Raw genomic sequence first — 115343 nt, forward strand, 5'->3', positions numbered from 1 at the left:
GTTAATCGATTGAAAGGCCACGTTGACCCATGACCCAATGCGTTAACGTTTGGTTTCCACAAATTAGCTCGTGGTGAGAGATGAGCGCTAAACAGACCCAGCTTCGGCTGGGTTTTTTATTGCCTGTGATTTAGCTAAGAGTGTAGTTTGAGAAAGTGCCGTAATGCTGAAAGGAGCAAAAGCGAGATTCCCTATAACGCTCGTCCTTCGCTGTAGGGAATGACGACTATAGAGAGGTACCTGAATCGAAGTCGTTGGTCGTCATCTCAGAATCGATCTGAGCGAGATATCAGAGGTCTGTGTCTACCTGAAGTTATACCGCGTTATCTAACATGCAAGGTCAGCGCCTAGGGTGCGTTTAACTGGGTTTAATAACAAAGTAGTGCGGTTAGTTGGCAATTAAGGATTGGTATTGCTGTGGCTTATTGAGGGGCTGTCTACAAGGAGGTGAAGAGCGGCAGTCAGAACCGTTGTTTAAGGAACTCGATCAATATAACAGGCACAAAAAACGCCACCCTTGGGTAGCGTTTTTATTAAAGCAGATAAGTAATCAGAATTACTTAGTTACTTTAAGAACTGGAGTTTCACCAACAGTTACAGAACCAGAAAGCTTGTTCAGCTCTTTGATTTCGTCCATGTTAGAGATAACAACTGGAGTAAGCGTAGATTTCGCTTTCTCTTCTAGAAGCGCTAGGTCGAAAGTGATGATAGTGTCACCAGCTTTAACAGATTGACCTTCTTCAGCTACACGAGTGAAGCCTTCGCCTTTAAGTTCAACAGTATCGATACCGAAGTGAACGAAAAGCTCAACACCGTCGTCAGACTCGATAGAGAATGCGTGGTTAGTTTCGAAGATCTTACCGATAGTACCGTTAACTGGAGCTACCATTTTATCGCCAGCTGGTTTGATAGCGATGCCGTCACCAACGATTTTTTCAGCGAAAACTACATCTGGCACATCTTCGATGTTTACGATTTCACCAGAAAGAGGTGCGATGATTTCGATTGCACCAGCATCAGCGCTGTCATCAGATACAAGCTTTTTCAGTTTGTCAAACAGACCCATTGTGTCATGCTCCTAACGTTTAGTTTTATTCTGTAGAATATACTATACCAATCTAACAAATTAGACGACTATTTTTAGCCGTCTAATCTTATTAAGCTCTTGGCGATTACTGAGTTTTCTCAGCAATGAACTTTTCTACACAAGCTTCAATTTCTGCTGCTGTAGGTAGAGATAGTGCTTCATCTGCCATCGCTTTAACTTCAGCGAAGTTAGAGTTACGGATTACTTTCTTAACTTTAGGAATAGAGATACCGCTCATAGAGAACTCGTCTAGACCCATACCAAGAAGAAGTAATGTTGCACGTTCGTCACCAGCAAGCTCACCACACATACCAGTCCACTTACCTTCAGCGTGTGATGCGTCGATCACTTGCTTGATTACTGTAAGAACAGCAGGAGATAATGGGTTGTATAGATGAGAAATCATTTCGTTACCACGGTCTACCGCAAGAGTGTATTGCGTTAGGTCGTTAGTACCGATAGAGAAGAAAGACACTTCTTTCGCTAAGTGGTGTGCGATTGCAGCAGCTGCTGGAGTCTCAACCATTACGCCGATTTCGATTTCTTCATCAAAAGCTAGGCCTTCAGCGCGAAGTTCAACTTTGTACTCTTCGATTGCTTTTTTCAGTTCACGGATCTCTTCAACAGAAATGATCATTGGGAACATGATACGTAGTTTACCGTGTGCAGATGCACGTAGGATGCCACGCAGTTGGTCACGTAGGATTTCACGACGATCCAAGCTAATACGTACTGCACGCCAGCCTAGGAAAGGGTTCATCTCTTGTGGAAGGTCCATGTATGGTAGGTCTTTATCGCCACCGATATCCATAGTACGGATAATCACTGACTCGCCTTCCATTGCTTCAGCTACTTCTTTGTAAGCAACGTATTGCTCTTCTTCAGTAGGAAGCGCGTCACGGTCCATAAATAGGAACTCAGTACGGTACAGACCAACGCCTTCACCGCCATTACGCAGGATACCGTCACAGTCTTTTACTGTACCGATGTTGCCACAAACTTCTACACGGTGACCGTCTAGAGTTTCAGCATGCAAATCTTTTAGTTTTGCTAGTTCAACCGCTTCAGCTTCGAAATCTTCTTTGATTTTCTTAGCTTCTGCTAGCTCAGCTTCAGAAGGGTTGATGATGATTTTGTTGTTCATCGCGTCTAGCACAAGCATGTCGCCGTTCTTAACTTGCTTAGTGATATCGTTAGTACCAACGATAGCTGGAAGCTCAAGTGAACGTGCCATGATTGAAGTATGAGATGTACGACCGCCGATGTCACAAGCAAAACCAAGAACGTAATCTAGGTTGATTTGTGCAGTTTCAGATGGTGTTAGGTCGTAAGCAACTAGGATAACTTCTTCATTGATATCTGCTAGAGAAACAATGTTGATGCCTAGTGCATTTTTAACGAAACGAGTACCGATATCACGGATATCAGTCGCACGTTCTTTTAGGTACTCATCATCAAGTGACTCAAGTGCAACAGCTTGCTCTTCGATCACTGTGTAGATCGCGTTGTCTGCGTGCATTTTGTCTTTCTTGATGAGTGCTAAAATCTCTTCTTCTAGCTCTTCATCTTCAAGCAGCATGATATGGCCTTCAAAGATTGCTTCTTTTTCTTCGCCAAAAGTTTCAAGTGCTTTTTGCTTTACAACTTCAAGTTGTTGAGAAGATTTGTTACGAGCGTCAAAAAAACGCTGAACTTCTGCTTCAACTTGATCGTCTGAGATAGATTGAGTGTTTAGGACAATTTCATCTTCTTGAAGTAGTAGTGCTTTACCGAAAGCAATACCAGGAGATGCTAGGATGCCTGAAATCATAGCCTTACCTTAGTTGTTCAACTGTAAACGGGAGAATGTGTGACTTTAAGTCGTCGACTAATGTCGCGTTTATTGCTATCTATTTCGAACAAAGCCACTTTGCTATGCAAAATGGCTTTGAAAGAAGAAGACCGTATTAGTGTAGTTGATCCATAAGAGCAACTAGGTGGTCTACTGCTTGCTGAGCTTGAGGGCCTTCAGCAGAAATAGTAACGTTAGTACCTTTTACTAGGCCTAAAGTTTGTAGTTTGAACAGGCTTTTAGCGCTAGCGCTTTTGCCGTTAGAAGTCACTGTGATGTCAGCGTCGAAAGATTTTGCTTCTTTAACGAACTGTGCAGCTGGACGAGTGTGAAGGCCGTTTTCTGCTGTGATTTCTACTTGCTTCTCGTACATTTTATATACCCCAATTAATTTATTTTTTGTAAGTTTGTAACCAGATTAGCTTAACTGCTTTAGCCCAAATGCGCTAGAGGCTAGTACGCCATGTTCGTGTTAGAACTTAGACTGGTTATAAATTTTTATCCAGCCATGGTCATCTTTTATTGAGTACTCATGACTTTCAGAATTTGTTTATTGCTTCTTTTATTTTGAAGCGAAAAATAAAACAGACCCGATATTACCAAAGGTGGGGCAGGGATCAACAAAAAAGCCCCTAAACGGGGCTTTTTTGGACGAAAAATTGATTTGACCACATATTATTGTTGGTTCTCTTTTTCCGTAAAGATGCCAGCAAATAAGGCTGTACTTAGGTAACGTTCGCCTGAGCTTGGTAACACGGTAACAATGGTTTTTCCTTCAAATTCAGGTAGTTCCGCGATTCTGTTTGCCGCTACTACTGCTGCGCCAGATGAGATGCCCGCTAGAATACCTTCCTCTTTCATTAGGCGTTGAGCCATCTCAATCGCTTCTTCAGAAGTTACTGGCTCTACTCGGTCAATCAGGTCTAAATCTAGGTTACCAGGGATAAAACCGGCACCAATACCTTGGATTTTGTGTGGAGCGGGTTTGATTTCTTCGCCAGCAAGCGCTTGTGCAATCACTGGAGACTCTGCTGGTTCAACCGCGACTGAAGTGATTGCTTTACCTTTCTCGCCTTTGATATAGCGACTTGTACCTGTAAGCGTACCACCCGTACCCACGCCAGCGACAAAGACATCGATCTCACCGTCTGTTGCTTCCCAAATTTCAGGGCCTGTTGTCTTCTCGTGAATTTGTGGGTTAGCTGGGTTGTTGAATTGCTGAAGCAGCAGATACTTTTCTGGGTCTGAAGCGACAATTTCTTCTGCTTTAGCGATTGCGCCATTCATGCCTTTTGGCGCTTCAGTCAGTACTAAGTTTGCGCCTAACGCCTTAAGTAACTTACGACGTTCAAGGCTCATTGATTCAGGCATCGTTAGCGTTAGCTTGTAACCGCGAGCAGCTGCTACGAATGCAAGAGCAACACCTGTGTTACCACTTGTAGGTTCAACAAGTTCAATACCTGGTTTTAGAGTACCTGCTTTTTCTGCTTCCCAGATCATGTTTGAACCGATACGACACTTCACGCTGAAGCTTGGGTTACGAGCTTCAATTTTAGCTAGGACATTGCCTTTGCTTACTTTATTAAGGCGAACTAGAGGCGTGTTACCAATCGTTAGTGTGTTGTCTTCGTAGATCTTGCTCATGCGATATTCCTTCATTTAATGACAGAACTAAACGTAGTATATCAATCACTTTACCGTCTAGTGTCTTTCGATGTTTGTTTAGCTTGAATTTAGATTAAACAACTTGAAAAAAAGGTAAAAGGATTAAAAAGTTATATCATATAGATATGTCGCAGAATTCACGCCTATCTTTATGGAAATAAGAACTTCAAAAAAGATAGGCGCAGTTATTAAAAATTGAGGGAGTTTATAGGCGAGAACGTAGCGCTTGGTTTTTAAACTCAGCAACCCACATCGCAGTAGCGCCGCAGACGGCAACCGGCATAACGATGAGGTTTAGAATTGGAATCGTTGTGAACACAGAAACAAGCGCTCCGAAGCTGTAGGTCTTGCCTTGTTTTTGTTTCAAATTGTTTCTCATGTCATCAAATTTGATTTTATGGTTATCAAATGGGTAATCAGCGTATTGAATCGCTAACATCCATGCTGTAAAGATAAACCATAAAAACGGTGCAACGGTTTGTCCTAGCGCTGGAATTAACAAAAGTAGGAATAAACCGATCGCTTTTGGCAGAACGTAGACAAGTTTGCGCCATTCTCTCGCTAATATACGTGGAGTGTCTTTGAGAACATCGAGTAAACCATCATCATTGACTTTTTTGCCACTGAGCAACTCTTCTACCTTTTCTGCAAGCAAACCATTGAAGGGCGCGGCAATGAAGTTAGCAAGTGTGCTAAAGAAATACGAAAATGTTGCCAATACGGTTAATACTAAGAGTGGCCATAAAATATATGACAACCAAGACAAAAAGCTTGGCAGTGCTCCAATCCAGCCTTCTATCCAAGTGTTCAGATTGGAGAAAATATAAAATAGAGCACCACCAACGAGTAACACGTTAGCGATGAGAGGAAGTAGTACAAACTTACGAATACTCGGCGACAAAGCGATCTTTATTCCGAAAATAAAGTAGCCAAAGCCAGAGCGGGGAACAGATTCAATAGTCATATTTAAATTAGGTCACATGTGAATTTGGTTAAATAGCAAACATCCCTAGTGTACTCGACCGAAATTAAGAAAAAAAGCGTGGCGAAAATCACACCATGTAAGGAACTAATTGTATTAAGTTGTTCTAAAACAGTGGCTACTTTTGATAGAGTAGTGAAATTGGCCAAATTAACCCAACTTAGTGACAGCGTCTTTATAGCTAGTTGACTAAGAAAGCTGAGAGCGAAAAATGCAGGAATTGCGATTTGTACTCATTATTGTTGGCGCATTAGCTATCGCCGCATTATTGTTTCACGGTCTGTGGACGAGTAAAAAAGAAGGAAAAGCAAAGTTTGGTGATAAGCCGCTTGGTAAGCTTGATAACGATAGCTTAGATGACGCAGAAACTATCCCAAACCGTTCATTCGCCCCAGAAGATGATTTTGAGATAATCCGAAAAGAGCGTAAAGAGCCGGATTTTGCGGTTTCGCCATCTGCGACGGATCCTCTGATTGACTCAGATCCGTTAACCGCGCCACAAACAAAAGAAGTGCACGAAGATGGTATAGAATTGAGTGATCTTCCTTCTTTCAGTGTTGAAGACCCAATCAAGGTAGAAGAACCTAAAGAGCTTGAAGAAGTGGTTGAACATGAAGTTCCAAGCTTTGATTTGACTGATGAGCAGAGAGAAAATCACGCTGGCTTCCGAGAACAATATGGTTCTTTTGATGACAAGTCAGACGAGGTGATTGATGGACCTTTAACTCAAAGCGAGCGCTTGACGCCGAATGAGCCGTTCATTACAACAGAAGCCGTTGTGACACAAAGTGCTGCGCCTGTTGAAGAAGTTAAGCAAGATGAAGAGTTAGGTCTGGAAGTGATTGTTCTTAATGTTCATTGCGCTGGAGAGATTCCATTTGTTGGTACTGAACTTTTCCGTAGTATGGAGAGTAACGGCTTAGCCTATGGTGAGATGTCTATCTATCACTGTTTTGCGCAATCTAGTGCCAAGCCCAAAGTTATTTTCAGTGTTGCGAACATGATGCAACCAGGAACTCTAGAACACGACGATCCTGCTGACTTTACCACAAAAGGTATTTCGTTCTTTATGACGCTGCCTTGTTATGGCCAAGCTGATCAAAATTTCAACGTTATGCTCAGTGCAGCTCAGAAAATTGCCGACGACATGGGCGGTAACGTATTAGATGAGTCACGTAACTTAATGACACCAAACCGCTTGTCTGACTACCGTAAACAAATCAGAGACTTTATGACGGCTTCCAATGCCTAGCCTCATTGTTTAGCCTTGTAAATAATCTATATTTATAGAAAAGGGCTCCTAAGGGAGCCCTTTTTGATATTTCAATCACGACAGAGAATGATATGAAAGAATCGATTCAAGTTACCTTAGAGCAGTTAAGAGAAACTCTGCACTATCATGCCGTTCGTTATTACGTAGAAGATAGCCCTGAGATCCCTGATGTCGAATACGATCGCTTAATGCAGCAGTTGCTCAAGATTGAGGAAGAGAACCCGGAGCTAGTGACGGTAGATTCTCCGAGCCAGCGTGTTGGTGGCCAGCCTTTAGAGGGCTTCACGCAAGTGACTCATGAGATACCAATGCTTTCTTTGGACAATGCTTTCTCTGATGAAGATTTGGATGCGTTTAATAAGCGTATGTCTGATAGAGCGCCAACGGCAAACCTCAAGACTTTCTGTTGTGAGCCTAAACTTGATGGTTTAGCGGTGAGCTTACTCTATGTAAATGGCTCTTTAGTTCAAGCTGCAACTCGTGGTGATGGCGCAACAGGTGAAAACATTACCGAAAACGTGCGTACGATCAGTTCTATTCCGCTTAAGTTGCAAGGTGAAGGTTGGCCTGAGCGCATTGAAGTTCGCGGTGAAGTGTTTATGCCAAAAGCAGGCTTCAACAAACTGAATGAACTGGCGTTGAAAAAAGGCGAGAAAGTCTTTGTTAACCCTCGTAATGCCGCCGCAGGTAGTCTACGTCAGCTTGATTCTCGTATTACGGCAAAGCGACCATTAGCTTTTTACGCGTACAGTGTCGGTGTTGTGCAAGGTGCTGAGCTCTCTACTAGTCACTACCAACGTTTTATACAGCTTAAAGGCTGGGGTTTACCAATGTGCCCAGAGACCAAGCAGCTAACTTCACTCGATGATGTGAAAGCGTATTACCAAGATATTATGTCTCGTCGTGATACTCTGGCCTATGAGATTGATGGGGTGGTGATTAAGGTCGATGACATTGCCGCACAAGAAACTTTAGGCTTTGTTGCACGAGCACCTCGTTGGGCTATTGCTTACAAGTTCCCAGCTCAAGAAGAGATTACTTTACTTAACGATGTTGAGTTTCAGGTTGGTCGTACTGGCGCGATTACGCCAGTGGCTAAACTAGAACCTATCTTTGTTGGTGGTGTGACGGTAAGTAATGCCACGCTTCACAATGCTGATGAGATTGCTCGTTTAGGCGTGAAGGTGGGCGACAGCGTTATCATTCGCCGTGCTGGTGACGTTATTCCACAAATAGTGGCTGTTGTACAAGACCGTCGTCCTGATACTGCTACAGACATTGTTTTCCCTGATACTTGTCCTGTATGTAACTCTACTGTTGAGCGCGTAGAAGGTGAGGCGGTAGCGCGTTGTACTGGCGGTTTGGTGTGTCAGGCACAGCGTAAGGAAGCGCTTAAGCACTTTGTCTCTAGAAAAGCACTTGATGTTGATGGTCTTGGTGTAAAAGTAATTGAGCAGCTTGTGGATCGTGAAATGGTAGAAACTCCAGCTGACTTATTTAAGCTCAGTGCGGGTGTGATTACGGTACTTGATAGAATGGGGCCTAAGTCAGCTCAGAACGTGGTGAGTGCTCTTAACAAAGCTAAAGACACAACACTGGCACGTTTCCTTTACTCACTAGGTATTCGTGAAGTGGGTGAAGCGACAGCAATGAACTTAGCGCAACACTTCAAGACTCTCGATTTAGTTCAAACAGCAACACATGAACAATTGGTTGAAGTGTCAGATATTGGCGACATTGTTGCTAGTCATATCACAAGCTTCTTCTCACAAGAGAAAAATAGGGCCGTAATCGAGCAGTTGCTAGAGCTCGGTGTTAACTGGCCTGCAATTGAAGCTGTTGCGGATGACCAAGATCTACCATTAGAAGGTAAAGTCGTTGTGTTAACAGGTTCATTGTCCCAATTAGGTCGAAGTGAAGCTAAAGCTGCGCTACAAGCATTAGGTGCGAAAGTGACGGGTAGCGTATCGAAGAAAACCGACATATTATTTGCTGGCGAAGCGGCAGGTTCTAAATTAACCAAAGCACAAGATTTAGGTATCGAAATAAGAACAGAAGATGATCTAATAGCCCTCATTTCGTAAGTAAATACAGATAAAAAAAGCTCAAAGGCACTCCTTTCTCTGGAGTGCTTTTTTTGTGTCCGCTATAAAAATTAAGGCTTTTTAATTGCTGAGAATTTTGTGTCTATACGAACTATAAAATCAGGACAGTGATGACGCTCAATATTAATGAAATGCTATTCTAGTTGTAGAATATTTGCGAGTCATATCAATTTTATGAAATCTAATTTTATTTTAAGTTATTGTTTTTATTTTAGTTTTGTGTGTTGTTTTGTGGTTTTTTAAAATTAGCGAGCGAGATCACTAAGTACCCAGTAAATTTGCACTAACTCATATTTTTTTAGATGAAAATTAAGTTCTCATTGATCTTTTTGAGGGCGAAGTTAGTCTTAATGCCATGGATGCACACGATGTGTATAACCAGAAAGGAAATAGAGAATTCAGAGTTTAGGGTTCTCAAACAAGAAAAGGTATTTCTCTCTACGGCGGCCAACTTTAGGCGGGGAATATTCAAACAGCTATATCCATTTTTAGGAGTTTTATTCCATGGAAAACAAATTTTTCAAACGTACTCTACTAGGTGCAACGGTTGCACTTTTATCGACAGGCGTAATGGCGAAAGAAGTTGGTATCAACTCTGACTTCAACGTTGACGTATACGGTGTTGCAGCTATCTCTCTAGTGAACTACAACACAACAGACAACAATGACTCTAGCTCAGGTTACGCTGTAGAGAATGAATCTCGTATCGGCTTTCGTGCACACAAAGAGATGTTTGATGACGTATTAATCACAATGCAGATTGAATCTGGTTACGTAGATAGCACAGACTGGTCTCATGGTGGTGTTTCAGGCGGTGTGCTTGGTTTCCGTGATACGTTCGTTGGTGCTTCTGGCTCTTGGGGTAACCTACGTGTGGGGCGTGTTCTTACGCCACTATACGAAATCGTCGATTGGCCATTCTCTAACCCTGGTCTAGGCTCAGTATTCGATTGGGGCGGCATCAACGGTCACTACGATCGTCAATCTAACCAAGTACGTTACGACTCAGCTAAATTTGGTGGTTTCTCTTTTGCAGCTTCTGTTGGTCGTGATGATAACGACAATGGTGGCGGTGCAGCGACTCGTGATGCGAACTTCGTTGGCGCAAGTGCTAAGTACAGCTTTGAAAAAATCACATTCATGGGTGCGGTTGAATCTGGTACACGTGTAGTTGCTGCTACTGGTGGAGATTGGTCTTTCGACGAAAATGGTCAGCCAGAGCAAGCTCCTGAAGTAGCTGGCTACGATGATGATACATTCGCATACATCGTTGGTTTTGAAGCTAGCCTACCTGCAGGTTTCGGCTTTGCAGCAGCATTCAAAGGCGAAGAGCTAGATAACGGTATCCGTAAGCAAACTCAAGATTCTTACTCTATTATTGGTCAATACTGGAATGGTCCAATCGGTTTCAAACTTGGTTATGCAGCGAACTTAGAATCTGAGCTTAACGGTAGCAAAGAAGCTAACACAGATAGCAACACTATCTCTGGTCAGCTAATGGCTGTTCACAATGGTTTCGTACCTTACCTACGTGTAGCGGGTCGTACTGTTGGTGACGCTGATACAGATATCGTAACTCGCGTTGGTCTTGAATACGGTTTCTAAGCTAAAGTTATCAGCTTAAAAATAGTTAGATAAAAATCAAAACGCTGGTAAATTATTTTGCCAGCGTTTTTCCATAGTGAACATAAGGAATTAGTCATAATGAATAAAGTTAGCGTAGTTGTATTATCATTATTTTTGGGAGCTTGTAGTTCACTTGATTCAAAAAGTAATTTTTCAGATTCAGTAGCAGATGTACAGCCTAAAGGTGGTTACATTCAAGTGACTGGACAATCTTACGTGGCGGAAAGTAAAGCGAACGTCGGTGCTGATATCCTGAAATCGTCACTCTACTTTACATACAACAAAGAAATAACACAGAGCTCGGCTCCAGAATCTTCAATTATCATGGATGTGAGTTACTTCCAGAGCTATAAAGAATACGAAACGGTGAGATTTTTTGGTAAAACGCTTGAGCTAGAAGATAGACAACTTCCAAGAGAAAGTTGCAGCGAACACTGCACAAAGACTCAATATATTAAATTTCCATTGAGCGAAGCTGACATCCAGCAAGCAAGAGAAAAGAATTTAGAATTTACACTTGATGGACAAAACTCAGTAATGAGTACAACTTTCATTGTGCCGAAAGCGTATATCGACACAATTTATAATGGTGCAAATAATCATACTGCGATCGCGGTTGCCCCAGTCGCGGTACCTGTAGCAGCGGTTGTTGCTGAAGAACCAAAAGCTTCACAAGCTCAAGAGATGGTTAACTACTGGTATGGGCAAGCGACAAAAGAAGAGCAGTCTGCAGTGACAGATTGGGCATTCAAAAATCGTAAGAACGCTTCTCCAGCATCAATTGAAGGCTCAAAAGAAATCGAGATGGTTTCATACTGGTTCAACAAGCTAGACAGCGAAGAAAAGTCTCAAACTATGATTTGGTTGTTAGAGCAAGAGTAAGCTTCCAACGTAAGTCTCTAACTATGTTTTTCAACCGCAGTATTGTATAACAGCAGTACTGCGGTTTTTCATTTTAGATATTACAGGTAATACAGTGAATATTGGTGAAGTAGCGAAACGTGTTGGCACAACAGCGAAGTCCATTCGTTTTTACGAAAGTAAAGGCATGATGAGCCCACCGCACCGTTCAGAAAATGGGTACAGGCAATACGGCGAGATTCACATCGAACAGTTAGAGTTTGTACTGAGAGCTAAAATGGTTGGGTTTACTCTCGGTGAGTGTAAGTCACTTGTCGAGTTGGCAATGAATCCCAACAGACAAAGCTACGAAGTAAAGAAAAAGGCCACTCAGAAGTTAGATGAAATAGAGTTGAAGCTTGTGGAGTTAAATAAGATGAAAGCTCAGTTGCAATCTTGGGTACATGATTGCCCAGGAGATGCTTCAACGGAATGCCCAATCCTAAACAATCTATCAGGTCGCAGTTAGCCGGTTTCAGTTATAAATAATCGTCAGGCTGCAATTACATCACTAGCCTGACTTAGTCTTCTATCACTGCACTTTTCCGCCGTAATGTTTACAGATCAGCAGTGGCACATGAGTGACCGCGTTTCCATCTGAACACTTAACAATAGGCCCCATATTGCCATTGCTTGGAGACTGACTGCTTGCTAAAGCGTTTCCAAATGATAGGCTGAAAATAGCTGTTAAAATTATTAAAAAATGTCTCATATGAACTCCATTATGTTTATCTCTAATCGAGATAAATGAAGTATGGACAAGGAAAAGAAAATTTCAAAAATTAGACAGACTTAACATTTTTATTAATTATAATTAAGCGAGTTTACGGCTTCCAATTCATATACATGTTGGTAAATAAACTAGGCTTTCTTATATCTTTTTAATCTTATTACGTAAATTAGCCTTACGAAATAAGAACTTATTTTTTATTTAGTTTGAACTATCACAATGATAATTCGAATATTATTGAGCCCTGAAAATCCCCTAAGCCTACACTTGTTCAAAATGCAGGCCTTATATTTCATTTGGCTATAAAGGTTCTATTATTAGAACAATTCCGTCTAAAGCGATGATCTTAATTTCGGTACCAGAAGGGATATCTTGACTCGCTCTTGCTGACCAAGAAGAGTCGCCTACCTTAATACGGCAATTCCCGCGCTGAATATCTTCTGTTAAACGAACCGTTTGACCTACCAGTTGTTTCTCTCTTTGGTTTAACTCTCGCCCTGCGTCTGATTCCTTGTCATTAGACAACTGCCTTCTCCACCACAGCCAAGTGGTAATAAGAGAGAAGCTCGCGAAGGACAACCATTGCATCTGCCAACCGATCGGTAGTGCGCCTAATAGGGCACCGACGAGCATGGCAGATATCCCTATCCATAAAAAGTAACCAGCGGTTCCAATCAGCTCAAGTGCTAGCAGTGCTAGACCAAACGCTAACCAATGCCAATGGTTTACTTGTTCTAGTAATTCGACCATAAGTTAGTCCTTACTACCCTTGTCATTCTTATGTGCAAACATCTCTGCGATACCTGCAACAGAACCCATTAGGCCAGTTGCTTCGAGTGGTAACATGATGATCTTACCGTTTTCAGCTTGGCCAATAGACTTCAATGCGTCGGTGTAACCTTGTGCTATAAAGTAATTAACTGCCTGCATGTCACCTTGAGCGATAGCTGTTGATACCATTTCTGTTGCTTTCGCTTCTGCTTCTGCAGCACGCTCACGCGCTTCTGCTTGCAGGATTGCTGCTTGCTTTTGACCTTCCGCTTTGAGGATCTCTGATTGTTTGTGGCCTTCTGCTTTTAAGATCTCAGCTTGTCGCACACCCTCTGCCTCTAAGATATCAGCACGTTTGTTACGTTCGGCTTTCATCTGAGCATTCATCGCGGCAGTAAGATCGGCTGGTGGTTGTACATCTTTAATCTCTATACGTGTAACCTTTACGCCCCAAGGATTTGTTGCTTCATCAACGATATTTAACAATTTGGTATTGATCATATCACGTTGGCTAAGCATCTCATCTAGCTCCATGGAACCAAGCACAGTACGGATATTAGTTAGGGTTAAGTTACGGATCGCATGCTCAAGATCATTGACTTCATAAGCTGCCTTTGGGGCATCTATGACTTGTACAAAGCACACCGCATCGATAACCACATTTGCGTTATCTTTGGAGATGACTTCTTGAGCCGGGATATCGAGAACTCGCTCCATCATACTGATGCGTTGTCCAACTTTATCGATAAATGGAATGATCAGATTTAATCCTGGCTTGAGTGTTTGTGTATAACGACCGAAGCGTTCTACAGTCCAGTTGTTGCCTTGCGGAACCGTTTTTACTCCAGCGAAAATGAACAGTATTGCGACGACAGTAAAGACGCCGATGGTAATTAATGTATCAATAGCCATACAAAATCCTTTGTAAGTTTAAGTTTTTGATAGTTCATTACTCATACTGGCTCATATTTAAAAATCGAGCAAATCTATAAATGAGAAATGGGCCATAAAACCTTGATTTTATGGCCCATTTAACGTTGTTCGATTCGTACGGTCTGCTGAGGGTTTGTTATCTATCGAGATAGGTATCAGCTAAACACTACGCTGTGATATGTGTGCTTTACTAATACAGTAGCGAGTACAGTTGACGACGGTATTTACTCGCAACTGCGTTACCTTGTCCTAATGCACTTAAGATATCCATGAACTCTTTCTTCATGTCACCATCGAGCGTATTGAGATCTTTAGCTAGGAATGACCAAAGTAGATCCATAGCTTCTTCGCTACGATTTACTTGGTGATATTGCAATGCCAATTCAGAAGCGGTCTTCGCATCGCCTGGATTTTGCTGTAAAGCCGCTTCTAATGCTTGGATTTCTGGGCTGTCAGCAGCTTGCTTGTGAAGTTCAAGCTTAGCGACTAAGCCTTTATAGTAGTTGTCTTGGTACTCGAGAGGGATAGTGGCAAGCTGAGTTTCAGCGAGTTCAAACTGTTGTGTCTCTAAAAGGCATTCAGCGATAGCCAGTTTTACTTCACCTTTGTTTGTTAACTCTGTTGGCAGTTGTTGCATTGCCGAGAGTGCTTGTGCGTGCTCACCGGCTTGCATTTGCTCTAGAGCTTGGCGCAAAGCGAGCTCATCTTGACTAGGTAAGTGCTTACTTAGCATTTCCACAATCGCTTCCACGCTTTGAGGACCACCTAATCCATCGACAGGTTGACCGTTAACAAACAGTGCGATGGTTGGCAGTGCTTGTACACCAAATTGGCTAGCAATGGCTTGCTCTTGCTCGCAATTCAATAGGGCTAAGGTGAAAGCGCCGTTGTATTGCTGAGTTAATGTTTGTAGTTCAGGAATGACTTGGGCGCTCTCTTGGCTCATTGGTGCCCAAAAATGGATGAGTACAGGAGTCTGCATCGAACCTTCTAATACTTGGCGAAAGTTCTGTTCATTAAGTTCAACAATATGCGGAGATTGCATTTACGTTCCTTGAGGGTTGTTTTATGGATACGTTGCAAATATGGGGGGATAAGTTGGTAACTTCAAGATCTAACTCTGTTATCTCAGATAAAAAGAGACAAATATAGAAAAACGCTATGCTTCTATGTTGGTAAAGTAGTTGTCTCTACATGGAAGGCATAGCGTTATCATAAAGGTAGTCAGTGAGGTGTTGCGTGAGATACTCAAAACAGAATAAACAACGTAATAGCCAAACCCACACCTACCCAATTAAGGCGGTTTAAAGTCATGAAGTTTCCAGAGTCTATTCATCAATCGGGAATAATTGATGAGATAGGGTAATCATGGCATCTTATTGTTACGGAAAAATTACATCGTTACATTAAAGTTTGCGACTATTGATACAAAGTTAGTAATTTATGCAGCTTTTCTCAAAATAGGGTCTAGCAAGCGACTTGGTAGAATTCTTTTCAATATCGCGAACACTTTAGTCGGGGTCGTAACTCGGTATCTTAGCTTGGGTTTATCGGCTGTGAGTGCATGAAATACTGGCCCAACGCAGCTTTCAGGCGGCAGAACAAACGCGTTGTTCGATGATTCTTTTTCGAGTCGGTCTTTTTGCTGTTGGTAAGCTTTTTGATGTGCACTACCTGAAATCGATATCCATTTGTTAAATGCTTTCAGGGCGTTGGTTCTAAATTGAGTCTCAATCGGACCAGGTTGCAGTAGAGAAATGTGGATACCACTGCCATGTAGCTCCAAGCGCAAGGTATCAGTCCATCCTTCAAGAGCGAACTTCGATGCATTATAAGCACCACGATATTTCATTGCTGCAAAGCCTAGCACAGAACTGTTTTGTACAATGCGCCCTTCACCACGCTCGCGCATGTGAGGAAGAATTTGACAAACTAAGTGATGCCAGCCAAAGAAGTTAGTTTCAAATTGCTCTCTAAGTCCTTGGATTGGTAAGTCCTCTAGTGCGCCAGCTTGGCCATAAGCCCCATTATTGAAGAGGCCGTATAATCCGTTCGGAGACAGTTCTAATGCTCGTTTTGCGCCTTGCTCGATGCTTTCCTGGTTGGAAAGATCCAGTTGGATACATGTGAGCCCTTCGTCTTGAAGACGTTTTACATCTTGTGGATCACGACAAGATGCGATGACATTAAAGCCGCGCTTTTGAAGTGCATGAGCACATGTGTAGCCAATACCCGTTGAGCAACCGGTAATAAGAATTGACTTGTTCACACTTAATCCTTAATTAGAGTTTCTATTGTTCTAGGGTAAAGAATTAGTCTTGATGTTGTAACAAGTTTTTCAGAGCAGGTTCGATTCTTGAATAACTAAAAATGAACCCCATCTCAGTGAGCTTCTTTGGCTTAGAGCGAATGCTGTCGAATAATAGACAAGAAGACTCACCCATGAGTAGCGACATTGCCCATTTAGGAGTGAAAAGGATATGCGGGCGTCGTAATTGCTTGGCTAATGTCCTACTAAAGTGTTTGTTGGTGACGGGATGAGGGGCACACAGATTGAATTCTCCTTGAGCGTGAGGGATCGACAATAAGTGGTTTATGGCCCGAACCATATCAAGCATGTGAATCCATGGCATGTACTGTTTCCCCGAGCCGAGAGGCCCACCAACTCCCAGTTTGTAGGGCGTCAGCATTTTCTTTAATGCACCGCCATTTTCGCCAAGAACAATGCCCGTGCGCAGCAAAACAACGCGCGTTTTGTCAGATTGAGCTCGTTTGGCGATTTCTTCCCAATGAGCACAAACTTCATGAGGAAAGCTTTCATCTTCCACTTCTAATGTTTCATCAAACGGCTTTTGTTGTTGATCACCATAGTAGCCGACGGCTGAGCCGCTGATAAAAGCTTCAGGCGGGTTGCTACTGGCATGAACTAATTCGACCAGTTTTTCCGTAATGTGCCAGCGACTGTTACAAATCCTGTCTTTTTGCTCTGAACTCCAGCGCTTGTCAGCGATAGGCTCACCTGCAAGATTAACCACCACATCGAAGTCATTGAGATCGCTTAGTTCATCCAGAGATTGAATGTAATGAAGATTATTCTGATTAAGGTGGTTTAGGCTTTGCTTTGCTTTTTCTGGGCTCCGCGTCAGTAATGTCACGTCATCAGTGTTCCAAGTCTTGATCAATTCTGAGCCAATAAATCCAGTACCACCAGTTAACAATATCTTCATACCAATCTCCCTATTAAACATAATTATAGACATGGCTTGTTTTTAATAGCCAACCAATACGAAAAAATAACTATAACGATCAGTTGGTTTCAATCGTGTGATAGTGAAATTACGACCGCAATAAACAGGTACCTGAATTTAAATTTTGATGATGGACTATGTACCTTTATCACACTTATGAACTTTACTCAGATAGGTTACCAACTGCGTAATATTTGTCACACAAGCAATGATAAGGATTTGCCATGATTATTAGTAATTGATAACCGAACATAATCGCAAACAAAAGGAGTCACGATGACAGCAGTGCTTGCTTTGTTTCGAGCGATGTTAGGCAGTCTGAGAGATTTGTTACCGATTGTCGCGGTGATTGCTTTTTTTCAACTCGCGGTCCTCCAAGAGCCGCTTCCACATCTCTTTTCTATCCTTATTGGTTTGCTGCTGGTGGTTTTGGGTCTCACTTTCTTCATATTTGGACTCGAAATGGGACTTTTCCCGATTGGTGAATCGATGGCTCAAGCATTTGCTCGTAAGGGGAGCGTGTTCTGGTTATTGACCTTTTCTTTTTGTTTGGGGGTTGGCACGACTATCGCTGAACCTGCATTAACTGCGGTAGCAGCCGAGGCGGCCGAAGTCGCGGCTGAGGGAGGGGTAATCCCTAACTCTTTAGATGAAATGGAACACTACGCGAATGGCTTACGATTCACTGTGGCGTTGTCAGTTGGTATCGCTATTTTACTCGGCGTATTGCGAATCCTAAAAGGCTGGCCAATTCAATACATGATTATTGGTGGTTATATTGGTGTCGTGGTGCTAACTGCATTTGCTCCTGAGAACATCATAGGCATTGCGTATGACTCTGGAGGGGTGACAACATCAACCATCACGGTTCCATTGGTTACAGCATTAGGGGTTGGTTTAGCTTCGGCAATCAAGGGACGTAATCCGATGATTGATGGGTTTGGTTTGATTGCTTTTGCTTCCTTGCTACCGATGATGTTTGTGATGGTTTATGGAATGGTGGTGACATGATGAGCTTTCAGCAATTTTTGGATACCTTTCTTGGTACCGTGACTGATGTCATTCCAATTGGGGTCATTATTTTTGGCTTTCAGTTAGTGGTGCTGCGTAAACCTGTGACTAATTTAGCCAAAGTATTGCTAGGTTTTTTCTACGTCATTTTAGGGTTATCTTTGTTTTTGATGGGACTAGAGTTGGCCCTGTTTCCTCTAGGGGAAACGATGGCGATGCAGTTGACCGAGCCAAACTTTTTATCGGAATTTAAGATCAGCTCAGGACATGGGTTGGTGTGGTTTGACTATTATTGGGTTTATCTGTTTGCATTTTTTATTGGCTTTAGTACCACTATTGCCGAACCTTCTTTGATTGCCGTCGCGATTAAAGCGAATCAAGTTTCTGGTGGCAGCATTAGTATCAACGGGTTAAGAATTGCGGTTGCACTCGGTGTTGCTATTGGTATATCTCTTGGGAGCTATCGTATCGTTGCAGGCGACCCTATACATTACTACATTATTTTCGGCTATGTCATCGTCGTGATTCAGACCCTTTATGCCCCCAAATTAATCATCCCTCTCGCATACGATTCTGGCGGTGTAACCACATCAACGGTGACGGTACCCTTGGTGACCGCGCTAGGATTAGGACTTGCTTCAACCGTACCTGGACGTAATCCAGTGATCGATGGTTTCGGCTTGATTGCATTTGCCAGCTTATTTCCAATTATTTCGGTTATGGGTTATGCCCAAATAACTCATTGGTTAAACCGTATATACACCTCTAAGGAGAGTAAAGATGCGCTTTAAACTGATCTTAGCGTTTGTAGAAGAGAGCAAGACAGACATCGTACTTGACGCCGCGCGTGATGCTGGAGCAACCGGGGCGACGGTGATTAACAATGCCAGAGGGCAAGGTTTAAACCAGAAACGTACCTTTTTTGGTTTGACGTTAGAGGTTCAAAAAGACGTGCTGCTGTTTGTCGTCGAGGAGCATCTAGCAAGGCATATTCTCGAAAGAATTAGTGAAGTGGGGGAGTTTGACCAAGAATCGGGACAGGGTATTGCGGTACAGATAGATGTCGAAGATGCCGTAGGGGTTGCGCATCAAGTAGAGAAGCTAACCAAGGTTGTGGAGGATGAACTATGAGTAGCAGCGAAAAAATCCGAGTAAGTGATGTGATGGCCAATACTTATGTGATTATCGATGGGTTAACCACCGTGTTAGAAGCGATTGAGATGGCAAGAGACCACAAGGTAAAAGCGATTATCGTTGACAAGCGTCATGAGGATGATGAATACGGCATTGTACTAATGAACGATATTGCTAAGAAAGTGCTTGCTAAGAACCGCTCTCCAAAGCGTACAAATGTTTATGAGATCATGACAAAACCAGCCTTAAGCGTATCGGCAGATATGAACGTTAAGTATTGTGCTCGTTTGTTTGAGCGCTTTGGTATCAGCCGTGCTCCGGTGGTCTGTGATAATAAGATAGTCGGTATGGTTAGTTACAATAATATCGTGATCAATGGTATGGCGAGAGATGACGTTTAACCTTTCAATACGTACAATAGACACATAATTTTTATGGAGAAGTATGTGTGAAATTATTTTTTACTTCCGATCTACACGGATCGCTACCAGCTACTGAAAAGGCATTAGAACTTTATCAAGCGTCTGGTGCGCAATATTTAGTTCTATTGGGTGATATTCTGAATCATGGTCCAAGAAACCCGATTCCTGAGGGATATAATCCGCCTGCGGTCGCAGAAAAGTTAAATGCGTTTTCAGAAGAGATTATCGCCGTTCGCGGTAATTGCGATAGCGAAGTGGATCAGATGTTGCTGTCTTTCCCGATGATGATGGATTATTCATGGGTACTGTTAGAGTCTGGCGCGCGTATCTTCTTAACTCATGGTCACCTTTATAACACCAACAAGCGACCTGTATTAAAAGCGGGTGATGTAATTGCGCACGGGCATACTCACATCCCTGTTGCAGAATACCAAGATGGTGTATTTATCTTCAATCCAAGCTCAGTCACGTTTCCAAGAGATGGTCATGCCGCTAGCTATGGCATCTATGAAAACAACACATTTCAAGTGATTAGCCTCGAAGGCGACTTGCTTGTGAGTGGCAATCTATAAACTGGTCGTCGTGAGTAAACCGATCAGAGACTTATGAATACTACAGTCGCCGATTGAGGAGAGTCGTTGATTTGAGTGCCTCAGTTAATTAAAAACAACAGTTAATTGAGGCTAAATAGCTAAACCCTTCTGGAACGCTTATTTTGAGTCTACGTGGCCAAGATCTTTATCTGGAGCAATGATGTTTCGAACTCTTTGCTTCAGTACTTTAGCTTCAGGAAAGCCTCCATCTGCTTTTCTTTCCCAAATTTGCACGCCATTACAAAAGATTTCGAACCTGCCTCCTGTGCCTGGGTTCAAACTCACTTGCTCTATTTCTTCACTGAAAGTATGCAGTAATTCTTGGCACAACCAACTAGAGCGAAGCATCCAATTACATTGACGACAATAGTGTATGGATATAGATGCTTTAGTGATTGATGATGCTTTGTCTGAGCTTGTATTCATTGGACGTCCTTTAAGTATGAGTAAATCCTGATACCAACATCATGACTTCAATGAGAATACAGATGCTACAGGTAATAAAAAAAGGAGCATCATGCCCCTTTTTCTATTGGTATACCGTTTAAGGTTGCACAGCAATGGGTATGAGGTAGGAGCTATTCGACCTTAGTTTGAAAACAATACTGTAGAACCGTGATTCAAACTAGTGAGTAACAGCGTTTTCGTGTTCACAATATCAATTCGACGGCTCTGTTCTGCATCCATCTTGATAACCTGAGTGATTAGGTTTAGCTGCTCTTCAGAGAAATCTTGGCGCTGGGCCGAAGTCACATCCTTAAACTCAGTAGGAGAGACAAGTAAGTAGTTGTCATTGATATCCCATTGACCCGTCTCTGAAATGTTGATCACATTCGCCGGTGCAGTTTGTGTGCTATATAGCCTAACTATCGACATTCTTAAGTAAGTGCCATTAGGTAAGTATTTTGCGTTGGAAGATAGTTCAACCTTACGAAGTGGGCCAATCGAGTCAGCTTGTTTGTTGTCAGTGATCAGAGTCACCATTTTTGACTGCCACTCGTGCTGAGTAAGTAGTCGCTCGACTTTTGCATCACTTCCCCAATACAACCAACCACTTAGGAATGCAGAAAGGACCAGTAAAATAATGGATACTTTTAATTTCATATTACTGATTACCTTTACAAATGTCGTTTAAATCCGCCTGGTTAGCGTAAATTCTAAGGGTTACATTTTCACTCGAATATTCTTGAGGGTGAATATAGTTAAGAGCAAGATTATTGGTTTGACCGCCTGTCGCAATCACTTCAGCTGGCTTTAGCATTCCTGTGTGATTGGTATTGTAATGCAACACACATTTTTCTATGGCTGGTAGCCAACTGGATAGATCAGGGTGATTGATTGGTGATTGTACTTTCACGCCGTCAACCTCAGCTAACGTGCGAAACTCTGATTCTGCAGGATTAGTAAACGTCAAAACCAGAATAGGCATGATGAAAGCTGCAAGCAGTAACGAAAACGTTAGCCATTTATTGTTGTTGGTCGAAGCTAAAACGGGCGTTATGGTTGGCTCGACCTCAACTTTTGTCTCTTGAATTTTCGTGATTGGTGTTAGTTCTATGGTTTCAGATGCGATATCTTCGGTCGTCGTAGTATGTGCAAATGTCAAGATTGGTTCGACGTCATTTTCTGCAATTTCAGTCATCATTGACTGGTCACTTGATGAAAGTGGTGCAGAACGCTCAACAGTGGCAATAAATTGGTAACCCCGTTTTGGAACGGTCTTAACGAACTCTGGAGATTTGGTCGAGTCTTTCAGCATCTTTCTCAGTGTCGATACTGCTTGCGTTAAGCTTGAGTCATCGACCTCAAAGCCTTGGTCTCGCCAAACATATTCGTGCAATTCATTGCGAGTGATAACTTCATTGGGCCTTTCTGACAGCATTAGGAGAATGCGGCTTTCATTGCTACCAAGACGTACTACTTCGCCGTCGCTCATTTGGTCAACAAGTGAATTGCTATTTGGATCGAATACGAACCGCTGTGCGAGAATAAACTTTGTGCCGATATTGCTCATTGAATTCTTCTATTTTTGGATGATTTTGGGTGCGAAATAGACAAATTAGAGGTGAAGTTCGTCTGATTCTTCACCAAATTATGGCTTCTTTTATGTTCTTTTATATTTATCAGGCTCAAGGATAATAAAAACAGATCAAAAAAACAGTGTTTTTATGATTTTTGACCTTGAATTTACAATTGTCATCCTCATGTTAATGAACATATGAGAGGTATTCAATATAACGCCCCTGTATTTGTTCAACATAAAGTATAGATGTTTTGGAGTAAAAATGAGCGAAACGGCAACGCAAAATAAAGAGACTCGTGGCTTTCAATCTGAAGTAAAACAGCTACTTCATCTGATGATTCACTCACTGTATTCAAACAAAGAAATTTTCCTACGAGAGTTGATTTCTAACGCATCTGACGCGGCTGACAAGCTTCGTTTTCAAGCGCTATCGAATGGTGACCTCTACCAAGGTGACGCGGATCTAGGTGTTAAACTGTCGTTTAATGCGGAAGCAAATACTTTAACGATTTCTGACAACGGTATCGGCATGAGCCGCGACAACGTTATTGAGCATTTAGGTACGATCGCGAAGTCAGGCACTGCAGACTTTTTCTCAAAGTTGTCTGAAGATCAGAGCAAAGACTCTCAGCTGATCGGTCAATTTGGTGTTGGTTTTTATTCTGCATTTATCGTGGCAGACGCAGTAACTGTTCGCACTCGTGCAGCGGGCCTAGCGAGCAATGAAGCCGTTCAATGGCACTCTGCAGGTGAAGGTGATTACACCATTGAAGACATCACTAAAGAGTCTCGCGGTACCGACATCATTCTTCATATGCGTGAAGACGGCAAAGAGTTCTTAAATGAATGGCGTTTGCGTGAAGTGATCGGTAAATACTCTGACCACATCGGTATCCCGGTTTCTATCTTAACAGCCGTTAAAGATGACGAAGGTAAAGATACCGAGGAGGAGCATTGGGAACAGATCAATAAAGCGCAAGCACTTTGGACCCGCAACAAATCTGATATCGAGAAAGAAGAATACCAAGAGTTCTACAAACATGTATCTCACGACTTTGCTGATCCATTAACATGGAGCCACAACAAAGTTGAAGGTAAGAACGACTACACAAGCTTGCTTTACATCCCAGCGAAAGCTCCTTGGGATATGATGAACCGTGACCATAAGAGTGGCTTGAAACTCTACGTGCAGCGTGTATTCATTATGGATGATGCTGAACAATTCATGCCATCTTACATGCGTTTCGTTCGTGGTTTAATTGACTCAAATGATCTGCCTCTCAACGTGTCTCGTGAAATTCTCCAAGACAACAAGGTAACTCAATCTCTACGTGGTGCATGTACTAAACGTGTTCTAACGATGCTTGAGCGTATGGCAAAGAATGATAACGATAAGTACCTAGAGTTTTGGAAAGAGTTTGGCCTAGTGATGAAAGAAGGCCCAGCGGAAGACATGGCTAACAAAGAGAAGATCGCTGGTCTACTTCGTTTCTCATCTACGGAAGTAGACTCTGCAGAGCAAACCATCAGCCTTGCTTCTTATGTTGAGCGCATGAAAGAAGGCCAAGACAAGATTTACTATCTAACTGCTGATAGCTACGCAGCCGCTAAGAACAGCCCTCACTTAGAGCAGTTTAAAGCCAAAGGCATTGAAGTGGTTCTAATGTACGATCGCATTGACGAGTACGTGATGAACTACCTAACGGACTTCGACGGTAAGCAGTTCCAGTCAATCACTAAAGCTGGCTTAGATCTAAGCAAGTTTGAAGGTGAAGAAGAGAAAGAGAAGCAAAAAGAGACAGAAGAAGAGTTCAAATCTGTTGTCGAACGCACTCAAGCTTACCTTGGCAATCGTGTTAAAGAAGTTCGTACTACTTTCAAGCTAGCAACAACGCCAGCAGTCGTTGTCACTGACGACTTCGAAATGGGTACGCAAATGGCTAAACTTCTTGAAGCTGCTGGCCAAGCGGCACCTGAAGTTAAGTACATTTTTGAGATTAACCCTGAGCATGCTCTGGTTAAACAAATGGCAGATGAAGCGGACGAGCAAGCGTTCGGTCGTTGGGTTGAGTTACTCCTTGGCCAGGCTATGCTAGCTGAAAAAGGCTCAATGGAAGATCCGTCACAATTCTTGGGTGCAATCAACGAGCTACTAACAAAGCGCTAGTCTTTCGACTTTGGGCTAATCCAATAATTGTAATAAAAAGCTCGCAAATGCGAGCTTTTTTTATGAACGTCGTTGAAAATTCGGTAAATGTGGCCAACGCCACCGTTATCGTTACCACAAATGTTGTCGATGCATTCTTTAGTCGTAAATTCAGCCAAATTGAATATTAATGTGATAGAATGCTCGACCTAATCAGCTGGGACTAGGAACCTATCGTTCCCAGTTGTATGATTTTTAAACGTTATACCGAAACTTACCGTTTGGCTTCTATTTGCAGTTTTACTTAACCTCAATGGTTATCTAACGCTTTCTGTTTATCCTAAAAATGAACTACGAAAGTGGAATAGTGAGCTTCGGTATAAATCATAATTTTATAAGAGGATTAAACATGCGCATCATTCTTCTAGGTGCTCCTGGCGCGGGTAAAGGCACTCAAGCTAACTTCATCATGAACAAATTTGGTATCCCTCAAATTTCAACTGGTGACATGCTACGTGCTGCTATCAAAGCGGGTACTGAGCTTGGTAAGCAAGCAAAATCAGTAATCGACGCTGGTCAGCTAGTTTCTGATGAAATTATCCTTGGTCTTATCAAAGAGCGTATTGCTCAAGATGACTGCGAGAAAGGTTTCCTACTAGACGGTTTCCCACGCACAATCCCACAAGCTGATGGCCTTAAAGAAATGGGCATCGCTGTAGATTACGTTGTTGAATTTGACGTAGCTGATGATGTGATTGTTGAACGTATGGCTGGTCGTCGTGCTCACCTTCCTTCTGGTCGTACATACCACAATGTGTACAACCCACCTAAAGAAGAAGGCAAAGATGACATCACTGGCGAAGAACTAGTTGTACGTGATGACGACAAAGAAGAAACAGTTCGTGCTCGTCTAGGTGTGTACCACGATCAAACAGCTCCGCTTATTTCTTACTACGGTAAAGAAGCGGAAGCAGGCAACACTAAGTACCTTAAATTTGACGGTACTAAGCAAGTCGCTGAAGTTAGTGCAGAACTTGAGAAAGCACTAGCATAATTGGCTAACAGCCAGTTTTAGAATTTGATATATTAGAAGCGACCTTACGGGTCGCTTTTTTTGTTCCAAATTTTAGTACGATACCAATCTCGATAAGTTTGATTGCACATGATTCAAGATTATTAGTCCTGATGATAGATAGCAGTGTGGAGCTTGAGGTACCTCATGTTCAGAATGATTATTCAAACATTTGGTATACACAATGATCTTGAACTTATTCCGATTAGTATATTACTTTCCAGAAAATCACATATTAGTCTCAGGTATCTATGGAAAATAATAAAAAGCAGGGCGTTTTACTGGTGAACTTAGGGACTCCAGATTCGGCAACCCCGGCTGGCGTTCGTCGATTTTTGAGTGAATTCTTACATGACAAGCGAGTGGTAAACCTAACTCGTTGGCTCTGGTGTCCAATCCTGCATGGTGTAATCTTACCGATTCGAGCTCCGAAAGTGGCTAAATTGTATCAGTCTGTGTGGATGGACGATGGATCACCGCTGCTTGTGTACTCACAAAGACAAGCTGAGAAACTGCAGAAGAAATTGCAAATGCCTGTTGCGTTGGGTATGACTTATGGCAACCCAAGTCTTAAGACGGGTGTCGAACAGCTGATGGAGAAGGGCGTCGAAGACATCATCGTACTACCTCTGTACCCTCAGTACTCTGGAACAACGACAGCGGCTGTTTCTGATGGTTTAACTAAAGCCTTTAAACAGATGTCTGTGATTCCAAGCTACCGCTTTATTCGTGACTACTACGCGCATCCAAGTTACGCAAAAGCACTGGCTGAAAGCGTTCGTAGCCATTGGGATAAAAATGGCAGAGCCGATCATTTAGTGTGTTCTTTCCATGGTATCCCTAAGCGATTGGCAGATGAGGGTGATATTTACCCGCAGCATTGCGAAGCGACGACAAAATTACTGGCTGCAGAGTTAGAGTTGTCAGAGGACGATATTACCATGACGTACCAGTCTCGATTTGGCCGAGAAGAGTGGTTGAAGCCTTACACTGACGAGACGCTGGAATCACTGCCGAGCAAGGGCATCAAAAAGATCGATATCATGGCACCTGCATTCTCAGTTGACTGTCTGGAAACGTTGGAAGAGATTTCGGACCAGTGCAAAGAGACCTTCATTGAAGCTGGTGGTTCAGACTTTAGCTATATTATGTGTCTCAACGACAGGGACTCTCATATTGATATGATGGCAGAGCTAGTGGCGATTCATCGCTAACGACTGTTTACTGGCAACAGCACTTCACATAATAGAAATAAAAAAGGACTGCTCATTGAGCAGTCCTTTTTTATTTTGATGTTTCGTCTAGTAATAGACGCTTAGCTATTAAACAGCTGAAGCTTCTGTTGTTTTTGGTTCAGCTTCTAGCAAGGTGTTAGTTTCTACGCCATGCATCCATGACACGAGTTTACCAGCACACAGCAACAGTAATATGCCACTCACCGTTGCAGTAATCGCAATACCACTGAAAATAGACATAGCACCAAGCTCACCTACGTGTGAACCTACCAGGCCTGCTACGTAGTTTGCAATGGCGTTAAAGCCAAACCATGCCCCCATCATTAACGATGCTAGGCGAAGTGGAGCTAACTTAGTGACCAACGACAGGCCAATAGGAGATAGACAAAGCTCACCAAGAGTATGGAAGAAGAAAGCACCGACTAGCCAAAGCATGGATGTTTTGACTGTTAGGTCGCCACCTTGTTCCATTACTGCACCCATCATGCACACGAAGCCTAGAGCTAAGAAAAACAGAGCCATCGCAAATTTGACAGGAGAGTTTGGTTCGCGCTTACCAAGTTTGACCCAGAATGCGGCTATTAATGGCGCAAGTGTGATGATGAAGAACGGGTTCAGAGACTGGAACCAAGCAGCTGGTACTTCAAAATCGCCGATCATACGGTCAGTATATTGCTGAGTATAAATATTCATTAGGCCACCGGCTTGTTCAAAGCCTGCCCAGAAAACGATCACGAACAGACCCATAACCAGAATAACTTTTAATCTGTCGAACTCTTCTTTTGTGAGTGGCGTTTTCTCTTTCGACTTGTTCAGTGCTTTTGCTCGTGCAGCTGCTGGCACCGAACCGATGTTACCTAACCAAGATTGAGCCATCGTCATTTGCATAATCAGGCTAATGACCATACCAATACCAGCGGCAAGGAAACCTGCCTTCCAGCCGAAAGAGTCGACTGCAGCGCCTGAAATTAAGCCACCAAGTAGTGCGCCTAAGTTAATGCCCATGTAGAAAATGGTGAAAGCACCGTCACGTCGGTTATCGCCTTCTTGGTACAGATCGCCAACCATGGTCGAGATGTTTGGTTTAAACATGCCGTTACCACTGATAAGCAGCGCTAAACCAAGGTAAAGAGCGTTTACTTGGTCTAAGCCAATAAAACCATTGGGCAGAGCAAGTGTAAATTGACCAAGTGCCATTAATAGGCCACCAATCAAGATCGATTTACGTTGACCTAGGTAATTATCGGCAATCCAGCCACCAATTAATGGTGTGATATAGACTAAACCGGTGTAAATACCATAGAGATCGAGTGCGTCTTTTGTTGACCAACCAAGTCCACCGTTGAGGGTAGTGTCAGTTAAGAATAAAACCAGAATTGCACGCATCGCATAGTAGGAAAAACGTTCCCATAGCTCTGTGCTAAAAAGTAGAAATAGGCCTCTAGGGTGGCCAAAAATGTTGTGATTGCTTGGCATAAGTTTTACTAATTTTAGGTATTAAAAGATTTTATAGTTACTTATGTATACAGAGTAGAATAACCATCTGCAATAGGTGTGTTTTATGGTTACGACAACTTATTTTTTATAAGTGAATGATAATGTGAGGTTTTCTTTGTAATGTCACCCAGTTAACGCGTGCTGCAAACTAATTTTTCAAATTTGGTTTGGTGGCGTAATAAACAATTTAAGCGCGCCCCTGAATGGTTTAATTGTTATGTATCAGTTTGGTGTATTGCTTCGGGTTTTAAAGAGTATGCTATGCACAATAGGAGTGGCGTACACACGCTTACAATAATGCACCTTTTTATCTGAAAACGATCCCTGTACAATGCTTAACCACTTTTGCTACCTATAACTTTTTGTTGATAAATTGGTCTGCTACGCATTATTTCTTGCTTGCTCGATTCATTTTATTAATGGCGATTCAACCGTTTTAGGCATGTGGTAAAATATCTAAAAATATAAAATGGCTAGTAAAATGAAACGTTGGTATTTACTTTACTGTAAGCGTGGTGATCAAAAACGCGCGCAGTTGCACTTAGAAAATCAAGGGGTGGAGTGTTTTTATCCCCAAGTAGAAGTTGAAAAGGTTGTTCGAGGGAAAGAAAAGCAGGTCAAAGAACCGTTATTTCCATCTTACATCTTTGTTCGCTTTGATTATGAGCAAGGCCCAAGTTTTACGACGGTTCGCTCTACTCGTGGTGTTGTCGACTTTATTAAATTCGGATCTAGGCCACATGAAGTACAAGGTGATTTAGTGTTTGAGCTTAAAGAGTTCGAGAAATGTTTTAGTGACGATACTGAAGACTGTTGTATTGAGTTTGAATCAGGGCAAGTCGTGAAAATTAAGAGTGGTCAGTTTGCTGGTATTGAGGCTATCTATCATCAAAAAGATGGTGAGGCGCGTTCTATCATGTTAGTTAAGATGATCAGTCAAGTGGTACCTGTCAGTATTGAGAACGAGGCACTTCAAGCCCAAGCATAAGCGCAAGAATAAAAACAAGGCTTAATAAAAAAGGCGCATTATGCGCCTTTTTAGTGTTTAGCATTTATTCAAACGAAATCTCTTAGTAAGAGTCGTTGTGAACGGCTTGTACCGCACGACCAGATGGGTCTACACAGTTTTTGAATGACTCATCCCATTCAATGGCTTTCGCAGATGAACAGGCAACCGAAGGACCGCCAGGGACACATTCTGCTGCTGATTCTAGAGGGAATAACTCTTCGAAGATCTCACGGTAAGCGTAACCTTCTTTGGTTGTTGGCGTGTTGTAAGGGAAGCGGAATTTAGCGGCTTCCATTTGTTGATCCGTTACTTTTGCTTCAGCCGTTGCTTTCAACGTATCGATCCAATCGTAGCCAACGCCGTCAGAGAACTGTTCTTTTTGACGCCAAGCGATTGAGTCTGGTAGGTAGTCTTCAAAACACTCACGTAGGATGTGTTTCTCCATCTTACCGTTACCACACATTTTATCTTCAGGGTTCAGACGCATTGCTACATCAATGAACTCTTTATCTAAGAATGGTACACGACCTTCAACGCCCCATGCCGCCAGTGATTTGTTTGCACGAGCACAGTCGAACATGCTTAGAGCAAGTAGCTTACGTACTGTCTCTTCATGGAACTCTTTTGCGTTTGGTGCTTTATGGAAGTATAGGTAACCACCAAAGATCTCATCAGCACCTTCGCCAGACAGTACCATTTTGATGCCCATTGCTTTGATCTTACGAGCAAGTAAGTACATCGGCGTTGATGCACGAATCGTCGTTACATCGTAAGTCTCGATGTGGTAAATAACATCACGGATGGCATCTAAGCCTTCCTGAATGGTGTAAGTCATCTCGTGGTGCACTGTACCGATCTTGTCTGCAACTTCACGAGCAGCGATAAGATCTGGTGCGCCTTCAAGGCCAACAGCGAATGAGTGCAGTTGTGGCCACCAAGCTTCAGATTGCTCATCATCTTCGATACGCATTGCTGCAAAGCGTTTAGCGACTGCTGAAGTAATTGATGAATCAAGGCCTCCAGATAGAAGTACACCGTAAGGAACATCAGTCATTAGTTGACGTTTAACCGCTGCTTCTAGCGCTTCAGTTAGTTCTTCTTTGCTTGTGCTGTTGCCTTGTACCGCAGCGTACTCGTTCCAATCGCGGATGTAATAGCGTTGAGGTTCTGCATCTTTTGAAGAGTAGAAGCTACCCGGAGGGAATTCACTGATTGTTTTACATACTTCAACCAATGCTTTCATCTCTGAAGCAACGTAGTAGTTGCCGTGCTCATCGTAACCTTGATAAAGCGGGATAATACCAATATGGTCGCGGCCCACTAGGTACTCGTCTTTCTCTTCGTCGTATAAAACGAATGCGAAAATACCGTTAAGCTCTTCTAAAAGGTCTGCGCCCATTTCTTGGTATAACGCTAGGATTACTTCACAGTCAGAATCTGTCTGAAACTGGTACTTATCTTCATAGCGTGCACGAAGTTCTTTGTGGTTATAAATTTCGCCGTTCACTGCAAGAATGTGTTTTTTATCTTGGCTGTATAGTGGCTGTGCGCCACTGTTCAGGCCAACGATAGCCAAACGTTCGTGAGCGAGGATTGCTTTTTCACCAGCGTAGATACCAGACCAGTCTGGACCACGGTGACGAAGCTTCTTTGACATTTCTAAAGCAATAGGGCGAAGTGCTGCGGCATCACTTTTAATGTCGAGAATGCCAAATACTGAACACATAGAACTTCCTTTTAAATAATTTCTAAATTAACTGCATTCAATTTGCCATTCTGGCTAAAAAAAGCAACCAGATGTGAGCAAAAAAATAATATAAAGGGTGTTCTGTTAGAAAATATCTAATTATTTAGTGTTTTTGGTGTTTGCTATCTAATTGTGGTCGGTTTTTTGTACAGAAACCTCCCAAAAGTGCAAAAAAACAGCAAATTTGAGAGGTTTGGCAGAGGGCATTTAAGGTTAGGTTTTATCGATATTTGGGTTTAGTTGTTCGCAGACGTGTCGAGCAAAACCACTACCCGCTTCGCTGTAAATATTAAATGCCGCATCGACGCCATTCTCTTTCAGTGTTTCGAGCTGATCGGGATACTCAGCAATCGCCGCAATTTGACCTTTAAAGTGGCGTGACTTCAATTGCTCTAAGGCGGTTTGATTTCCTTGGTGATGAGGCATCGCCAAGATCACTAACTTCACGTTTGCTGTATCTAAGATACGCTCCCAGAAATCTGGGTCAGTTGCATCGCCAGAAATAACGTTTCTTCCTAGGTTTCTATGGTTGTGTGCCGCTTCTTCACGAACTTCGACACCTAAGCTAACCTTGCCATAGCGCGAACGTAATTCATCGTAGGCGCCAGTACCAATACGTCCCATACCTAGAATCAATACCTGTGCACGACCCGGGTCAATTCGTTTATCACGTTGGTTAAGTTTTTCAGCTGCATGCTCTTTTAACCAGCGGCCTGATTGTTGATAAAGTTTGTGGCCCGCTTTGTTTAGAGGCGCAGCGATCAAAAACGATAGCGAAACTGCAATCGCCACAGCCACCAAGATGTCACCAGACATCCAACCCATCTTAAAGGCTAAACCGCCAACGATAAGACCAAATTCACTGTAGTTAAACAGTGATAGAGAGGCGAGTAGGGATGTTCGAACACGGAATTTGAAGCGGTTGAGTACCAAGAAGTAAAGCACGCCTTTCACTGGCAGCAACAGCAAGAATAAGATGGCGAGCATGAAGCCTTGGATAGTAGGTTGCTCGGATAACCCAATATTCAAGAAGAAGCAAACGAGGAAAAGCTCTTTGAGGTTAAACAGCGATTTCGACAGCTCTGAAGCTTTTGGGTGACCTGCTAGCAACATACCTAAGATAAGAGCGCCCAAGTCTGGTTTTACACCTACAAACTGGAACAAGCCAGCACCAACAACTAATGCGAAAAAGATGCCGAACAGCACCAACATTTCACCGTGCCCAACCCAATCAAGGATTTTGTAGAACAGCGGACGTAAAAATGGTAAAGCGAAGAGTGCGATGGAGTACCACTCTGGAATCTTACCTGTCGATGCGGTCAAAAAGACCACTGCAAAGATATCCTGCATGACGAGAATACCAATCGCTAGCGTGCCATAGGTCGCGTTCATTTCCCCTTTCTCTTGCAGAGACTTCACCGCGAATACGGTACTAGAGAATGAGAGAGCGAAACCGAGTAGAACGATTTGTTCTATCGACATTGCTGCTAGAGACGAAATACCTAAGAATTTAAAACCAAACAGGGCTAAAGCAAAAAACAGAGTGGATAAAAGGTTATGGATGGTAGCACCGGCCCAGATCTCTTTAGAGAGTAGGGTTTTGATGTCTAGCTTTAAGCCAATTGTAAATAGGAGCAGGGTGACACCAAGGTCAGCCAAGGTAATGATGGTGTCATTGGTTTCAAAGCCTAGAGCGTAAAGCCCAAAACCTGCGACCAAAAAACCAACTAATGGAGGAAGGTGACACTTTAAAGCAATAAATCCTGCAATAAACGCAGTGGATATTAATATAAGTTCCATAACTTGTTGTTGTAGTTCCCTAGCTTAAAAAAACGGGCCGTGTTTATACAAACACGGCCCGCGGACAATCAGAATTGTTTTTCTTTAGTCTTCGAGTAGCTTTTGAAGTAACACACCGTTGAGCATGGCGCGCTTGATCATGGCAAAAGCTCCCATCGTAGGATGTTTATCGATCTGAGATGCTACAATAGGCAGGCCGCTATGGAAAGCCGTTAACGACTGATTCTCAACATTGCGCTTAATCGCAGGGAAAACAATCTCTTGTGCCTTAGTTATATCACCAGCAATGATAACTTTCTGAGGGTTAAATAAGTTAATCGTCATTGCGATAGCCTTACCTAACTGATTTCCTACTCGAACTAAGCTTTGCTTCGCTAGTTCATCACCATTAATCGCGTGGTCACAAACATCTTGAATCGTAATATGTTCAAGCTCGGTCAAAGAAGACTCATAGCCTTGCTTAATCAGTTTCTGTACTCGCTCAACAATGGCCGGGTTTGCCGCTACTGTTTCAAGACAGCCGAAGTTACCACATTGGCATTGCTCGCCGAGCGGATCAATTTGGATATGACCAATTTCACCCACGTTGCGGTTATGGCCTAGGAACACTTGACCATTTACAATAATGCCGGCACCTGTACCGCGGTGAACACTAACTAAAATAGAGTCTTGGCTATCTTTACTCGCACCGAAGTAGTGCTCAGCAAGTGCCATTCCTCTAACGTCATTACCCACAAAACAAGCAACATGGAATGTGTCACGAATAATGTCGCTTAATGCTAGGTTATCGATGTCTGTGTTTGGCATGTACTCAACAACACCTGTTGTTGGGTTAACCAAGCCAGGAAGAGTGACACCAATGGCAATCAACTGATCGATCTTTGGTTGATGTTCAGCAATGAAAGCCTTCAAGCTGTTGACCAAGCCTTGGGTAAGGTCTGATTGGTCTGAATAATTCAGGTCTTGTTGTTGGAAAGCCAATTCACGACCGCCAAGGTCATGCAGGCTTATTTGAATGTAGTCTCGCCCCAAACGCACAGCAACAGAATGAAAGGGTTCTACTTCTGTGGTTAGGGAAATAGCGCGTCTACCGCCAGTAGACGCTTGCTGCGCAACCTCTTTAATTAGGCCGCGTTCTAAAAGTTGGCGGGTAATTTTTGTAACACTTGCCGGTGCGAGTTGGCTTACATCAGCCACTTGTATACGACTGATAGGCCCTTGTTGGTCTATAAGTCGGTATACCGCCGCACTGTTTAGTTGTTTAACTAAGTCTACGTTACCTATTTGTCCGCCATTCATACTTAATTGTGCTCGTATTGTCCGTTAACAACAGTCGCTTTAACGTTAAAGTCTCGGTCAAATACGGCAAGGTTTGCAACCATGCCTTTTTTGATTCGACCTAGCTTGCTTTCTACACCGATAGCCTGAGCTGGGTATAGCGTAGCCATGCGAAGAGCTTCGTCTAAAGCGATACCAGCGTGCTCAACTGTATTCTGAACTGCTTCAATCATAGTCAGAGCTGAGCCGCCCAGTGTGCCGTTTTCATCAACACACTTACCATCACGGTAATATACTTTCTTACCGACAAAAATAAAGTATTCCATGTCAGCACCTGCAGGAGCTGTGGCATCCGTCACTAATACCAACTTTTCTCCTTTTATTTTATGTGCAATTCGGATGTTTGCGTAATCAACGTGGAAACCGTCAGCGATGATGCCAGCGTAAACTTCAGGCGTGTCGTAAATCGCGCCAACAACGCCAGGTTCACGACCAACCATAGGTGTCATAGCGTTGAACAGGTGAGTCGCGAAAGTGATGCCTGATTCAAAGCCTTGACGCGCTTCAGCGTAAGTGGCGTTGGTGTGGCCGATAGAAACCACTACGCCAGCTTTGTGTAGACGCTCAATATGTTCTGGGTCGTTGAGCTCAGGAGCCAGTGTTACTTTGGTCACAAGGTCACTGTTTTCACAGATAAGCTCAATCATTTCATTGTCAGATTTACGAATGTGATCGACACTGTGGATGCCTTTTTTCGCAACGTTTAGATATGGGCCTTCAAGGTGCAAACCTAAAGACTGGTTTTGGTATTGGTTGTGGTATTCACGAGCTGCCGTAATAACCGCGCGCATATCTTCGTCCGAAGAGGTGATTAGCGTAGGTAAAAAGCTAGTACAGCCCGATTTAAGGTTTGCTTTATGCATGATCTGCATTGTGTCAGCAGTGATCTCATCATTCAGCATTACACCGCCACAGCCATTCAGTTGTAGATCAATAAAACCCGGGCTTAGATTTGTACCATCTAGGTCACGGACCTCGATTCCTTCTGGTAATTCAGAGATAGGACAGACTTTTTTGATCAGTTCGTTTTCAATTACAACAGCATGATCGGTTAGAACATCACTACCAGTGTAAATTTTACAGTTACTTAGCGCGTACATAGTCAGCTAATCCTTATTTCGTGAGATCTTTTAAATTTGTTCGTTACCTAAATGTGGACTTAGTTTGCGAGCATCATTTACGTAACGATTTATCTTTTACGAGCAAACGTTTTTAAAATGAGAAACGTATTTAAGTGTTTGAAAAACAAATGAACAATTAGTTGATTTTATAGTTTTAAGCTAATGTTTTTCGGTTGTTTATTGGCATTTTCTACCTAAAATAACCGGGCATTAACCCAATCTTTATATTTGGATTTTATCTATAAATGTTCATTTTTTTGAATGATAAAATAAGTTTTATGATCTCGCTAGCAAAAACCTCTGGATTTGGTAAAAACTGGTGATTAGGATCACAAATGGTAAGGTTTTAATTTGCGGAGCAAAATTAATTGAATACACTGAATAGGACTAAATTGAGCGACTAAAATAAGTTTCTCAGACGAATTCTAAAAAATCCTATAGGGGGAAACAACTGGTGAATATTCTAGGATATGCACAGAAGCTAGGTAAAGCGTTAATGCTACCTATCGCAACGCTTCCGATTGCGGCGCTTCTACTACGTTTAGGTCAAGGCGATCTACTTGATATTCCATTTATGGCGCAAGCTGGTGGTGCTATCTTCGGTAACCTACCATTGCTTTTTGGTCTAGGTATCGCGATTGGTCTTTCTAAAGATGGTAACGGCGCAGCGGGTCTTGCTGGTGCAGTTGCTTACTTCGTACTAACAGCTACAGCAACGACAATTAACGCCGACGTTAACATGTCGTTCTTCGGCGGTATCTTCGCAGGTATCATCGCAGGTCACTCTTACAACGCCTTCCATGCAACACGTCTTCCTGAGTGGCTGGCTTTCTTCGCAGGTAAACGTTTAGTACCAATCATGGCCGGCTTATTTGCACTTGTTGCAGGTGCTGTGTCTGGTGTGGTTTGGCCTGGTGTTCAATCTGGTCTAGACGCACTAGCTCACGCAGTATCAACGTCTGGCGCTGTTGGTCAATTCGTTTACGGTACTCTTAACCGTGCACTTATCCCTGTTGGTCTTCACCACGTATTGAACTCATACTTCTGGTTTGGTATGGGCACATGTCAAGAAATCATCGTTGCTGGTCAAGGCGCATTCGCTGGTATCACTCAACTTTGTGTTGACCCTGCACTGGCTAAAACACTAATTGTTGGTCAAGAGCACACGTTCACATTCGCTAACTCTGTTACTCCAGAAATCACAACTGTTGTGAAAGAAGTGACTGAAACAGTTAAATCTGGCGACCTACACCGTTTCTTCGGTGGTGATAAAGGTGCTGGCGTATTCATGAACGGTTTCTTCCCTGTAATGATGTTTGGTCTGCCAGGTGCTGCACTTGCAATGTACCTAGCTGCTCCTGCTGAAAAACGTAGTCAAGTTGGTGGCGCACTGTTCTCTGTTGCATTCTGTTCATTCCTAACAGGTATCACAGAGCCGCTAGAATTCATGTTCGTATTCCTAGCTCCTGCTCTATACGCAATGCACGCTGTATTTACTGGTCTGTCTCTAGTTGTTGCTAACATGTTTGGTACTTTGCACGGTTTCGGTTTCTCTGCTGGTCTTATCGACTTCGTATTGAACTGGGGTCTAGCAACTAAACCATTCACTCTACTATTGATTGGCTTAGCATTCGGTGCTCTATACTTCTTCACTTTCTCTTTCGCAATCCGCGCTTTCAACTTGAAATCGCCAGGTCGTGAAGATGATGACGAAGCTGTAGCGGCTCCTGCTGGCGACGCACCAAAAGGTGAGGTTGCACGCCAATACCTAAAAGCACTAGGTGGTCACGAAAACCTGACTTCAATCGATGCTTGTATCACTCGTCTACGTCTAACGCTAAAAGACCGCTCTATCGCTGATGAAGTTGTTCTTAAGAAGCTCGGCGCTAAAGGTGTGGTTAAACTAGGTGAAAACAACCTACAGGTTATCCTAGGTCCACTAGCTGAAATTGTAGCTGGCGAAATGAAAGCTATCGGTGCAGGTGAAGACCTATCTGATGTAAAACTTCCATAGTAAGGGAAGTACTTAATTAAGACGTAAAGTTACTCTTAAGTAAGTGTCAAATTGAAAGCCTCCCACATGGGAGGCTTTTTTGTGCCTGTTGTTTAGAGCCAGTGAACAATGTTCGTTCTATTCTTCATCGAATCGGAGAAATATTCACAATTAAAGGACGGTTCTTATTGTGCAAAGGCGCAGAATTGTGGATGATTAGCAACAATGATCTTTCTATCTTTGACAGGCAATAAAAGCGGCCTTTGTCTCGGATATGAAAGATAACTTTCTCTGACAATACTAAATACATAGAGGTGCTATAGATGAGTGAAGCTGAGGCTCGTCCATCGAATTTCATTCGCCAAATTATTGATAAAGATTTAGCGGATGGTACACACAGTAGCGTGCATACTCGTTTCCCGCCGGAGCCAAATGGCTACCTGCACATTGGTCACGCTAAATCTATTTGCTTGAACTTTGGTATTGCTCAGGACTACCAGGGACAATGTAATCTTCGTTTCGATGATACAAACCCTGAAAAAGAAGACGTTGAATACGTTGAGTCAATTAAGAATGATGTAAGCTGGTTAGGCTTCGAATGGTCTGGTGATATTTGTTATTCATCAAACTACTTCGATACGCTTTACGCTTATGCTGTGGAATTAATTAATAAAGGCTTAGCGTATGTTGACGAGCTAAGTCCTGAGCAGATCCGTGAATACCGTGGCACGTTAAAAGAGCCTGGTAAAGCGAGTCCATATCGTGACCGCAGCCCTGAAGAGAACCTAGCGTTGTTTGAAAAAATGCGTGACGGTGGCTTTGAAGAAGGTAAAGCGTGCCTACGTGCTAAGATCGACATGAGCTCTTCATTTATGGTGATGCGCGATCCTGTTATCTACCGTGTTCGTTTTGCTCACCACCATCAGACAGGTGACAAGTGGTGCATTTACCCAATGTACGACTTCACACACTGTATCTCTGATGCACTAGAAGGCATTACCCACTCTATCTGTACGCTTGAATTCCAAGATAACCGTCGTTTGTATGACTGGGTGCTAGACAACATCACGATTGATTGCCAACCTCGTCAGTACGAGTTTAGCCGTCTGAATCTTGAATACACGGTAATGTCGAAGCGTAAGCTGAACCAGCTTGTGGTTGAAAACCTAGTTGAAGGTTGGGACGACCCTCGTATGCCAACTATCTCTGGTCTACGTCGTCGTGGTTTCACTTCAAGCTCTATCCGTGAATTCTGTAAGCGTATTGGTGTGACTAAGCAAGAGAACATGATTGAGTTCGGTTCACTTGAATCTTGTATCCGTGATGATCTGAACGAAAATGCACCTCGTGCAATGGCTGTTCTGGATCCGGTTAAGATCGTTATCGAAAATTACGAAGCAGACGCAGTAGAAACGCTAACCGTTGCAAACCATCCAAACAAGCCAGAAATGGGCACTCGTGAAGTACCATTTACGCGTGAAATTTGGATTGAACGTGATGACTTCCGTGAAGAAGCAAACAAAAAGTATAAGCGTTTGGTTCTAGGTAAAGAAGTTCGTTTACGTGGTGCTTACGTGATTAAAGCTGAACGTATCGAAAAAGATGCAGAAGGCAACATTACGACTATCTTCTGTTCTTACGATCACGAAACCTTGGGTAAGAACCCTGCAGATGGCCGTAAAGTGAAAGGCGTTATCCACTGGGTATCGGCTGATAAAGCATTGCCTGCTGAGATTCGTTTGTACGATCGTCTATTCACCGTGGCAAACCCAGCTGCTGCTGATGACTTTGCTGCAACGCTCAACCCTGAATCACTTGTTACACTTAACGGTTTTGTTGAACCTAGCCTAGCTGAAGGTGTAGCAGAGCAAGCGTACCAGTTTGAACGAACAGGTTACTTCTGTGTAGATTCGAAAGATTCTAAAGCAGCTGCACTAGTATTCAACCGTACGGTTGGTCTACGCGATACTTGGGGAAAAACTGAAGCTTAATCGCTAAAGTGATTCGCTTTCGATAAGCACCCTAATAAAAAACCGGCTTAGAGCCGGTTTTTTTGTATCTGAATAAAGTCGTCAATTATAGAATAAGTTGCGATTAATCGTCTTATGTAGTGACCATATAAAAAACGCCGGCCCAAGCCAGCGTTCTATGTTACTTCTTCGCTTTATGCGCGTCTGGATTGCCTTTGCAATCTCCGGTAATGCTCTTTCCGTATAAGTACAAACTGTGGTTTGTCAACTTCACGTTGTAACGCTCTGCAATTTCTTTTTGTCTTTCTTCGATAAGGTCATCAGAGAATTCGATAACTTCGCCACAGTCTAGACACACTAGGTGATCATGGTGGTGCTGTGTTGAAAGTTCAAATACAGACTTACCGCCTTCAAAGTGGTGACGCGTTACGATACCTGCGTCATCGAATTGGTTAAGCACTCGATAAACGGTAGCAAGGCCAATCTCTTCACCTAAGTCGATCAGCTTTTTATATAAATCTTCAGCACTAATATGTTGGCAGTCTGGCTGTTGTAATACTTCTAAAATTTTGAGCCGTGGAAGGGTCACTTTAAGACCAGCATCTTTTAGCGCTTGATTATTGTCTGACATATACTTTCCTGTTGATGATCTGCCGCAATTAACAGAATTCAATATTAATACCATTATAGTTTAGTCAGGCATAACAATAAACCACGAACTTCAAAGGGTTACTCACTGACATCACAATCTGTTTTGTAAAATAGAGGCATCTCACTTATAGTGGAGGTTCGACCAGTCAAGGTGACGGTGTTTCTGATATGAACATGGAATGTTGTTATGAATAAGCAACTCGCAAAAATCTACAAACCGAACATTGTAAAATTCGCACTCAATATTTGGCCACCTTTCTGGGGAGCGGGTATTCGTATTGCTCATATAAGCCCTGACTTTAGAGTCGTTAAGACGATATTAAAGCTACGCTGGTGGAACAAAAACGCCAATCGCACTCAATATGGCGGCAGCATATTTTCTTTAACTGACCCTGTTTACTCTTTGATGTTAATGGGAATTTTAGGTGAGCGGTATTATGTTTGGGATAAGGAAGCGAGCATTAACTTCATTAAGCCTGGTCAGTCTGACTTGTACGCCGATTTTGAAATCAGTCAGGGGCAGCTTGATGAAATTTATCGTCAGACACAGCTTGGAGAAAAATGTTTCCCTGAATTTGTTATCTATGTGAAGGATAAGAAGGGGAATGTGGTTTCAGAAATTCAGCGCACTCTGTATGTTAGAAAGAAACCGCAGTTTAGAGAGGATGACGACGGATTAGAAGCTGAATGCTAATCCGGCGATATAAATAGTAAAAAACCTCCTAAATGGAGGTTTTTTCATATCTGTATAATCGTGACTAATTAGTCACGATTAGTGAACGGGCACTAGTCTTCTAGCTCTGCTAAGCACATTTCTTCATGGATTTGTTTAACCCAATTAGAAACGCGTTCGTCAGTCAGTTCAGGTTGACGATCTTCATCGATACATAGACCAACGAATTGGCTATCATCGCCTTCAACTAAACCTTTCGATGCTTCGAATTCGTAGCCTTCAGTTGATGTGTGACCTAAGATAGTACCGCCTTTTGCTTCAACGATGTCACGGATAGTACCCATAGCATCACAGAAGTATTCTGCGTAATCTTCTTGGTCGCCACAACCAAAGATAGCAACAAGCTTCGTTGAGAAATCAATAGCTTCTAGCTCTGGGAAAAAGTCATCCCAATCACATTGTGCTTCGCCGTAGTACCACGTAGGGATACCAAGCAGCAGTAGATCGAAGTTATCGATATCTTCTTTGCTGCTTTTTGCAATGTCTTGAACGTGAACGAGCTGCTTGCTCAATTGCTTTTGAATCATCTTAGCAACAGCTTCAGTGTTACCTGTATCGCTACCAAAGAAGAGACCTACACTTGCCATAGAATCATTACCTTTAATTTTGTCTGTTGTCGGTGTAACAAAGTTCGGAGGAAATCGTTAGATCCCAGTTCCTTCCCAGCTTAGTTGGATTATCCCTTTAGCGATAAAACCTGCGCAGCCAAGGAAAAGTACTAACCATACAATACGACGACCAAATGCAGGAACATTTCCCTGCTTTAGAACGTCCTTAATTGCCATACCGATTAAAAAGAAAATCGCGGCAAACAGGAGATCTAAACCAATAGATTCAATGATGTTCATGTAGTCGTAAAGCATGGGAACCTTATATACCAATTTTGCTTGGGCGCACTATATCACTGTTGTGAGATAAAGTTAATCTGCAGTGATTGCACAGTTCTCATTTATCTGCATGAAAAAGAGCAGTTAAGCGATGAATTTTCTGATTACTCTGAGTACTTCAGCTGGTTTTTCTGCATGCAGCCAGTGCCCAGTATTCGCAATGACATGAGCCTTAGCGTTAGAAAATTGTTGTTGAACCGCGGCTTGATGATCGGCAGTGAGGTAATCAGAATCACCGCCTTTTATTAGCAATGTTTTGACCGAGGTTTTATCTACGGGTTCCCAACCAATAATCTGGGGGTAGTTATTCAATAGTGATGCCACGTTAAAACGCCATTCCATAATGCCTTGTTCTGTTTTGAACAAAGATTTTGTTAAGAACTGACGAACCCCGTCGATCTCGATATGTTTTGAGAGGATCTTTAGCGCATCCAATCGTGAGGTCGGCTTTTCTTCGATAACCGCTTGCAGACCGGCGAATACGTTGTCGTGGCGACTTTGGGTGTATGCGACCGGTGCCATATCTAAGACAATCAACTTATGCAGTGTAAGATGCTGTGTCAGTGCCATCGCTACTTTGCCACCCATAGAGTGACCAATTACAGTGACGTCTTTTAACTCAAGGTCACGCAGCAATTGGGCAACATCTTGGGCCATTGCTTGATAATTATGGGTTTCGCTATGGAAGGATTGACCGTGGTTGCGTAGATCGATGCTAAGTACCTGATGATCGGCTTTTAGATCCCTAGCGAGCAGGCCAAGGTTGTCCAGATTACCGAATAATCCATGGATCAAAACAATGGTGTGACCCTCACCTTCAATTTTATAGTTGAGCTGTACTGACATTTTTATCTTATTCATGGTGGGTTTGACGTAGAGTATCCGCGCGGATCTCGCTATAATCCCCCAGAGTTTAAACATTGAGATTGTGAAAAGCGAATGAAAACAATTGAGGTTGATGAGGACCTATACCGTTTTATTGCGGGTCAGACAGAACGTATTGGCGAAAGCGCTTCAGATATTCTGCGCCGCTTGTTACAGGTTGATAGCCAAGGCATGGTTCCGATCGATGAGATCGTTGAACCAAAAGGTATCGTTGTTAGCAAAGAGGTAGGCTTTACTCCAGAGAAGTTCGATGGCGTTAAAGAAATGCGCTCACTACTAATATCAGATGAGTTTGCATCACTAAAGAAAGCCATTGATCGTTTCATGCTTGTGTTATCAACACTGCATAAAATCGACCCTTTAAGCTTTTCAGAAGCAACTCAAGTAAAAGGCCGTAAGCGTGTTTACTTTGCAGATAACGAAGAGACGTTGTTAGCAAACGGGAATACAACCAAGCCTAAAGCGATTCCACACAGTCCTTTTTGGGTTATTACTAATAATAATACTAGCCGCAAAAGACAGATGGTTGAGCAGCTTATGAGCCGCATGAATTTCCAAGCAGAATTGATAGAAAAAGTAACAGGTTCAATTTAAAGAAATCTGATTTAAACCTCATAATATCCATGGATAAGAAGATATTATGAGGTTTTTTTGTTTTTAAATTTTATATATAAGGATGTCGAAAAATGGCTATGCACCCTCGTGCCGGGCAAAAAGCTCAGCAGGAAGATCTTCATAATATTCCGGCTTTAGTGGCTAACTATTTCTTACAGCAACCGGATGCTAGTAACCCTGAGCATAAAGTTCTATTCGGTACTTCGGGTCACCGTGGTACAGCAGACAAATCAACATTTAACGAAAACCACATTCTCGCGATCGCACAAGCGGTGGCTGAAGTTCGTGCTGAACAGGGTACAACAGGCCCACTTTTCTTAGGTAAAGATACTCACGCTCTATCTGAGCCTGCGTTTTCTACTGTTATCGAAGTGCTTGTAGCGAACGGTGTTGAAGTTATTATTCAAGAAAAAAATGGCTTTACTCCAACACCAGGCATCTCGCACGCGATCCTTACGCATAACCTAGTAAATGATAAAAAAGCCGACGGCATTGTTATCACACCTTCACATAATCCACCTCAAGACGGCGGTATTAAATACAATCCGACACACGGTGGCCCTGCTGAAGCTGAGCTAACTCAAGCGATTGAAGATCGTGCGAACGTCATCATTGCTGAGAAAATGCAAGGTGTTAAACGTACCCCTATCACGCTAGCTAAACAGTCTGATTTAGTAAAAGAAGTTGATCTCGTTGCTCCTTACGTTGCTGACTTGGTTAACGTGGTTGATATGGAAGCGATTCAGAAAGCAAACATCAAAATTGGTGTGGATCCACTAGGTGGTAGCGGCATCGATTATTGGCGTCAAATTGGTAAAGCGTACAACTTAGATCTTACTTTGGTAAGTGAAGCTGTTGATCCTTCGTTCCAGTTTATGTCTTTAGATAAAGATGGCGTGGTTCGAATGGATTGTTCTTCTCCGTACGCGATGGCAGGTTTACTGGCCCTTAAAGACGATTATCAATTAGCGTTTGGTAACGACCCTGATTACGATCGCCACGGTATTGTTACACCAAAAGGCTTAATGAATCCAAACCATTTTCTAGCAGTGTGTATCGACTATTTATACCGTAACCGTGAAGGTTGGGGTAAAGACGTTGCTGTTGGTAAGACGTTAGTATCAAGCGCTCTGATTGACCGCGTTGTTGCTGATTTAGGCCGCGAGCTTTGCGAAGTGCCAGTTGGTTTCAAATGGTTCGTTGATGGCCTTTATAACGGTCAGTTTGGTTTCGGTGGTGAAGAAAGTGCGGGTGCATCTTTCTTACGTAAAGACGGTACGCCTTGGTCTACAGACAAAGATGGCCTGATTCTTTGCTTACTTGCGGCTGAAATCACAGCCGTTACTGGTAAGAACCCACAAGAGTACTATGAAGAACTTGCCGCTAAACACGGTGAATCTAAGTACAACCGAATTCAAGCAGTCGCTAATGGCGCACAAAAAGACGTGCTTAAAAAGCTCTCTCCAGAGATGGTTTCTGCTGAGACGCTTGCTGGGGATGCAATTACTGCACGCCTAACACACGCTCCAGGTAACGGTGCTGCGATTGGTGGCCTTAAAGTGACAACTGAGAACGGTTGGTTTGCTGCTCGTCCATCAGGTACTGAAGACATCTACAAGATCTACTGTGAGAGCTTTAAAGGTGAAGAGCACCTAAAAGCAATTGAAGCAGAAGCTCAAGAGATTGTGAACCAAGTATTTGCAGCGGCTGGTCTATAATCGATTACGATTCATAGAATTATCAAGCAAATAAAAAGGGTTGATGTGAAAGCATCAGCCCTTTTTATTTGCGCTGGTTGCGTGTAAGCGGGAAAAGCAAAATGAGTTAGCTTAGGCGGCTAACCGTGTGGCCAACTTTGTGGCATCACAAACCAGAATTGCCCAGATTGGGTTTGCCCATGTACAAAGCGCTCACCAAACTCAGTAAGAGGTTCACTGGTGAAGTCATCAGTACCCGCAGCCCATTCCTCTTTGCTGAGAGGGTAGAGCGCTTCAGTGATTAAATGGGCTTGGTTTTGATAGCACCAAAAACCGTTTACTTGACTTGAGTTAATGTCGTAGCCTAAACATTCAGTAGGTATTTTTTGATCTAAGAATGGGTTGGTATAGAGACGACCCTGCATGAGGAGATGTTTTGAGTCGACATCGATCTCTGGATATTGTTCAAGAAAGGCCGTTGAAGACGACATACCCAATTGGTGGTCCAACATTCGATCGAGCTTCTTATCTAATTGGTCGTGAGAGTTCGGACCAAACCATGTCTGTTCATGGAGTAGATAAAACTTAATCGCTACTTCCCAATGTTGCAGTTTTTGGCTGTTCTCTTCTTCGAGAATAAAGTCGATAGCACCTAGTGTTCTACCTTCGACATTGATCTGAATCTCATCGTGCTTGATTGAATAATTATCCGAAGCAATGATGACTTGTTCACATAGGTGTTGGTAGAGAAAGCCTAATCTAGGATTACCATTATAAGTATGTGATTCGTCGATTTCTAGGTGGCTTGAGAATGCACCGAGATCAGATATGGGCGGCTTGATTTCCAATAATGGCGGTGAGTCGATAACCCATTGGTAAAAACGTTGCAGTGCTGTCATCTCTTCCTCATAAACATAGCTCTTTATAAACGTAGATCTTTATAAACATGGCCCTGGGGCTTTCGACATTCTACCCGTAAATTGATATAACGGCGTTATTATAAAGGTAAGCTGGAAATAAAAATGCATAACATACAATTAGAAAAGCTACTGAACGAAAAACTGCAGCCACAGCAGATTAAAGATTACTGCCCGAATGGTCTTCAAGTCGAGGGGGCTTCTGAAGTGAAGCGCATCGTTACTGGTGTAACGGCCTCTCAAGCTCTGATTGATAAAGCGGTAGAATTGAATGCCGATGCTTTGTTGGTTCATCACGGTTTCTTTTGGAAAGGTGAGTCAGAAGCGATTCGAGGCATGAAGGGCAAGCGCATTCGTACTCTGATTAAGAATGACATTAATCTTCTAGGTTATCACTTACCTCTCGATATCCACCCTGAACTTGGTAACAATGCTAAGCTCGCTGAACTGCTTGATATTGAAGTTGAAGGTGGCTTGGAAGGACATCCACAATCGGTTGCAATGTTTGGTAAATTAAAAACACCAATGACAGGTGAAGAGCTTGCTGCAAAGATTGGTCAAGTTTTGAATCGTATACCGTTACATATTGCTCCTGAAAACACCGATAAAATGATTGAAAAGGTAGGTTGGTGTACTGGCGGTGGCCAAGACTACATTGAACTAGCGGCTTCTCAGGGTATTGATGCATTTATCTCTGGTGAAATTTCAGAGCGCACGACTTACTCAGCACGTGAGCAAGACATCCATTATTTTGCTGCGGGTCACCATGCAACAGAGCGATATGGCGTGAAGGCATTAGGTGAGTGGCTAACGAAAGAGCACGGTTTAGATGTCGAGTTTATTGATATTGATAATCCTGTGTAAAACAGGTAAGTGATTGGGAATATCTAGTCGATTGTAGCTTTTGCAAAGAAAGAATTTTTATAAGAGTACAGTTGGTAAGGTTAGGTAAAGATTCAAAGTATCCCGTATAAAAGAAAAGGGGTTGATGTTCTCACATCAACCCCTTTTAACATTATGCTTTATAGCAACTACTCACGTTCGTGAAGTGCTTTAAAGTCACGTTGTTCTTCACCAGTATACAGCTGACGAGGACGACCGATACGGTTCGTCGGATCGCTGTGCATTTCATTCCAGTGAGCAATCCAACCGATAGTACGAGACATCGCGAAAATTACTGTGAACATTGATACTGGAATTCCGATTGCTTTCAGAATGATACCTGAGTAGAAATCTACGTTCGGGTATAGCTTCTTAGAAACAAAATACTCATCAGAAAGGGCAATACGCTCAAGTTCCATTGCTACATCGAGTAGCGGATCTTGTATGTTTAACTCTTTAAGTACTTCGTGACATGCTTCGCGCATTACTGTTGCACGTGGGTCATAGTTTTTGTAAACACGGTGACCGAAGCCCATCAAACGGAATGGGTCATCTTTGTCTTTTGCTTTCGCAACATATTCTTCAATGTTATCTACACTACCAATCTCTTCGAGCATACGTAGGCAAGCTTCGTTTGCACCGCCGTGAGCAGGCCCCCAAAGTGATGCGATACCTGCCGCAATACACGCAAACGGGTTAGCACCAGATGAACCGGCTAGACGTACTGTGGACGTTGAAGCGTTCTGTTCGTGGTCTGCGTGTAGTGTAAAGATTTTATCCATTGCACGTGCAACGATAGGGTTCACTTCATATTCTTCACATGGGTTTGCAAACATCATATGTAAGAAGTTTTCTGCGTAGCCTAGGTCGTTACGTGGGTAGATAAACGGTTGACCTATTGAATATTTGTAACACATTGCTGCCAGCGTTGGCATTTTTGAAATTAGGCGATAAGCCGCAATTTCACGGTGTGTATCGTTGTTGATATCAAGTGAGTCGTGGTAGAACGCCGCTAGAGCGCCTACAACACCACACATTACAGCCATAGGGTGAGCGTCACGACGGAAGCCGTGGAAGAAACTAGCAATTTGCTCATGCACCATAGTGTGACGTGTCACGGTAGTCTTGAACTTTTCGTATTCAGTTCGAGAAGGGGCTTCACCGTATAGAAGTATGTAACATACTTCTAAGTAATCAGCGTTATTGGCAAGTTGGTCAATTGGATAACCACGATGTAAAAGGATACCTTTTCCACCGTCAATAAAAGTGATTTGAGACTCACAAGATGCAGTGGCAAGAAAACCAGGATCAAAAGTAAAAAAACCATTAGAACCTAGTGTACGAACATCGATCACTGGTGTACCAAGTACACCCTCTGTAATCGGCAGTTCGATCGGCGCATGACCTTCAATGTGAAGGGTAGCTTTCTTATCCGCCATAACAATCTCCTTTGTTTATTATTTTATCCGTCCAGGATGTTTATGTGCCATTTTTTTACTGGTCTTACGTCCGAAAGTCAATTTTTCTGCAGCTTTGTGTGCACTTGTTAGTGTTTTTTACATTAAATTCGTTAAAAATCTGGTCTGTGTAGCATTATTTGTTACATCAATTGTATTAGAATGTTGCCAGCCGTATAGTGGCGCTGAAAAGTTTGGTTAAAACCTTATAAATGCAAGGCTAAGAAGAAATGTGAGGTGTCTTTCTTAATCGAGCAATTAACAATTATTTTACAATTATCTAAGGCTCAACTTCAGTTATTTGTTAAGTTAATGTTAAATTTTGAAGGTTAGCAATCAAATTTTGTCCATAACAATATCATAAGGTTATTTAATGACCATAATGCTCAATGGAGCTGAGTGAGCAAGCCCGTGAAAGAAAGAAAGACAAGACCTGTTAATTTAGATTTACAGACCATCCACTTTCCGATCACAGCAATAGCTTCCATCCTACACCGTGTGTCTGGGGTGATAACTTTTGTCGCGATTGGAATTCTGCTTTGGTTACTATCCACTTCCCTCTCATCCCCAGTAGGCTTTATGGAAGCTAGCGACATTGTCGACGGTTTCTTCGTGAAGTTTATTCTGTGGGGCATTTTAACCGCTTTGGCTTACCACATTGCTGGTGGTATTCGTCACCTTCTTATGGACCTCGGTCACTTCGAAGAGCTGGAATCTGGCGCTAAGAGCGCTAAGGTTGCATTCGCAGCAACAGCGGTATTGTCTCTACTAGCGGGGATCTTAGTATGGTAAACAACGTTTCTACTTTTGGTCGTAATGGTGTTCACGATTATTTATTGATCCGTGCAACTGCCATCATTATGACTCTCTACACTATCTACCTAGTGAGCTTCTGTGCTTTCTCTGGTGATATTTCTTACGCATCTTGGACGCAATTCTTTGGTGGAACCTTCACTAAAGTCTTCACTATGTTAGCGCTTACTTCTGTTTTGGTTCACGCGTGGATCGGTCTATGGCAAGTACTAACTGACTACATCAAATGCGCAAAACTGCGTGTTGGTCTTCAAGTCGGTGTTGTTGCAGTTCTTCTTGGATATTTCTTCTCTGGTCTGTTTATTTTGTGGGGTGCGTAAGTGACTATTCCTGTTCGTGAGTTTGATGCCGTAGTTATCGGCGCTGGTGGTGCAGGTATGCGTGCCGCACTGCAAATTTCTGAGCAAGGCCTATCTTGTGCATTGCTTTCTAAAGTTTTCCCTACTCGTTCTCATACGGTTTCAGCGCAAGGTGGCATTACTGTTGCTCTTGGCAATGCGCATGAAGACCATTGGGAACAACATATGTACGATACTGTAAAAGGTTCCGATTACATCGGTGACCAAGACGCTATCGAATATATGTGTAAAAACGGTCCTGAGTCGGTAATCGAACTTGAAAAAATGGGCCTACCATTCTCTCGTTTTGAGAACGGTACTATTTACCAACGCCCTTTTGGTGGTCAATCGAAAAACTTTGGTGGTGAGCAAGCGGCTCGTACAGCAGCGGCAGCCGACCGTACTGGTCACGCACTGCTTCATACGCTTTACCAACAAAACATTAAGCATAAAACGACGGTTTTCTCTGAGTGGTATGCACTGGATCTTGTTAAGAACGAAGATGGTGCAATTTTAGGCACAACCGCGCTTTGTATGGAAACGGGTGAGGTTTGTTACTTCAAAGCGAAGGCAACAATTCTTGCGACTGGTGGTGCGGGTCGTATCTACGCATCAACAACTAATGCACATATTAATACTGGTGACGGTGTTGGTATGGCTATCCGTGCTGGCGTTCCTATGCAAGACATCGAAATGTGGCAGTTCCACCCAACGGGTATCGCTGGTGCAGGTGTATTGGTAACGGAAGGTTGTCGTGGTGAAGGTGGTTACCTTCTCAATAAAGACGGCGAACGCTTCATGGAACGTTATGCACCAAACGCTAAAGACTTAGCGGGTCGTGATGTTGTTGCTCGTTCAATGATGGTTGAAATTCGTGAAGGTCGCGGTTGCGATGGTCCATGGGGTCCACACATCAAGCTGAAACTTGATCACCTAGGTAAAGAGACGCTTGAATCTCGCCTACCTGGTGTATGTGAACTGTCTCGTACCTTTGCTCACGTTGATCCAGTAAAAGAGCCAATCCCAGTAATCCCGACATGTCACTACATGATGGGTGGTGTCCCAACACAAGTTTCTGGTCAAGCTATTAAGCAAACCGAAGACGGCAGCGATGTTGAAATCCAAGGTCTATTTGCTTGTGGCGAAATTGCATCAGTATCCGTTCACGGTGCTAACCGTCTAGGTGGTAACTCACTACTTGATTTGGTGGTATTTGGTCGTGCGACTGGTTTACACTTAGGTGAGACTCTGAAGAAGCAAGAAGAAGCTAAGCCAGCAACTGAAGCTGACATTGAGCGTTCTCTAGAGCGTTACAACCGTTGGGAAAACAGTACAGACGGCGAAGACCCTGCGCAAATTCGTAAAGATCTTCAGCAATGTATGCAGAACAACTTCTCAGTATTCCGCGAAGGCAAAGCAATGGCTGAAGGCTTAGAAGAGCTTAAAGTAATTCGTGAACGTCTGAAAAATGCACACCTATCTGACAAATCTACGGAGTTCAACACTCAGCGTATTGAGTGTCTAGAGCTTGAAAACCTGATGGAAACAGCGTTTGCAACAGCTGTTGCTGCTAACTTCCGTACAGAGAGCCGTGGTGCTCATGCTCGTTTTGACTTCCCAGACCGTGACGATGAGCAATGGTTATGTCACTCACTGTACAACCCTGAATCTGAAAGTATGACTAAGCGTGGCGTAAACATGGAACCAATCCATCGTGAAGCGTTCCCGCCTAAAGCACGTACGTACTAAGGAGATATGACCATGAAACTGAATTTCTCTTTATATCGTTACAATCCAGATGTCGACCAAAAGCCTTACATGAAGGAATACACCCTAGAGGTGGATGAAGGTTCAGACATGATGCTTTTGGACGCGCTTATTCTGTTGAAAGAACAAGATCCAACAATCTCATTCCGTCGCTCGTGCCGTGAAGGTGTGTGTGGTTCAGATGGTCTGAACATGAACGGTAAGAATGGACTGGCTTGTATTACTCCGTTGTCTGCGCTTTCTGGCCAAGACAAAATTGTAATCCGCCCATTACCTGGTTTGCCAGTTGTTCGTGACTTGATTGTCGATATGACGCAGTTCTACGACAACTACGAGAAGGTTAAGCCATTCCTCGTGTCAGACGGCAATGTACCGCCGGCACGTGAAAACTTACAAAGCCCTGATGAGCGCGCGCATTTAGATGGACTGTACGAATGTATCATGTGTGCATGTTGTACAACTTCATGCCCGTCGTTCTGGTGGAACCCTGATAAATTCATCGGTCCTGCTGGCTTGCTTGCAGCGTACCGTTGGCTAATTGATAGCCGAGATACGGCGACAGACGAACGTTTGTCCGATCTTGATGATGCATTTAGCGTTTTTCGTTGCCATGGCATCATGAATTGTGTAAGTGTTTGTCCTAAGGGATTAAATCCGACGAAAGCGATTGGTCATATTAAGACCATGCTGGTAAATCGTTCGGTTTAAGTTATAAAAAAATTGCCGCCCTAGAAGTTTTGGGGCGGCCTTTTAATAGCTCGGCTCAGACCGCAGCAAACGTGAAAACTACTGGTTAAGGGAAAATATGCACAACGGCGTGATGAAGGCATGGCTCGAGTCTTCACACTTGGCTGGCGCCAATGCAACGTACGTAGAAGAACTCTATGAACTGTATCTAAGTGATCCCGATTCGGTAAGTGACGAATGGAGAAGCGTTTTCGAAGAATTGCCTGTGCAAGCTTCAGAAACGGTGGAACAACCACACTCTCGTGTTCGTGAATACTTCCGTCGACTCGCTCAAGAAACAAAGCATTACAGTGTCCAAGTTAGTGATCCAGATGTCGATGCGAAACAAGTAAAAGTTCTGCAACTTATTAATGCCTATCGATTCCGAGGGCATCAAGCAGCAAATCTAGACCCCCTCGGTTTATGGAAAAGAGATACAGTTGCAGAGCTGGATCCTTCTTTCCACACTCTTACCGAAGATGACCTCAATGAGACGTTTAACGTCGGTTCTTTTGCCATTGGCCAAGAGACGATGGTGCTTAAAGATCTCTATAAATCTCTTAAGCAAACTTATTGTGGATCTATCGGTGCTGAATACATGCACATGACGAATACAGAGCAAAAACGTTGGATTCAACAACGTTTAGAATCTGTATCTGGTCAACCATCTTTCAATAAAGAAGAAAAGCAAGCTTTCCTAGAAGAGCTAACAGCTGCTGAAGGTCTTGAGCGCTATCTTGGTGCTAAGTTCCCAGGCGCTAAACGTTTCTCATTAGAAGGTGGTGATGCTCTTATTCCAATGACGAAAGAAATTATTCGTCATGCTGGTGGACAAGGCATGCGTGAAGTTGTTGTTGGTATGGCTCACCGTGGTCGTCTAAACATGCTGGTCAATGTGCTTGGTAAAAAGCCACAAGATCTGTTTGACGAATTTGCGGGCAAGCACAATGACGACACGTGGGGCACTGGTGATGTGAAATACCACCAAGGTTTCTCTGCAGACTTCGCAACACCAGGCGGCAATGTTCACCTAGCACTCGCATTTAACCCATCACACTTAGAAATCGTAAACCCGGTAGTTATCGGCTCAGTGCGTGCTCGTCAAGATCGTCTAGGCGATAAAGATGGCAGCAGCGTACTTCCAATTACTATTCACGGTGACTCAGCAATTGCTGGCCAAGGTGTAGTACAAGAGACGTTTAACATGTCTCAAGCGCGTGGTTTCTGTGTCGGTGGTACGGTTCGTATCGTTGTAAATAACCAAGTTGGTTTTACAACATCTAACCCTCGCGATACACGCTCTACGATGTACTGTACTGATATTGCGAAGATGGTTCAGGCTCCGATTTTCCATGTCAACTCTGATGATCCAGAAGCGGTCGCTTTCGTTGCTCGCCTGGCACTAGATTATCGTAATACGTTTAAGCGTGATGTTGTTATTGATTTGGTTTGTTACCGTCGCCATGGTCACAATGAAGCCGATGAGCCAAACGCAACACAGCCTTTGATGTACCAAAAAATCAAGAAGCACCCAACACCACGTAAGCTGTATGCTGACGTACTGATGGAGCGCGGTGAGTTTGGTATTGATACGGCAACCCAACTCGTTAACGAATATCGTGATGCACTTGATCACGGTGAAGTTGTGGTTAAAGAGTGGCGCCCAATGGCACTTCATTCTGTTGACTGGTCTCCATACCTTGGTCACGACTGGAACATTGAATGGGACAACAAAATTGATATCGAGCGCCTGAAAGAGCTTGGTAGCAAACTTTGCCAATACCCAGACAGCCATAAGCTGCAAAGCCGAGTCAATAAACTGTACAACGATCGTACTGCCATGGTGAATGGTGAAAAACAAGTCGATTGGGGTATGGCTGAAACTCTGGCTTACGCAACACTGGTTGATGATGGAAAACGCATTCGTATCTCTGGCCAAGATTCTGGTCGTGGTACCTTCTTCCACCGTCACTCAGTTTTGCACAATCAATCAGATGCGAGCACTTACGTTCCTCTTGCGAACATCCATGATAAACAAGGGCCATTCCAAGTGTTTGACTCTGTGTTATCTGAAGAAGCAGTACTAGCGTTTGAGTATGGTTATGCAACAGCAGAGCCAAGCGGTCTAACCCTTTGGGAAGCACAATTTGGTGATTTCGCAAACGGTGCACAGGTTGTGATCGACCAATTTATCTCATCAGGTGAGCAAAAGTGGGCACGTCTATGCGGCCTAACAATGTTACTTCCTCACGGTTATGAAGGCCAAGGCCCAGAGCACTCTTCTGCACGTCTTGAGCGTTACCTTCAGTTATGTGCTGAACAAAACATGCAGGTTGTTGTTCCTTCAACGCCGGCGCAGGTTTATCACATGATTCGACGTCAGGTTGTTCGACCAATGCGTCGTCCTCTGATCGTAATGTCGCCTAAATCATTGCTTCGTCACCCTTTGTGTACGTCTTCTATGGAAGATTTAGCCGAAGGTACGTTCCAACCAGCAATAGCAGAAATTGATGATCTGGCTCCTGAGAACGTAAAGCGCGTCGTGTTCTGTTCAGGTAAGGTTTACTTTGACCTGCTTGATCAAAGACGTAAGAACGAGCAAGACGATGTCGCTATTGTACGTATTGAGCAACTTTACCCGTTCCCTTATGAGGACGTAAGAGCTGCAATCGCACAGTACACAAATGTAGTCGATTACGTTTGGTGTCAAGAAGAGCCACAAAACCAAGGTGCTTGGTACAGTAGCCAACATAATTTCCGAGCTGCTATCCCAGTAGGTGCTGATATTCAATACGCAGGTCGTCCTGCGTCAGCATCACCAGCTGTTGGCTATATGTCGGTACACTTGAAACAACAAAAAGCGTTAGTTGACGACGCTTTGACCCTACTTAAGAACTAGAAGTAAAAGGAAAATACGCACATGACAATTGAAATTCTGGTTCCAGATTTACCTGAATCTGTGGCTGATGCAACAGTTGCTACTTGGCACAAAAAACCGGGCGAAGCGGTTGCACGTGATGAAGTCATTGTAGATATCGAAACAGATAAAGTAGTTCTAGAAGTACCGGCTCCTGAAGCGGGTGTTCTGGAAGCTATCATCGAAGAAGAGGGTGCTACGGTACTTTCTAAGCAACTTCTGGCTAAAATCAAGCCGGGTGCTGTCGCTGGTGAACCAACGAAAGACACCACTGAAGATACAGAAGCATCTCCTGATAAGCGCCATAAGGCTGCGCTAACAGAAGAGAACAACGATGCACTAAGCCCAGCTGTTCGTCGCCTGCTTGCTGAACACAACCTACAACCGGTTGACGTTAAAGGCACTGGTGTTGGTGGTCGTATTACTCGTGAAGACATCGACGCACATCTAGCAGCAGCGAAAGCGGCGCCGGCAGCAGCATCTGCACCAGCAGTTGAAGCGCCAGCAGCGGCTCGTAGCCAAAAACGTGTGCCTATGACTCGCCTACGTAAGACAGTTGCAAACCGTCTTCTAGAAGCGAAAAACAGCACAGCAATGCTGACTACTTTCAACGAAGTGAATATGAAGCCAATCATGGACCTTCGTAAGCAGTACAAAGACCAATTTGAGAAGCGTCACGATACGCGTCTTGGTTTCATGTCTTTCTACGTGAAAGCAGTAACAGAAGCACTGAAACGTTTCCCAGAAGTGAACGCTTCTATTGATGGTACAGATATCGTTTATCACAACTACTTCGACATCAGCATGGCAGTATCAACGCCACGTGGTCTGGTGACTCCAGTACTGAAAGACTGTGACACACTAGGTTTCGCTGACATCGAAAAAGGCATCAAAGAGCTAGCAATCAAAGGCCGTGACGGCAAGCTAACTGTTGACGAGCTGATGGGCGGTAACTTTACTATCACAAACGGTGGTGTATTTGGTTCTCTAATGTCTACGCCAATCATTAACCCGCCTCAAGCGGCAATTTTGGGTATGCACAAAATCCAAGACCGTCCAATGGCTGTTGATGGCAAGGTAGAGATTCTACCAATGATGTACCTAGCGCTTTCTTACGATCACCGTCTAATCGATGGCCGTGAATCAGTTGGCTTCCTAGTGACCATCAAAGAGCTTCTAGAAGATCCTGCACGTCTGCTATTAGACGTTTAGTATCGCTAAAACGTCTAGTTAACCCTGTTAGCTAGACGTAAAAAGTTTCAAAGGCTAGGCTGCTCAACGTCTGGCCTTCAATTGAACTGTAAAGCCATTAGAAAATGGACAGCAGTTGATTTGAGAAGACCCTACAGACGTAACACAGGAAACTGTGTCGTTATGGAAATAATAATCCCTTAAGGGAAAATAAACGGAATATCAAAATGAATTTGCATGAATACCAAGCCAAACAGCTGTTTGCAGAATTCGGTTTGCCTGTACCTGAAGGTTTCGCGTGTGACACAGCACAAGAAGCTTTCGAAGCTGCAGGCCGTATTAGTACAGCCAAGAAAGTTGTTAAGTGTCAAGTACACGCTGGTGGTCGCGGTAAAGCGGGCGGCGTAGAGCTACATGACACTAAAGAAGGCGTTAAAGAGTTTGCACAAAAGTGGCTAGGTAAAAACCTAGTGACTTACCAAACAGACGCTAATGGTCAGCCTGTAACAAAAATCCTAGTTGAAGAAGCATCGAACATTGCTAACGAGCTTTATCTAGGTGCTGTTGTTGACCGTGCAACGCGCAAAATTGTATTCATGGCGTCAACTGAAGGCGGTGTGGACATTGAGAAGATCGCTGAAGAAACTCCAGAGTTGATTCACCAATCTGCGATCGACCCTCTTGTTGGCCCTCAAGCTTACCAAGGTCGTGAACTTGCGTTCAAACTTGGTCTAGTTGGCGATCAAATTAAACAGTTCGTTAAGATCTTCATGGGTCTTGGCCAAATGTTCTCTCAGTACGACCTAGCTCTACTAGAAATCAACCCGCTTGTAATCACTGGCGAAGGCAACCTGCTTTGTCTAGACGGCAAGATCAACATCGACTCAAACGCGATGTACCGTCAGCCTAAACTACGTGAAATGCACGATCCATCTCAAGAAGACGAACGCGAAGCACACGCAGCACAGTGGGAACTGAACTACGTAGCACTTGATGGCAACGTTGGCTGTATGGTTAACGGTGCAGGCCTTGCGATGGGTACGATGGATATCGTAAACCTACACGGCGGCAAGCCAGCAAACTTCCTTGATGTAGGTGGCGGCGCGACAAAAGAACGTGTAGCTGAAGCATTCAAGATCATCCTTTCTGATGACAATGTTAAAGCAGTACTAGTAAACATCTTCGGTGGCATCGTTCGTTGTGACATGATCGCTGAAGGTATTATCGGTGCGGTTAAAGAAGTTGGCGTAACAGTTCCTGTCGTTGTTCGTCTAGAAGGTACTAACGCAGACCTAGGTCGCGAAGTACTTGCTAATTCTGACGTTGATATCATTGCAGCTGAATCTCTAACAGATGCTGCTCAGAAAGTTGTTGCTGCTGCGGAGGCTAAATAATGTCTGTATTAATTAACAAAGACACTAAAGTAATCTGTCAGGGTTTCACTGGCGGTCAAGGTACATTCCACTCAGACCAAGCTATCGCATACGGTACGCAAATGGTTGGTGGTGTTTCACCTGGTAAGGGTGGTCAAACTCACCTAGGCCTTCCAGTATTCAACACAGTACGTGAAGCAGTAGAAGTAACAGGCGCAACAGCAACCGTTATCTACGTACCAGCTCCTTTCTGTAAAGATGCAATCCTAGAAGCGATTGATGCAGGTATCGAACTGATCGTAACGATCACTGAAGGTATCCCTACAACAGATATGATCGACGTTAAAGTGAAGCTAGAAGAAACTGGCGTTCGCATGATCGGTCCTAACTGTCCAGGTCTTATTACTCCAGATGAGTGTAAGATTGGTATCATGCCTGGTCATATCCACAAGAAGGGTAAAGTAGGTATTGTATCGCGCAGCGGTACTCTGACGTACGAAGCAGTTAAGCAAACAACAGATGAAGGCTTTGGTCAGTCAACATGTGTTGGTATCGGTGGTGACCCAATCCCAGGTTCAAACTTCATTGATATCCTAAAACTTTTCCAAGAAGACCCAGAGACTGAAGCAATCGTAATGATTGGTGAAATCGGTGGTACTGCGGAAGAAGAAGCGGCTGAGTTCATCAAAGCGAACGTAACTAAGCCAGTTGTTTCTTACATCGCTGGTGTTACAGCTCCTCCGGGTAAACGTATGGGCCACGCAGGCGCAATCATCTCTGGCGGTAAAGGTACTGCTGAAGATAAATTCGCAGCACTAGAAGCAGCAGGCGTTAAGACAGTTAAGTCTCTTGCTGACATTGGTAAAGGCCTACGTGAAATCACAGGTTGGTAATCAGCTAACTTTTATCGAATGAGATAGAAGTTAACTGAACGATATAAAAAAGGCTTGGTCACTGACCAAGCCTTTTTTATGTTCCCGAGATACGAGATACGAGATACGAGATACGAGATACGAGATACGAGATACGAATCGTATGATTACGCTCGGGTCTTAACCATCTGAGATAGCATAAACATCGCTGCCGCACTGATAACCACAGACGGGCCAGCAGGCGTGTCATAGAACCAAGACAAGCTTAATCCACCGAATACAGAGATAGAGCCAATAATGGAAGCAAGGAACGCCATCTGTTCCGGTGTATTAGAAAACTTCCTTGCAGTTGCTGCTGGAATGATTAGCAGTGATGTCATGATCAACGCACCCACAAATTTCATACCGACAGCAATCACGATACCAACAAGCAGCATCAAAATCAGACGCATTAAATCAATGTTTATACCGTCAACAGCCGCGAGATCTTCGTTAACTGTCGTTGATAATAGTGGTCGCCAAAAGATAGCCAGTACCAGTCCAATTACAGCGGCACCCGCATAGATGAACACTAAATCAGTCGGAGATACTGCCAGCAAGTCACCAAATAGGTAGCTCATCAGATCAATACGAACATTGTCTAAGAAGCTGACAGCAACCAAGCCAAGTGATAGCGCACTGTGCGCCAAAATACCGAGTAGGGTATCCGTCGCGACCAGCTTTTGTTTTTGCAATGTTACGAGCAACACAGCCAGCATCAAACAACAGATCAGCAGCGCGAAGTACAAGTTAATGTTGAACAGGAAGCCAAGCGCTAAGCCCATCAGAGAGGCGTGTGCAAGGGTGTCACCAAAGTAAGCCATCTTGCGCCACACTACGAACGAACCCAGTGGTCCAGCAATAAGAGCAATGCCTAAGCCTGCAAGAATAGAAGGTAGAAGAAACTCAAGCATTAGTGGTGATGTCCGTGTTTATGGTTGGAGCAGTCGTGCACATCTCCAGAAACTGGCTGGCCGGCCAAGTCATGGTGATGGTGGTCATGTTGGTGGTGGTAGAAAGCCAAACTCTCTTGAACCGCGGTACCGAATAGCGCGATATAAGAAGGGTGGTGCTTGATATCAGCTGGTGCACCAGAGCAACAGATGTGGTGATGCAGACAGATCACATCGTCTGTTTTTGCCATCACTAAATGCAAGTCATGTGAAACCATAAACACAGCACAACCAAAGCGGTGACGGATGGAATCTATCAGATCGTAAAGATCGATTTGGCCTTGTACATCAACACCTTGTGCGGGTTCATCAAGAACGAGCAGATCGGGTCTTTTCAAAAGAGAGCGAGCGATCAGCACACGTTGGTTTTCGCCACCAGACAGTTGATGCATGTTACTTTTCATCAGGTGTTCAGCGCCCACTAGCATCAAAGACTCTAGGATCTCTTGTTTACTGAATTTTCCGGTGAGCTTAAGAAAACGCTCTACATTGAGAGGCAGAGAGTCGTTCAGCTTTAGCTTTTGAGGAACGTAACCAATTTTTAGTTTTTTTGATTTGGTGATCTTTCCGGAATATTTGTTCTGGAGCCCAAGTAGTACCTTAACTAAGGTTGATTTCCCCGCGCCATTAGGCCCAATTAGGGTAGTGATTCTGCCACGCTCTAAATTTAGAGATATGTTGTCTAAAACTTTTCGACCGTCAAATTCGACGCTCACAGAATCTAGTTGGATTAAGTTATCCATGAATAGAACTCATTTGCAATTCGCTAATGTTATAATGTAACATTTACCTCAAGCCTAAGCTACTTTTCTATTATCGAGGGATTATGTCACGTTCATCTTTTATACTTGCTACTTTGCTTTTAGCGCCAAGTGTTGCAAGTGCTAATACTATTTTAACAAGTTTTAAACCAATTCAAATGATTGTCACGGAATTAACGCAAGGCGTTAGTGAACCGGATGTGCTAATGAACAGTAATGCTTCGCCGCATGATTATGCGCTTAAGCCATCTGATGTCAAAAAAGTTCATAGTGCTGACATGGTGATTTGGTTCGGTCCTGACCTTGAAGCCTTTTTGACTAAGGTGATTGGTTCGAAAGAAAACGTTATAAAGATCAGTTCAATTCCTGGCATTAACTTGAGAGAATTTGGGCATGAAGACCACGACGCGCATGAAGGACATAACCATGGTAGCCATGACCCACATTTTTGGCTAGGTATCGATCAAGTTGAAGTCGCCGCTAAATATATCTCAGTTAAGTTGATTGAAACTGATCCTGATAACGCGATGGCGTATCAAGAGAACCTAGATTCATTCCTCATTGCTTTGAAAGATAAAGAACAATCGATTCGTGACCAAATTGCACCAGTGAAAAATAAAGGTTATTACGTGTTCCACGATGCGTATGGTTACTTTGAACAAGAATTTGAATTGAATAACTTAGGTCACTTTACGGTTAGTCCTGAACGTAAACCCGGAGCTAAAAGTCTGATTGCAATCAAGAAAACTTTGGTACGTGACAATGTCCAATGTGTATTCTCTGAGCCTCAATTTACACCTGCTGTGATTGAGTCGGTAACTCGTGGAAGTAATGCGAAGCAAGGGCAACTTGACCCGGTAGGTTCAAGTGTTGAAGTGAAGAGTGGAAGTTATTTCGATTTTCTTCAGCAACTTACAGATAGTTACACAAGCTGCTTAAGTGCTGAGTAATTAATATAAAGTAGTCATTACCTTACTTTGTTCCCGATAATTCATGAATCATGCCGCTTTTTTGCGGCATTTTCGTGACCGCTAAGATAAAACCTTTCAACAAATCGTAAACCTCCTTTCTCCTTCGCTAAATTCCGCTAAAATAGAAAGATAATTATAATCACAAAAAAACTCAGCTTATGTTCAAGCAGTGGTGAACCATTGCGGCTACTGAAATTTCATGTGTTGTTGCTGTTCAGGATTAAAAGTTGTATCAGATTATCTTCAAAGTGCTCATGTTAATGAGTGTTTCATTTAGCGTTCTAGCGGTAAATACATCACCCTCTGTTTTCTATCCTTTGCCTGTTCAAGCACAAGGGAATTTTCTTGCGGCCAAAAACCTATATCTCGGGGCTGGAGGAGGTCTCTGGATCCACGATGTGCATGGAAAAGTTCTATTTTACGATGGTCGTACCCTGCTACCGAGAAAGGGCAGTCTTCTACAATTTTCTTCAGAAAAAGTGTCGTTTCTCAACGATGAATTTTGGAGTTTTTTCGATAACGAGGTTTATCGACATACCCCAGGTATCGGTAATGAGCTCGCGTTTAGTCTAAGCCCCGGTGCTGAGATCGTTAATATCGGTGTATCTGGTGATTATATTTGGGTGACCGATGGTAGCAATTTTTATACTTACAATACGCAATCTCTAGAATTCAACACTTATTCATTACTCAAGCTGTATCGATATAACAATAGCAGTGACATCGTAATTAATGACGCAGAGCGTGTGTTGTCTAAATGGGTATTAGCGACGAGTTCGGGAGTTTATCTTTCAGAAAATCAAGAGTTTACTCACATTGCCGCATCAGACAAGCACCACATTGAGACGGTTTATTTCTCGAACACTAGACGCGAACTCATTATTGGGACTTTAAATGGTGCGGTCATTGTTGATCTTGCTGATCCAGATAAAGAGATATTTGTTCGAGGTTCACATGTGTTGTCTCTTGCTGAAACGTCTGATCAATATTGGATAGGTACAGAGCACGGGCTCGTTAGCTATAATTTTATTACTGGTCAAGTTACACGTTTTGATCAAGCTGCCAATCAAGATTTCTCATTGCCAGGCGAGAAAATATATTCGCTGATCAATGACCATGCGGGGGGAATGTGGGTTGCGACCAATAATGGTATTCGATATTTTTCACTATTCAGTAAGACATTCTCTAGAACGCCGCTAACAGGAATGGGAATGCATTCCAGCAGCGTGGTGATAAATAGGATACAGCCTGTGAATGATAATCTATCGTGGGTTGCATCTTCGATGGGGCTGTATTTAGTCGACTCTCAAAGTGAAGCCCCCCCAGTTCGTGTTTATCAAAAACCTGTAAAGGACTTAGAGGTTTTTGATACTTCAATCTGGCTGGCAACAGAAAACGGTATTATTAGTATTAATACCAATACATTAGAACTTCAAGAGCTCAACTTACCGAGAGCTGTTGAGGGTATCCATATTGAGAACTTTGCGCTTCAAGCTGACAATGTGCTCTGGATGAGTTCGGGGCAAAACCTTTATTCATTGTTGCTTGATACTATGGCTCTCACCAGTTATGGCACTGATTGGTTGGTTGATAAGTTTTTGCCAGCGAAAATTACTGACCTTAATATGGGTTTGCAAGGCAGTCTTTATATTGGTACAGATCACGGATTCTATTCCTTTATTGATAAGAGAATTAGCTTCAGTCGTTTGAGTGAGCGGTTTGGTAAAGTTGTTGATATCGAACAGGCCAAAGATGGCGCACAGTGGTTCGCGGGTAGTTATGGGGTGTATCGAATGCCTCATGACACCAACGTCATTGAAGAGGTTGCTCTTATTGAAGATAACATTAGCCCAAATTGCTTGATCAGCGATGATAACGGTGTTTGGTTAGGGTCCTCGAAAGGTGTAAGTTACTACGGGCTTGATGGGCAATTACTCAAACATATTGGTTCGCCATTTGGTCTGATCACTAATGAACTGACTGCTGGTGCGTGTGCCCTGTTTTACAGTGATGAGAATCAATCATCTCGGTTGGTTTTAGGCTCAAAATATGGTGTGGTTACAGCACTGTCCAATGAGTTATTGGTTTCGACCACACCTCATAGCCGAGCATTACTCAGTAAGATAAGTGTTGATCAGCAAACTGTATCACTTGGTGGTAAAACAGTTGACCTAGAGGAAGTGCCTTACGGTTCATCGATTGGCTTTAAGCTTGGTATTTTACCCGCGACATTCGCGCCTGCGATGGAATATCGGCTCACCGATGACGAGCCGTGGAGCGAATTTGAGGGTGGTTTGTTAACACTGGATCATTTGCTCCCAGGTGATTACACGCTAGAAGTTAAGCCGGTGAAAGATTCTCATTATCGATTTGTGTCTACAACCCAAAGTTTCTCAATTGCTGAGCCTTGGTACTTGAGTAATTGGGCTGTAGCTAGTTCTCTTACGATGTTAATTGGATTGGTGACTGTTCTTGTTTTTTGGCGTTCGCGTTATGTCACTTTTGCCAACAGACACTTGAAAGCGCAAGTTGCATTAAAAACGGACCAGCTGAGACATCAAAGTCGTATTTTATTGACGACCAATCAACAACTCAAGAAACAGCTGTTGGTCAAAAATGTTTTGGTCTCACATACAGCGAAGGAGTTATCTGATGAAGTGACTCAGATTGCTGCGATGTTACCTAGTTGGAACGATGACCAAGGTCAGTCACCAATCCTGACGTTGAAGAACGGGCTCGCCCAATTGACCAATAGCCAAGAAGGTTCAGAGACAGTCTGTTGCGATGTAATTTTAGTATTGGAATCTGTGCTTAAAGCGTGGAAAGGTGATCTAGCTAAAGCGGGTATTGAGCTCGATATTAACGTTGAAACCAAGCATAGGCATGTGTCGTTGTTGTATTTCAATTTGGATATCATTTTTAATAGCTTAGTTGCGAGTATCATTAAGAGAAATTTTAAATCGCAGAGTATGGTGGTATTGGTTGAAGAGGTTGAAGAGCATTTAGTCGTGACCATTCGCGATCATGGTATGCCTTTTCCTAAATTGGCTTCATCGATTAATGAAAGCAATGGAAAGTCGACAGATCTTAATATCGAGAAACTACCTTTGTTAATCAATCAAAGCGGTGGCGAGCTCAACGCTTTTGTTTCTGATTCTCAAAACAAGGTTCAGCTTTCATGGCCAATTGAATATCAGGTTTTGGATGACCTTGAAGCAAGCACAATAGAACAGATTGAAACGATTAAGCTTGCCGCTTCGTCACCAGAGCAACAAAAACTGACGGCAGAACAAGAATGGAAAAATAAAGTGTCTCAGCTTGTTAGTGAACATTACGCTGATGCGGAGTTTGGCACTGCAACAGCTGCTAAATACTTGTTCATGTCCGAGAGAAGCTTACAACGACGCTTTAAATCGGCTTACAACAAGACATTCAAAGAGCACCTTAATCAAGTTCGCTTAGAGCATGCTTGTGAAAGGTTATTGGCCGGAGAAAAGGTGTCAGACGTCGCGTTCGATTCTGGCTTTAATGACCCTTCTTATTTCAGCCAGCGATTTAAGCACCACTTTGGCATGTCTCCATCTAAGTTTGCGGAAAATAACGAAGAGTAATCAACCGCAGGTTTATTCCTGTCTAAAGGTCAATAAAGACACCTTGAGCCTCGACATTCATGTCGGGGCTTTTTTAGGTTTTTACGGAAGATACGGAAGATACGGAAGATACGGAAGATACGGAAGATACGAAAGATATTTGGAGTTGGGAGTTCTAACGATTTTTGGTGGAAAGTGACAAAATTAAGGAAAGAAAAAAAATATCGTGGCATAGCCGGGGGGACTATACCACGGGTGCCAAGGACACCTTCGCTTGCTGCCGGAGTGATATGGAAACCACACCACCTCTGGAATAAAATTAAAGAGAAGTAATTTCTCTTCGATGGAGAAACTATACGGTGAGTTACTTATTTTACTTATAAAATTAACGCCAGATATCTGTGAGAAAACCGACAGCGTGTTAAGTTGTTGATATTTAATGATTTATTTTGGTTTTGATTGGGCGGTACTCGTGAGGTAGTTCTCGCTAATTGTTGAAAGTAACGTTTTTGACGTAAACGTTTTTAACGAAATTTACGAGTATGTATTTCCGAAAACTTTGATTTCACACAATAGAATTGTGGTCATGTATGTGTATCATGGCTGTTAATAACAATCTTTCTCATTATCAGTCACGAATTGGGTATTTATGAAACTTTCACAACTCGAGCAAGGAAAAGCGGCTTCTATTGTTGCACTAACAGGCCTAACACCGGACGTTAGAAAAAAACTAATGGTTATGGGGATGCTGCCAAAAACCGAGGTGACGTTGATTCGTCGCGCACCTATGGGTGATCCGCTTCAAGTTGAAGTGAGAGGGGTTTCAATTGCCATTCGTGAAAGCATTGCAGAACAAATCGAGGTTATCTAAATGGATTATCAAGTTCTTACCGTTGGTAACCCTAATAGTGGTAAAACAACATTATTCAATGCACTGACTGGTGCGAAACAGCACGTTGGTAACTGGGTTGGTGTAACCGTAGAAAAGAAAACGGGTTTGTATTCGCATGCGGGCGATCAGTTTCAACTGACTGACCTTCCAGGTATCTACGCTCTTGATAGTGGTAATGATGCTAACAGTATTGATGAATCTATCGCGTCTCGTGCCGTTTTGACTCATCCAGCTGACGTTATCATCAATGTTGTCGACGCTAGCTGTCTAGAACGAAGCTTATACATGACATTACAGCTACGTGAGTTGGGGCGCCCAATGATCGTTGTGTTGAACAAAATGGATGTGTTAAAGCGTGAACGTCAGGTGATTAATCTTAAAGCGCTAGAGAAAGAGCTAGGTTGCCCTGTGCTAAGTTTGTCTGCAAACGACAAAGGTCAAGTGGTTCGCTTTAAAGAGCGTCTTCATAAACTGCTTGTTCAAGGTGTGAGCCTTGATCCTATTTCTATTGATTACGACGTAGCTTTAGAGGCATTGATTCCTTCTGTTGAATCACAGTTCGATGATGCTGATGTTTCTCACCGAGCTTTGGCTATTCGTGCGTTAGAAAATGATTACTTGGTATTAAATGGGCTTGCCCCTCACACTCGCACCCAAATTGATAGTGTGCGTCTTAGTGCTGAGTTTGATATCGACCTCGCTGTTGCTGATGCAAAATACACTTTCTTACACGACCTTTGTAAACGTGTTCGTCGCAGCGAAGGTAAACTAAGCCGCAACTTTACAGAGAAAGCAGACCAATTCATTTTGAATAAATGGGTCGGTATTCCTTTCTTCTTCGTCATCATGTACCTAATGTTCATGTTCTCTATCAATATTGGTAGTGCGTTTATCGATTTCTTCGATATTGGTGTAGGGGCAATATTAGTTGATGGTGGACACCACTTACTGGATGGCCACTTACCTGTTTGGTTAGTAACCATACTCGCTGATGGTATCGGCGGTGGTGTTCAAACGGTTGCGACTTTCATTCCTGTTATCGCTGCACTGTACCTGTTCTTAGCTGTACTCGAAAGCTCGGGTTACATGGCTCGTGCGGCATTTGTACTTGATAAAGTAATGCAGAAGATTGGCTTACCGGGTAAAGCATTTGTACCGCTTGTACTGGGCTTTGGTTGTAACGTGCCTTCAATTATGGCGACGCGTACTCTTGACCAAGAACGCGAACGTAAACTGGCTGCATCAATGGCGCCGTTTATGTCATGTGGTGCTCGTCTTCCGGTGTACGCACTGTTCGCAGCAGCATTCTTCCCTGGCGCGGGACAAAACGTGGTATTCGCTCTGTACATCATGGGTATTGTTGCTTCTGTGTTTACGGGTCTGTTCCTTAAGAACACCATCTATCCAGGTAGCAGCGATAGCTTAGTAATGGAAATGCCAGATTACGAATTGCCGACAGTGCAAAACGTAATGCTTAAAACGTGGCAAAAACTGAAGCGTTTCGTACTTGGCGCAGGTAAAACTATCGTAATGGTTGTGGCAATCCTGAGCTTCTTGAACTCGCTAGGTATGGACGGCAGCTTTGGTAATGAAGACAGCGAAAACTCTGTGTTGTCTAAAGCGGCTCAAGTTGTAACGCCTGTATTCCAACCGATTGGTATTACGGAAGATAACTGGCCAGCAACGGTTGGTATTATTACGGGTATCTTCGCTAAAGAAGCGGTGGTGGGTACATTAAACAGTTTATATACAACACCATCCGATGAAGAAGCGGCTGAATTTGATTTAGCAGCAAGCCTGCAAGAAGCGGTAATGACCATTCCTGAAAACCTATCTGGCTTGAGTTATTCAGATCCTCTAGGTATTGAAGTTGGTGATTTGTCTGATTCAAGTTCTGTGGCGGCTGATCAAGAAGTGGATACCTCTATCTTTGGTAACTTGAAAGATAAATTCGTGTCAGGGCATGCTGCATTCGCTTACTTGATTCTTATTCTGCTTTACACACCTTGTGTGGCAGCGATGGGTGCTTATGTTCGTGAATTTGGTCAGATGTTTGCACGCTTCATAGCGGTTTGGACGATGGCTCTTGGGTACTTTGGTGCGACCTTCTACTACCAAGCAGCAAACTTTGCTGCCCATCCAGTGACAAGTGCAGTATGGATGGTGGCGATTGCTGGTGGTTTTGTGGTGACGTATCGTGTCTTCAAGAAAGTGGGCAGTAAGCAGAAAGCCTTAGAGGTGCAAGTCGTATGATTTTAACTGAACTTCATCAATACATTGATAGCCAAGGCGTTGCGGCTCGCAAAGAGCTCGCTGCAAAGTTTGGCATGAGTGAAGATGGCGTCGATGCGATGCTGAGTGTGTGGGTCAAGAAAGGAAAAGTTTCTCGCTTGGTCGATACCAACAAACATGGTCATACAACGCGTATTCGCTATACCATCAGTAAACAAGATGGTTTGTCGCTTAACGTGATGATGTAGTTCAGAGCTACATACACTCGTTGATAACGGCGAGGCTAGAAAATTAAAAAAGCCGCTTATTTTAGATAAGCGGCTTTTTGTTATGTGTCTTTTCTGAACTGTTAGGCTTTAAAGTTTAACGAGATATTCGAATTACGCTTTCTTGAAGATAGAGCTCAGTGACAGAACATTTTGAATACGAGTCAGGACAGCTGCTTGATCTTCTTCACTGCGTTGTTCGCCTTTGGTGTTACCCCATACAGGACCTGGCCACGCGGTGTCATCTTTGAAGCGTGCAATATGGTGAATGTGTAGCTGAGGTACCATATTACCTAGCGCGCCTAGGTTTAACTTGTCTGGTTGGAACGTTGCTTCTAATGCTTGGCTTACCGCTTGAGACTCAAGCAAGAACTGCTGTTGTTCTTTCATTGGTAAGTGATGCAACTCTTTTAGGTTGGCACGTTTTGGTACCAAGATAACCCAAGGCACTGCACTGTCTTTGCTTAGCAGTGCCAAGCTTAGTGGAAATTCGCCGATAAGTGTGGTGTCTTTTGCTAACTGTGGGTGAAGTTCAAAGCTCATTATTATTATCCATTTCGATTTCTTGAATTCAGTATATGTTAGATAAAACAAAAGGTTGATGCTCTCACATCAACCTTTGTATTTATTCATTGTAACCCGAACGGAATTACATACGCTCTAGAGTTTCAATACCAAGAAGCGACAGACCTTGCTTGATAGTCTTAGCTGTCAGTGCAGCAAGCTTCAGGCGGCTTTGCTTAACGGTTTCATCTTCAGCCACAAGGATAGGGCATGCTTCGTAGAAGCTAGAGAATTGACCAGCAAGTTCGAATAGGTAGCTACACATGATGTGTGGCTGACCTTCGCGAGCAACAGACTGTACCGCTTCTTCAAATTGTAGAAGTTTTGCGATAAGTGCTTTCTCTTTCTCTTCAGTGACTTTGATTTCACCTTCAAGAGAGTCCATAGAAATGCCAGCTTTAGCAAAGATTGAAGCAACACGAGTGTATGCGTACTGCATGTACGGTGCTGTGTTGCCTTCAAATGCAAGCATGTTGTCCCAATCAAATACGTAGTCAGTAGTACGGTGCTTAGAAAGGTCTGCGTACTTAACCGCTGCCATTGCAACTGTGTTAGCAATTGTTGCTTTTTCTTCTTCCGCTAGTTCTGGGTTCTTAGATTCGATTAGCTGTACTGCACGAACTTCTGCTTCATCAAGAAGATCTGCAAGACGAACAGTACCGCCTGCTCGAGTCTTGAATGGCTTACCATCTTTACCTAGCATCATGCCGAACGCGTGGTGCTCAAGAGAAACAGACTCTGGGATGTAGCCAGCTTTGCGAACGATAGTCCAAGCTTGCATTAAGTGTTGGTGTTGACGCGAGTCGATGAAGTAAAGAACACGATCAGCGCCTAACTCTTCAAAACGGTATTTTGCACAAGCAATATCGGTTGTTGTGTAAAGGAAGCCGCCATCACGTTTCTGGATGATAACGCCCATTGGGTCGCCATCTTTGTTTTTGTATTCGTCTAGGAATACAACTTGTGCACCATCATCTTCTTTAGCAAGACCTTGCTCTTTCAGATCTGCAACGATAGTTGGTAGCATGTTGTTGTACATACTTTCGCCCATTACGTCATCACGAGTAAGAGATACGTTCAGACGGTCGTAGTTACGTTGGTTTTGAATCATAGTAACGTCAACTAGCTTCTTCCACATCTCTGCGCAGAACTCATCGCCGCTTTGCAGTTTCACTACGTAGCCACGAGCTTTAACTGCGAACTCTTCGTCTTCGTCGTAAAGCTTTTTAGATTCACGGTAGAAGCCTTCAAGGTCAGCAAGTTCCATTGAAACTTCACCAGATTCAGCCTGAACGCGCTCAAGGTTTGCGATCAGCATACCGAATTGAGTTCCCCAGTCACCGATGTGGTTAGCACGGATAACGTTGTGACCTAAGAATTCTAGAGTACGAACAACCGCATCACCGATGATGGTTGAACGTAGGTGACCAACGTGCATTTCTTTTGCTACGTTTGGCGCAGAGTAATCTGCAACAATGGTTTGTGTTTCTGCTACTGCAACACCAAGACGAGAATCAGCCAACGCTGCATCTGCTTGTTTTGCTAGGAAAGCTTCATCTAGGAAGATGTTTAGGAAACCCGGACCAGCGATTTCAACTTTTGAAGCGATACCGTCTAGGTTTAGAACGTCCAATACTTTTTGAGCAAATTCTCGTGGGTTAGTGCCTAGTCGTTTAGCAACGCCCATAACGCCGTTTGCTTGGTAATCACCAAACTGTGGTTTTGCAGATTGGCGAACAGCAGCAGGAGAGCCTGCAGGTGCGCCAGCGGCTTCTAGAGCCTGAGATACTTTGTCATTAATAAGTGCTTGGATATTCACACGCGTTTCCTTCAATTCAAGGATGATAAGAGTGGCCATTATTTCATGGTCACTAAATTGGTTAATTATGCTTCTAGTTAACGATTTAATGCCGAAATGAACAGCAGACTCTGTTTAAGTTCACAGAAATGGCGGTAATCATACCAATTTTGTAAGGTTTCTTATAGGTCGAATTGATAGAAAATTAACATTTACTTAGGGGTTTTTGACAATCGACTTTTACCCGTCTGAGTTTGTCTGTTTGGGAAGCTGAGTTAGCGTACTTCGCTGAGTGTTTTTTGGCAAAGCAAGGCTTGTTGATGAAAGCAAAACTGATAACATGCAGCCATTATTTGGAGAATATAGACGATGACGATGAGCCTGAAGCAAGCTGAACTAGAACCACAACAAATGATCGCACGCCTTGATACCTTTATGGCAAAAATCGAGAACCTAGGAAATATCTTAGGTTTAGATTTAAGCTTTGCTCAAGCGGATCATATTGCGCTTCGAATCAATAAAACTGAATTAGCAAAATCTGCGCATCATGCATGGTCTGAATATGGTTCGACGATTTCAGAAGCTATGATCAACGGTCGTCCCATTGTGGTGTTGGCTTTTGATGAGCCATTACAAAGCCTAGGCTGGAGAATTGAATGCTTAGAGCTGCCATATCCTGCGGAAGGCAAGAGCTACCCTAGCCAAGATTGGGAGCACGTAGAGTTTGTGATTCCTTCTCACGCGCAAACCGCCGATGAGTATTTAGCGGATCTTAAAGAAACCTACCCGCTGTTTGCTGCGAACTTTGACACTTTGTCGGAGCACGGTGTTAAGGTAAAACTCTCTAGTCCGAAAGGCGAGGGTGAACGTTTGAATAACCCAACCGTTGCATTCAAGCATCAAGGGATTTGCATCAAGCTGCATCCACACACTTTGAAGAAGATTGTTGAGTCTGAACAAGCTGAATTTGAGTAGGGATTTACTGGGAATATCTTAAGCCAACCTGAGATTTAGATACAAAAAACGCGCAATGGGGTTAACCCTATTGCGCGTTTTTATTTCTGATTGGGAAGCTAATTAATATTCGGCTTACAGAATCACTGTTTTGTTACCATAAACAAATACATGATCGTTGACCACTTTGTTCAAGGCTTTGCTCAATACATTCTTTTCTACGTCACGACCAGCTTGTGCCATGTCTTTCGCGCTGAAGTTGTGATCCACAGGGATAACATCTTGCTTAATGATTGGACCTTCATCGAGATCGTTCGTTACAAAGTGCGCCGTAGCACCAATGATCTTAACACCACGCTCGTAGGCTTGTTGGTATGGCTTAGCACCAATGAAAGCTGGCAAGAAGCTGTGGTGAATGTTGATTATCTTATGGTTGTATTTTTCAACAAATCCCGGAGTCAACACACGCATGTACTTAGCAAGTACAAGGTAATCCGCCTCATATTGATCAATAACTTCAAGCATCTTCTTCTCATGCTCTTGGCGATTTAGCCCTTCATGAGAAACATGGTGATATGGGATGTCAAAACGTTCAGTTAGGCTTTGTAGCGTATCGTAGTTACCGACAACGGCCGCGATATCAACATCTAAGCTACCATCGAAATTTTTCATCAGAATATCGCCAAGGCAGTGTGCTTCTTTTGTCACCAAGATAACAACACGTTTGCGAGACGAATCTACAAGTTTACGTTTTGTGTTTTCTGGTAGAGCTTGGTCTAAATCAGCAAGCAGAGTTTCATCATTGAAGTACCCTTCTAACTCGGTACGCATGAAAAAGTGACCACTTGTATTATCTACAAATTCATTGTTGTGGATAATATTGAGTTGGTGCTTGTAACAAATGTTGGTGATCTTTGAGATGAGGCCAGGGGCGTCAGTACAGTGTGTGAGTAACGTTTTTCTTTCCATTTGCATCTTACTTCCATGAAATATTTTTATTATTCAAATTAAATGCAGGCCGCCGAACGGTGAACTGAGCCGCAATATAACCGTTATAATTAATCTATTATCGAGTTGGTTTCAACAAATTCTGCTGTTCATTTATCGGTTTGAACAATTGCTTTATGTAGAAATATCCGTTTTTAGATAGTAATAAAGGCAGAAGCTTAGTTTTTATAGTTTTGACCTTAGTACGCATTTGAACTTCAACCGAGGTAATTCTTGCCGCGGTAAAAATAGAGGTGATACTTATGGATAAAGAGTTACTAGCAAAAAAATTGTACTGCAAGCGAGTGAATTCATTGGTGAGAGGTACCGAGTTAGACGGTAATATTCTAGATGAAATGTGGGAAAGTAAGACTTCACCATTCGATGCAGTAAAAGCCATCCAACCTTGTGATAACCATTTCGAAGGTGCTTCTTGGTTGTCGCGTTATCTTAGCCGAAAATGAAAACGATTCTTTGATTACTACTTCTCTGGTCGTTACCTATTAGGTCGCTTAAACCAAATCAAACGAAACCAAATACCTCCGGCGCGAAGTCATTCTTGATTCGCACCGGCTCACTAAACCTGACATAATTCGCCTTCTATTTTTCCAAGCCTCGTACTCTATGATATCTAAAACGTTTTCTGCTGATGGTGCTCTGGGTAAAGCGATTCCAGGGTTTCAACCACGACAAGCTCAGTTAGACATGGCTGAAGCGGTCTCACAAGCAATTCAACAACAAAGCCAATTAGTTGTTGAGGCAGGGACGGGTACCGGTAAGACGTTTGCTTATCTAGTACCGGCACTGCTTAGTGGTAAGAAAACCATTATTAGTACGGGGTCAAAAAACCTTCAAGAACAGCTATTTCATCGTGACTTACCATTGATGGTCGATGCGCTTGGTTTTTATGGTCAGGTTGCTTTGCTGAAAGGTCGTTCAAACTATTTATGTTTGGATAGGTTGAGCCGCCAAATGATAGAGAGTCATGGCACTCATACTGATCCAACACTACTAGCGCAATTGGTAAAAGTTCGTAGTTGGTCGTCATCCACTCAGACGGGTGATTTGGGTGATTGTGATGATATCGCTGAAGACAGCCCTGTTATCCCGACTATTACCTCAACTAATGATAACTGCTTAGGTAAAGAGTGCCCAAGCTACACTGATTGCTTCGTGCTTAAGGCGCGTAAAAAAGCGATGGACTCTGATGTTGTTGTAGTGAACCACCACTTGTTCTTAGCGGATTTAGCGATTAAAGAAACCGGATTTGGTGAACTGATACCTGAAGCCGATGTGTTTATTTTCGATGAAGCGCACCAACTTCCTGATATCGCCAGTCAGTATTTCGGGCAATCGGTTTCTAGTCGACAGATCCAGGAGCTAGCCAAAGACATTGAAATCGCTTACCGAACTGAAGCCAAAGACATGCGTCAGCTGCAGAAAGTAGGGGATAGACTCGTTCAATCGTCAGCTGATCTGCGTATCGTACTCGGTGATACCGGCTTTCGTGGTAACTGGCGTGAAGCATTGAAGTCAGAGTCGATTGCAAGAGAGCTAGTACGTTTACAAGATGCGTTGCAGCTTGCGGTCGATGTATTGAAATTGGCACTGGGGCGAAGTCAGTTATTAGATACGGCTTTTGAGCGTGCAACGATGATTAAGTCGCGTATCGAACGTGTATGTGATGTGTCGATTACCGGTTATTCCTATTGGTATGACACCACGCCACGCCACTTTGCTTTACACATCACACCATTGTCGGTCGCGGATAAATTCCACGAGCAAATAGAGCTTAAACCGGGAGCATGGGTGTTTACCTCAGCAACTTTGGCTGTGTCGGACGATTTCGACCATTTCACCTCTCGACTCGGGTTAAAACCGTCAGCACAGTTTTCACTGCCAAGCCCGTTTGACTATCCAAATCAGGCGCGTTTGTGTGTGCCTCGCTATCTTCCCGAACCAAATAGTCCCGGCTTAGCGGATAAGCTAGTAAGAATGTTGACCCCTGTGATTGAGCAAAACCAAGGTCGCTGTTTCTTCTTGTGTACCTCTCACAGCATGATGAAAGAGCTAGGCGAAAGATTCCGTGAAACGCTCTCGGTTCCAGTCCTGCTACAAGGTGAGACAAGTAAACAAAAAACCTTAGCCGAATTCATGGAATTAGGTAACGCATTGCTGGTAGCCACTGGCGCTTTCTGGGAAGGGATAGATGTTAGGGGCGACGCATTAAGCTGTGTTATCATCGATAAATTGCCCTTTACAGCCCCTGATGATCCTTTATTAAAGGCTCGAATCGAAGACTGTAAGTTAAAAGGGGGTGATCCTTTTGCACAGGTGCAGTTGCCAGACGCTGTAATTACCTTGAAACAAGGTGTTGGCCGTTTGATACGTGATAAACGCGACAATGGCGCTTTGATTATTTGCGATAACCGCTTGGTGACTCGCGATTACGGTGGCATATTTTTGGCGAGTTTACCGCCTATCCCACGTACCCGTGACTTAGGGATTATTAAAGAATTCTTAGCTAAAGACCATTCAACCGCTGCTGAGTAATTAGCATTGTTGAGCTTAGCCATTATTTTTAGATTAGATAACGAATATTTGAGACACGAATGAGCGCGAAAATTCTTGCAGTAGATACCGCAACTGAAAACTGTTCAGTTGCACTAGTAATGGGTGACCAGGTGTTCGTACGTAGCGAAGAGGCTCCTCGAGATCATACGAAAAAAATTCTACCTATGGTTGATGAAGTACTGAAAGAAGCGAATGTCGCTTTAACCGATATCGACGCAATCGCGTTTGGCCAAGGCCCAGGCAGTTTCACGGGTGTGCGTATTGGTATCGGTATTGCTCAAGGCTTGGCTTTTGGTGCTGATTTACCGATGATCGGTGTGTCTACATTGGCAGCGATGGCGCAGGGCAGCTACCGTAAATTTGGTGAAACGCACGTAGCAACAGCGATTGATGCTCGCATGAGTGAAGTGTACTGGGCTCGTTACAGCCGTGAACAAGATGGTCGTTGGACTGCAGTTGATGCTGAGTGTGTTACACCACCAAGCGAATTAGCTGCGCAGCTTGAAGCGGATTCTGAGACATGGGCAAAAGTCGGCACAGGGTGGGAAGCGTATGCAGAGCATATGGACACACTAGCGATCAACACCAAAGCGTGTGAAGTGCTGTTCCCAGAAGCTCAAGATATGGCGTTCCTTGCTCAGTTTGCTTACGCAGACGGTAAAGCGGTTGCAGCAGAAGAGTCTGAGCCTGTTTATCTTCGTGATAAAGTGACGTGGAAAAAGCTGCCAGGTCGTGAGTAAATAGGTACTGTTTGGCTCTGCAACATATCTTGTAGAGCCATGATAAACTCATAATTCAGATCACTAAAGTCAGGTATAAAACTCTTCAAGCATGGTTTCAATAAACGGCTTACCTCCTTCTTCGATAGGCAATACATCCAAAACCAATCGAACCAATAAAAAGAATGAGGTAAAAAAAGGCGATGCAAAAACCTCAGTTGGTCAGCCAACTAGGGTCGCGAATGCTGTCTCGCATTCGATTCGCCAAGTTAAAGAATCTGAGATTCACAAAGCTCAGGTTCAATATGATCTTCCTGAAGGACGTGGACGACGTGCGATGGAAGAGTATATGGATGTGATGAATCAAGCTAAAAAAGAGGAACTTGCGAAGCTTATTGGGGTCGATATTTATATCTAGCTTTGCGCTCTTATTTCTCCTGTTCCAAGGACCAGCATTATGTTTTCTCTCATTTCTAAATCTCGCTTATTTTTCCTTGTTGCTTTCTCTTCGATGGTGATGGGGTGCTCATCGCTTCCAAAAGAACTTAATGCAAACTCAGAACAAGTGGTTACCAATTATCAGGAATGGGTAAACACCCTACCGGATGCGGGCGATGTTCGCTTAGGTGGTGTGATTGCCAAAGTAACTAACTTGAAAGATAAGACGCGTGTTGAAGTGGTTAATATGGCGATCTCAAGTAACGGGAAACCTGATCTAGATGCCGAGCCAAAAGGGCGTTTTGTTGCGTACATTGATGGTTATGTTGAACCATTGAGCTTTGCTGAAGGCCGATTGGTTACTTTAGTTGGCACATCAAATGGCTCAGAAGATAGCACCATTGGTGATTATCCTTATACCTTCCCAGTCATGAATGTATATAACCAACGCTTGTGGCAAATTACAGAGAGAGTGGTTGTGAACGACTTTGCTCCTACCTATTATTCATGTCGCAGCTTACATTGTCGTAGTTTCCAAACGATGCCAAGACAAGGCCGCGTAATTAAAGACGTCGAATAGGCAGAGTTGGTTAAGATTTATGGATACATCAAAACAGGGAAAACAAACCGTATATGATTGAAAAGTCATACTCCCTTGCAAGTGGAACACTTGCAACACAGCAGATTGGTAACCCAAAAACGACCGCAACGACGGTCGTTTTTATTCATGGGTGGCTTGATAACTCAGCGAGCTTTTCTTCTGTTATATCGAATCTACAAGTACTTTCACCAAATTCTCATCTGGTTGCGATTGACCTCTTTGGTCATGGCTTTTCATCTCATAAGTCAGGCAGTTACTACCCATTTCACGACTATATCGATGATTTGCATCAGTTGGTGACTAAATTATCGCCAAACAGACTGGTACTAGTAGGACATTCACTTGGTGCATTGATCGCAAGTTGCTATAGTGCCGCCTTTCCTGAAAAGGTGTCAGGATTAATTCAAATTGAAGGTCACGGACCTCTTTCAGAAGCTCCCCACGAAACAGTCTCTCGCTTGAGGGAAGGGGTACTCAGTCGTCTTCGACAGCGAAGAAAGCCTTCACGTCCTCTAGCAAGCCTTGAGGATGCTATTAAGCTGAGAGTTCACGCCAATCAAATTAAAGCAGAACTTATTGCTCCTATTGTTGAGCGAGGTATTGCCGAGTTCGAGAACTCTTGGCAATGGCGATGCGACCCTAACCTAAAATGTGACTCGTTGTATCGTATGTCACAGACGCATGCTGAAGTGATCATGGCGGCTATTGAATGCCCTCAATTAATAGTTTTAGGGAATGATGGATTCCGACATTTGCAGCATAATCGCTACAAATCAGCCCATAGTTCTCTGCATATAGAGACTATTCCTGGCGGACATCATTGTCATTTAGAGAGCCCAGAGCTAGTTTCAGAGCTAATTCTTGGTGTAGTTAACAAAATTTAAACAAGTGTTTGAGCCTTTTAGTGCTCATGCACTAAAGCTGTGCTGTAATACCGCAATGATAAATAGCGGCGAGCAGTCGTCAGCTGATAAACGAGGAGTAACATCGTGGATAAACCTTGGCTTTCACGTTATCCAAGTGACGTACCAGAAACGATCAACCCAGATCAGTACCCATCTCTTATTGAAATGTTCGAACAGTCGGTACAGAAGTACGCAGACCAACCGGCATTCGAGAACATGGGGTCTATCATGACATTCCGTAAGCTTGAAGAGCGCAGTCGTGCTTTTGCTGCTTACCTGCAGAATGATCTGAAACTGAAGAAAGGCGATCGTGTCGCACTTATGATGCCAAACCTGCTGCAATACCCAATTGCACTCTTTGGTGTATTGCGTGCAGGTATGATTGCAGTGAACGTCAACCCGCTGTATACGCCTCGTGAACTTGAACATCAACTGAACGATTCTGGTGCAAAGGCGATTGTGATCGTATCTAACTTTGCGAGTACGCTAGAAAAAGTGGTGGACAACACTCCAGTTAAACACGTTGTTCTAACCAGTCTAGGGCAAATGCTGCCGCGTGCTAAAGGAACAATTGTCGACTTCGTTGTGAAATACGTAAAAGGTATGGTACCTAAGTATGATCTGCCGGGTGCTATCTCGTTTCGAAAAGCGCTGCACAAAGGCCGTCGTCTGCAATATGTGAAGCCGTTTATGGCGGGTGATGACATCGCGTTCCTACAGTACACGGGTGGCACAACGGGCGTAGCGAAAGGCGCAATCCTAACGCATCGCAATATGATTGCGAACGTACTTCAAGCGAAAGGGGCATACGGCCCTGTATTGCAAGAAGGCCGAGAACTGGTGGTAACAGCTTTGCCGCTATACCACGTATTCGCGCTGACTGTGAACTGTTTATTGTTTGTTGAGATGGGTGGTCGAAACCTGCTTATTACTAACCCTCGCGATATTCCTGGTTTCATCAAAGAGCTACAAAAGGTCCCATTTACTGCGATTACAGGCGTAAACACGCTGTTCAATGCACTAGTAAACAACGAAGATTTCCACGAGCTAGATTTCAGTAACTTACGCTTGTCTGTTGGTGGCGGTATGGCGGTTCAACGTGCTGTTGCTGAACAATGGAAGAAAGTGACAGGTATTCACTTGCTGGAAGGTTATGGTTTAACCGAGTGTGCTCCTTTGGTTACGGGTAATCCTTATGACTTGAAAGACTACACGGGTGCAATCGGCTTGCCTGTACCATCGACGGAAGTTCGTATCATTGATGATGAAGGTAAAGTAATTGCCAATGATCAAGTAGGTGAATTGCAAGTTCGTGGTCCTCAAGTGATGCAAGGTTACTGGCAACGCCCAGAAGCGACCAAAGAGGTGATCGATCAAGACGGTTGGTTATCGACAGGTGACATCGTTAAGTTTGACGAAGAAGGCTTGCTATACATCGTTGACCGTAAGAAAGACATGATTCTTGTGTCTGGATTTAACGTCTACCCGAACGAGATTGAAGACGTAGTGGCTCTGCATGGTAAAGTGTTAGAAGTAGCGGCTATCGGCCAACCTCATGAGGTGTCTGGTGAGCTGGTTAAGATTTACGTGGTAAAACGTGATCCTAGCCTAACCAAAGAAGACATTATCGCGCACTGTCGTGAACACCTAACTGGCTACAAGATCCCTAAATTGATTGAGTTCCGTGAAGAGTTACCGAAAACCAATGTCGGTAAGATTTTGCGCCGTGTATTACGTGAAGAGAATGATGCTGAGCTTGCTAAACGCGCAAGCGAGTAACGAGCTAATTTTCGAGTAACCATCGCACCATAAACCATCGAAGTGCTTAATCTAAGCGAGCGCCGAAAAATGGTGTTAGAATGCCGACAGTTAATGTCGGCATTTTTGTATCCGGCGATCAAAGTAAAACCAGTGAGAGTTTTTGTGGATTATCAAATCATTACCCAATTGAAAGACCTTGAGCGAGTTTGCCAACAAGCACGTGAAGCCGATGTCGTTATGCTTGATACGGAGTTTGTTCGTACAAGAACCTATTACCCTCAATTAGGCTTGATTCAGTTATTTGATGGTGAAACGCTGTCACTGATTGACCCTATTGCTCTTGGTGAAATGACACCGTTTGTAGGGTTGTTAAAAGATGCTTCTGTCCTAAAAGTGCTGCATGCTTGCGGTGAAGATTTAGAAGTATTCCAGAACGCATTTGGTTGCACGCCAACTCCAATGGTCGATACTCAGATCATGGCGGCTTTTTTAGGTCATGGCTTATCAACTGGCTTTGCTGCCTTGGTTTCAGAGTTTGTCGGTGTTGATTTAGACAAGAGTGAATCTCGCACTGATTGGCTAGCTCGTCCGCTTTCTCAAAAACAGCTCGATTATGCTGCGGCAGACGTTCATTACCTAATGCCTATGTACAACAAGCTTCTAGAAAAAGTGATGGAAGCAGGCTGGTGGGAAGCGGCTCAACAAGAGTCTGATTTACAAGTGGCTAAGCGTATCCGTAAAGCAAACCCTGACAGCGCTTACCTTGATATTAAGGGTGCGTGGCAGTTAAAGCCTAAGCAGCTTGCTATCTTAAGACCCCTTGCAACTTGGCGTTTAAAAGAAGCGATTAAGCGCGATTTAGCGTTGAACTTTGTATTCAAAGAGCAAGACTTGTGGGCCGTGGCGCGTTTTTCGATGAAAGATCCCAAGCAAATGGAGCAAGAAGGTTTTGATTACCGCTCTGTACGCCGCCATGGTGCTAAAATCAGTTCAATCGTTAAGTTAGCTGAGCATACTCCAGAAGAAGAGTACCCAGCACCAGTAGAACGCTTAATGGACTATCCAGGCTACAAGCAAGTATTCAAAGTGTTGAAAGACGAAGTGAAAACGGCATCGCAACACAGTGGTTTAGCAACGGAATTTTTAGCATCCAAGAAGCAACTAAATCAAGTGTTGAGCTGGGTTTGGAAACATGACCGTAACCCTGAGAAATTGCCTGATGTTATGCAAGGCTGGCGTTTAGAAGTGGTTGGCGAGAAGCTTAACAAAGCGATCAAATAACCGTTTATTGCTCCCAAGTTTAAGCGAACTACAACTATAAATGTAGATACAAAAAAGAGAGCCTAGGCTCTCTTTTTTATTGAGTATTGATAAGCACGGCTCTAGCTCTACTTATCGATCTTCTTCTGGAAGTTTAACATTCAGCTCTAATACTGAAATGTCGTCATCTTTGTGTTCGAACGTTAGATCAACCATTGAAGGATCCACCTCAACGTACTTTGCAATACACTTCAAGATGTCTTCTTTTAGTTGTGGTAAGTATGACGGTGCTGGGTCGTCATGGCTACGTCGCTCTGCAACAATGATCTGCAAACGCTCTTTGGCTAGGTTTGCGGTTGTCTTTTTCTGTGGTCTAAAAAACTCTAATAATGACATTGCGTATTAGCCCCCGAACAGTCTTTTGAAGATGCCTTTCTTCTGCTCCGTTAAGAAACGGAAGTCTACTTGGTTACCCAGTAGTCGTTCTACAGTATCATTGTAAGCCATGCCTGCATCGGTTGCTTCGTCAAAGATAACGGGCACACCTTTGTTCGATGCGTTCAATACCGCTTGGCTCTCTGGAATTACACCCAGTAGAGATATGTGCAGAATTTCTTCAACGTCTTCTACACTTAGCATCTCACCTTGAGTCACACGTGCTGGGTTGTAGCGAGTCAGTAAAAGGTGCGTTTTCACTGGCTCTAAGCCGTCTTCTGAACGACGAGATTTAGAGTCAAGAATACCTAGAATACGGTCTGAATCGCGTACAGAAGAAACTTCTGGGTTAGTCGTAACAATCGCTTCGTCAGCGAAGTACAACGCCATCAGAGCACCTTGCTCGATACCTGCCGGAGAATCACAGATGATGAAATCAAAGCCCATTTCATCCAGTTCATCAAATACACGACGAACACCATCTTTCGTCAGTGCGTCTTTATCACGAGTTTGAGACGCAGGAAGAATGAACAGGTTTTCCGTGCGCTTGTCTTTGATCATCGCTTGGTTCAGCGTCGCTTCACCATTGATAACGTTAACGAAGTCGTAAACAACACGACGCTCACAACCCATGATTAAATCTAGGTTACGCAGACCGATATCAAAGTCGATAACTGCGGTTTTCTTTCCTTTTAAAGCCAAACCCGAGGCTATAGCTGCACTGGAGGTTGTTTTGCCTACCCCGCCTTTACCTGACGTTACAACGATAATGCGTGCCATTCTGTTTTCCTTTTATTTCTCTTATATTGCGAGGACATCAACGTTTAATACATCGTTTGCCATACTGAACATGGTTTTCTTCTGCCAGTACTCGCTATCAATTTGATCGCTGAGCCAGTAATTTCCAGCAATGGAAACCAGCTCGGCTTGTAAATCATTACAAATTATTTTTGCTTCAGTTTGACCACTTGCACCTGCAATAGCACGGCCTCGTAAAGTGCCATGAATATGGATGCTGCCATCGGCTATCACTTCTGCTCCGGCGCTTACATGACTTAGGATTAATAGATCGCCATCTTTTGCATACACCTGTTGGCCTGAACGAATCGGTGTTCTCACCACTTTTATCGGAGCCATTTTCGCCGGAGCTTGAGAGGGAGACTTGCTTGCTGTCATAACAGCAAAGCCAGCTTCTTTCGCTAGGTTTTGCATACGCTTATCAGAACAGCCAGCCACGCCAACCGGGATCATGCCCGCTTGAGAGATACCGCTTTTCAGTCGAATAAAGTCGATATCGCCTGCGACTTTACTGATGTTGATAACAACGGGCGCAGCAGCGAAAAACGTAGGTGCTTGGTCTACCTTCTCTTGAAGAAAAGACACTGCATTTTCGACTTGATCATCGGATAAGTGCAATACAGATAGCGTAAAACTGCTACCTTTTAGATCTGGGTTACTAGACATCGAAAAACTACAGGACCTCAATAGCGAATGGGTACAATTTCTTTATCAATAAAATAAAGGGCATTGCCTGAAACTAGGTTTATCATGTTATATTCCCAAACCAAGCACAGCAAGTAATCTTGTTGTCAAATGAACGTTTTGTTCTCAATATTTCCCCAACATAAACTATTGATCTCGCAAGTGAGAGTTTTGTAGTCATAAACAATTAAAAAAGGTTTGTCATGCTGTGTTCTATATATAAAAGTTCAAAGAAAGAAGGAACATACCTTTATATCCCTAAGAAGGATGATTTCTCACAAGTTCCTGACGCATTGATGCAAATGTTTGGTAAACCTAGTTTTGTAATGGTAATTAAAATGGATGGTCGTAAACTGGCTCAAGTGAACATCGATAAAGTGAGAGAGTCACTGAATACCGATGGTTTCTTTTTGCAGGTTCCGCCACCACCGGTTAATGAGCTTGAGCTTCATAAAGAGCGTAAATCGCAACAAAAAGTTCAAGACGAAGAGTGATAGCCACCTCAATTCAGGGAGGAGTGATCGTTGAGTAAATTTTCAAAAACCATATTGGCAGTGTCGGCGTTATTATTGGGTAATAGCTTGGCCATTAGCTCAGTACAAGCTGAAGAGTTGAGCTTTGAGCAATATGTAGAAAAACTAAAGCAACAAGGCCGTGAAGAAGGCATTTCCGAAGCGATCATTGAAGAAGCCTTTGATGGTGTGACGTTTAAACCAAGAGCCGTGAAAGCCGACAAAAATCAGCCTGAGAAAAAACTGACTCTGGATGAGTACATTCCAAGAGCAGTGCCAGATTGGAAAGTGAAGCAGGCGCGAGCGCTTTATAAAGAGCATTACCAAGCGTTAAAGCGTATTGGCGATGAGTATGGCGTTCAACCAAGGTTCATTGTCGCGTTATGGGGCGTAGAGAGTAATTTTGGTAAGTTCACGGGGAATTACAGCGTTATCGATGCATTGACGACCATGGCTTATGAAGGACGCAGAGAAGCTTTCTTCCGTAAAGAAGCAATGGCGGCGTTGAAGATTCTTGATCAAGGCCATATTGCACCAAAAGAGATGAAAGGCTCATGGGCTGGCGCGATGGGGCAACCGCAGTTTATGCCAAGCTCATTCTTAGCTTACGCTGCTGATGGTAGTGGTGACGGTAAGAAAGACATTTGGGGTACTGAAGAGGACGTATTTGCTTCTGCGGCCAATTACCTCAGCCAATCAGGTTGGGATGAGCAATATACTTGGGGTCGTCAGGTTCACGTGCCATCAACGGTATCAATAGAGATGCAAGGTCGTGATGAGGACAAAGCGAAATATCTAGAAGAGTGGTCTGAACTTGGTATTACGCGTTTCGATGGTCGCGCGCTACCTAAGCTAGACGAAGACATCAAAGCTTGGCTGATTATGCCTGATGATGAAACTGGTCGTTCGTACCTCATTTACAACAACTACAATGTTCTAATGAAGTGGAATCGTTCTTACTACTTTGCGTTGGCAGTTAGCCACCTAGCAGACAGAATTAAGTTTGATTAATCGACCTAAGGTCGCCTTGAATAGCATTTAGCCTAGTATAGGCCGAACGAACTAAAGGACTCTTCGGAGTCCTTTTTGTTTTATCCGATTTTATATTTCAGAGATTTAAGAAGGTGGTCTTGTGCTAACAGAGAGAGCTGCGCAGATGGTGATATTCCATGCGCTGATCAAGCACGAAGGTTTTACAAGTGCAGCAAAGAGCTTGAATGTATCGGTATCCCATATAAGTAAGCAGGTTGCTTTGCTTGAAGACTCGATTGGCATCAAGTTGGTGCAAAGAACCACACGTAGCCTGACGCTGACCGAAGCTGGGGAGCTGTTCTATCAGCACTGCGAGCAATTGTTCAATACTGTCAAAGCGGCTCAAATGGATATGGACAGCCAACGAGATGATATTTCTGGAATATTGAGAGTCGGCTTGTCACAGTCATTTGGCACACTGCATATCATTCCCGCGATTGATCAACTCAGACAGCTTTATCCTCAGTTGAGAATCGAGGTCCACTTGTTCGATTACAAAGTGGATATGATTGAAGAGCGTCTGGATCTCTGGATCACCAATAATGAAGATCTACCCGAAGGTTACATTGCGCAGCGTTTGGCAGACAGCCAGTTTGTGGTGGCCGCATCACCGGATTATCTGATTAAATCAGGGACCCCACACGTGCCTTCTGACCTTATTGAGCATAACTGCCTTATCTATCGCAGTCGTGAACGAGACTACACATCATGGGCGTTTGATAACGGGCAAGAGAATCTCAGTGTTAAAGTAGCAGGCGACTATTCTGTGGATTTGGCTGAAGCAGTACGGGATGCCGCAGTTTCAGGGTGGGGCGTAGCTTATCTAGCCACATATTTAGTGAAGGAAGAGTTTAGAACGGGCAAGCTCATCCAAGTTTTACCGGAATGGCGAGCGAGCCAGTTGATGCCTTTCTATGCCGTATACCCTAGCCGCAAGAATATGCCGAAGAAGCTTTCCGCGGTGATTGAATTTATTAAAGACCATATCGGATCACCGACCTATTGGGATGAAAACCTTAAAACCTGCGTTGAATTACATCGCTAACTTTTTCTAAATCTATAAATATAATTTCCATATGGAAAAAGTATGCTTTTTAATCAAAGTTATTTATTAAAATTCAATGATTTAATTAATTCCATTGCTCCGAATTGATTACCCCAACATCACGTTAACAATCGCACCTTGCCGCAAACGATTTCCTCTATACAATGCGTCGCCTTTCCTACCTACAACTTTTAGGTTGACGCACATGGCTTCCCTACTTGGAATTATCACTATTTTAGTTGCCGCTTGGTTACTATCTACGGACAGAAAAAATATCCCGCTGAGAACGGTTTCTCTAGCTTTCTTACTGCAAGTTACATTCGCGCTATTGGTACTGTATGTTCCAATGGGCAAAGAAGTATTGAATGCAGCCACAGGCGCGGTGTCTAGCTTAATCAATTATGGTCAAGAAGGGATAAACTTCCTTTTTGGTGGCCTTACCAATAATGGATTCGTTTTTGCGATTAATGTTTTGGGCATCATTATCTTTTTCTCTGCATTGATTTCAGGTTTGTACCACATCGGCTTTATGCCAAAGGTGATCAACCTCATCGGCGGCGCTTTGCAAAAGTTCCTAGGTACAGGCCGCGCGGAGTCACTGTCTGCGACGGCAAACATCTTTGTTGGCATGATCGAAGCACCATTGGTGGTCAAACCTTATCTAAAACACATGACAGACTCACAGCTGTTTGCGGTGATGGTATGTGGTTTGGCTTCAGTGGCTGGTGGCACGTTAGTTGGCTATGCATCGCTTGGTGTTGATTTGAACTACCTGATCGCTGCGGCATTTATGTCAGCGCCTGCTGGTCTATTGATGGCCAAGATTTTGGTACCAGGTAACGCAGATGAGGCTCAAGAAAATATTGAGTCTGACGTTGAAATTCCACGAGCAACAAACGTCGTTGAGGCAATGGCAGATGGGGCTATGTCTGGACTTCGCATTGCTGTTGCAGTGGGCGCAACACTACTTGCCTTTATCAGTGTGATAGCAATGCTAAATGGCTTACTGGGCATGGCTGGTGACTGGTTTGGCGTAAATCTAAGCTTCGAACTTATCCTAGGTTATGTGTTCGCTCCTGTTGCATGGCTGATTGGTGTGCCATGGTCAGAGGCTGTGGTTGCAGGTTCACTGATCGGTAACAAGATTGTCGTGAACGAGTTCGTGGCTTTCATTCAGCTAATGGACGTAAAAGATGCATTGAGCGAACACTCACAAGCGATCGTGACTTTTGCTTTATGTGGTTTTGCTAACATTTCTACCATGGCGATTCTGATCGGTGGTTTGGGCAGTTTAGTTCCAGAGCGTCGTTCTTTCATCTCACAATACGGTTTTAAAGCGATTTGTGCGGGTGTGCTTGCTAACTTAATGAGTGCAGCGATTGCTGGTGTGGTACTTTCTCTGTAGCTAGATGATAAGTACCGAATGGATAAGTCAGTCACTTTATTTCCCCTATAGTAAAGTGACTGATTAATCGCAATAATATTCGGTTAGCACGAAAAAGAGAGCCTATAGTTTAATCACGTAGGCTTTCTTGTTTCAGCAAATAGGTTTGTATCACAGGGTGTGGTACAAATTTTTAGGGGCACAAATGGATTTGTCGATTACTTCTTCTTTGGCGTTAATTGGACTTTTGTCTTTAGCTTGTCAGCTACTTGGCTGGCGTTTGCGTCTTCCCGCGATTCTCCCTCTTCTTATCGTTGGCCTGTTGCTAGGTCCCGGTTTAACTATCCTTAATCCCGATGTTATTTTCGGTGATGTTCTATTTCCGCTGATTTCGTTAGGTGTTGCTATCATTCTGTTTGAAGGTGCATTAACTCTGAATTTCAAAGAAATCAGAGGCCATGGCCGGATGGTGACTCACTTAGTGAGTTTCGGCATGTTGATTACATGGGCGTGCATCGTGATGGGGGCTTATTATTTTGTCGATTTCAGTTGGCCGTTAGCGGCACTGTTTGGGGCATTGGTGGTTGTCACTGGCCCTACGGTAATTGTACCTATGCTACGTAGTATTCAGCCCAAATCCTCTTTAGGCAGTATCTTGCGATGGGAGGGGATTATTATTGATCCTCTCGGCGCTCTATTTGCTGTTCTTGTTTATGAATACATTGTCTCTTCTGCCGATCCTACTGGGCATGTACTTTCAGCTTTGGGGCTGACTCTAGCGATTGGTTTGGGGTTAGGCAGTATTGGCGGTCACCTGATTGCTAAGATGTTACAAGGGCACTGGTTTCCGCATTATCTACGTAACGTGGCTGTCCTGACGTTGATGTTGGCGGCATTCTCTTTTTCTAATGACCTGAGTGAAGAGTCTGGTCTATTAACCGTGACCATCATGGGTATCTGGCTTGCTAACGTGAAAGGGTTGGATCTCGAAGATATTATTGAGTTCAAAGAGACCTTAACTGTGTTACTTATCTCAGCACTGTTTATCTTACTGGCGAGTCGACTTGATTCAGGGGCTTTCCTCTCGATAGGTTGGGGGGGGATTGGCTTATTAGCGGTCGTTATGCTGGTGGCTCGTCCTCTGAGTGTGTGGATCAGCGGGATCGGCACGGATCTCAGCTCGGCAGATAAATGGTTTTTGAGTTGGATGGCGCCTCGCGGGATCGTCGCTGCCGCAGTTTCTTCTCTGTTTGCAATCAAGCTTCAAGAAAAGCAATTAATCGAAGGCGCAGACCTGTTGGTGCCAATGGTGTTTTTGGTCATCATCGGTACGGTTGTGATTCAGAGTCTCACTGCCAGTTGGTGGGCAAGGAAGTTAGGTGTGACCCAGGAGAAGGCACAAGGGGTTGTATTCTTTGGTGCGACTCACTTTGCACGGCAGTTTGCCAAAGTACTGGCGACACATAACATTAACAGTGTGCTTGCCGATACCAACTGGGAAAGCATTCGCTTGGCGCGCATGGATAACTTGAATGTCTACTTTGGTAATCCAGCTTCGAGCCACGCTGAAAATAATCTTGATTTGGATGGAATAGGGCGTGCGATGATTGTATCGCCGTATCGTCAAACCAACCCGTTAGTTAGCATGCACTATCAAGACGAGTTTGGAGAGAATAAAGTCTTTGAGCTTGAATCCTCAGAGAATAAACATGAAAGGCATCAAGTGAACCGCGATGGAAATAGAAGTCTGTTTTCTGAAGGGGTGACGTATTCCAAATTGAATTCACTAATGGCTCAAGGCAGCCAAATTAAGATCACAGGCTTAACAGAAGCATTTGATCTCAACGAGTTTAAGGCTCTGTACCCTAAAGCTATTCCTCTTGGGGTGATTACCGACGGTGATTTCCGCTTAGTGACACAAGGTTCTGACTTGGAAAAACTAGCATCCACCGATTGCGAGATCGTTAGCTTACTACCACCTTTTGAACAGACAGAAAAAACCGATATTCCAGATAAGTAGCGAGTCGCTCTATATTAAAAGTGAGTAGCTTAGTATCAAAAGTGAAAAGCATAGAAAAAGCCGCAACGTTCTTCACGTTGCGGCTTTTTCATTTTATTCATACTGTCGCTGCGAGTTACTTTGAGTGAAATTGTTCACAAGCGATCATTGTATTCTCGATTAGGCTCGCTACTGTCATTGGACCTACACCACCCGGTACTGGTGTGATGAAGCTTGCGCTCTCTTTAGCCACATCGTATTCAACGTCGCCAACGAGCTTGCCAGATTCCAAACGGTTGATACCAACATCGACTACAACAGCACCTTTCTTAATCCAAGCACCAGGAATGAAGTTAGGCTTACCAACGGCAACCACCACAACATCGGCTTGACGTACATGACCTTCAAGGTCTTTGGTGAAGCGGTGACATGTTGTTGTCGTACAACCTGCTAGAAGAAGTTCTAGCGTCATTGGGCGACCTACGATGTTTGATGCGCCAACCACAACCGCGTGTTTTCCACGTAAGTCGATGTTGTAACGGTCAAGCAGCGTGATGATGCCTTTAGGCGTACAAGAGCGTAACTTAGGCATACGTTGAGCCAAACGACCTACGTTGTATGGGTGGAAGCCATCAACGTCTTTTTCTGGTGTGATGCGCTCAAGAACGTGAGTAGTATCAATACCAGCAGGCAAAGGTAGTTGAACTAGAATACCGTCAATTTCCGGATCTTTGTTCAGTTGGTCTACCAATGTTAATAGTTCATTTTCTGTCGCTGTGGCTGGCAAATCGTAAGATTTAGAAACGAAGCCAACTTCTTCACACGCTTTACGCTTACTTCCTACGTAAACCTGAGAAGCTGGGTCTTCACCCACTAAAACAACCGCTAGGCCCGGAGCGCGTAGTCCAGCTTCTGTACGAGCTTTTACACGTGCCGCTACTTCAGAGCGAACCGTTTGAGAAATTAGCTTTCCATCAATATTTTGAGCAGTCATGAATTTCCTTAGTATTGATATTCAAGTTAGTGGCTGATGTTTTTGGCGCATTATTCCAGAAAATCTTTTTGATTACCATCAAGCAAACGATTGCTTTGGTTTAATTTTCAACACTTATATGTTTGTTGCCCTTTTTTTACTCACTTAGATCAGAATGTTACATAAAGCCGTTGCTTTACTGATTCGAATTCGTATAATTCGTTCCTGTAGCGCGCCCTTAGCTCAGCTGGATAGAGCACCTCCCTTCTAAGGAGGTGGTCGAAGGTTCGAATCCTTCAGGGCGTGCCATTACTTAAAGAAACCCGATAACTCTCCGAGTTGTCGGGTTTTTTGCATTTTACACATCATAAAACACTTCTTTTCAAGCGTTACTCATTTTCTTCTGTTATTCGTTTCATTCGGCTTATGTAATATAAAGTTAAAATTGTTCGTTTTTTGGGTTTACATCATTTGGTAATAAAGCCACTATGAATTCACGAAGAATAGACAAGTAAAGCTATTAGCCAGTCGGTTTAAGAATCAAACCTTCTGCCAATAGCTGATTTAGAGGAAGTAATGGCAGGAAACAGTATCGGACAACATTTCCGCGTGACTACGTTCGGAGAAAGTCACGGTATCGCACTAGGATGTATCGTAGATGGGTGCCCACCAGGATTAGAAATTACCGAAGCAGACCTTCAAAGAGATTTGGACCGTCGTCGCCCTGGTACTTCTCGTTATACAACGGCTCGCCGTGAAGCGGATGAAGTGAAAATCTTATCAGGTGTATTTGAAGGCCAAACTACGGGCACTTCTATTGGTCTATTGATTGAAAATACAGACCAACGCTCTAAAGACTATTCCGAAATTAAAGACAAATTCCGTCCTGGTCATGCTGACTATACCTACCATCAAAAGTACGGTGTGCGTGATTACCGTGGCGGCGGTCGCTCTTCTGCTCGTGAAACTGCAATGCGTGTTGCGGCAGGTGCAATTGCGAAGAAATACCTGAAACAAGAATTTGGTATTGAAATCCAAGCTTACCTCTCTCAAATGGGTGATATCTCAATTGATAAAGTGGATTGGAATGAGATCGAAAACAACGCGTTTTTCTGCCCAGATGCCGACAAAGTTCCTGAGTTTGACCAACTGATTCGTGACCTGCTAAAAGAAGGCAACTCGATCGGTGCGAAGATTCAAGTGGTTGCGACTAAAGTGCCTGTAGGCCTTGGTGAGCCAATATTTGATCGTTTAGATGCTGACATTGCTCACGCTCTAATGAGCATTAATGCGGTGAAAGGTGTTGAGATTGGTGATGGCTTTGATGTCGTTAATCAACGTGGTAGTGAACACCGTGATCCATTAACTCCAGAAGGCTTCAGCAGCAACCATGCTGGCGGTATCTTAGGCGGCATTTCTACTGGTCAAGATATTGTGGCAAGCATTGCGCTTAAACCAACATCAAGCATTACCGTTCCTGGTGACACGATCACTAAAGACGGTGAAGCAACGCAGTTAATCACTAAAGGTCGCCACGATCCATGTGTGGGTATCCGTGCGGTGCCTATTGCTGAAGCGATGCTGGCTATCGTTCTGCTTGATCACTTGCTACGCCATCGCGGTCAAAACTTTGGTGTGACAACTGAAACGCCAAAAATCTAATTTTGCATCTATTCTTTCAATATTGAAATTATAGATACTAAAAGGGGCTGTCTCATTATGAGGCTGCCCCTTTTTTTATATTTTAGTGCATGACGCGCAGCGTTTCGTATTTTAGTACTAGCAAGCGCTAGTGTACCGAGCTTTCAGGGTCAAGCTGAAACGAAGGTAAGCGCCACTTGAATCGTACGGCCGCCATACGCAGCAAGTAACCAACCACAAGCGTAACAATCGTTGCGGTTACGTCGTTAATGCCAAGCTCAAGCAAACCTAGGTATAAACCTGAAGCGACAAGTGCGACAGATGCATATAGCTCTTCATGCAGAACCAATGGTGTTTGACGGCAGATAAGGTCACGCAACAAACCACCAAACACGCCAGTTACCAAGGCAGACACCATACAGATCATTGGGTGCAGACCCATGGTCATCGCGACCTTCGTGCCAATGATGCTGAACACGATAAGACCTAGAGCATCTAAACGAATGAACAAGCCTTTTAACTTGATTACCCATTTAGCCAGTCCTGTTGTGATAACACCTGCGATACAGGTGATCGCCAGATATTGTGGGTTTTCAACCCAACCTAAAGGGTAATGGCCGAGTAAGATATCTCGTACTGTACCGCCGCCAATTGCCGTTGCACTTGCAACCAACATTACACCAAACCAATCCATTTTTTGTTTGCCAGCACTGAGAGCGCCGGTCATGGCTTCTGCCGTGATGCCAATGATATACAAAACACTTAGTAGCATTGCTGTAGCTCTATAATTTAGGTCTATAAATTGGAGTTTTATAAGGCCTTGAGGATATAAAAATGAAGCGCGAGTGTAGTAGTAAAAACGCTGATTGACGAATGAATATTTGTACCGTGAATAGGCATTTCGGATTAGCTAAACTAATTATTTACCTCAAAGTGGTGTAATCTTGGATCAGCAATCGATTGTCACGATAAAGTCTAATGGTTAGCACAAAATCATTACTCGTTATAGGGCTTTACCGAGTGCTTAAAAAAACGCAAAATGCCCCTGTTCTTTTTACTTAAATATGAATTTATGACGCACCAATACTCAGACATTATCGACATTTTTAATCAGACTTTCTTTGAAAGCTTTAACACCAAATTGGAGCTCGGCGCTGATGAGCCGATCTATTTACCTGCCGACGACGACACTCCACATCATCGAATTGTTTTCGCTCGCGGCTTCTATGCCTCTGCGTTACATGAAATAGCACATTGGTGTGTCGCTGGTCCTGAGCGTCGTTTATTGGAAGACTTTGGCTATTGGTATGAACCTGATGGCCGAACTGAGTCAGTTCAAGCTGAGTTTGAAAAAGTCGAAATACGCCCACAAGCGTATGAATGGATCATTGCGACGAGCGCAGGCTTTCCTTTTAATGTCAGCTGTGACAATCTACACGGCGATTTTGAGCCAGATCGCTTGGCCTTTATGAATAAAGTACACAGTGAAGTCATGGGTATCTTAGAAGTTGGCCTCCCTCCTAGAGTAAAAATGCTTTCTGAAGCATTACGCAGCTTCTACGATGTTGAACCGTTATGTGCTAGTCAATTTATTGTGAAATAAGAGAATATTATGATTATCGAATTTGAAGAAAAACTACTTGAAGTAATTGATGCTCGCATTGAAAACGCATCAGACGATGAATTGTTTGCTGGTGGTTACTTACGTGGTCATATTTCTCTTTCAGTGGCTTCATGTGAAGAAGAAGGTATTGAAGACGTGGCTGAAGTAAAAGTACGCATTGAAAAGAGTTTAGAAGATGCACGCTCTGAACTAACACCAGCAGACCGCACTATCGTCAATGACCTTTGGGTTGAGCTACAGAATCAAGCTTGATCGCTAGCTATTTATCATTATCCGCTCAGTCCCTCCCTTTTCATTTTGCTGAGTCGTGAATAGTTTGAGACTCATTCGAAATTTTTGAATGAGTCCGTTCATTTCTTGTGATGGTTCCATTTCCTGGCTACGTTATTCTAATCCCACTTAACGGAATTACAGAAAGGTCACATCATGAAAGTTATCGCATTTGGTGCAAGCACAAGCTCTACCTCCATCAACAAAGCATTAGCAACTTACGCAGCTAACTTGATTGAAGGTGCTGAAGTAAAAGTTCTAAACATCAACGATTACAACGTTCCTATGTTCAGTGAAGATACTGAGAAAGAAATTGGCCAAGCTGAAGGTGCGCAGGCATTCTTGCGTGATTTAGCAGAAGCTGACGTATTTGTTATCTCGTTTGCAGAACACAATGGTCACTATCCTGCAGCGTACAAAAATCTCTTTGATTGGGCGACACGCATTGAACGTTCAGTATTTGGTGACAAGCCAGCGGTTTACTTAGCGACTTCTCCTGGTCCTGGTGGTGCGCAAACTGTGCTTGGTGCGGCAACAGGTTCAGCACCATTTTTTGGCGGTAACGTTAAAGCGTCGCTTTCAGTACCGAGTTTCTACGATAACTTTGATTTTGAGTCTGGCTCTATCAGCAACGAAGAGATCGCACAACAGATTAAAGAGGCAGTTGCTAAGCTGTAAATACTGCTTCGTTTAGAACATCAGTTCAGAGCAATATGAACAACAAAAAGCCCGAGTGACATAATGTTGCTCGGGCTTCATTAGCTTTTACTTTTATATATTTCTAATATTCGGAAATATCAGATGTTCAGAATTGTTGAACTAGACGCTACGGGTTTGTTTTAGAGTGCTTGTCTGCAACCCATCCCGCCGTTAACGCTTTGCCTTTACGCAACCTACGAACCCACATTCTGCTTGGGTGAATAGCCTCAAGCACATCAACAGGCAAAGGCAGCGGATTGCCACACATTTGTGATGCTAACACTTCAGCTAATAATGGCGCAGAGCTTAAGCCGCGTGAGCCTAGTCCAATAAAGCAATAAAGGTTAGGGAAGCTCGTTACCGTTTGAACATCCTCAACCGAATCTCGTTGAGGGTTGAAGTTGTGCAGGCCTTGGTATTGCTCTTTGATCGATTCGAAATTGCCCACATTGCCGACAAATGGTAGGTGATCTCGGCTTACGCTTCGGATACCTTGGCGCGCTAAGTTGTCACTGGTGTCGACATCTTTTGTCCACTCTTGGTCTGGCAGCGATCCGTTCAGGCGCTCACCATTATGTTTCTGAACCTCAATATCAAACTCTTGGTCGATATTGGTTTTGTCGTAGTTCGCGCCAATACAGTGGTGACCGTTATTTGGATTTTGCGGCGTTAGGTAACCATCAAAGCACAACACGGTTTTTAGCTTGGTTAAGTTTTCCGTGGTCGGAATATGGCTTACTTGGCCTTTAACCGGAGTAAGAGGTACGGGTTGAGTCTGCTCAAACTGGGTGAACTTGTGGCCGTTCGCAACGACTACTTGGTCATGTTTAGTTTGAATCGTACCTTGTGGTGTATTAATGGTGAGTTGCCATTGTTGTTCAACTTCGAGCCACTCAAGTTGAGTTACTTGATGTTGATAGTGCGCACTCACTTGGTTGGTTTCTTCTAACTTGCTAATCAAACCTCGAGTAAGCTGAAGAGGGCTTAGCCACCCACCCAATGGAAAGTAAACACTCTCTTTATCAACCGGTAAGCCAATCTTTTCATTCGCTTGTTCTGGCGACAAACGCTGAATTAGGTCGGTGTGGAAGTTGCCTTCCAACATGCGATTGAGCTTTTTGGTTGAACCTTCATCCCACATCAGAATATTTACGCCACACCAGCTGTGGTCAAATTGAATAGACTGAGCTGCTTGATTAATAAATTGACGAGCAAACAGTAACCCAGGGCCAAAAATGCGAGACACGTTCGAGGTCGCTTCGCTCAATAATGGATAAATCGCACCTTGGTTATTGCCTGAGGCATTGCCCGCTGCTTGTGGGTGTTCACAGTAAAGGGTGATGTTTTTATCACGGCGGCTTAGCGTTTTGGCTAATGCAGCACTGGCAACGCCACCGCCAATAATGGCGATATCTTGTGAATCACTGTGTTGAGCTAGGCCATACCAAGGTTTGATGTTGGTATGAGCGTGCTTCTTGTCAAGGCGGCCAGCAATCATTTCACGCTTAGTACCAAAGCCTTTGACTTTTTTCATCGCAAAGCCAGCTTCAATTAAACCGCGGCGAACAAAACCAGCGGCGGTAAACGTTGCACAGCTGCAATCTTGTTTTGCCAGTTTAGCCATGCCGTTGAATAGGTTTTGATTCCACATTTCTGGGTTCTTACTTGGCGCAAAGCCATCTAAGAACCAAGCGTCAACCAAACCTTCACGTGGGGTTGGTACGTTAGGCATACAATCTTTAATATCGCCAAACCACAAATCAAGCGTGATTGTACCGTCGCCTAGCACAATGCGGTGACATTCAGGCAGAGCGATAGGGTAGTGCTCTTGGAGTTGCGTCGCATACTCGGCTAATTCTGGCCACGATTGATGTGCTTTGATGAGATCCTCTTTATTTAAAGGATATTTTTCAAAACTGATGAAATGTAACTCTTTGGTCATCGCTTGTGGGTTATCTTTAATAAAAGTATCGAACCATTGCCAGACCGCGAGAAAGTTCAAACCGGTACCAAATCCGGTTTCCGCAATCACAAAACGGCGTTGTTGATGTTCAAGCCAACGCTCTGGAAGGTGGTTTTGTTTTAAAAAGACGTAGCGAGTTTCTTCTAAACCGTTAACATTAGAGAAGTAAACGTCGTCAAATTGGTCTGAAACTGGCGTGCCAGACTCATTCCATTCCAGTTCTGCATTAGTAATTGAAGTCATAAAATCTATCATTTTGTGATTTGAAGCGATATGTTGGTAGGGATTGTACGAATTTCTAGGAAAGCTGACCACTTTTGTTAGGCTTCTTAGTTATCATCTAGCTGAATTTAGAATTATAGGAATGTCACATGAAACGAGTCGTAATCACCGGTATGGGTATTGTTTCAAGTATCGGTAACAACGTCGAAGAAGTTTTAGCATCACTGAAAGAGGGTAAATCAGGTATTACCGCTTCAGAGCAGTTCAAGGAAAATGGCTTGCGCTCTCAAGTTTGGGGTAACCTGAAAATGAACCCTGCTGACCATATCGACCGCAAAAAAATGCGCTTTATGGGTGATGCAGCGGCATTCGCATATCTTTCAATGGAGCAAGCAATTGCTGACTCTGGTTTAACTGAAGATCAAGTATCTAATGACCGCACAGGTATCGTTGCGGGTTCAGGTGGTGCTTCATCTCTAAACCAAGTTAACGCTGTAGACATCATCCGTGAAAAAGGCGTTAAGCGCGTTGGTCCATACATGGTTCCACGTACAATGGCTTCGACGGTTTCGGCTTGTCTTGCTACACCATTCAAAATCCGTGGCGTGAACTACTCTATGAGCTCTGCATGTGCGACATCTGCACACTGTATTGGTCACGCAATGGAGCTTATCCAACTGGGTAAACAAGACGTTGTATTCGCTGGTGGCGGTGAAGAACTGGATTGGTCTCTGACTATGATGTTCGACGCAATGGGCGCTCTTTCTACTAAATATAACGACACGCCAGAATTGGCTTCTCGTACCTACGATGCAGACCGTGACGGTTTCGTTATCTCTGGTGGCGGCGGCATGCTAGTAATCGAAGAGCTTGAGCACGCAGTTGCTCGTGGCGCAAAAATCTACGGCGAGATCGTGGGTTACGGCGCAACTTCAGATGGCTACGACATGGTTGCTCCTTCTGGTGAAGGCGCGGTTCGTTGTATGAAGATGGCAATGCAAAACGTTGATGGTGTTGACTACGTGAACACTCACGGTACTTCAACTCCTGTTGGTGACGTTAAAGAACTTGGCGCAATCCAAGAAGTATTTGGCGGCAACAGCCCAGCAATCTCAGCAACTAAAGCGATGACAGGTCACGCTCTAGGTGCAGCTGGTGTACACGAAGCAATTTACTCAACACTAATGCTTGATAACGGCTTTATCGCTCCAAGCATTAACGTTGCAAACCTAGACGAAGCAGGCGCAGGCCTAGACATCGTAACGGAAGCTCGTGAGCAAGAGCTAACAACGGTTATGTCTAACAGCTTTGGTTTCGGTGGTACGAACGCAACGCTAGTAATCAAAAAATACCAAGGCTAACTGAAGCCAAGGTTAAATTAATAAAAGGTTAATCGTTAATGGGTGACGTGAGTGCAGATTCAACACGCACAGGCCACTCAGTAATCATGACCATCAGAACATAGCTTTTATAAATAGGGTTTTAAGCGTGTTTTTTAACCTTAGCTTTGTAAGCTTCGCTTTAGAAAATGGCTTTTTAAATCAAGATTTAGAAGTTGAAAGGTTTCCAGAGCTTGACCAGTAGTGACTTTGGTTAGTACTGGTTGAACAGACGCAAGACTCTGTCTCCTGGAGAGCGAGATAGGATCCTTTTGTTCTGGATGTTTGCCCGATTGTTTATTCAATCGGGCATTTTTCGTTTTAGTCTTCTGACTTTTACTTTTTGATTTTAGGTATTGGTTCTTATTTCTGTTCTTGTTTGTGCAGACTAGGCGATTCAGCCCTTTATTTATAATGTATTCCAATTGCGACTCGACACCGAGTGTGGAATTTTGCACAATCATTTCAATTCACATTTAAGGTCGACAGACCCCAACGAAAGTACCTTCCCAATGAAAGTCTTAATCGATGAAAATATGCCTTATGCTGAAGCGCTTTTTAGCCAGCTAGGTGAAGTGACAATGAAGTCCGGTCGAACGCTAACCGCTGACGATCTTGTTGACGTAGATGCTCTGATGATTCGCTCGGTGACTAAGGTCAATGAAGCGCTGATCAGCAAAGCGAACAAGCTTAAGTTTGTTGGAACTGCAACAGCTGGTATGGATCACGTCGACCAAGAATTGATGAAAGAGCGTGGTATTTTCTTTACTGCAGCGCCTGGCTGTAACAAGGTGGGTGTTGCTGAGTATGCCTTCAGCGCGATGATGGTGCTTGCGCAGCAACAAGGCTTCTCTGTATTCGACAAAACGGTCGGTATTATCGGTTGTGGTCAGGTAGGTAGCTACTTAGCGAAGTGCTTAGAAGGTATTGGCATTAAAGTCTTGCTGAACGACCCTCTAAAACAGCAAGAGGGTGATACTCGTGAGTTCACCGACCTTGAAACGTTGTTAGAACAATCTGATGTAATTACTTTGCATACACCTATCACCAAGACGGGCGAATTTCCAACGCACCACATGATTAACGAAAAAGTGCTGAATAACTTCCGCGCTGATCAGATCCTAATTAATGCTGCGCGTGGCCCGATTGTCGACAACCAAGCGCTAAAAGCTCGTCTGCAAAAAGCTGACGGTTTTACTGCGGTTCTGGATGTATTTGAGTTTGAACCTGAAGTCGATTTCGAGCTGCTTCCACTACTTGCTTTTGCAACACCTCACGTAGCGGGCTACGGTTTAGAGGGCAAAGCGCGCGGTACTACGATGATCTTCAACAGTTATTGTGAATTTTTAGGTACTGAACAACGTGCTTATGCAAGCGATCTTCTGCCGATAGCCCCAGTGCCTCAAATGAAATTAGATAGAGCTTGGGATGAAGCAACACTGCACAATTTGACTCAGTTGATCTATGATGTGCGCAAAGACGACGCCTTATTCCGTCGCAATATCTCTACGCCGGGTTCTTTTGATAAGATGCGTAAAGAATATTGGGACCGTAGAGAGTACAGTGCAGTCGAGTTAACGGGCGACGAATCTTGTAATTTAACGCCGTTATCTAAACTCGGTTTTATGGTAAAGCCAACTTTATAAAAGAGAGAAACAATGAGCCAAGAATTTAATATTGCTATTTTAGGTGCGACTGGTGCGGTTGGTGAAACCATTCTTGAAGTACTTAAAGAGCGTAAATTCCCTGTCGGTGAACTGCACTTACTAGCAAGTGAACGTAGTGAAGGCAAAACTTCCCGTTTTAACGGCAAAACAATACAAGTACAAAACGTAGAAGACTTCGATTGGTCTCAAGTACATATTGCGTTTTTCTCTGCTGGTAGCGAGCTTTCTGAGCGTTGGGCTCCAATTGCTGCGGATGAAGGTGTGGTTGTTATCGATAACACATCACGCTTTCGTTACGAATACGATGTTCCTCTGGTTGTGCCAGAAGTGAACCCTGAAGCGATTGCTGAGTTCCGTAACCGTAACATCATTGCGAACCCTAACTGTTCTACTATCCAAATGGTTGTAGCACTAAAACCAATTCACGATGAAGTCGGTCTTGAGCGTATTAACGTTTCAACTTACCAATCTGTGTCTGGTGCAGGTAAGCCGGGTATCGATGAGCTAGCAGGTCAAACGGCTAAGCTTCTTAACGGCATGCCAGCTGAAAATTCAGCGTTCTCACAGCAGATCGCGTTCAACTGTATTCCTCAAATCGATGAGTTTACTGAGAACGGCTACACGCGTGAAGAGATGAAGATGGTTTGGGAAACTCAAAAGATCTTTGCTGATTCTTCAATCACAGTGAACCCAACGTGTGTTCGCGTACCTGTATTCTACGGTCACGCTGAATCTCTACACATTGAAACTCGCGCGCCAATCGGTGCAGAACAAGTGGTTCAGCTTCTAGAGAACACAGAAGGTGTTGAAGTATTCCAAGCGCTCGACTTCCCAACTCAGGTTCGTGATGCTGGTGGTAAAGACCACGTTATGGTTGGTCGTATTCGTAACGACATCAGCCACCACAGCGGCGTGAACATGTGGGTGGTTGCTGATAACGTTCGTAAAGGTGCGGCGACAAACGCAGTACAAATCGCTGAAGTTCTGATTCGCGATTACTTCTAAGCTTCATTGCTTTGATAAACAAGCCTCACTATTTAGTGAGGCTTTTTTAATCGATTGAAAATATTGTTAGTCAAATTGTGTGAAATTGCTGCGAATATTGTTGCTGCAACACATTTTTTGTTTTCATCTCTATAGTTTTACGTCATTTATCCGATATATTTAATAGATCATCACTTTTCCGAATTTAAGCACCTAGCTGAGCCTTTTATGTTTCAAATTTTCAAGCCGTGGTTAATGCCTTTTGCCTTTATCATTGCGACTCAGATTTCCGTTGTTCGTGCAGATTCCATTCGAGTTGTAGGGCCTAATGGTCAGATACAATCAGCGCCTACGTTTTCAGAACCTCTTCAAAGAGCGCAGTCGAATAGCGCTGAGCCTTCTCGTTTCTATGGTCCAACTCGTGGCTCAGAAACTTTGTGGTCTATTGCCTCAAAGCTACGCCCTGATAACTCTGTTTCAGTTCAACAAACCTTGTTGGCTATTTATCGCTTAAACCCGCAAGCGTTTGAAAATCAGAATATCCATAGCTTGTTGCCTGCCAGTAATTTACGTGTTCCTTCTTTAGAGCAAACACGTGCTAGCTCGACGCAGCAAGCTATCAACATCATGAACTCGCACCTTGCTAAGCTTGACGCTCCTGTGACTAAGCCTGCAGCTTCGAAGCCAAAGGCGCCGATTCCTGAAAGCGCAAACAATGTTGCCCCAGCCAAACAAGTCAGCGCTGCAGAAACCGTTAAAAAGCCATTGTCTCCAACCCAGTCCTCTCTAGCCAACTCAGCTCCAACCCAGGAGATGAACAAGCTAGAGAAACAGTTAGAGCTTTCAGAAACAGAGTTGTTGTCACTTGAAGAGAAAAACCACCAACTTCGTTTGATGTTGTCGAATGTCCAATCGGAAGTCGATGAACTAAAAACAGAACTCAGTGATGAAGACCGCATTCGCAGCGAAGTCGAAAAGCTACTTGATGAAGAGCGTAGAAAGAACGCTGAAATCGAAAAAATGGCACCGAGTGCGATGGACGAACTGTTATCTAATGGTTGGTTAGTTGCGGCCCTTGCGATTATTCCGGGTCTTTTACTTGGTTTGATTATTGTGATGTTGTTAGGTCGTCGTTCTAAAAATGATGAACAGCAACAAACCTCTCAAGATCAACCTATTCAGCCAGAGCCAAGCAGCGCAGCGCCTATCGCTCTTAGCGATGAAATGGATGACTTTGACAACGATCTATCTCTAGATGATGAGTTGTTTGGTACTGAAGATGACGCCAATAAGTTGTTTGATGACCAAGCACTTGCAGAAGAAGACGATGTATTTGCGGGTTTAGAAGAGTCTGATCTCGACTTCAACCTTGACGGTGAAGATGATGACCCATTTGCCAGCATCGGTGATAACGGTGACTTAGATACCAACTTCGACGAGCTGGACTTAGACAGCAGTAACGGCATCAGTGTCAACGCTGAAGAAAAAGCACTTGGCCTTGAAGAGATGGAACGTGCGCTTGATAAAACGGCAGAAAGCGCACTTGATTCGGATGATGGTGATTTTGACCTTTCGGATGACAATACAATGTCTGCTGATGACATTGAGGCGTTACTATCTCAAGAATCCGCAACAGAAGATTTAGGCTCAAATGAGCTAGACCAATCTCTACTTGATGATCTGTTTGCGCTTGATGATGAAGATGATGACAGTTTCGATATCGATGCGTTGATTTCAGAAGAGCAAAATGATTCGGCTTCTAGCACAAACATGCCAGCAACTGATGACTTCGACATTGATGCGCTTATTTCAGAGCAACAGAGCGATGCTAAACCAGCCGATGTGAGCAACGATGAATTTGATATCGATGCTTTGATTTCTGAACAGCAGACCTCACAACCTGCGGTTCCTAGTGTAGAAGATGATATTGATGACATCTTTGCTCAAGTCGCAGCGCAGAACAATGGAGCTAATGATCCTTTTGACCTAGATAGCGATGATGAGATTGCTTCTGATCTTAACAGCGGTTTAGCGTCTGATGATGATATTGAAAATATTCTGGCTCAGTTTGATCAACCATTAGAAAGTGAAGAAGAACCAGACAGTGTTGACCTACTGGATGAACAATTATCAAGAAATGATGTTGATCTAAGTAACTCAACTGACCTGCTTGACGAAATGCTAGAAGATGAATCAGATGAGGATTCTGGCGAACCTTTGGGCTTTGATGCTTTATCTGAACTGGAGGAGCTTTCTGGTCTATCAACCGATGATGAACTAAACATCGCAGAAGACAGTATAGAAACCTTGGATGAATTGATCAGTGATTCTGATGGTGATGACTTTGAGCTTGATGCTGAGAGTACAGATTTACTTGATGATTTTCTTGATAGCGAATTATTAGCTGACGATCTTTCAACCGATGGAACAGATAAGCCGGTCACTGAATCTTTAGACCCGTTTGATGACTTACTAACCAGTGGTATTGAAGACGAGCTTGAATCAGAAGAATTGACGTTTGATAAAGAGTTGGACACCGCGTTTGATTTAGACAAAACCAGTGATGACCTTCTTACCGATTCAGACGTTGAGCCTGAACAGATAACCGATCAACCAACTGAACTTGAGTCCTCAGAAGCTGAGTTAGCACAAACAACCGATACAAGTGAAACACTGCAGCCTGAACAACCTTCAACCAACGATGAATCATTAGATTCGGAAATTGCTGAAAACGATGTTGATGTTCCGGCTGAAAGTGAAAAAGCGTTTAACAGTGATGACTTTATCGATGATTTGTTTGGCGTAGCGCCTGCAACGGATGCATTGCTAGATGATGCACTAGAAACAACTGACGAAGCGTTGGTTGATGAGTTGATGACGTCTGATGACAGTGCTTTACAGGAAGCGGTTGAAGAGCCAATTGAAGATCTCATTGATAATATTTCAGAGCCAGAACAAACGTCTCTTCCGGATGCTACTGAAACCTTACCAGAAGAGAGCGTGTCGTCTGTTGAAGATGACGAACTGGATATAGATTCACTGCTATCTGAAAACTCTGATCTCGAAGCACCAGTTTATGATGAGCTAGAGCAGGAAGAACCTAGTCAACACAGAACTGAACAAGGCGAGTCAGCCGCACAAGACAGTAGTGAAGACACCGCGCCTAGTCTTGAAAACCACGTTGCTCCGCCTTCTTTGAATGATATTTCTGAAGACGATGAAGAGACGGTTGAAGATTGGCTAGCAGAAGCGATCGACGATGTCGAATCTCCAGAGAACATTGACTCTGATTTTGACTTTGAACCGAAAATTGAAGGTAGCGATGAGCTAGAGAATGTTGTTGAATCCATGCCAGAGCCAGAGCCAGAGCCAGAGCCAGAGCCAGAGCCAGAGCCAGAGCCAGAGCCAGAGCCAGAGCCAGAGCCAGTTCGTGCTGCGAATATGCCAGAGATCATTCCCAATGAATTTGGTGTACCAGAGGATGACGATTGGCTGATTGGAGAGGATACAATTAACGAAGGTGCATTGACGGAATCTGACGCGGAAGTAACATCGGAATCAGAAGCTCCTGTTGCTGACTCTCAACTCGACGCTGCACCTGAAAGCGGTGCTGTGCCTCAAACGGAAACCACACCACAAGTTGAATCTGTACCTCAAACTGAAACTACTTCCTCAGACAGCGAAGATGAGTTCTCTTTTGATGATTTCGAATTGCCTGAGTTCGGTGAAGAAGATGCATTGGCGGAAGCTGATGCTGAAGTCACACCAGAATTAGAAGCTCCTGTTGTTGACTCTCAACTCGATACTGAATTGCAACTAGACGCTGTACCGCAAATTGAATCTGCACCTCAAATAGAAGCTACACCATCAGACAGCGAAGAAGAGTTCTCTTTTGATGATTTTGAGCTTCCTGAGTTTGGCGAAGAAGATGCATTAGCGGAGGCTAACACTGAAATAACACCAGAACCAACAGCACCTGTTACTGATTCACAACCAACCGCAGAACCTCAAACCGAAGCTGCACCACAAACTGAAATGGCGAGATCAGATAGCGAAAAAGAGTTTTCGTTTGATGATTTTGAACTTCCAGAGTTTGGTGAAGAAGATGCGTTGGCGGAAGCAGTTAGTGAACCGGACGAAGCACAGTTAGAGCAAGACTTATCTGATGGTACAGAGACGTTCGAGTTCGATGACCTTGACCTTCCTGAGTACGATGAAGAGAGTGCCAAAGCGGATTCTGTTCTTGATGACATTGAACAAAGTAGTGACGAGCCAGTCGCTGAAGAACAAGGCGTAGAATTAGATGAATTTGATTTGCCGGAATACGGTGAAGATGAAGCTATATCAGATGCCTTTGCTGAAAAACCAACGCCGTTAACTTCTTTTAGCCCGCAAGGTGAAGAGCAAGACGCATTGCATGACTTGTTCTCTAACCCACAAAGCTTTAGTCAAGCTGATGATTTCTCTGATACAGAAGAACCTGAAGTTGAAGACTTTACTCAACCGATGACTTCTGCGGGTGAAGCACCAAGACAAGACTTAAACACAGCGTTGACTCAAGACGAGCCACTTGAAGGCTTTGATGATTTTGATGAAACAGCATTAGCTGAATTGCTTTCTGAAGATGTTCAAGACTCTGTCGACAACATGTTCAACAAACCACTGGATGCGACCTCAATTGATAGTGCAGGACTTGATATTGATGCCATGCTTGAAGTTGGCGGTGAAGATTGGAAAGGCTTTAACCTAGCGCCAGAGCAACAATCGAGCATGCATAATGATGTGCCTGATGATCAACAAGAGATTTGGGCGTCGGCTGAACAGCAAGCTGAACCGAAGATCAAAGAAGAGAATTGGGCTCAACAAGACAACCTAACCGAATCAGGCAACAGTCGTGATAAGCAGTACATGACGATTGATGAACTAATGGCTCAAGTAGAGCAAGAAGGTGAAGAAGTCATTAATCCAGACGATGAAGAGTTAAAATTGGACGTTGGCCTAAATGAATTCCCTGATGTCATTGGTGATATTGGTAATTTTGATGTGGACAGCAACGCTGAAGCTGCTGGTAAGCTTGATTTGGCTAAAATCTATATCGAGATGAGTGATCCTCATGGAGCTATTAAGCTCTTGGAAGAGGCGATAGTAGACGGCAGCGATGATATTCGCCGAGAGGCAAAGAACCTCATCGATACGTTAAACGGCCGATAAATTAAATCAAACATAAAGGGTAGCGTTGGCTACCCTTTACTTTAGGGCGCTGGTGATTGTTTATTGCAGTTTTAACTCCATCTCATTTGGGCTAACACTCATTTCCGTATATACTTCTCGGCCCATTTTCAAAGAGAACAAGAACATGAAAATTGCTTTAGGTATTGAATATAACGGTACCCACTACTTTGGTTGGCAGCGCCAACGAGACGTGAAAAGTGTCCAAGAAGAATTGGAAAAGGCTCTTTCAGTTGTCGCGAATCACCCGGTAGAAGTTATGTGCGCAGGTCGAACCGATGCTGGTGTTCACGGTACGGGGCAAGTCGTTCACTTTGAAACAAATGTCGATCGCAAAATGGTAGCGTGGACAATGGGCGCGAATGCCAATATGCCAAAAGATATTGCGGTTCGTTGGGCTACAGAAGTGAATGAAGATTTTCATGCTCGTTTCTCAGCAACAGCTCGTCGCTATCGTTACATTATCTTTAACCACGCATTACGCCCTGGCATTTTAAATTCAGGAGTGAGTCATTATCATGGTCACCTTGATGAGAAAAAAATGCACGAAGCGGGTCAGTACTTGCTTGGTGAAAATGACTTTACGTCGTTTAGAGCAACACATTGCCAATCTCGCAGTCCATGGCGAAACATGATTCACTTAAACGTGACTCGTCATGGACACTACATCGTGATCGATATTAAAGCGAATGCGTTTGTCCATCATATGGTGAGGAATATCACTGGTAGCTTAATTGCGGTAGGTAAAGGTGAGCAGAAACCAGAGTGGATCCAATGGCTTTTAGAAGCAAAAGATCGAAAAGTTGCAGGTGCGACCGCAAAAGCGGAAGGCTTGTATCTGGTAGATGTTGATTATCCTGAACATTTTGATCTACCAAGAGAGCCAATTGGCCCTCTATTTTTACCGGATAATTTGAACTAAATGTGAGACTTAGGTTCAAAAAATATTACGGTTTCGTGCGTAAAATAGTCACAGAAAATAGGTACAACCAGTTTTTTATCTACAGTCGCTGTTTTATGTGCTTTAATTCCCACGCATAATTCCCAAATTTATTTCTTTCGCAATCAAGCGGAAGAATCGAAACAAAAAGGTCTTCCATGAGTTGGCTTGAAAAGATTTTAGAAAAAAGCAACATCGTAACATCTCGTAAAGCGTCTATCCCTGAAGGGGTTTGGACTAAATGTACTTCTTGTGAGCAGGTTCTTTACCATGCTGAACTAGAGCGTAACCTAGAAGTATGTCCAAAATGTGACCATCACATGCGCATGAAGGCACGTCGCCGTCTGGATACATTCCTAGACAAAGGTGAGCGTGTTGAACTGGGCACTGATCTTGAGCCACAAGATAAACTTAAGTTTAAAGACTCTAAGCGCTACAAAGAACGTATCTCTGCTGCACAGAAAAACAGCGGTGAGACAGATGCATTAGTGGCAATGAAAGGCGAACTACTTGGTTTACCTATCGTAGCATGTGCGTTTGAATTCTCATTTATGGGTGGTTCAATGGGCTCTGTGGTAGGTGCACGTTTTGTGAAAGCTGTTGATGCAGCTATCGAAAACAATTGCGGCTTAGTGTGTTTCTCTGCAAGTGGTGGTGCTCGTATGCAAGAGGCGCTTATGTCTCTAATGCAAATGGCGAAAACCAGTGCTGCTCTTGAGCGTTTATCTGCGAAAGGCTTACCGTTTGTTTCAGTAATGACTGATCCAACAATGGGGGGGGTTTCTGCAAGTTTGGCCATGCTTGGTGATATCAATATTGGTGAGCCAAAAGCGCTTATCGGTTTTGCTGGACGTCGTGTAATTGAGCAAACGGTACGTGAAGACCTTCCTGAAGGTTTCCAACGCAGTGAGTTCTTACTAGACCACGGTGCTATCGACATGATCGTTGACCGTCGTGAAATGCGTCAGCGTGTTGCAAGCCTTGTTGCTAAAATGACCAACCAGCCTTCACCATTGGTAGTTTCTGTGAACGATTCACCGAATGAAGCTACTTATGAAGTACCAGAAGCGCCAGAAAAAGGGTAAAGTACCATCTAACAAACCTACTTAATCATGGTTATGAGTTAGATGAGTCAACAACCTATTCCTCAAGCCACATCCTCTTTGGAGATGTGGCTTGATTATTTATCAAACATCCACACAAGTGCTATTGATCTTGGTTTAGACCGAGTTCAAGCCGTCGCCTCTAAGGCAAAGCTCACCAAACCTGCTCAACACGTTATTACCGTTGCTGGAACCAATGGCAAAGGCTCAACGTGTGCTCTGATGGAAGCGATTCTGTTGGACGCTGGTTACTCAGTTGGTGTCTACAGTTCTCCTCACTTAATTCGCTATAACGAGCGTGTTCGTATTAACGGCCAAGATCTATCCAACGAAAAGATGGTTCAGTCTTTCGATTTCATTGAGAAAGAGCGTGGCGAAATCAGCCTTAGCTTTTTCGAATATGGTACGTTGGCGGCGTTACGCGCTTTTCAAACAGAAACGGTTGATGTTGTGTTATTGGAGGTGGGTCTAGGCGGGCGTCTAGATGCGACCAATATCGTTGAACATGATGTTTCTGTGATTACCAGTTTGGCTGTCGACCATGTTGATTGGTTGGGTGACGACATCAATGTGATTGGCTTTGAAAAAGCGGGTATCTATCGTAGTGGTAAACCTGCTATTTGTGGTCAACCCAAGCCACCTGCGACGGTTGCTGCGCACGCTGATGACATTAAGGCTGAGTTCTATCAAGTGGGTATTCAATATGCTTATGATGTAGATGGTGATGTGTGGAATTGGCGCAGTGGTGCATTTCAATTGGAATCACTGCCTATTCCAAGCCTACCATTACCTAATGCAGCAACAGCATTAATGGCACTAGGTACTTCAGATCTGACTATTAGCGATGTTAACGTGGTGAACGGTTTGAAGAATGCTCAGCTCCCGGGACGCATGCAGCAAATTAGTGAACACCCCGTGATTGTGCTTGATGTCGCGCATAATCCGCATTCGGCCGAATATTTTGCACAGCAAGTTGAGAAGACGTACGCAGGAAAAAACTTACACGTTGTTGTCGCTATGCTTCATGACAAAGATATCCCCGCGACATTGGAAGTATTAGCGCCGATGACAACACATTGGTACCCAGCTTCACTGCAAGGCCCACGAGCTGCAACGGCGGCGGAATTGTGTCAAAGCTTGCCTGAAGGTATAAAGCAGCATACAACTCCTGTTGCGGCGTTTGAAGCGGCTTTAGCTTCGGCTCAAGGTGATGATGTTGTGTTGGTGGTCGGTTCTTTCCATACCGTTGGTGAAGTGTTGGAGCACTGGCAGAAAAAAGGAAACTAAATGGCAAGTAAATTCCAAAGCCGATTAGTCGGCACCATCATTTTAGTGGCCATTGGCGTGATTGTATTGCCCGATGTGCTTGATGGTAAGAAGCTCCACTACAAAGAAGAGTTTGCAAGCATTCCGATTAAACCTGAGCTTGATAGTAATGTTGAGGTTTTTGAAGTGCTCGACCCTGTTGAAGATCAGATTGCATTACCGGATTCTCCGGTTGAGCAAGTGGTTGAAAGTGGCGGTGCTGATAAATCCGATACGCAAATGGCGTCGACTTCAAACAATAAAGAAGCAGACAAAGTGGCAGTCGTGGTGAAACCTGTACCAGAAAAAAATGAATACCAAGACAGTGCTTGGCTTATTCAATTAATGGCTTTGAAGAATGCTGACAACGCAAAAAATGTTGTTAAGGATTTACAAAAGCGTGGTTACCAGGCTCACACCAAACAAGAAAAAACTTTTACGCGAGTAATTATTGGCCCGGATGTCTCTAAATCCAAACTTGAGCGACAAATTAAGGAATTAGAAAAAATTACGGGTTCAAAAGGCCAATTGCTCAAATTTAAACCGTTAAATCCATAAGAAAACGTTTGCGTCAGCATTTTTTCTGTTAAAATGCGCGCCAACTTAAGATGAAGAATTCATGAATTGGTTAGATTTTGTCATTTTAGGCGTGATCGGCTTCTCTGCCGTGATCAGTTTAGTTCGCGGTTTCGCTAAAGAAGCGTTGTCACTTGTTATTTGGTTTGGAGCATTTTTTATTGCTAGCCAGTACTACGCTAAATTAGCCATGTACTTCACCAATATCGAAGATGAGATGTTTCGAAACGGAACTGCGATAGCAGCATTGTTTGTTGCGACGTTAGTTGTTGGTGCCTTAGTTAACTATGTCATCGGTCAACTAGTTCAGAAAACAGGCCTGTCGGGTACAGACAGAATCCTCGGTGTCGTCTTTGGTGGCTTACGTGGTGTTTTGATTGTTTCTGCAGTGTTGTTTTTCATGGATGCGTTTACTGCATTCCCAAGTTCTGAGTGGTGGAAGAATTCGCAATTGGTTCCGGAGTTTAGTCGAATCATTGCGCCGTTCTTCGAGCATTTACAAGCAACATCTAGTTTCTTATCTGGCGCGCTTTAGCGCCAGTTAATGTCGAAAATCGAGGATTAGGACATGTGTGGTATTGTTGGAATCGTGGGTTCAACACCTGTAAACCAGTCTATTTATGACGCTTTAACGGTATTGCAGCATCGTGGCCAAGATGCCGCTGGTATTTGTACCATAGAAAGCAATCGTTTCCGTCTGCGTAAGGCGAACGGTTTAGTAAAAGATGTTTTTGAAGCAAAACACATGCAGCGCTTACAAGGTGAAGTGGGTATTGGTCACGTTCGCTATCCTACAGCGGGCAGTTCAAGTGCTTCTGAAGCTCAGCCTTTCTACGTAAACTCTCCTTTTGGCATCACGTTGGCGCACAACGGTAACCTAACGAACGCAAATGAAGTTCGTGCGAAATTATTCGAGAAAGACCGTCGTCATGTGAATACAACCTCTGATTCTGAAGTTCTACTGAATGTATTAGCTCATGAGATCGATACCGTTAAAGGTAACGTGACTTCAGAAGACGTTTTCCGCGCAGTAGCGAACGTGCACCGCACTATTCGTGGTGCTTACGCCGTAACGGCAATGATTATCGGCCACGGCATGATCGCATTCCGTGACCCACATGGCATCCGTCCGCTGTGTCTTGGTAAGCGTGAAGTTAATGGTAAAACAGAGTATATGGTTGCGTCTGAGTCAGTAGCGTTAGACGCTGTTGGTTTTGACTTTATGCGTGACGTTGCTCCTGGTGAAGCTATCTACGCAACATTCGACGGTGATCTTTTCACTAAGCAATGTGCAGATAACCCACAGTTAAATCCATGTATCTTTGAGTTTGTTTACTTTGCTCGTCCTGACTCGTTCATCGATAAAATCTCAGTTTACAGCGCGCGCGTTGAGATGGGTGAGATGCTAGGTAAACGTATTAAGGAAGAGTACGCAGACTTGGACATTGACGTGGTTATTCCAATTCCAGAAACATCGAATGATATCGCGTTGCGAATCGCTCAAGCGATTAACAAGCCATACCGTCAAGGTTTCGTGAAAAACCGCTACGTTGGCCGCACGTTCATCATGCCTGGTCAGCAACAGCGTAAGAAGTCAGTTCGTCGTAAGCTCAACGCTATTCGTTCTGAGTTCAAAGATAAGAACGTTCTACTGGTTGATGATTCTATTGTTCGTGGTACGACATCAGAGCAGATCATTGAGATGGCTCGTGATTCAGGCGCAAACAAAGTTTACATGGTTTCAGCCGCTCCAGAAGTACGCTTCCCTAACGTTTACGGCATCGATATGCCAAGCGCGACAGAGCTGATTGCTCATGGTCGTGATAATGAAACGATTTGTAAGCAGATTGGCGCAGACGCTTTGATTTTCCAAACACTACCAGACCTTATTTCTGCAGTCGGCATGGGTAATCAAGATATCTCTCGTTTCGATACTTCAGTATTCAACGGTGAGTATGTTACGGGCGATATTGACCAAGCGTACCTAGACTTCCTAGATTCTTTGCGTAATGACGACTCAAAGGTTCAACGTGAAATCCAGCAAGACTTAGCGAACTTAGAGCTGCATAACGAAGGCGCTTAGTTTCTCGTTAGCAACAGATCACTTTTGTTAGTGGTAAAGCACTTTCGTAAGCAGTAAAGCGATTCCATTATTAATAAAGTGTGTTCGCTAACAATCAAGTGTTTTCACTAATAACGAACCACAGTGTTAGCGGGCTAAAAAGAAAAACCAGAGCATCAGCTCTGGTTTTTTTGTTTGCGGGGAATGGGATTAGTATTAATGAATGTGGTATGCGATCACAAAATCAATAAACAATCTAACCTTCTCAGGTAAATGGTCTTTGTGGTTATAAAGCATGTAAATATCACGAGGGTTAGCGCTCCAGTCTTCTAAGACTTGTACTAAGCTGCCGTCTTCAATGTATTCACGGATCATGACATCAGGCATTAGGGTGATACCTAGGCCTTCAGAACACGCTTGTCTGACAACATTCAATGCATTGGCGTTGAAACGACCTTTCTCGCTATTAACGACGGTCTCTTCATTCGAATTACTCAGCTGCCACTTAATCAATGGGTAGCCTTTGAGCAACGAATGGTTTGCCAACTCTTCAGCGTGACTTGGTGCAGGGTTCTTAGCCAAGTAATCAGGGCTTGCGATAAGAATATCTTTCACTTCGCTGATTTTTCTCGCGATTAAGCTTGAGTCACGTTGCGGACCGACTCTGAAAATTACGTCCCACTCCGTTGGGTCAAGCTGATCGGCTTGGTTGTTCATCATCAGCTCAATATTGATATCAGGGTATTGAGTCATGAATTCACTGAACATCGGCATCATCATGCGCTTAGTCAGGTTGGAGGGAGCGGTAATACGGATCTTCCCTGAAGCACCTTTACACACATCAGTGAGCTCTTCTGCAGTAGAAGACAGACGTTGCAGTAACGGAGAGCACTCATTGAAAAAACGTTCGCCAGCCTCTGTCAAAGAGAGTTTACGCGCGTGTCTATTGAGAAGCCTTAGGTTTAAAGAGTCTTCTAAGGCTTGGATGCGTCGTGTGATGGTCGCAACCGGAATCATAGTTTTGCGTGATGTTGCGGTGTAGCTTCCATTTTCAACGACAAGTCGAAAGAGGTTTAAATCATCTAATTTCATAAATCCAGACACATTTGTTTACAATCTCATCTAATTTATACGTAACAGTGAGATCAATGTTTGCGTTACGTCAACTCGTTGCACTATTTACAAGTATTCCAACCCTCGTCACGAATTACCAGTAAAGAGTGCAAATTTGTGTATTTAGCATTTTATTACTAAGTTTTATATTAGTTCTTGGAACAGATAACAATAATAATTCGACTTAGTTTTGTGAGGTTAAAGATTATGTACAAAACTTACAGTCAGCCAGTAATGACCTCGGCTCAGGAGATGATCAACCAAAAATGTGTCATGTTGGTTGATGATGACCCCATTTTTCGCCGTATAACCAGCGCGTATTTAGATGCGATTGGTTATAAAGTGGTTGAGGCTGAGAATGGACTGGATGCTTTGCAAAAGCTTAGGGATTCAGCACCAGATTTAATTGTGTGTGACTTATCAATGCCAATTTTGGATGGCATCGAGCTTGTAGAAGAGCTCAGCTTAGAGTATCCATCATTGCCTATGATTGTTGTGTCAGCGACAGACGACATGTCAGATGTCGCTAAAGCATTGCGATTTGGCATTAAAGACTTTTTAGCTAAACCGTTAGAGGATCACGCCCATTTAGGTAGCGCGATAGCTAATACACTCAAAGACTCGTTTGACAATATTTCAGACCAACGAGACTTTTCGAGCCAATGGTTTTCGGTAGATGACGGAGGAGAAATCCCTGAAGATCAAGAATTACATTGGCACTTGAATTACTTGCAAGACAACCCTAGTGCAGCAAAAGATCTATTGCATGCGCTACTTCCGGAAAAAGATACACGACAAGGAGCGTGGCGCTGTAGTTATCGATTGTTGCAATCAACAGAAATGATGCCACTTGTGTTTGATTACGCGTGGCTGATGAACGGGCAGTTTGCTTTTTATCTCGTTGATTCGTCTTCTTCTGATAATGGAGGCTCCGCGACGACCTTACTGGTGAGAGCTCTATTCCACGATTACATCAGGAATAGAAAAGATTTTAATGTTGACCTCAAAGATATTGCTGAGGTTTTGGAGAAAGGGATTCATTGCTCTAAGTGCGCTACGCCAGTTGATGCTTTGTTTGGTGTGGCTAATCTTGCTGAAGGGACTATCTCTATCTTACCTGCGGGTTTAGATGGGCGGTGGTCAAACGGTGAGGTGAATCAACACATTGCTGCAGGTGAGCGTTTAGGTGAAAACTGTAAGAAGAATTTTATTACAAGGGATCTGCCGATTGAAAAAGGGTGCCAGTTGTCAATGAGCTTACTGGGATCGGCAAGTTTTAGCTTAGACATACACCAACGGTCTACTGATTAACCCTATATTTCCTCGGTTTTTGTGAATAATTGATTAAGGTATAGTTGCGCAAATGGTGTGGCTATGCCTTTTTTGTTAAATGTTGATTTAGCAAAGAGGGTTTGGTTCGCCACACACTTACCTTTACTAACAAAAACAAGAAGTAATCATGGCAGATAACAAAGACTTTCAAGACCCGTTTAATGTATTCTACTTTCTAGGATTTTTAGCCGCATTTTTAGCGATCCCATTATTACCAGCAACCCTTACGTTGATTCGAGTATTCAATGGTTACGCAACATTCTAGTGAAGCTATCTTAGATAAACTAATATAGTTAACTCAAGGAGGCCACAATTAGCGTTCGAGTTTTAAGCCTCAATATTGCTGGTGGCCTTTGTATATTTCTCGCAGTTCTAGGGATAGTTTTGCCCGTTCTGCCAACCACTCCTTTTCTCCTTCTTGCCAGCGCCTGCTTCATGCGAAGCAATCCGAAAGTTCATAAATGGATGCATGAGCACAAAACGCTGGGCCCTTTACTGAACAATTGGTATCAATACGGTGCCGTTACCAAACAAGTTAAAACGCGTGGCGTATTCTTTATCTTGTTGAGTTTTGCGTTATCCATCTACTTTGCTCCTATCATTTGGGTCAAGGCTTTCCTAATTTGCGTACTTGTTATTCTTCTCACATGGTTTATGCGACTTCCAACTCATGAGTTGGTTGCTGACAGCAAAGAAAATCACTACCATTAAGCCAGTGTGCCTGCTTATTTAGCGGGCGTTTATTATTTCAGCAATGAAAGTTATGACTCTCGTTGCAATGAATACCAATCGTACCTTTCCTTGGTTTCGTGCGTTAACTTGTTTGATTCGTTAACGAGAGTTTGGAAAGTGGCCTAATGAAGTGCATAAGATTATGAACACAGAAAAAATCTCTCTGATCAAAGCTAGCATCAAAAGTATCCCTGATTACCCTAAAGCAGGTATTTTGTTCCGTGACGTGACAAGCTTGATGGAAGATCCTGCAGCTTACAAAGCGACTATCGACCTGCTGGCGGAAACATACAAGGATATGGGCTTTACTAAGATTGTTGGTACTGAAGCTCGTGGTTTCCTATTTGGTGCGCCTTTGGCACTTGAGCTTGGTGTTGGTTTTATCCCTGTTCGTAAACCGGGTAAACTGCCTCGCGAAACAGTGGCACAATCTTATGAGCTAGAGTACGGCACAGATACATTAGAAATCCATACCGACGCTATCGTTGAAGGCGATAAAGTACTGATGGTCGATGACTTGCTTGCAACTGGCGGTACGATTGAAGCAACAACAAAGTTGATTCGTCAGCTTGGTGGTGTGGTAGAGCATGCTGCATTTGTAATTAACCTTCCAGAAATCGGTGGTGACAAGCGCTTAAAAGGCCTAGGTCTAGAAGTGTTTAGCATCTGCGAATTCGACGGTCATTAATCCTTTTCGGAATTATTCATGAGCTATCTTGCGTTAGCGCGAAAATGGCGACCAACCAAATTTAAAGAAGTGGTTGGTCAAGCCCATGTTTTAACAGCATTAGAGAATGCCCTTAGCCAGAATAGGTTGCACCATGCGTACTTGTTCAGCGGTACACGAGGTGTCGGTAAGACAACCATCGGTCGTTTGTTTGCTAAGGGCCTCAACTGTGAAACAGGCATTACCTCAACACCTTGTGGTGAATGCCCAACCTGTAAAGAGATCGATGAAGGTCGTTTTGTTGACCTGCTCGAGATTGATGCGGCATCACGAACAAAGGTAGAAGATACCCGCGAGCTTCTGGACAATGTTCAGTACAAGCCTGCACGTGGTCGCTTCAAGGTTTACCTTATCGATGAAGTACACATGCTTTCTAGGCACAGTTTCAACGCACTTCTAAAAACTTTAGAAGAACCGCCTGAATATGTGAAATTCTTGCTCGCAACGACAGATCCACAGAAGCTTCCAGTGACTATTTTGTCGCGTTGTCTGCAATTCCACCTTAAGCCGATCAGCGTGGATAACATTCATGAGCAGCTTGATCATATTCTAGAGCAAGAGAGCGTAACTTCTGAGTCTCGTGCGCTTGGAATGATTGCGCATGCGGCCGATGGCAGTATGCGTGACGCTCTTAGTCTAACAGATCAAGCGATTGCATTAGGCAA

General features: G+C 43.5%; 103 protein-coding genes and 1 tRNA gene (1 of these 104 running past the window's edge). 67 read left to right on the plus strand and 37 right to left on the minus strand.

Features of this window, described 5'->3' with window-relative positions:
- Window positions 1-556: 556 nt before the first annotated feature.
- The 5 genes from crr to cysZ form a co-directional block, all read right to left on the minus strand.
- The gene (crr, locus tag L8S15_RS05825; RefSeq protein ID WP_004737851.1) at window positions 557-1066 is read right to left on the minus strand and encodes a PTS glucose transporter subunit IIA; all 510 of its coding nucleotides are present in this window, start codon (window positions 1064-1066) and stop codon (window positions 557-559) included.
- Between the two features lie 106 nt (window positions 1067-1172).
- The gene (gene ptsI, locus L8S15_RS05830) at window positions 1173-2897 is read right to left on the minus strand and encodes a phosphoenolpyruvate-protein phosphotransferase PtsI (RefSeq protein WP_010436632.1); all 1725 of its coding nucleotides are present in this window, start codon (window positions 2895-2897) and stop codon (window positions 1173-1175) included.
- A gap of 136 nt (window positions 2898-3033) precedes the next feature.
- A complete protein-coding gene (locus L8S15_RS05835) occupies window positions 3034-3291 on the minus strand; it encodes an HPr family phosphocarrier protein (RefSeq protein ID WP_004734263.1) in 258 nt (85 codons plus the stop codon).
- Window positions 3292-3593: 302 nt separating this feature from the next.
- Window positions 3594-4562 carry a cysteine synthase A gene (gene cysK / locus L8S15_RS05840; protein WP_010436636.1) on the minus strand — a complete coding sequence of 323 codons (969 nt, stop codon included), beginning with the start codon at window positions 4560-4562 and terminating at the stop codon, window positions 3594-3596.
- Window positions 4563-4788: 226 nt separating this feature from the next.
- On the minus strand, window positions 4789-5547 hold the full coding sequence (cysZ, locus tag L8S15_RS05845) for a sulfate transporter CysZ (RefSeq protein WP_010436637.1): 759 nt from the start codon (window positions 5545-5547) through the stop codon (window positions 4789-4791).
- 229 nt (window positions 5548-5776) lie between these two features.
- On the opposite strand from cysZ, the gene zipA reads away from it, so the two are divergent.
- The 5 genes from zipA to cueR all read left to right on the plus strand — a co-directional run bounded on the left by zipA (window position 5777) and on the right by cueR (window position 11938).
- Window positions 5777-6817 carry a cell division protein ZipA gene (gene zipA / locus L8S15_RS05850; protein WP_010436639.1) on the plus strand — a complete coding sequence of 347 codons (1041 nt, stop codon included), beginning with the start codon at window positions 5777-5779 and terminating at the stop codon, window positions 6815-6817.
- 92 nt (window positions 6818-6909) lie between these two features.
- A complete protein-coding gene (gene ligA, locus L8S15_RS05855) occupies window positions 6910-8922 on the plus strand; it encodes an NAD-dependent DNA ligase LigA (protein WP_280572073.1) in 2013 nt (670 codons plus the stop codon).
- A 525-nt stretch (window positions 8923-9447) separates the two neighbouring features.
- Window positions 9448-10548: a porin gene (locus tag L8S15_RS05860; RefSeq protein WP_016789596.1), complete on the plus strand. Its 1101-nt coding sequence runs from the start codon at window positions 9448-9450 to the stop codon at window positions 10546-10548.
- A gap of 99 nt (window positions 10549-10647) precedes the next feature.
- A complete protein-coding gene (locus L8S15_RS05865) occupies window positions 10648-11451 on the plus strand; it encodes a DUF2057 family protein (RefSeq protein WP_016793821.1) in 804 nt (267 codons plus the stop codon).
- A 94-nt stretch (window positions 11452-11545) separates the two neighbouring features.
- Window positions 11546-11938 (plus strand): Cu(I)-responsive transcriptional regulator, encoded by a 393-nt coding sequence (gene cueR, locus L8S15_RS05870; RefSeq protein WP_016789598.1) that lies wholly within the window; start codon window positions 11546-11548, stop codon window positions 11936-11938.
- A 561-nt stretch (window positions 11939-12499) separates the two neighbouring features.
- Here cueR and L8S15_RS05875 read toward each other — a convergent pair.
- The 5 genes from L8S15_RS05875 to L8S15_RS05895 form a co-directional block, all read right to left on the minus strand.
- Window positions 12500-12949 carry an NfeD family protein gene (locus L8S15_RS05875; protein ID WP_016799217.1) on the minus strand — a complete coding sequence of 150 codons (450 nt, stop codon included), beginning with the start codon at window positions 12947-12949 and terminating at the stop codon, window positions 12500-12502.
- A gap of 3 nt (window positions 12950-12952) precedes the next feature.
- Entirely contained in the window at window positions 12953-13882 is a 930-nt protein-coding gene (locus tag L8S15_RS05880) for an SPFH domain-containing protein (RefSeq protein WP_010436654.1), read from the minus strand.
- 211 nt (window positions 13883-14093) lie between these two features.
- Entirely contained in the window at window positions 14094-14948 is an 855-nt protein-coding gene (locus tag L8S15_RS05885) for a co-chaperone YbbN (protein ID WP_016791229.1), read from the minus strand.
- A 396-nt stretch (window positions 14949-15344) separates the two neighbouring features.
- Complete coding sequence (locus tag L8S15_RS05890) at window positions 15345-16172, minus strand: SDR family oxidoreductase (protein ID WP_016767474.1); 828 nt, start codon at window positions 16170-16172, stop codon at window positions 15345-15347.
- A 43-nt stretch (window positions 16173-16215) separates the two neighbouring features.
- Window positions 16216-17130, minus strand: coding sequence for a TIGR01777 family oxidoreductase (locus L8S15_RS05895; protein ID WP_010436662.1), 915 nt, complete (start codon window positions 17128-17130; stop codon window positions 16216-16218).
- Between the two features lie 297 nt (window positions 17131-17427).
- Between L8S15_RS05895 and L8S15_RS05900 the strand changes: the two genes are divergently transcribed.
- Genes L8S15_RS05900 through yfcE form a run of 5 tightly spaced genes read left to right on the plus strand, consistent with a single transcriptional unit; the run spans window position 17428 to window position 20290 of the window.
- Window positions 17428-18162 carry a DUF1538 domain-containing protein gene (locus L8S15_RS05900; RefSeq protein ID WP_280572074.1) on the plus strand — a complete coding sequence of 245 codons (735 nt, stop codon included), beginning with the start codon at window positions 17428-17430 and terminating at the stop codon, window positions 18160-18162.
- A complete protein-coding gene (locus L8S15_RS05905) occupies window positions 18159-18953 on the plus strand; it encodes a DUF1538 domain-containing protein (RefSeq protein WP_010436686.1) in 795 nt (264 codons plus the stop codon). Before L8S15_RS05900 ends, L8S15_RS05905 begins: the two co-directional genes overlap by 4 nt.
- Window positions 18943-19293: a P-II family nitrogen regulator gene (locus L8S15_RS05910; RefSeq protein WP_010436689.1), complete on the plus strand. Its 351-nt coding sequence runs from the start codon at window positions 18943-18945 to the stop codon at window positions 19291-19293. The genes L8S15_RS05905 and L8S15_RS05910 overlap by 11 nt, the downstream gene beginning before the upstream one ends.
- Window positions 19290-19697, plus strand: a complete 408-nt coding sequence (locus L8S15_RS05915; RefSeq protein ID WP_010436692.1) for a CBS domain-containing protein — start codon at window positions 19290-19292, stop codon at window positions 19695-19697. Before L8S15_RS05910 ends, L8S15_RS05915 begins: the two co-directional genes overlap by 4 nt.
- Before the next feature lie 47 nt (window positions 19698-19744).
- On the plus strand, window positions 19745-20290 hold the full coding sequence (yfcE, locus tag L8S15_RS05920; RefSeq protein ID WP_010436695.1) for a phosphodiesterase: 546 nt from the start codon (window positions 19745-19747) through the stop codon (window positions 20288-20290).
- 138 nt (window positions 20291-20428) lie between these two features.
- Here yfcE and L8S15_RS05925 read toward each other — a convergent pair whose 3' ends face one another.
- The 3 genes from L8S15_RS05925 to L8S15_RS05935 form a co-directional block, all read right to left on the minus strand.
- Window positions 20429-20737, minus strand: a complete 309-nt coding sequence (locus L8S15_RS05925; RefSeq protein ID WP_010436699.1) for a SelT/SelW/SelH family protein — start codon at window positions 20735-20737, stop codon at window positions 20429-20431.
- Window positions 20738-20899: 162 nt separating this feature from the next.
- Window positions 20900-21415, minus strand: a complete 516-nt coding sequence (locus L8S15_RS05930; protein WP_010436702.1) for a regulatory protein ToxS — start codon at window positions 21413-21415, stop codon at window positions 20900-20902.
- Between the two features lies 1 nt (window position 21416).
- Complete coding sequence (locus L8S15_RS05935) at window positions 21417-22325, minus strand: transcriptional regulator (protein ID WP_010436705.1); 909 nt, start codon at window positions 22323-22325, stop codon at window positions 21417-21419.
- A gap of 271 nt (window positions 22326-22596) precedes the next feature.
- On the opposite strand from L8S15_RS05935, the gene htpG reads away from it, so the two are divergent.
- The 3 genes from htpG (at window position 22597) to hemH (ending at window position 26766) form a co-directional block, all read left to right on the plus strand.
- On the plus strand, window positions 22597-24501 hold the full coding sequence (gene htpG, locus L8S15_RS05940) for a molecular chaperone HtpG (RefSeq protein ID WP_010436709.1): 1905 nt from the start codon (window positions 22597-22599) through the stop codon (window positions 24499-24501).
- 388 nt (window positions 24502-24889) lie between these two features.
- Window positions 24890-25534, plus strand: a complete 645-nt coding sequence (gene adk, locus L8S15_RS05945; RefSeq protein WP_009847341.1) for an adenylate kinase — start codon at window positions 24890-24892, stop codon at window positions 25532-25534.
- 269 nt (window positions 25535-25803) lie between these two features.
- Window positions 25804-26766 carry a ferrochelatase gene (gene hemH, locus L8S15_RS05950; RefSeq protein WP_010436714.1) on the plus strand — a complete coding sequence of 321 codons (963 nt, stop codon included), beginning with the start codon at window positions 25804-25806 and terminating at the stop codon, window positions 26764-26766.
- A 108-nt stretch (window positions 26767-26874) separates the two neighbouring features.
- On the opposite strand, the gene L8S15_RS05955 is transcribed toward hemH, so the two are convergent.
- Complete coding sequence (locus L8S15_RS05955) at window positions 26875-28263, minus strand: peptide MFS transporter (RefSeq protein ID WP_010436716.1); 1389 nt, start codon at window positions 28261-28263, stop codon at window positions 26875-26877.
- 502 nt (window positions 28264-28765) lie between these two features.
- Between L8S15_RS05955 and rfaH the strand changes: the two genes are divergently transcribed.
- Window positions 28766-29272, plus strand: coding sequence for a transcription/translation regulatory transformer protein RfaH (rfaH, locus tag L8S15_RS05960; protein ID WP_010436718.1), 507 nt, complete (start codon window positions 28766-28768; stop codon window positions 29270-29272).
- 82 nt (window positions 29273-29354) lie between these two features.
- On the opposite strand, the gene asnB is transcribed toward rfaH, so the two are convergent.
- The 4 genes from asnB to nagA form a co-directional block, all read right to left on the minus strand.
- Window positions 29355-31019, minus strand: coding sequence for an asparagine synthase B (gene asnB / locus L8S15_RS05965; RefSeq protein WP_016767477.1), 1665 nt, complete (start codon window positions 31017-31019; stop codon window positions 29355-29357).
- 234 nt (window positions 31020-31253) lie between these two features.
- Window positions 31254-32840: a cation:proton antiporter family protein gene (locus L8S15_RS05970; protein WP_280572075.1), complete on the minus strand. Its 1587-nt coding sequence runs from the start codon at window positions 32838-32840 to the stop codon at window positions 31254-31256.
- Between the two features lie 84 nt (window positions 32841-32924).
- Window positions 32925-34139, minus strand: coding sequence for an ROK family protein (locus tag L8S15_RS05975; RefSeq protein WP_010436729.1), 1215 nt, complete (start codon window positions 34137-34139; stop codon window positions 32925-32927).
- Between the two features lie 2 nt (window positions 34140-34141).
- Window positions 34142-35278, minus strand: a complete 1137-nt coding sequence (gene nagA / locus L8S15_RS05980) for an N-acetylglucosamine-6-phosphate deacetylase (protein ID WP_016792472.1) — start codon at window positions 35276-35278, stop codon at window positions 34142-34144.
- A gap of 475 nt (window positions 35279-35753) precedes the next feature.
- Here nagA and nagE point away from each other — a divergent pair, with 475 nt between their 5' ends.
- Both nagE and glnS read left to right on the plus strand, forming a co-directional pair.
- Window positions 35754-37313, plus strand: a complete 1560-nt coding sequence (gene nagE, locus L8S15_RS05985; protein ID WP_032554553.1) for an N-acetylglucosamine-specific PTS transporter subunit IIBC — start codon at window positions 35754-35756, stop codon at window positions 37311-37313.
- Between the two features lie 302 nt (window positions 37314-37615).
- Complete coding sequence (glnS, locus tag L8S15_RS05990) at window positions 37616-39283, plus strand: glutamine--tRNA ligase (protein ID WP_280572076.1); 1668 nt, start codon at window positions 37616-37618, stop codon at window positions 39281-39283.
- 160 nt (window positions 39284-39443) lie between these two features.
- Here the strand turns inward: glnS and fcrX are convergent, their stop codons facing one another.
- A complete protein-coding gene (fcrX, locus tag L8S15_RS05995; RefSeq protein WP_010436739.1) occupies window positions 39444-39893 on the minus strand; it encodes a ferric iron uptake transcriptional regulator FcrX in 450 nt (149 codons plus the stop codon).
- Window positions 39894-40100: 207 nt separating this feature from the next.
- Here fcrX and L8S15_RS06000 point away from each other — a divergent pair, with 207 nt between their 5' ends.
- Window positions 40101-40607, plus strand: a complete 507-nt coding sequence (locus L8S15_RS06000) for a DUF4442 domain-containing protein (RefSeq protein WP_010436742.1) — start codon at window positions 40101-40103, stop codon at window positions 40605-40607.
- A 92-nt stretch (window positions 40608-40699) separates the two neighbouring features.
- Here the strand turns inward: L8S15_RS06000 and fldA are convergent, their stop codons facing one another.
- From fldA to L8S15_RS06015, 3 genes are all read right to left on the minus strand, one after another.
- Window positions 40700-41233, minus strand: a complete 534-nt coding sequence (fldA, locus tag L8S15_RS06005) for a flavodoxin FldA (protein WP_010436745.1) — start codon at window positions 41231-41233, stop codon at window positions 40700-40702.
- 57 nt (window positions 41234-41290) lie between these two features.
- Window positions 41291-41509 carry a DUF2788 domain-containing protein gene (locus tag L8S15_RS06010; RefSeq protein WP_010436749.1) on the minus strand — a complete coding sequence of 73 codons (219 nt, stop codon included), beginning with the start codon at window positions 41507-41509 and terminating at the stop codon, window positions 41291-41293.
- A gap of 108 nt (window positions 41510-41617) precedes the next feature.
- Window positions 41618-42379: an alpha/beta fold hydrolase gene (locus tag L8S15_RS06015; protein ID WP_280572077.1), complete on the minus strand. Its 762-nt coding sequence runs from the start codon at window positions 42377-42379 to the stop codon at window positions 41618-41620.
- A 93-nt stretch (window positions 42380-42472) separates the two neighbouring features.
- Between L8S15_RS06015 and seqA the strand changes: the two genes are divergently transcribed.
- Window positions 42473-43012: a replication initiation negative regulator SeqA gene (gene seqA / locus L8S15_RS06020; RefSeq protein WP_010436756.1), complete on the plus strand. Its 540-nt coding sequence runs from the start codon at window positions 42473-42475 to the stop codon at window positions 43010-43012.
- Between the two features lie 92 nt (window positions 43013-43104).
- Window positions 43105-44751, plus strand: coding sequence for a phosphoglucomutase (alpha-D-glucose-1,6-bisphosphate-dependent) (gene pgm, locus L8S15_RS06025; RefSeq protein WP_010436758.1), 1647 nt, complete (start codon window positions 43105-43107; stop codon window positions 44749-44751).
- 119 nt (window positions 44752-44870) lie between these two features.
- Here pgm and L8S15_RS06030 read toward each other — a convergent pair whose 3' ends face one another.
- A complete protein-coding gene (locus tag L8S15_RS06030) occupies window positions 44871-45629 on the minus strand; it encodes a DUF1853 family protein (protein ID WP_016767483.1) in 759 nt (252 codons plus the stop codon).
- Window positions 45630-45752: 123 nt separating this feature from the next.
- Between L8S15_RS06030 and L8S15_RS06035 the strand changes: the two genes are divergently transcribed.
- Window positions 45753-46511, plus strand: a complete 759-nt coding sequence (locus L8S15_RS06035) for a Nif3-like dinuclear metal center hexameric protein (protein WP_016790827.1) — start codon at window positions 45753-45755, stop codon at window positions 46509-46511.
- A gap of 167 nt (window positions 46512-46678) precedes the next feature.
- On the opposite strand, the gene L8S15_RS06040 is transcribed toward L8S15_RS06035, so the two are convergent.
- Window positions 46679-47968, minus strand: coding sequence for a citrate synthase (locus L8S15_RS06040; RefSeq protein WP_010436764.1), 1290 nt, complete (start codon window positions 47966-47968; stop codon window positions 46679-46681).
- Between the two features lie 417 nt (window positions 47969-48385).
- Between L8S15_RS06040 and sdhC the strand changes: the two genes are divergently transcribed.
- From sdhC to sucD, 8 genes are all read left to right on the plus strand, one after another.
- Window positions 48386-48778: a succinate dehydrogenase cytochrome b556 subunit gene (gene sdhC, locus L8S15_RS06045; protein ID WP_010436766.1), complete on the plus strand. Its 393-nt coding sequence runs from the start codon at window positions 48386-48388 to the stop codon at window positions 48776-48778.
- Window positions 48772-49119 (plus strand): succinate dehydrogenase, hydrophobic membrane anchor protein, encoded by a 348-nt coding sequence (sdhD, locus tag L8S15_RS06050; protein ID WP_010436768.1) that lies wholly within the window; start codon window positions 48772-48774, stop codon window positions 49117-49119. The genes sdhC and sdhD overlap by 7 nt, the downstream gene beginning before the upstream one ends.
- Window positions 49120-50886: a succinate dehydrogenase flavoprotein subunit gene (sdhA, locus tag L8S15_RS06055; protein WP_010436771.1), complete on the plus strand. Its 1767-nt coding sequence runs from the start codon at window positions 49120-49122 to the stop codon at window positions 50884-50886.
- Between the two features lie 12 nt (window positions 50887-50898).
- Window positions 50899-51612: a succinate dehydrogenase iron-sulfur subunit gene (locus tag L8S15_RS06060; RefSeq protein WP_010436773.1), complete on the plus strand. Its 714-nt coding sequence runs from the start codon at window positions 50899-50901 to the stop codon at window positions 51610-51612.
- A 97-nt stretch (window positions 51613-51709) separates the two neighbouring features.
- Window positions 51710-54529, plus strand: a complete 2820-nt coding sequence (gene sucA / locus L8S15_RS06065; protein WP_010436776.1) for a 2-oxoglutarate dehydrogenase E1 component — start codon at window positions 51710-51712, stop codon at window positions 54527-54529.
- A 21-nt stretch (window positions 54530-54550) separates the two neighbouring features.
- Window positions 54551-55759, plus strand: coding sequence for a 2-oxoglutarate dehydrogenase complex dihydrolipoyllysine-residue succinyltransferase (gene odhB, locus L8S15_RS06070; RefSeq protein ID WP_016767487.1), 1209 nt, complete (start codon window positions 54551-54553; stop codon window positions 55757-55759).
- 206 nt (window positions 55760-55965) lie between these two features.
- Entirely contained in the window at window positions 55966-57132 is a 1167-nt protein-coding gene (sucC, locus tag L8S15_RS06075) for an ADP-forming succinate--CoA ligase subunit beta (RefSeq protein ID WP_010436793.1), read from the plus strand.
- Entirely contained in the window at window positions 57132-58004 is an 873-nt protein-coding gene (gene sucD / locus L8S15_RS06080) for a succinate--CoA ligase subunit alpha (protein WP_004734209.1), read from the plus strand. Before sucC ends, sucD begins: the two co-directional genes overlap by 1 nt.
- 146 nt (window positions 58005-58150) lie before the next feature.
- On the opposite strand, the gene znuB is transcribed toward sucD, so the two are convergent.
- The gene (gene znuB / locus L8S15_RS06085; protein ID WP_010436798.1) at window positions 58151-58936 is read right to left on the minus strand and encodes a zinc ABC transporter permease subunit ZnuB; all 786 of its coding nucleotides are present in this window, start codon (window positions 58934-58936) and stop codon (window positions 58151-58153) included.
- Complete coding sequence (gene znuC, locus L8S15_RS06090; protein ID WP_010436800.1) at window positions 58936-59718, minus strand: zinc ABC transporter ATP-binding protein ZnuC; 783 nt, start codon at window positions 59716-59718, stop codon at window positions 58936-58938. Before znuC ends, znuB begins: the two co-directional genes overlap by 1 nt.
- An 83-nt stretch (window positions 59719-59801) precedes the next feature.
- On the opposite strand from znuC, the gene znuA reads away from it, so the two are divergent.
- From znuA to L8S15_RS06115, 5 genes are all read left to right on the plus strand, one after another.
- Complete coding sequence (gene znuA, locus L8S15_RS06095; protein WP_010436802.1) at window positions 59802-60686, plus strand: zinc ABC transporter substrate-binding protein ZnuA; 885 nt, start codon at window positions 59802-59804, stop codon at window positions 60684-60686.
- A gap of 281 nt (window positions 60687-60967) precedes the next feature.
- Window positions 60968-64318, plus strand: a complete 3351-nt coding sequence (locus tag L8S15_RS06100; RefSeq protein ID WP_280572080.1) for an AraC family transcriptional regulator — start codon at window positions 60968-60970, stop codon at window positions 64316-64318.
- A gap of 628 nt (window positions 64319-64946) precedes the next feature.
- Complete coding sequence (locus tag L8S15_RS06105) at window positions 64947-65168, plus strand: FeoA family protein (protein WP_004734203.1); 222 nt, start codon at window positions 64947-64949, stop codon at window positions 65166-65168.
- Window positions 65169-67442: a Fe(2+) transporter permease subunit FeoB gene (gene feoB / locus L8S15_RS06110; protein ID WP_010436809.1), complete on the plus strand. Its 2274-nt coding sequence runs from the start codon at window positions 65169-65171 to the stop codon at window positions 67440-67442.
- Window positions 67439-67669, plus strand: a complete 231-nt coding sequence (locus L8S15_RS06115; protein WP_010436811.1) for a FeoC-like transcriptional regulator — start codon at window positions 67439-67441, stop codon at window positions 67667-67669. The genes feoB and L8S15_RS06115 overlap by 4 nt, the downstream gene beginning before the upstream one ends.
- A gap of 132 nt (window positions 67670-67801) precedes the next feature.
- On the opposite strand, the gene L8S15_RS06120 is transcribed toward L8S15_RS06115, so the two are convergent.
- Complete coding sequence (locus L8S15_RS06120) at window positions 67802-68230, minus strand: HIT domain-containing protein (RefSeq protein WP_280572085.1); 429 nt, start codon at window positions 68228-68230, stop codon at window positions 67802-67804.
- A 106-nt stretch (window positions 68231-68336) separates the two neighbouring features.
- Window positions 68337-70070 carry an arginine--tRNA ligase gene (gene argS, locus L8S15_RS06125; RefSeq protein ID WP_280572087.1) on the minus strand — a complete coding sequence of 578 codons (1734 nt, stop codon included), beginning with the start codon at window positions 70068-70070 and terminating at the stop codon, window positions 68337-68339.
- A gap of 348 nt (window positions 70071-70418) precedes the next feature.
- On the opposite strand from argS, the gene L8S15_RS06130 reads away from it, so the two are divergent.
- The gene (locus L8S15_RS06130; RefSeq protein ID WP_010436821.1) at window positions 70419-71024 is read left to right on the plus strand and encodes a VOC family protein; all 606 of its coding nucleotides are present in this window, start codon (window positions 70419-70421) and stop codon (window positions 71022-71024) included.
- 114 nt (window positions 71025-71138) lie between these two features.
- Here the strand turns inward: L8S15_RS06130 and purU are convergent, their stop codons facing one another.
- On the minus strand, window positions 71139-71972 hold the full coding sequence (gene purU, locus L8S15_RS06135) for a formyltetrahydrofolate deformylase (protein WP_010436824.1): 834 nt from the start codon (window positions 71970-71972) through the stop codon (window positions 71139-71141).
- Window positions 71973-72253: 281 nt separating this feature from the next.
- On the opposite strand from purU, the gene L8S15_RS06140 reads away from it, so the two are divergent.
- From L8S15_RS06140 to rnd, 8 genes are all read left to right on the plus strand, one after another.
- Window positions 72254-72454 (plus strand): hypothetical protein, encoded by a 201-nt coding sequence (locus L8S15_RS06140; protein WP_010436827.1) that lies wholly within the window; start codon window positions 72254-72256, stop codon window positions 72452-72454.
- A 160-nt stretch (window positions 72455-72614) separates the two neighbouring features.
- Window positions 72615-74543 carry an ATP-dependent DNA helicase gene (locus L8S15_RS06145; protein ID WP_016767494.1) on the plus strand — a complete coding sequence of 643 codons (1929 nt, stop codon included), beginning with the start codon at window positions 72615-72617 and terminating at the stop codon, window positions 74541-74543.
- 59 nt (window positions 74544-74602) lie between these two features.
- Window positions 74603-75304: a tRNA (adenosine(37)-N6)-threonylcarbamoyltransferase complex dimerization subunit type 1 TsaB gene (gene tsaB, locus L8S15_RS06150; protein ID WP_010436833.1), complete on the plus strand. Its 702-nt coding sequence runs from the start codon at window positions 74603-74605 to the stop codon at window positions 75302-75304.
- Between the two features lie 91 nt (window positions 75305-75395).
- Window positions 75396-75701: a hypothetical protein gene (locus L8S15_RS06155; protein ID WP_010436836.1), complete on the plus strand. Its 306-nt coding sequence runs from the start codon at window positions 75396-75398 to the stop codon at window positions 75699-75701.
- A 39-nt stretch (window positions 75702-75740) separates the two neighbouring features.
- On the plus strand, window positions 75741-76301 hold the full coding sequence (locus L8S15_RS06160) for a Slp family lipoprotein (protein ID WP_010436838.1): 561 nt from the start codon (window positions 75741-75743) through the stop codon (window positions 76299-76301).
- A gap of 53 nt (window positions 76302-76354) precedes the next feature.
- Window positions 76355-77206, plus strand: a complete 852-nt coding sequence (locus L8S15_RS06165; RefSeq protein WP_010436841.1) for an alpha/beta hydrolase — start codon at window positions 76355-76357, stop codon at window positions 77204-77206.
- Window positions 77207-77311: 105 nt separating this feature from the next.
- Window positions 77312-79006, plus strand: a complete 1695-nt coding sequence (gene fadD, locus L8S15_RS06170; RefSeq protein ID WP_010436843.1) for a long-chain-fatty-acid--CoA ligase FadD — start codon at window positions 77312-77314, stop codon at window positions 79004-79006.
- A 144-nt stretch (window positions 79007-79150) separates the two neighbouring features.
- The gene (rnd, locus tag L8S15_RS06175) at window positions 79151-80269 is read left to right on the plus strand and encodes a ribonuclease D (RefSeq protein ID WP_010436844.1); all 1119 of its coding nucleotides are present in this window, start codon (window positions 79151-79153) and stop codon (window positions 80267-80269) included.
- A gap of 111 nt (window positions 80270-80380) precedes the next feature.
- Here the strand turns inward: rnd and minE are convergent, their stop codons facing one another.
- From minE to minC, 3 genes are read right to left on the minus strand one after another with little or no spacing between them, the layout of a single operon-like run.
- A complete protein-coding gene (minE, locus tag L8S15_RS06180; RefSeq protein WP_010436847.1) occupies window positions 80381-80644 on the minus strand; it encodes a cell division topological specificity factor MinE in 264 nt (87 codons plus the stop codon).
- A 6-nt stretch (window positions 80645-80650) separates the two neighbouring features.
- Window positions 80651-81463: a septum site-determining protein MinD gene (gene minD, locus L8S15_RS06185; protein ID WP_010436849.1), complete on the minus strand. Its 813-nt coding sequence runs from the start codon at window positions 81461-81463 to the stop codon at window positions 80651-80653.
- Window positions 81464-81484: 21 nt separating this feature from the next.
- Window positions 81485-82147 (minus strand): septum site-determining protein MinC, encoded by a 663-nt coding sequence (gene minC, locus L8S15_RS06190; RefSeq protein ID WP_010436851.1) that lies wholly within the window; start codon window positions 82145-82147, stop codon window positions 81485-81487.
- A gap of 221 nt (window positions 82148-82368) precedes the next feature.
- On the opposite strand from minC, the gene L8S15_RS06195 reads away from it, so the two are divergent.
- The 5 genes from L8S15_RS06195 to L8S15_RS06215 all read left to right on the plus strand — a co-directional run bounded on the left by L8S15_RS06195 (window position 82369) and on the right by L8S15_RS06215 (window position 88158).
- The gene (locus L8S15_RS06195) at window positions 82369-82659 is read left to right on the plus strand and encodes a YcgL domain-containing protein (RefSeq protein WP_010436854.1); all 291 of its coding nucleotides are present in this window, start codon (window positions 82369-82371) and stop codon (window positions 82657-82659) included.
- Window positions 82660-82689: 30 nt separating this feature from the next.
- Entirely contained in the window at window positions 82690-83688 is a 999-nt protein-coding gene (locus L8S15_RS06200; RefSeq protein ID WP_016787718.1) for a lytic murein transglycosylase, read from the plus strand.
- 145 nt (window positions 83689-83833) lie between these two features.
- The gene (locus L8S15_RS06205; RefSeq protein ID WP_016798165.1) at window positions 83834-84754 is read left to right on the plus strand and encodes a LysR family transcriptional regulator; all 921 of its coding nucleotides are present in this window, start codon (window positions 83834-83836) and stop codon (window positions 84752-84754) included.
- Between the two features lie 205 nt (window positions 84755-84959).
- Window positions 84960-86159: a NupC/NupG family nucleoside CNT transporter gene (locus tag L8S15_RS06210; protein WP_016767503.1), complete on the plus strand. Its 1200-nt coding sequence runs from the start codon at window positions 84960-84962 to the stop codon at window positions 86157-86159.
- Window positions 86160-86343: 184 nt separating this feature from the next.
- The gene (locus tag L8S15_RS06215; protein WP_280572097.1) at window positions 86344-88158 is read left to right on the plus strand and encodes a sodium:proton antiporter; all 1815 of its coding nucleotides are present in this window, start codon (window positions 86344-86346) and stop codon (window positions 88156-88158) included.
- Between the two features lie 115 nt (window positions 88159-88273).
- Here L8S15_RS06215 and folD read toward each other — a convergent pair whose 3' ends face one another.
- Window positions 88274-89131 (minus strand): bifunctional methylenetetrahydrofolate dehydrogenase/methenyltetrahydrofolate cyclohydrolase FolD, encoded by an 858-nt coding sequence (gene folD / locus L8S15_RS06220; RefSeq protein ID WP_016798161.1) that lies wholly within the window; start codon window positions 89129-89131, stop codon window positions 88274-88276.
- Between the two features lie 211 nt (window positions 89132-89342).
- Here folD and L8S15_RS06225 point away from each other — a divergent pair.
- Both L8S15_RS06225 and aroC read left to right on the plus strand, forming a co-directional pair.
- A tRNA-Arg gene (locus L8S15_RS06225) sits at window positions 89343-89419 on the plus strand.
- Between the two features lie 267 nt (window positions 89420-89686).
- On the plus strand, window positions 89687-90772 hold the full coding sequence (gene aroC / locus L8S15_RS06230; protein ID WP_010436870.1) for a chorismate synthase: 1086 nt from the start codon (window positions 89687-89689) through the stop codon (window positions 90770-90772).
- Between the two features lie 127 nt (window positions 90773-90899).
- Here aroC and L8S15_RS06235 read toward each other — a convergent pair whose 3' ends face one another.
- Window positions 90900-91523 (minus strand): trimeric intracellular cation channel family protein, encoded by a 624-nt coding sequence (locus tag L8S15_RS06235; protein WP_004734183.1) that lies wholly within the window; start codon window positions 91521-91523, stop codon window positions 90900-90902.
- 300 nt (window positions 91524-91823) lie between these two features.
- On the opposite strand from L8S15_RS06235, the gene L8S15_RS06240 reads away from it, so the two are divergent.
- The 3 genes from L8S15_RS06240 (at window position 91824) to L8S15_RS06250 (ending at window position 93323) form a co-directional block, all read left to right on the plus strand.
- A complete protein-coding gene (locus L8S15_RS06240; protein ID WP_010436873.1) occupies window positions 91824-92354 on the plus strand; it encodes an elongation factor P hydroxylase in 531 nt (176 codons plus the stop codon).
- Window positions 92355-92363: 9 nt separating this feature from the next.
- On the plus strand, window positions 92364-92627 hold the full coding sequence (locus L8S15_RS06245) for a YfcL family protein (protein WP_010436875.1): 264 nt from the start codon (window positions 92364-92366) through the stop codon (window positions 92625-92627).
- A gap of 174 nt (window positions 92628-92801) precedes the next feature.
- Window positions 92802-93323, plus strand: coding sequence for an NADPH-dependent FMN reductase (locus tag L8S15_RS06250; protein ID WP_010436877.1), 522 nt, complete (start codon window positions 92802-92804; stop codon window positions 93321-93323).
- Between the two features lie 148 nt (window positions 93324-93471).
- Here the strand turns inward: L8S15_RS06250 and mnmC are convergent, their stop codons facing one another.
- Window positions 93472-95550, minus strand: coding sequence for a bifunctional tRNA (5-methylaminomethyl-2-thiouridine)(34)-methyltransferase MnmD/FAD-dependent 5-carboxymethylaminomethyl-2-thiouridine(34) oxidoreductase MnmC (mnmC, locus tag L8S15_RS06255; RefSeq protein WP_016798159.1), 2079 nt, complete (start codon window positions 95548-95550; stop codon window positions 93472-93474).
- Between the two features lie 128 nt (window positions 95551-95678).
- Between mnmC and fabB the strand changes: the two genes are divergently transcribed.
- Complete coding sequence (gene fabB, locus L8S15_RS06260) at window positions 95679-96890, plus strand: beta-ketoacyl-ACP synthase I (RefSeq protein ID WP_010436883.1); 1212 nt, start codon at window positions 95679-95681, stop codon at window positions 96888-96890.
- 140 nt (window positions 96891-97030) lie between these two features.
- Here fabB and L8S15_RS06265 read toward each other — a convergent pair whose 3' ends face one another.
- Entirely contained in the window at window positions 97031-97372 is a 342-nt protein-coding gene (locus L8S15_RS06265) for a hypothetical protein (protein WP_010436885.1), read from the minus strand.
- A gap of 48 nt (window positions 97373-97420) precedes the next feature.
- On the opposite strand from L8S15_RS06265, the gene L8S15_RS06270 reads away from it, so the two are divergent.
- From L8S15_RS06270 to purF, 9 genes are all read left to right on the plus strand, one after another.
- Window positions 97421-98554 (plus strand): 4-phosphoerythronate dehydrogenase, encoded by a 1134-nt coding sequence (locus tag L8S15_RS06270; protein ID WP_280572104.1) that lies wholly within the window; start codon window positions 97421-97423, stop codon window positions 98552-98554.
- Between the two features lie 12 nt (window positions 98555-98566).
- Window positions 98567-99580: an aspartate-semialdehyde dehydrogenase gene (locus tag L8S15_RS06275; RefSeq protein ID WP_010436890.1), complete on the plus strand. Its 1014-nt coding sequence runs from the start codon at window positions 98567-98569 to the stop codon at window positions 99578-99580.
- A 207-nt stretch (window positions 99581-99787) separates the two neighbouring features.
- Window positions 99788-104770: a FimV/HubP family polar landmark protein gene (locus L8S15_RS06280; protein ID WP_280572107.1), complete on the plus strand. Its 4983-nt coding sequence runs from the start codon at window positions 99788-99790 to the stop codon at window positions 104768-104770.
- Between the two features lie 145 nt (window positions 104771-104915).
- Window positions 104916-105710, plus strand: coding sequence for a tRNA pseudouridine(38-40) synthase TruA (gene truA, locus L8S15_RS06285; RefSeq protein ID WP_016783795.1), 795 nt, complete (start codon window positions 104916-104918; stop codon window positions 105708-105710).
- 176 nt (window positions 105711-105886) lie between these two features.
- The gene (accD, locus tag L8S15_RS06290; RefSeq protein ID WP_010436898.1) at window positions 105887-106813 is read left to right on the plus strand and encodes an acetyl-CoA carboxylase, carboxyltransferase subunit beta; all 927 of its coding nucleotides are present in this window, start codon (window positions 105887-105889) and stop codon (window positions 106811-106813) included.
- 42 nt (window positions 106814-106855) lie between these two features.
- On the plus strand, window positions 106856-108118 hold the full coding sequence (folC, locus tag L8S15_RS06295) for a bifunctional tetrahydrofolate synthase/dihydrofolate synthase (protein WP_016767511.1): 1263 nt from the start codon (window positions 106856-106858) through the stop codon (window positions 108116-108118).
- Entirely contained in the window at window positions 108119-108694 is a 576-nt protein-coding gene (locus tag L8S15_RS06300) for an SPOR domain-containing protein (protein WP_010436902.1), read from the plus strand.
- A 61-nt stretch (window positions 108695-108755) separates the two neighbouring features.
- Entirely contained in the window at window positions 108756-109247 is a 492-nt protein-coding gene (locus L8S15_RS06305; protein ID WP_009848678.1) for a CvpA family protein, read from the plus strand.
- 33 nt (window positions 109248-109280) lie between these two features.
- On the plus strand, window positions 109281-110795 hold the full coding sequence (purF, locus tag L8S15_RS06310; RefSeq protein ID WP_010436912.1) for an amidophosphoribosyltransferase: 1515 nt from the start codon (window positions 109281-109283) through the stop codon (window positions 110793-110795).
- 195 nt (window positions 110796-110990) lie between these two features.
- Here the strand turns inward: purF and L8S15_RS06315 are convergent, their stop codons facing one another.
- Window positions 110991-111866: a LysR family transcriptional regulator gene (locus L8S15_RS06315; protein WP_004734167.1), complete on the minus strand. Its 876-nt coding sequence runs from the start codon at window positions 111864-111866 to the stop codon at window positions 110991-110993.
- A 228-nt stretch (window positions 111867-112094) separates the two neighbouring features.
- Between L8S15_RS06315 and L8S15_RS06320 the strand changes: the two genes are divergently transcribed.
- From L8S15_RS06320 to dnaX, 5 genes are all read left to right on the plus strand, one after another.
- A complete protein-coding gene (locus L8S15_RS06320; RefSeq protein ID WP_280572113.1) occupies window positions 112095-113198 on the plus strand; it encodes a response regulator in 1104 nt (367 codons plus the stop codon).
- A gap of 148 nt (window positions 113199-113346) precedes the next feature.
- Window positions 113347-113484, plus strand: coding sequence for a hypothetical protein (locus L8S15_RS06325; RefSeq protein ID WP_004734169.1), 138 nt, complete (start codon window positions 113347-113349; stop codon window positions 113482-113484).
- Window positions 113485-113558: 74 nt separating this feature from the next.
- Window positions 113559-113930 carry a YbaN family protein gene (locus L8S15_RS06330; RefSeq protein ID WP_029189203.1) on the plus strand — a complete coding sequence of 124 codons (372 nt, stop codon included), beginning with the start codon at window positions 113559-113561 and terminating at the stop codon, window positions 113928-113930.
- 163 nt (window positions 113931-114093) lie between these two features.
- A complete protein-coding gene (gene apt, locus L8S15_RS06335) occupies window positions 114094-114639 on the plus strand; it encodes an adenine phosphoribosyltransferase (RefSeq protein WP_010436920.1) in 546 nt (181 codons plus the stop codon).
- Between the two features lie 18 nt (window positions 114640-114657).
- A protein-coding gene (gene dnaX / locus L8S15_RS06340; RefSeq protein WP_280572114.1) for a DNA polymerase III subunit gamma/tau crosses the window boundary here: on the plus strand, window positions 114658-115343 show its 5' portion. 1573 nt of this gene lie beyond the right edge of the window; only the first 686 of its 2259 coding nucleotides appear in the window; its start codon is at window positions 114658-114660; its stop codon lies off the right edge, out of view.

This window comes from Vibrio sp. S/42/10 (assembly GCF_029890535.1).
GTDB classification, from domain to species: domain Bacteria; phylum Pseudomonadota; class Gammaproteobacteria; order Enterobacterales; family Vibrionaceae; genus Vibrio; species Vibrio cyclitrophicus.

Bases quoted from the DNA above. Each gene is read 5' to 3' on its own strand.
- seqA (WP_010436756.1), top strand. From the start codon at position 42,473: ATGAAAACAATTGAGGTTGATGAGGACCTATACCGTTTTATTGCGGGT.
- adk (WP_009847341.1), top strand. From the start codon at position 24,890: ATGCGCATCATTCTTCTAGGTGCTCCTGGCGCGGGTAAAGGCACTCAA.
- L8S15_RS06320 (WP_280572113.1), top strand. From the start codon at position 112,095: ATGTACAAAACTTACAGTCAGCCAGTAATGACCTCGGCTCAGGAGATG.
- L8S15_RS06280 (WP_280572107.1), top strand. From the start codon at position 99,788: ATGTTTCAAATTTTCAAGCCGTGGTTAATGCCTTTTGCCTTTATCATT.
- feoB (WP_010436809.1), top strand. From the start codon at position 65,169: ATGGATTATCAAGTTCTTACCGTTGGTAACCCTAATAGTGGTAAAACA.
- znuB (WP_010436798.1), bottom strand. From the start codon at position 58,936: ATGCTTGAGTTTCTTCTACCTTCTATTCTTGCAGGCTTAGGCATTGCT.
- L8S15_RS06205 (WP_016798165.1), top strand. From the start codon at position 83,834: ATGGTGATATTCCATGCGCTGATCAAGCACGAAGGTTTTACAAGTGCA.
- L8S15_RS05900 (WP_280572074.1), top strand. From the start codon at position 17,428: ATGACAGCAGTGCTTGCTTTGTTTCGAGCGATGTTAGGCAGTCTGAGA.
- minC (WP_010436851.1), bottom strand. From the start codon at position 82,147: ATGTCTAGTAACCCAGATCTAAAAGGTAGCAGTTTTACGCTATCTGTA.
- ptsI (WP_010436632.1), bottom strand. From the start codon at position 2,897: ATGATTTCAGGCATCCTAGCATCTCCTGGTATTGCTTTCGGTAAAGCA.
- L8S15_RS05975 (WP_010436729.1), bottom strand. From the start codon at position 34,139: ATGAATGGCGGACAAATAGGTAACGTAGACTTAGTTAAACAACTAAAC.
- L8S15_RS05880 (WP_010436654.1), bottom strand. From the start codon at position 13,882: ATGGCTATTGATACATTAATTACCATCGGCGTCTTTACTGTCGTCGCA.
- L8S15_RS05915 (WP_010436692.1), top strand. From the start codon at position 19,290: ATGAGTAGCAGCGAAAAAATCCGAGTAAGTGATGTGATGGCCAATACT.
- L8S15_RS06195 (WP_010436854.1), top strand. From the start codon at position 82,369: ATGCTGTGTTCTATATATAAAAGTTCAAAGAAAGAAGGAACATACCTT.
- sdhD (WP_010436768.1), top strand. From the start codon at position 48,772: ATGGTAAACAACGTTTCTACTTTTGGTCGTAATGGTGTTCACGATTAT.
- L8S15_RS06060 (WP_010436773.1), top strand. From the start codon at position 50,899: ATGAAACTGAATTTCTCTTTATATCGTTACAATCCAGATGTCGACCAA.
- L8S15_RS06245 (WP_010436875.1), top strand. From the start codon at position 92,364: ATGATTATCGAATTTGAAGAAAAACTACTTGAAGTAATTGATGCTCGC.
- folD (WP_016798161.1), bottom strand. From the start codon at position 89,131: ATGACTGCTCAAAATATTGATGGAAAGCTAATTTCTCAAACGGTTCGC.
- L8S15_RS06130 (WP_010436821.1), top strand. From the start codon at position 70,419: ATGACGATGAGCCTGAAGCAAGCTGAACTAGAACCACAACAAATGATC.
- L8S15_RS06275 (WP_010436890.1), top strand. From the start codon at position 98,567: ATGAGCCAAGAATTTAATATTGCTATTTTAGGTGCGACTGGTGCGGTT.
- aroC (WP_010436870.1), top strand. From the start codon at position 89,687: ATGGCAGGAAACAGTATCGGACAACATTTCCGCGTGACTACGTTCGGA.
- htpG (WP_010436709.1), top strand. From the start codon at position 22,597: ATGAGCGAAACGGCAACGCAAAATAAAGAGACTCGTGGCTTTCAATCT.
- L8S15_RS06165 (WP_010436841.1), top strand. From the start codon at position 76,355: ATGATTGAAAAGTCATACTCCCTTGCAAGTGGAACACTTGCAACACAG.
- L8S15_RS06250 (WP_010436877.1), top strand. From the start codon at position 92,802: ATGAAAGTTATCGCATTTGGTGCAAGCACAAGCTCTACCTCCATCAAC.
- odhB (WP_016767487.1), top strand. From the start codon at position 54,551: ATGACAATTGAAATTCTGGTTCCAGATTTACCTGAATCTGTGGCTGAT.
- L8S15_RS06305 (WP_009848678.1), top strand. From the start codon at position 108,756: ATGAATTGGTTAGATTTTGTCATTTTAGGCGTGATCGGCTTCTCTGCC.
- L8S15_RS06040 (WP_010436764.1), bottom strand. From the start codon at position 47,968: ATGGCGGATAAGAAAGCTACCCTTCACATTGAAGGTCATGCGCCGATC.
- L8S15_RS06215 (WP_280572097.1), top strand. From the start codon at position 86,344: ATGGATTTGTCGATTACTTCTTCTTTGGCGTTAATTGGACTTTTGTCT.
- glnS (WP_280572076.1), top strand. From the start codon at position 37,616: ATGAGTGAAGCTGAGGCTCGTCCATCGAATTTCATTCGCCAAATTATT.
- tsaB (WP_010436833.1), top strand. From the start codon at position 74,603: ATGAGCGCGAAAATTCTTGCAGTAGATACCGCAACTGAAAACTGTTCA.
- L8S15_RS06325 (WP_004734169.1), top strand. From the start codon at position 113,347: ATGGCAGATAACAAAGACTTTCAAGACCCGTTTAATGTATTCTACTTT.
- apt (WP_010436920.1), top strand. From the start codon at position 114,094: ATGAACACAGAAAAAATCTCTCTGATCAAAGCTAGCATCAAAAGTATC.
- fcrX (WP_010436739.1), bottom strand. From the start codon at position 39,893: ATGTCAGACAATAATCAAGCGCTAAAAGATGCTGGTCTTAAAGTGACC.
- znuC (WP_010436800.1), bottom strand. From the start codon at position 59,718: ATGGATAACTTAATCCAACTAGATTCTGTGAGCGTCGAATTTGACGGT.
- znuA (WP_010436802.1), top strand. From the start codon at position 59,802: ATGTCACGTTCATCTTTTATACTTGCTACTTTGCTTTTAGCGCCAAGT.
- L8S15_RS06235 (WP_004734183.1), bottom strand. From the start codon at position 91,523: ATGCTACTAAGTGTTTTGTATATCATTGGCATCACGGCAGAAGCCATG.
- accD (WP_010436898.1), top strand. From the start codon at position 105,887: ATGAGTTGGCTTGAAAAGATTTTAGAAAAAAGCAACATCGTAACATCT.
- fldA (WP_010436745.1), bottom strand. From the start codon at position 41,233: ATGGCAAGTGTAGGTCTCTTCTTTGGTAGCGATACAGGTAACACTGAA.
- crr (WP_004737851.1), bottom strand. From the start codon at position 1,066: ATGGGTCTGTTTGACAAACTGAAAAAGCTTGTATCTGATGACAGCGCT.
- L8S15_RS06270 (WP_280572104.1), top strand. From the start codon at position 97,421: ATGAAAGTCTTAATCGATGAAAATATGCCTTATGCTGAAGCGCTTTTT.
- folC (WP_016767511.1), top strand. From the start codon at position 106,856: ATGAGTCAACAACCTATTCCTCAAGCCACATCCTCTTTGGAGATGTGG.
- L8S15_RS06300 (WP_010436902.1), top strand. From the start codon at position 108,119: ATGGCAAGTAAATTCCAAAGCCGATTAGTCGGCACCATCATTTTAGTG.
- L8S15_RS06010 (WP_010436749.1), bottom strand. From the start codon at position 41,509: ATGCTTTACGACTACATGAACATCATTGAATCTATTGGTTTAGATCTC.
- L8S15_RS05860 (WP_016789596.1), top strand. From the start codon at position 9,448: ATGGAAAACAAATTTTTCAAACGTACTCTACTAGGTGCAACGGTTGCA.
- rfaH (WP_010436718.1), top strand. From the start codon at position 28,766: ATGAAACGTTGGTATTTACTTTACTGTAAGCGTGGTGATCAAAAACGC.
- L8S15_RS05875 (WP_016799217.1), bottom strand. From the start codon at position 12,949: ATGGTCGAATTACTAGAACAAGTAAACCATTGGCATTGGTTAGCGTTT.
- pgm (WP_010436758.1), top strand. From the start codon at position 43,105: ATGGCTATGCACCCTCGTGCCGGGCAAAAAGCTCAGCAGGAAGATCTT.
- L8S15_RS06160 (WP_010436838.1), top strand. From the start codon at position 75,741: ATGTTTTCTCTCATTTCTAAATCTCGCTTATTTTTCCTTGTTGCTTTC.
- L8S15_RS05925 (WP_010436699.1), bottom strand. From the start codon at position 20,737: ATGAATACAAGCTCAGACAAAGCATCATCAATCACTAAAGCATCTATA.
- hemH (WP_010436714.1), top strand. From the start codon at position 25,804: ATGGAAAATAATAAAAAGCAGGGCGTTTTACTGGTGAACTTAGGGACT.
- L8S15_RS06035 (WP_016790827.1), top strand. From the start codon at position 45,753: ATGCATAACATACAATTAGAAAAGCTACTGAACGAAAAACTGCAGCCA.
- asnB (WP_016767477.1), bottom strand. From the start codon at position 31,019: ATGTGTTCAGTATTTGGCATTCTCGACATTAAAAGTGATGCCGCAGCA.
- L8S15_RS05905 (WP_010436686.1), top strand. From the start codon at position 18,159: ATGATGAGCTTTCAGCAATTTTTGGATACCTTTCTTGGTACCGTGACT.
- L8S15_RS06115 (WP_010436811.1), top strand. From the start codon at position 67,439: ATGATTTTAACTGAACTTCATCAATACATTGATAGCCAAGGCGTTGCG.
- L8S15_RS05930 (WP_010436702.1), bottom strand. From the start codon at position 21,415: ATGAAATTAAAAGTATCCATTATTTTACTGGTCCTTTCTGCATTCCTA.
- ligA (WP_280572073.1), top strand. From the start codon at position 6,910: ATGAAAGAATCGATTCAAGTTACCTTAGAGCAGTTAAGAGAAACTCTG.
- L8S15_RS06105 (WP_004734203.1), top strand. From the start codon at position 64,947: ATGAAACTTTCACAACTCGAGCAAGGAAAAGCGGCTTCTATTGTTGCA.
- fabB (WP_010436883.1), top strand. From the start codon at position 95,679: ATGAAACGAGTCGTAATCACCGGTATGGGTATTGTTTCAAGTATCGGT.
- cysZ (WP_010436637.1), bottom strand. From the start codon at position 5,547: ATGACTATTGAATCTGTTCCCCGCTCTGGCTTTGGCTACTTTATTTTC.
- L8S15_RS05835 (WP_004734263.1), bottom strand. From the start codon at position 3,291: ATGTACGAGAAGCAAGTAGAAATCACAGCAGAAAACGGCCTTCACACT.
- minE (WP_010436847.1), bottom strand. From the start codon at position 80,644: ATGTCATTATTAGAGTTTTTTAGACCACAGAAAAAGACAACCGCAAAC.
- cysK (WP_010436636.1), bottom strand. From the start codon at position 4,562: ATGAGCAAGATCTACGAAGACAACACACTAACGATTGGTAACACGCCT.
- mnmC (WP_016798159.1), bottom strand. From the start codon at position 95,550: ATGACTTCAATTACTAATGCAGAACTGGAATGGAATGAGTCTGGCACG.
- L8S15_RS06210 (WP_016767503.1), top strand. From the start codon at position 84,960: ATGGCTTCCCTACTTGGAATTATCACTATTTTAGTTGCCGCTTGGTTA.
- L8S15_RS05910 (WP_010436689.1), top strand. From the start codon at position 18,943: ATGCGCTTTAAACTGATCTTAGCGTTTGTAGAAGAGAGCAAGACAGAC.
- L8S15_RS06030 (WP_016767483.1), bottom strand. From the start codon at position 45,629: ATGACAGCACTGCAACGTTTTTACCAATGGGTTATCGACTCACCGCCA.
- purU (WP_010436824.1), bottom strand. From the start codon at position 71,972: ATGGAAAGAAAAACGTTACTCACACACTGTACTGACGCCCCTGGCCTC.
- purF (WP_010436912.1), top strand. From the start codon at position 109,281: ATGTGTGGTATTGTTGGAATCGTGGGTTCAACACCTGTAAACCAGTCT.
- L8S15_RS06100 (WP_280572080.1), top strand. From the start codon at position 60,968: ATGAGTGTTTCATTTAGCGTTCTAGCGGTAAATACATCACCCTCTGTT.
- sucA (WP_010436776.1), top strand. From the start codon at position 51,710: ATGCACAACGGCGTGATGAAGGCATGGCTCGAGTCTTCACACTTGGCT.
- L8S15_RS05885 (WP_016791229.1), bottom strand. From the start codon at position 14,948: ATGCAATCTCCGCATATTGTTGAACTTAATGAACAGAACTTTCGCCAA.
- nagA (WP_016792472.1), bottom strand. From the start codon at position 35,278: ATGTACGCGCTAAGTAACTGTAAAATTTACACTGGTAGTGATGTTCTA.
- L8S15_RS05895 (WP_010436662.1), bottom strand. From the start codon at position 17,130: ATGAAGATATTGTTAACTGGTGGTACTGGATTTATTGGCTCAGAATTG.
- sucC (WP_010436793.1), top strand. From the start codon at position 55,966: ATGAATTTGCATGAATACCAAGCCAAACAGCTGTTTGCAGAATTCGGT.
- L8S15_RS05935 (WP_010436705.1), bottom strand. From the start codon at position 22,325: ATGAGCAATATCGGCACAAAGTTTATTCTCGCACAGCGGTTCGTATTC.
- L8S15_RS06155 (WP_010436836.1), top strand. From the start codon at position 75,396: ATGGTTTCAATAAACGGCTTACCTCCTTCTTCGATAGGCAATACATCC.
- L8S15_RS06120 (WP_280572085.1), bottom strand. From the start codon at position 68,230: ATGAGCTTTGAACTTCACCCACAGTTAGCAAAAGACACCACACTTATC.
- minD (WP_010436849.1), bottom strand. From the start codon at position 81,463: ATGGCACGCATTATCGTTGTAACGTCAGGTAAAGGCGGGGTAGGCAAA.
- L8S15_RS06265 (WP_010436885.1), bottom strand. From the start codon at position 97,372: ATGATTGTGCAAAATTCCACACTCGGTGTCGAGTCGCAATTGGAATAC.
- L8S15_RS06240 (WP_010436873.1), top strand. From the start codon at position 91,824: ATGACGCACCAATACTCAGACATTATCGACATTTTTAATCAGACTTTC.
- L8S15_RS06315 (WP_004734167.1), bottom strand. From the start codon at position 111,866: ATGAAATTAGATGATTTAAACCTCTTTCGACTTGTCGTTGAAAATGGA.
- L8S15_RS05970 (WP_280572075.1), bottom strand. From the start codon at position 32,840: ATGGAACTTATATTAATATCCACTGCGTTTATTGCAGGATTTATTGCT.
- sucD (WP_004734209.1), top strand. From the start codon at position 57,132: ATGTCTGTATTAATTAACAAAGACACTAAAGTAATCTGTCAGGGTTTC.
- L8S15_RS06140 (WP_010436827.1), top strand. From the start codon at position 72,254: ATGGATAAAGAGTTACTAGCAAAAAAATTGTACTGCAAGCGAGTGAAT.
- L8S15_RS05865 (WP_016793821.1), top strand. From the start codon at position 10,648: ATGAATAAAGTTAGCGTAGTTGTATTATCATTATTTTTGGGAGCTTGT.
- zipA (WP_010436639.1), top strand. From the start codon at position 5,777: ATGCAGGAATTGCGATTTGTACTCATTATTGTTGGCGCATTAGCTATC.
- truA (WP_016783795.1), top strand. From the start codon at position 104,916: ATGAAAATTGCTTTAGGTATTGAATATAACGGTACCCACTACTTTGGT.
- L8S15_RS06145 (WP_016767494.1), top strand. From the start codon at position 72,615: ATGATATCTAAAACGTTTTCTGCTGATGGTGCTCTGGGTAAAGCGATT.
- L8S15_RS05955 (WP_010436716.1), bottom strand. From the start codon at position 28,263: ATGCCAAGCAATCACAACATTTTTGGCCACCCTAGAGGCCTATTTCTA.
- L8S15_RS06015 (WP_280572077.1), bottom strand. From the start codon at position 42,379: ATGTCAGTACAGCTCAACTATAAAATTGAAGGTGAGGGTCACACCATT.
- L8S15_RS06000 (WP_010436742.1), top strand. From the start codon at position 40,101: ATGAATAAGCAACTCGCAAAAATCTACAAACCGAACATTGTAAAATTC.